Below are 115,343 nucleotides of genomic sequence, written 5' to 3'. Positions count from 1 at the left end.
GGCCTGAACCCGTATCAGCTGGAGATTGCAAACATTCGTGAGCAGTGTTCCTGGATTCATAAAGACATGGAAGAGGCTACCGAGAAGGCCGTAATTCTGGCCCGTGCAGCCGTTGCTAAAGTTATGCTGGATACCCCGCTTACCCCGGGCGAGAGCCGCGTTGTAAAACGTGCGCTGGTGATCGGAGGCGGTATCGCAGGTATTCAGACTGCACTGGATATCGCAGATGCAGGCTATGAAGTAGATATCGTAGAGAAGACCCCGAGTATCGGCGGAAGAATGTCACAGCTTGACAAGACATTCCCGACCCTCGACTGTTCTTCCTGTATCCTGACTCCTCGTATGGGAGAGGTAAACGCGCATGAGAAGATCAACATCTATACCTACAGCGAGGTAGAGAGCGTTGGCGGATTCGTCGGTGATTTCAAAGTAGACATCCGTAAGAAAGCAAGATACGTAGATATGGACAAATGTACCGGATGCGGACTCTGTCAGGAGAAATGTCCTTCCAAGAAGAACCTGAGCGAGTTCAACAGAGGCCTGTCCAACCGTACTGCAATCTACACACCGTTCGCACAGGCAGTTCCGAACGTACCGGTTATTGATACTGCAAACTGTATCCACTTCAAAACCGGAAAATGCGGTATCTGCTCCAAAGTCTGTGCAGCAGGTGCAGTAAACTACGACCAGAAAGATGAAGTAATCACCAGAGAGTACGGCGCAATTGTTGTGGCAACTGGTTTCGATACCATCAGTCTGGACAAGTTTGACGAATATTATTACAACCAGAGCAAAGACGTAATTACCTCCCTTGAGATGGAGCGTCTGATGAATGCTGCCGGCCCGACAGGCGGTAAAGTAGTACGTCTTTCCAACGGCGAGCATCCGAAGGATATCGTATTTATCCAGTGTGTCGGTTCCCGTGACGTGACCTGCAGAGGAAAGAGCTACTGCTCCAAGATCTGCTGTATGTACACCGCAAAACAGGCTATGCTGGTGCGTGACCATTATCCGGATGTCAACGTACATGTCTTCTACATTGATGTTCGTACCCCGGGTAAAAACTTCGATGAGTTCTATCGCCGTGCGGTAGAAGAGTTCAATGTAGACTACATCAAAGGCCAGGTAGGAAAAGTATCCGAGGCTCCGAACGGACGTCTTCTGGTACAGGGTTCCGACCTGCTTGACAACCGTCAGATCAAAATGGAAGCAGACCTTGTTGTCCTTGCAACTGCTATCGAGCCGAGCAAAGATGCAAGAAAACTGGCTACCATGCTGACTGCAAGTATGGATACCAACGATTTCTTTACTGAGGCACACGCAAAACTGCGTCCGGTAGAGTCCCCGACCGCAGGTGTCTTCCTCTCCGGCGTATGCCAGGGACCGAAAGATATCCCGGAGACCGTTGCACAGGCAGGAGCTGCTGCTGTCAAAGTAGTCGGACTGCTGGCAAAAGACAAACTGACCACCAACCCGTGTACAGCAGAATCCAATCCGCTGTTCTGTAATGGATGTGCATCCTGTGAAAAAGTCTGCCCATACGGCGCAATTTCCTACGAAGACCGTCAGGTCAACGACCATGGAATCCGTGAAACCAGACATGTGGCAGTCGTTAACGGCGCACTTTGCCATGGATGCGGTGCATGTACCGTTGCATGTCCGTCCGGCGCTATGGACCTGAAAGGATTCTCCAATAGACAAATTCTCGCGGAGGTAGATGCAATATGCCGATAGATAACAACGAAAACAAAGAATTTAAGCCAGTCATCGTGGCATTCTGCTGCAACTGGTGCTCCTACGCAGGAGCAGACCTAGCAGGTTCCAGCCGTCTTTCCTATCCGGCAGACGTAAAGATCATCCGTGTTCCATGTTCCTGCCGTGTCAATCCGCTCTTCATCTTAAGAGCATTCCAGAAGGGCGCTGACGGAGTCATCCTCTGCGGATGCCATCCGGGAGACTGCCATTACAGCACAGGAAACTATTATGCAAGAAGACGTATGACCCTGCTGTTCTCCATGCTGGATTACATGGGCGTTGAGAACGGACGTACCCGTGTGGAATGGGTATCCGCCGCAGAAGGTGTGAAATTCTCCCAGACCATGAACGAGTTCATCGAGCAGGTTACAAGCCTTGGTAAGAATGTCAGATTGGAGGATTTACGATGCAAGAAAAATTAGTATCCCGCGCAAAAGAGCTTCTGTCTGACGGTACCGTAGTCCGTGTTCTTGGCTGGAGAAAAGGTGACACTGATTTCAGTGCAGAGCCTGCATTCTTCGAGACTGCCGAGAGCCTTTCCGAGTTTACCTACGACGGATTCTGCGGCGCAAACCTTAGCAAATACATGATTAAAGCATCGAAAGAAGAAGGAAAAACACTCGTTTTCTTAAAACCGTGTGATACTTACAGCTTTAATCAGTTAATCAAAGAGCATCGTGTGGATCGCGAGAAAACCTATATCGTCGGCATCGGCTGCGATGGAAAACTCGATATCGAAAAGATCCGTGAAGCAGGATGCAAGGGTATTACCGCTGTAACAGAAGACGGCGATACCATCAAAGTGGCAACTGTTTACGGCGACAAAGAGCTCGCAAGAGAGGATGTTATCCTGGAAAGATGCAAAGCCTGCAAGGGCGGAAAACACGTTGCCTACGACGAGCTGGCAGAGAACTGCGACGAAGAGAAACCGGCAAAAGAAGGCCGTTTTGAACTGGTTGAGAAGCTCGAGGCAATGGCTCCGGAAGAGCGTTTCGCATTCTGGCAGAACGAACTGTCCCGCTGTATCCGCTGTAATGCATGCCGTAACGTATGTCCGGCCTGCAGCTGTATCAAATGTGTCTTCGATAATGACCGTTACGATACCGCACAGAAAGCAAATACGACTACATTTGAAGAGCAGATGTTCCACATTATCCGTGCATTCCACGTTGCCGGACGCTGCACCGACTGTGGCGAGTGTTCCCGTGTATGTCCGCAGCACATTCCGCTGCACCTGCTGAACCGTAAATTCATCAAAGATATCGACGAGTTCTACGGAGAGTATCAGGCAGGCGCCGATACCGACAGCCGTGCACCGCTCACCAACTTCACACAGGAAGATGTAGAGCCAAGTATCGTTAAGGAAAGGGGTTAAGGGATGTATCAGATTAGCAGAGAAAAAATGCCGGAGCTCCTTGCCGCTGTTGCAAAGGAGATGGATCTTTTCCTTCCGGTACAAAACAATGGAATTACCAATTTCGGTTTCTGGACCGAGGACGCAGACGTGGATCTCGATACCTTAAAAACCGTAAAATCCCCGAAAGATGCCTTTTTCCCGCAGAGTGAAATTCTTTACTCCTGCTATCAGAAGGCAAATAAAACCAGCATTGAACCGGCTGCATTAAAAGACGCACCGTTTGCTATCTTCGGCGTTCGTCCGTGCGATGTCAGAGCGTTCGATGTTCTGGACCGCGTTTTCTTAAGCGAGCCTGCAGACGTTTACTATGCAGCAAGAAGAGAGCACGGCATCGTTGTTTCCCTGGCTTGTCATGAGCCGGAAGACAGCTGCTTCTGTAAAACCTTCGGCATCGATGCTGCAGAACCGGCAGCAGATGTTGCTATGTGGCAGGTAGCTGACGGTTATGCATGGGAAGCAAAAACCGAAAAAGGCCAGAAACTGACCGAGCTTGTAAAAGCTTACCTGACCGAGCAGGATCTTACCAAAGAAGTAGAGGCTGAGAAAGAAGCAATCCGTACTCTGATCGACAAGATGCCAAACAGCAACCTTTCCCTCGAGGGATGGGGCGTTGGCAAGACAAAAGAACGTTTTGACGATCCGAAGTGGAAAGAACTTTCCGATGCCTGCTTAGGCTGCGGAACCTGTACGTTCTCCTGCCCGACCTGCCAGTGCTACGATATCAAAGACTTTAACACCGGAAACGGTGTACAGCGTTACCGCTGCTGGGATTCCTGCATGTACTCTGATTTCACCATGATGGCAGCAGGAAACAACCGTACCACACAGCTGCAGCGTTTCCGTCAGCGTTTCATGCACAAACTGGTATACTTCCCGGACAACAACGACGGAATGTATTCCTGCGTCGGATGTGGACGCTGCGTAGAGAAATGCCCGCAGTCGCTGAACATTGTCAAAGTAATCAAACGCATGGGAGGTACCAAGTAAATGTGCAATTGTAGTTGTGGAAGCGAAGAAAAGAAAAACGCTTTGCTGCCGCAGGTCGGTATCATCACAGATATCCGCCGCGAAACACCGGACGTAAAAACATTCCGTATCGTTCGTCCGGACGGCACCAAGCTGTTTGAACATATGCCTGGCCAGTGCGCAATGCTCTGTGTACCGGGTGTCGGAGAGGCACTGTTTTCCATTACCTCTTCCCCGACAAACAAAGAGTACCAGGAGTTCTCCATCAAGGAGTGCGGTACTTTAACGAATTATCTTCACAACATGTCCGTAGGAGATGAAATCCTGGTTCGTGGACCGTATGGAAATCATTTCCCGGTAGAAACCGTATTAAAAGGACAGGATCTGCTGTTCATCGCCGGAGGTATCGGACTTGCTCCACTGCGTTCTGTTATTAATTACGTACTGGACAATCGTGATAACTACGGTACCGTAGATATCGTTTACGGTTCCCGTTCCAAAGACGATCTGGTACAGTTAAAAGAGATCCAGGAAGTATGGGCGAAAGCAAAAGATGTCAACGTGCATCTGACGATTGACCGTGAACAGGAAGGCTGGGACGGCCATGTAGGATTCGTTCCGAACTATGTAAAAGAACTGAATATGTCTGTTGACAAAACAGCTCTGATCTGCGGACCGCCGATCATGATCAAATTTGTTCTTCAGGGACTTCAGGAGCTGGGCTATGAGAAAACACAGGTTTACACCACTTTGGAGCTTCGTATGAAATGCGGTATCGGAAAATGCGGCCGCTGCAACATCGGAGACAAATACGTCTGCAAAGACGGCCCGGTTTTCCGCTGCGACGAGATTGACGAATTACCGAACGAATATTAAACGGAGGTTGAAGAAAATGCAGGAAATGGTAAATATTTACGTTTACGGCAAAAAGTATTCCGTACCTGGCGATCTGACCATCATGACCGCTATGGAGTACGCCGGATATCAGTTAAAACGCGGATGCGGATGCCGTCACGGATTCTGCGGTGCATGTGCGACCATCTACAGAATCAAAGGAAAGAATGAGCTGAAAACCTGTCTGGCATGTCAGACACAGGTAGAAGACGGTATGTATATCGCAAGCCTTCCGTTCTATCCGATCGACAAGAGAACCTACGATATTGAAGAGATCAGCGCAGAGCAGAGAGTCATGATGGATCTGTATCCGGAAATCTACAGCTGCGTTGGATGTAATGCATGTACCAAAGGATGTCCGCAGAGCCTGAACGTTATGCAGTATATTGCATACGCACAGAGAGGCGACTTCAAGAAATGTGCAGAAGAGTCCTTCGACTGCATCGGCTGCGGAATCTGTGCATCCCGCTGTCCGGCTGGTATCTCCCATCCGATGGTAGGAGAACTGGCAAGACGTCTGAACGGAAAATACATTGCTCCGAAGTCTGAACATGTAAAGAACCGTGTAGCAGAGATCAAAGAAGGAAAATTCGATGATCTGATCGAGCAGGTTATGCAGAAACCGATCGAAGAAATGCAGGAACTTTACAACAACCGTGAGATCGAGAAATAAGGAGGGAATTTCGAATGTATACACTGGCCAATATGCAGGACTCTATTAAAAAGGTAGAAGCTACCAGAGCCCAGAGAATGGCAACAGAGCCAAGAAGAATGACAGCGGATGAGAAAGATGCCCTTCTTGCAGCATATCATCCGGACTATAAAGAGGAAGGCTTCATCACCCTGAAAGTCGGTCCGAACAAAGGCGAGAAAGTTCCGACAGAGCTCGGCTATCTGCTGGAGTCCAACAGCCGTATCCTCGGTGTTGACATCGACCTTGACAAAGTAGATTATGACGTAGATGTACTGGTTATCGGTGCCGGTGGAGCAGGTTCTTCTGCAGCTATCGAGGCTCACGAGGCTGGCGCAAACGTTATGATTACCACCAAACTGAGAATTGGTGATGCAAACACCATGATGGCAGAAGGTGGAATCCAGGCAGCGGACAAAGAAAACGATTCCCCGGCACAGCATTATCTGGATGCGTTCGGCGGCGGACACTTTGCTGCAAGACCGGAACTGCTCCGCAAGCTCGTAATGGAAGCTCCGGATGCAATCTCCTGGCTGGAAAACCTCGGCGTTATGTTCGATAAAGATGAGAACGGCCGTATGGTAACTACGCACGGCGGCGGAACTTCCAGAAAACGTATGCATGCATGCCGTGACTACTCTGGAGCAGAGATCATGAGAACACTGCGTGATGAAGTCATCAACCGCGGTATTCCGGTGATCGAGTTCTCTTCCGCAGTAGAATTGATCAAAGACGATAAGGGACAGGTTGCAGGTGCTGTTCTCCAGAACATGGAGACTGGCGAGTACCAGGTAGCAAAGGCAAAAACCGTTATCATCGCAACCGGTGGTGCGGGACGTCTTCACTACAACAACTTCCCGACATCCAACCATTACGGTGCAACCGCTGACGGTCTGATCCTTGGATACCGTGCAGGCGCTCCGCTTCTGTATCAGGATACCATTCAGTACCATCCGACCGGAGCTGCTTACCCGGCTCAGATCTTCGGTGCTCTGGTAACCGAGAAAGTACGTTCTCTGGGCGCAATGCTCGTAAACGTAGACGGCGAAGCATTCATGCATCCGCTGGAAACCCGTGACGTATCTGCAGCAAGTATCATCCGCGAGTGCTCCGACGACCGCAACGAGGGCGTTGAGACTCCACAGGGCAAGGCTGTATGGCTGGATACTCCAATGATCGAGCTGATCCACGGAGAAGGCACCATTGAGAAGAGAATCCCGGCTATGTTCCGTATGTTCATGCAGTATGGCATCGATATGAGAAAAGAGCCGATCCTGGTTTACCCGACGCTGCATTATCAGAACGGTGGACTGGAAATCAACGGCGAAGGCTTTACCAACACCGTAAGCAACCTGCTCGTAGCAGGTGAGGCAGTTGGAGGAATCCACGGAAGAAACCGTCTGATGGGTAACTCTCTGCTGGATGTTATCGTATTTGGCCGTGATGCAGGAAAAGCTGCAGCAGCAAAAGCAAAAGACGTAACACTTGGAAAGATGAATCTGGATCATGTGGAGAAATATGCTGAGACCTTAAAAGAGGCAGGCATTGACACCGGTATGGTATCTCCGCAGCTTCTGCCGGATTATGCAGGAAAGAGACACCTGTAAAATGCAGTAACCGCGAAAAAGCGTGGCCCGGGGCAGAAATACTGTCCCTGGACACGCTTTCCGTGCTGAAAATCCATTGGATGATCGGTATGATAAAATAGCAAGGAAAGAAAGGTGGAGAATCCCATGCGTGAAATTCAGGCTAGTACCATTACGGATGTGGTAGAGAAACTTTGTATCGAAGCAAACTACCATCTTCCGGAAGACGTAAAATGTGCCATCACAGGCTGCCGTGCCTGCGAGGATGGCGAGATTGCAAAAGGTGTTCTGGACAAAATCGTAGAAAATTATGAGATCGCAGACGCACAGAACGTGCCGATCTGCCAGGATACCGGAATGGCATGTGTTTTCCTGGAAATCGGACAGGATGTGCACATCGCAGGAGGAGATCTTGCAGAGGCAGTCAACGAAGGTGTCAGAAGAGGATATGACAAAGGATACTTAAGAAAATCCGTTGTCAAAGATCCGGTCAGAAGAGGAAACACCGGCGACAATACACCGGCTATGCTCTACACCGAGATCGTTCCTGGCGATCAGATCAAAGTAACCGTAGGCCCGAAAGGCTTCGGAAGCGAAAATATGAGTATGATCCGTATGTTCAAACCGTCCGCAGGTCTTCAGGGAATCAAGGATTTCATCCTGGAAGTTGTTGAGACAGCAGGCCCGAACCCATGCCCGCCTATGGTAGTCGGCGTTGGTATCGGCGGAACCTTCGATAAATGTGCACTGCTTGCGAAAAAAGCACTGATGCGCCCGATCGATTCCGAGAACCCGGATCCGTTCTACGCAGATCTGGAAAAAGAAATGCTGGAGAAAGTCAACAAACTCGGCATCGGACCGCAGGGCTTTGGCGGAAAAACCACAGCCATCGGCCTCAATATCGAGACAATGCCGACTCATATTGCGGGAATGCCGTGTGCAGTCAACATCAACTGCCATGTTACCCGTCATAAAACGGAGGTGATCTGATCATGGAAAAACATATTCAGCTGCCTTTAACAGAAGAACTGGCAAAAACACTGCATGCCGGAGATACCGTATATCTGACCGGAACTATCTATACTTCCCGTGACGCCGGACATAAGAGAATGTGTGAAGCGCTCGCAAGAGGAGAAAAAATCCCGTTTGATCCGACAGACGCTACGATTTACTACGTAGGACCGACCCCTGCAAAACCAGGCCAGGTCATCGGATCTGCAGGTCCTACCACCAGCGGCCGTATGGATGCGTATGCTCCGACCATGATGTCCGTAGGCGCAAGAGGAATGATCGGTAAAGGCGCACGTCTTCCGGAAGTTGTAGAAGCCATGAAGAAATATCATGGCGTATACTTCGGAGCCATCGGCGGAGCCGGCGCACTGCTTGCAAAATGCATCAAAAAAGCAGAGCTGATCGCATACGAAGATCTTGGCGCAGAAGCACTTCGCCGTCTGGAAGTAGAAGACATGCCGCTTTTTGTTATCATCGACTGCGACGGAAATAATCTGTATGAGATGGGAAGAAAAGAATACTTAGAAGCGCATAAAGAAGACTAAAGGTTACATTTGTAACGACGAAATACAAGAGAGACCATAGACCCGTCTGATTATTTCAGACAGGTCTCAAGCTGAAAAGACATCAGGGCATTAACACTTGCAAGCGACTTTCGGCAGAAAAAGAAATGAAAGAGGAAGAAAAACATGACTGTAGAAATGATAAGCCACTTACTGGAAGCACTGATGATCCTGTGCTTTGGCCTGTCCTGGCCGCTGTCCATTTATAAATCCTGGACTTCAAGAACAGCAAAAGGAAAGAGCCTTTACTTTGAGGTGTTCATCTGGATCGGATATATTTTCGGTATTGCTAACAAATTTATCAGCTATATGAACAATCCGGACAAAGACTGGATCTTTTTCCTTGCATGGGCTTTCTATTTCCTGAACATTGCAGAGATCACCGTAGATATGGTGCTGTACTTCCGCAATGTAAAACTGGATAAGAAAAGAGAAGCAGAGAAATAAAGCAGCGGAATACAGTTAAACTTACAGAATCCCCGGCGGTGCGGCATTTGAGGCGGCATCGGCGGGGATTCTTATTTCTATACGATGACTCACACTGCGAAAAGAAAACATTGCGGGAACGCAGAAAGCAGGGTATACTTGTGTATAGAATCTGCTTGACTTAAAGTGCACTTCATAGTTTAAAATAAAGAAAGCTGGAGATTTGCGGTGTCAGAAAAGAGAAGGTTCTGACAAAGCAGAGGTTTCGGCTTTCTTTTTATGTTGTATCGTATTTGGGTGTGAAAAAAAGGAAAAAACGAAAACGAGGTGAATGCTTTGGAGGCAAGAGAGGTATTAGAAAAAGTAAAAAACAACGAAATCTCGATCGAGGAGGCAGAGAAATATTTCAAAAAAGAGCCGTTCGAGGAGATGGGATATGCTAAGCTGGATACGCACCGTGAAATCCGGAGCGGATTTGCGGAGGTCATTTTCTGTGCGCGGAAGGCGGATGAACATCTGCTGAAGATTTTTACGCGTCTGTACGAGCAGGATGGGGAGGTCTTCGGAACGAGAGCCAGTGAGCATCAGTATGAGCTGATCCGCGAAAAGTTTCCGGAAGTGGTGTATGATCCGCTGTCGCATATTTTAAAAATAGAAAAGAAAGACAAGAAGCGGATCGGAAAAATTGCGGTCTGTACGGCTGGAACTGCGGATATTTCCGTTGCCGAGGAGGCGGCGCAGACCGCAGAATACTTCGGTGCAAACGTTGAGCGTATCTACGATGTCGGTGTGAGCGGTATCCACCGCCTGCTGTCGCGTCTCGATACGATTCAGAGCGCCAACTGCGTTGTAGCCGTTGCCGGAATGGAGGGGGCGCTGGCGAGCGTGCTCGGCGGCTTGGTGGACAAGCCGGTGATTGCTGTTCCGACATCCGTTGGCTACGGGGCCAGCATGAACGGTCTTTCGGCGCTGCTTACGATGATCAATTCCTGCGCGAACGGAATTGCCGTCGTGAATATCGACAACGGCTATGGAGCCGGATATATTGCAACACAGATTAACAGAATGGGAGTACATCAAGATGAGTAAAAGTTTATATCTGGAGTGCGGGAGCGGAATCAGCGGAGATATGACCGTTGCAGCGCTGCTCGACCTGGGAGCAGACCGGGAAGTACTGGAGAAATCACTGGAAAGCCTGAAACTGCCGGGATACGAAATTGCGATTACAAGAGTGAAAAAGTCGGGGCTGGATGCCTGCGATTTCAATGTGATTCTGGATGCAGAGCATGAGAACCATGATCACGATATGGCGTATCTGCACGGGGATGGGGCGGAAGTGCATGACCATCCACATGATCACGAGCATCATCATGACCACGAGCATGCGCACAGCCATGACCACGATCACACAGGGGAGCATCATCACCATCATGAGCACCGCGGGCTGCCGGAGATTCTTGCGATTATCCGCAGCGGCGGTCTGACACCGGGAGCAAGAGCGCTGGCGGAGCGGATTTTCCAGATTCTTGCCGAAGCGGAAGCAAAAGCCCATGGCGTTCCGCTTGATCAGGTGCATTTCCATGAGGTGGGAGCTGTCGATTCCATCGTTGATATTGTGGCTGCCGCTGTCTGCCTGGATAACCTGGCGCCGGATGAAGTCATCGTGACGGGTCTCAGCGAGGGAAGCGGCTTTGTCAGATGCCAGCACGGCATGATCCCGGTTCCGGTACCGGCTGTTTTAAATATCGTACAGGCACATGGCCTGACCCTCGTTCCGACCGGAATCCAGGGTGAACTGGTCACACCGACCGGAGCAGCCATTGTTGCGGCAATCCGTACCAAAGAGACACTGCCGGCATCCTTCAAATGTACCAGAACAGGTCTTGGCGCCGGAAAACGGACGTATGAGCGCCCGTCACTGCTGCGTGCAATGATGCTCGAAACAGAAGAAAACGACGAGAAAGATACGATCTGGAAGCTGGAGTGCAACATTGATGACTGCACCGGCGAGGCGCTCGGCTACTGCATGGGAAAACTGCTGCGATCAGGCGCAAGAGATGTCCATTACATCCCGGTCTATATGAAGAAAAACCGCCCGGCTTACCAGCTGGATGTAATCTGTGATGATAAAACGCGGGAGACGTTGGAAAATATCATATTCGCCGAGACCACCACAATCGGCATCCGCCGCTGCCGGATGGAGCGCACCGTGATGAAACGCGAGTTTGCGACAATCGCAACCGAGTACGGCCATGTGACAGTCAAGATCTGCCGCCACGGCGAGATCGAAAAAATTTACCCAGAGTACGAGAGTGCCGCAGTAATTGCAGAAAAAAGCGGCATGCCGGTCGGCGAGGCTGGTGCGTGGATCGTACAGAAATATAAAGAAGGAAACAAAAAAGCATGAGATATTTAAAACCACATTTTTACGACCAGTTTGTATGCACCGCCGGAGACTGCCCGGATACGTGCTGTGCCGGCTGGCAGATCGTGATCGACGAGGATTCCCTGGAGCGGTATGGAAATGAGAAGAGTGAGTTTGGAAAGCGCCTGCGCAATTCGATCGACTGGGAGGAAGAGTGTTTTTACCAGAACAACCGCCGCTGTGCCTTTCTGAATGATGAAAATCTCTGCGATCTTTACAAGGAACTGGGGCCGGATTCCTTATGTGACACCTGCCGCCTTTACCCGCGCCATACGGAGGAGTACGAGGGTCTGCGTGAATTATCCCTGTCCCTTTCCTGCCCGGAAGCTGCACGGATTATCCTGTCCTGCAAAGAGCCGGTGCGTTTTCTGGAGGAGGAGACCGACGAGGAGGATGATTTTGAAGAGTTTGACTTCATGATGTTCTCCCAGCTGGAAGACACGAGAGATGTTTTGTTCCGGATTCTGCAGAACCGCGAACTGCCGCTGCAGGAGCGCATGACGGCGGCAGAGCAGCTCGCAGAACAGTATCAGATCTGTATGGAGGAGCAGCGGGAGTATGATATCGATGACCTGCTTCGGAAGTATGAAAAGCATCTGGAAGAGGGAACCTTAAGCGAGTGCGTGGCGGAGAGCCTTGCGGAAAAAGGTGTGGATGCTGCATCCTTTCATGCATATGACCGCCAGGTGAAGGAACTTGCCGTTCTCCGCGGTCTCGAGCGTCTTCGTCCGGAATGGGATACTGTGCTTGACGGCACAGAAAAAGCGCTGTATCAGAACGGAGAAACCGCTTATCAGGCCATCTGTGAAGAATTCCATCGCACCTGGGGCGCTGCAGGTGAACGCCGTGCAGAGTGGGAAAACATCGGTGAGCAGCTTTTGATGTTTTTCGTCTACACCTATTTCTGCGGCGCCGTCTATGACGATATGGTCTGTTCCAAAATGGAACTCGCGCTGTTCTCTGTCCGTTGGATTCAGGAAATCCTGGTTGCACGGTGGCTGGAAAATGGAAAAACGCTTTCCATGCACGACATCGAGGAGCTTTCCTGGCGCTATGCGCGTGAGGTCGAGCATTCCGATGATAATCTGAATGCGCTTGAGGACTGGCTTTTTGAAACTTATGCACCAGAAGGCTGTGTGCTGGAGGAGGAGTAATCCTGCATCCGATAGACTTACTGCACATTTTCCCTGATGTGTGTTAAGATAGAAGCGTTGTTACAGAAAGAAAAGAGGGAAAATTATGCAGGAAAAACAAAAGAAATGGATTCTGCGCATTGCGCTTTATCTGATTGGAATTATGGTGCTGGCACTCGGTATCACACTGAATACGAAGACGAACCTCGGCGTATCGCCCATCATCTCCATGCCGTACGCCGTGGCACAGATCTTCGGCTATGAAACAGGAACCGCCGTCTTCGTGGCGTATTTGATCTTCATCGTATTACAGATCGTACTGCTGAAAGGAAAATTCCCGCCGTTCCAGCTTCTGCAGGTTGCCGCAAGTTACCTGACGAGCGCCTTTATCACCATCTTCGACCGGATTTTCCCGGCACCTGACCAGATGGGAATGCGGCTTCTCGTTCTTGTCCTTGCCATCATTCTTACGGGAATCGGCGCCGCTGTGACCGTAGACGTCAACATCGTCCCAAACCCGGCCGACGGCCTGGCAAGAGTTCTCGGCGAGCGCTGCGGAAAGAACATGGGTTTCGGAAAAAATCTTTTTGATTTCTCCGCCATCGTCATTTCCCTTGCGATCGGCCTCATCGATGCCGGCCGCCCGGTAGGAATCGGAATCGGCACTGTTATAGCCATGGTCTGCACAGGAAGAGTCATCGCGGCATTCAATCATTTCGCAAAAAAGAAAATAGAAGAAATCACCATCGCCTGAGTGATCCATGCCCCTGTCGAAAAACCTTGAGTTTTCGGTGGGGGTTTGTTATAATAAAAGACAGCGAAAGAAAAATTTTTTGATTTGTCATAAGGCGTTTGTTTGCGTTATGAGAAGTGCGAAGGAGGAAGTGGCAAATGAACTTAGTTATTACGATGAGCCGCCGGTTTGGTACTGGGGCGAGTATTATTGCGAAAGAACTTTCCGAGAGACTGCATATCCCGGTATATGATAAGGACGATGTAGAGCACGGCATGCGTGAAAATGCCTTTGAATCTGAGGCGGATGCGATCCGCGAGCTGGCGAAACAGCCGTGTATTATCATTGGACGGTGTGCTTCGGAGTTTCTGAAAGATAAAAGCAACGTCATCAATATTTATGTCTGCGCGGACAAAGAGGACCGGATCAAACGTATCATGAAGCTGTTTTCCCTGACAAGAGAGGCGGCTGAGGTGATGCTGGAAGAGACAGACAAGCAGCGTGCCGAGTATTATTATAAAAATACCGGAAAGACATGGGGCGATGTCAATAACTACCATATGATCCTGAATACCTCGGATCTTGGCATCGAGAACTGTGCCGATATTCTGATGCGGTATTTTGAAATGAAAGATTATATCTAAGAGATATTTAAAAAGAAATACATAAAAAATCAGGTGCTTCCCGAAAAAGAGAAGCACTTGATTTTTTGTGCGGTTTAGTAAGCCTGATACGTATTGCCATAACTCCGGCTGGAGAAGTAATTCTGTTTCAGAACCAGGAACAGTTCGGCATCGGTTGCATATTTGTACGGATACAGATAGAAAATACCGACAAGATTGCAGGTGATTCCGGAAAGAATATACCATCCGATAAAGGAGAGATCAAGAATAAATGTATTCATCTTTTCACCGTTCATCATTTCACGGCTGATGCGGAATGCTTCTTCGGTCGAAAGTTCCGGGTAGTCGGCGAGAAGATAAGGAACCATGCGGTATTCATAAGCTTTCACAATTCCAGGAATCAGAAGAAGCAGCGACCAGAGGAATATATAAAGATTTTTTAAAAACAGAGTCCACACAGTTTTTCCATAGTAGCCGTTCTGGAATCCGAACAGTATGTTGCCAAGTCCCGCTTTTTCCATCGAGTTTTCAATGAAAAACCTCGAGCCTCCTACCTCAAATGGTGCAAGAACAAAAATACGGATCAGAATAAAGGCAAGACCAATGACAAGAAGTACAATGCCGCTGAAGACAGTAAAAACAAATTTAACCGGTCCAAGCGGGGTGAATTTTTCTGCAAAGGATTCCACATTGAAGTTATCGGAAGAAATCGTAAATCCAGATATACCGACCGAGTTAGTCTGATTGCTGTCATTGTTGGAATTTCCAGAATTAGAAGTACCGCTTCCGACCAGCAGAGTCAGAATCAAGGCGGCTACCACACAGATCCAGTAATTGCGTAAAAATGCGGCTTTTCCGCGGGTTTTCAGTTCCTCTCGAGTCCACATAAAAAAGACCTCCCTCTTAATGTAAGTGTAAACAGCAGACAATTCTGCCAAGTCACGATTATCTTACCATGGGGCAGGTGAAACATCAAGACAGCTTAAGGAAAGTTTAAGAAATTGGCAGAAAGATTAAAGTGGAAATGTGCATTCTTAAATAAAGATTTTACTTGTGAAGCGGGGATGAATGTGCTATAATCTCTCCGGTGCGTCAGAACGCAGCGGGGCCGGGTTTCTCCGGGGTGCGTTCTGAAAAAAAGAAACCTGTACGTTGAATTGACAAAGAGAGCGAGGAATCTACGTGTATCTGACAAAGGACGAGTTTTTGCAGAAATTCGGAATTCTGCCGCAGGAATTTGAGGAAGCAGATATTTCCTGGGAAGAACTGCTGGAAATTGCGGATGATTATGAACGGCGCCGTCCGACGCTGGAAAAGATCCGAAAAGAATTTGTGGCAGAGTTTTTGCAGGACAAGGAAAAAGAGATCGGACTGCAGTCGTACCACAGCCGTCTGAAGGACACCGAACATCTGGTGGAAAAGCTGGTGCGCAAGCGCCTAGAAAATTATGCAAAGTACCGGAAAATGGATTCGACAAGCTATATGCGTTACGTGACAGATCTGATCGGAATCCGGGGACTTTTGCTGTATCGGGAGGACTGGGTAAACTTCCATAAATACATTACGCACTGGTTTAAAAATGATCCGGAGAAATACATCCGTGATTACGGCCGTGACTACGACCAGAACGCATCGGGCTATATGGCAGAGCCGCCGAAAGTCCATACAAGACTTGGCGATTACGCCGACATTTATGTGAACTGGATTCCGGAGGAGAACATTCTGGACCGGAAACATTACCGTGCGGTGCATTACATTGTCGTTTACCGCGGCGTCTACATTGAAATTCAGATTAAGACGCTGTTCGAGGAGGGCTGGGGAGAGATTGACCACAGCATTCTTTACCCGCGGCGCAAGGGAAACGCCATGCTGACAGAGTTTTCCGAGCTGCTGAACCGTCTGGCGGGCATGGGAGATGAGATGGGATCGTTCTACCGCCGTCTCCAGGTTGTGCCGGATGAGAAGTTCCAGAGCAAGGAAACGATCGTGCGCAAGCGTGAATTAAAACCGCAGGTCAAGGCAGCGGTGGAAAAACGCGATCTGAATGAAATTCATACGATGGATGATGCCGTCTGGAGCATACTGAAAGAATAAAACTGCTTTTCAGACATGGGAAAGGATAAAAAATGGATGGAAGAAACACGGGCCGCATGGGCTTCTCTCATGCAGCAGAGGACTCTGCGGAGAATATGATGGCGGCAGTCAAAGCCGGAAAAATCCGAAAACATCTGATGGGAAATACCTCGCCGATCCGCTACGGAACAATGGAAAAACGCGAGATGACCGAATATACCGACTTTGTCCGGACGAAACTCTGCTATGAAATCCTGAATCTGCCCGGGGAGGAAAAATGAATACAATAGAAAAAATATACACAAACTACGACGGACTTCTGGAAGAATTTTCCGAGGAAGTAATCCAGAGCCGTTACGCTGTTTTTTACGAAGAAATCGAGGAATTTGCCAAGAGTCTCGGCATCCGCGAGAAAATCCAGATCAGCGAGTCGCTGTTGAGCCATGCAGTGCTGGACTATTTCACGGATATTTCCCGCCTGAAACATTTTCATCAGGCAAAGCATATCAATTCATTGAAAGTGATCTCCTATGAGACCTACTGGCTGCTGCGGAGAAAACCGATCCAGATCCTGGTGGAGGATGAGACATCGGATGCGATGGCATTTCTGAACGAAAAGTTCGTCTTTTCCCGGATTGCCAAATATCTGATGGGCGACGGAAAACGGGTGATTTTAAGTCCGGAGACGAAAAAAGGCTTTCTGAATTATCTCGATTCGCTGTTTTATTACCTGAAATACCGCAATTACGATGCAGAAATGCTCGAGATGATGCTGATGGGCTTCAAAGCGGGTGTTCTCGTGGCGGATGATTTAAAGGAGCAGGAGTCCTGAAAAACGGGCGGAAGCGGAATACAACAAAATAAGATGAAGATCGAAAGAACCGGACGGGCCGTAAGGCTGCTGTCGGGTTCTTTTTTTGTGCGGTGCTGCATAAAGTGCAGAGAAAACATTGCGATGCATGGACAGAAAACCGTTTAACAATGGAGGGACGGGAACTGCTTTCCTTTGGAACTTTGTACAGGGAGGAATGGATATGGCCACGCTTGAAAAAATCAATGCATTTCTAAAAGCGGTGAATGCAGCCGCCTGGGGACCGCCGCTTCTTTTTCTGCTGCTTGGGACAGGCATTTTTCTGACCATCCAGCTTCGCGCGCTACCCATTCGACGGTTGTTCTTTGCGCTTCGTACAGCATTCGGCCGTGAGGCGAGATACAGCGGGGAGAAAACAGAAGCAGGAGTTTCGCCGTTCGCATCGCTGATGACGGAACTTGCGGCGGAAATCGGGACGGGCAATATCGTGGGGGTTGCCTCCGCAATGGCGCTTGGAGGACCAGGAGCACTGGGATGGATGATGCTGGCGGCGGTTGTGGGACTTGCTTTGAAATTTTCTGAGAGTTTTCTCTCGGTGCAGTACCGGATGCAAAGAAAAGACGGAACATACTGCGGCGGTCCGATGGTGACGCTGACCAGAGCATTTCCGGGGGAGCGGCTGGCGAAGATGCTGGCTGTGTTTTTTGCCGGAAGCACCGTGCTGGTATCTCTCGGAATGGGCAATATGACGCAGGCAAACTCGATTGCGCTGGCGATGCAGGATACGTTTGGCGTGGCAAGAGAAAAAAGCGCGTTGGTGCTGACGATTCTTCTTCTGCTCGTGGTGACAGGCGGACTGCGTTCCATTGCAAAAGCGGCGGAGGTGCTGGTACCGGGAATGGCACTCTTTTATCTGGGCGGGGCAGGAATGGTAATCGGTCTGCACGCCGGAGAGCTTCCGCGGACACTGCTTGCGATAGTACGGGACGCGTTTTCTTTCCGGGCGGTATCGGGAGGAGCGGTGGGTGCGGGAATTTCCCTGCTGCCGCCGGCCTTGCGGTATGGAATTTCCCGCGGTGTGTTTTCGAATGAAGCAGGGCTTGGAGCAGGCGGAATCAGTGCTGCGGCGGCACAGACCGACGATCCCGTGCGGCAGGGGTACATCAGCATGACAGGTGTGTTCGTTGATACCATGGTGATCTGTCTTGTGACCGGCCTTGCCGTTGGAGTGACCGGGGCGGCAGAGGGGATACTGGAGGCGGAAAAAGCGGATGGAGCGGCGATGGTAATTCAGGCCTTTGAAAGTGTGTTCGGACCGGCGGGAGGCTATGTTGTCGCGGTCGGGATTCTGCTGTTCGCATTTGCAACGATGGCCGGCTGGGCATACCAGGGGGAGCAGGCGTTTCTCTGGCTGGTGAAAAAGGATAGCTTCGGAATGGTTTACCGTGTTTTCTTCTGTTTTGCAGCGTTTGCCGGGTGCGTCTGCATGGCAGAAACGGTCTGGAATTTTGCGGAGCTTGCCAATGCCTGCATGGCGGTGCCGAACCTGCTCTGTGTGCTGCGGCTCTGGAAGGAAGTAAAAGAGGAGGCATTCCGGTTTGAAAGCAGGATAAAAAAAGCAGAACAAAAGAAAGATAGAAATACATGAGAAACCGTATTTCCGGTCCTCAGGCAGATTTCGATGCGAGCTGATCGAGAGAGCCGAAAGAATATCCCATTTCTTCCCATTTCGTCAGCAGCTCATCGAGAATCTCCGCGTTGGTGGATGAGGTATTATGAAGCAGGACGATGGCACCGGGATGAATGCGTCCGGTCAACTTTTTGAAAGCCTCCTCGTGGGTCGGCTGCTGATCCTGGTACCAGTCTACATAGGCGAGACTCCAGAAAAACGTCTGGTATCCGAGGTCCTTTGCCATCTGCAGGTTCTGTGTGCTGTATTTTCCCTGCGGCGGCCGGTAAAATTTCACCATTTCCTGGCCGGTGGTTTCCTGATAAAGTGTGGAGACTCGGTTCAGTTCTTCTGAGAAGGCTTCCTGCGTGGAGATTTTGGACATATCCGGGTGCGACCAGGTGTGGTTTCCGACGATATGGCCTTCTGCCGCCATGCGTTTGACAAGATCCGGCTGGTCGGAGAGAAAATTGCCGACAACAAAGAAAGCCGCGGGAGCCTGATGCTTCTGGAGCGCATCAAGAATCGTTGGTGTGTTGCCGTTTTCATAGCCGCAGTCAAACGTCAGATAGATGATGTTTTCTTCCGGTGAAGCGGCAAACCAGGCGTTGTAGGCGGCAAGCTCTTCGGATGTAGCATTGCCGACGGGAGTCTTCCCTTTTTCCGGGAAGGAGAGCCCCCAGTTTTCGGCAGCAGAGGAGAGGACGGGCATCGAAACGGAAGAAACAGGTGTCTCCGGCGCAGCAGAGAGAAAAACTGGGGCTGCCTTTCGGAGCGCACGGCAGGTAAAGTGGGACAGAACAGAGCCAAAAAGAAAAGCGGAGCAGAAAAAAGCGGCGGCGATACCGGCTTTTTTCAGGATCCGGCGGGAAAGGGGTGAAAGAGAACGCATAAAATCCCCCTCCAGGACTTTTTGAGACAATATATGTATGGATGAAAGAAAACATGCGGCACACATCTGTTTGACTTTACCTGCAATCTATGTCACAATGGAGGTAGAGTGGATGGAAAGGGCAGAGAAAAACAAGATGACAAAATATGAGGTTTTAAAAAAGTACTTCGGTTACGATTCCTTCCGGGAGGGGCAGGAGATGCTGGTGGATGCGCTTCTGAACGGACAGGACGTGCTCGGCATCATGCCGACCGGAGCAGGAAAATCGCTGTGTTATCAGATTCCGGCGCTTCTGCTGCCAGGAATTACCCTGGTGGTATCACCGTTGATTTCTCTGATGAAGGATCAGGTATCGACCCTGAACCAGGCGGGGATTCACGCTGCGTTTCTGAACAGCTCCTTAAGTGCGGCGCAGTACCGGAAGGCACTCGGCTTTGCCATGGAGGGCCGGTACAAGATTATTTATGTCGCCCCGGAACGCCTTCTGACACCGGAATTTTTGTGCGCGGTGCAGTCGATGGAAATTTCGATGATTAGTGTTGATGAGGCACACTGTATTTCCCAGTGGGGTCAGGATTTCCGCCCAAGCTACCTGAAAATCACAGAGTTTGTCGAGCAGCTTCCCGCACGGCCGGTGATCGGTGCCTTTACGGCAACGGCAACAAAAGAGGTACGGGATGATATCGAAGCACTACTGTCTTTGCGTGATCCGGTACGTCTGGTCACAGGCTTTGACCGGAAAAATCTGAAATTTACGGTACAGCAGCCGAAAGATAAATTCGCAGCCGTGGAATCATTCCTTGCAGAGCACGAGGCGGACTGCGGAATTATTTACTGTCTGACCAGAAAAAATGTGGAGGAGGTCTGTGAGAAACTCGAGCAGAAAGGATATTCTGTCACAAGATACCATGCGGGTCTCTCTGACCTGGAACGGAAGGAAAACCAGGAAGATTTTATTTATGACCGGAAGCAGATCATGGTAGCGACAAACGCTTTTGGTATGGGAATCGATAAATCGAATGTGCGGTACGTCATCCATTATAATATGCCGAAAAACATGGAAAGCTATTATCAGGAGGCCGGACGAGCAGGCAGGGACGGCCTTCCGGCGGAATGTATTCTGCTGTACGCGGGACAGGACGTCATCACAAACCAGTTTTTTATCGAAAACATGGCGCAGGAGAGTGAGGATCCCGAGACGACAGCGCTGATCCGTCAGCGGGAGGAGGAACGGCTGAAGAAAATGACGTTTTACTGTTTCACCCATGAGTGCCTCAGAGATTATATCCTGAGGTATTTCGGGGAATACGGTTCCAATTACTGTGGAAACTGTTCCAACTGCCTCTCGGAATTTGAAACGGTGGATGTGACAGCGGCGGCAAAGGCAATCCTTGGCTGTGTGCGGGAATGCCGTCAGCGCTACGGCACGACGGTGATTCTCGATACCCTGCACGGTGCGAATACCGCGAAAATCCGCCAGTACCGCATGGATGAAAACTCCCATTACGGGGAACTGGCAAAAGAGCCGGTCTACCGGCTGCGGCAGATCTTAAATGAACTGCAGGTCCGGGAATATCTCTATGTAACGGCCGACACATACAGCATTGTGCGCCTGTTGCCAAAAGCGGCGGAGCTGCTGGATGAGGACGGCACGATGCTGATGAAGATGGCAAAAGAAGAAAAACGGATTCCGAAAGCCGCAAAAGAGAAGACAAAGACAAAAACCTCGGCAGCGGCAAAGGATCTTTCCAACGAGGAGGCCGCGGTATTCGAAAAACTGCGGGCACTCCGGATGGAGCTTGCAAAGGAGCATAAAGTGCCTCCGTATATTATCTTCTCGGATAAAACACTGATCCAGATGGCGATGGAGAAACCGTCCAACAAAGAGGAAATGCTGGCGGTCTCTGGTGTCGGCGAGAGCAAATTTGAAAAGTACGGGGAACCGTTTCTTGCATGTCTTGCAGAAAGATAAAACAAGTCGTGTAAAAAAAACGGGAAAACAACAGGAAAGGAAGAATACGCTTATGAAAAAAGAAAACGCAGTTATTTTTGGAGTGACCGGTGTTGTAGTTGCCGCCGTGCTGATTGGAGGCGGAATCTATATGAAAACGGAACGGGACCGAAATCTGAATGCAGATACAGCAAGTACTGCAGCGGACAGCAATAGGGCAGAAGAAGTACAGAAAGCCGTATTTCTTGCAGAAGATTCCGGGTTATGGTACCTGGGAGATCTGGAACACGGAAACATCTATGTGACACATACACCGTCCGACACACTTTACGATGAAAATGGAAATGCTATTGATCCGTCCGAGATCAAAAAAGGAGATTTTCTTCAAGTGGAGGGCGACGGTATTATGCTGAACTCCTATCCGGGACAATATCCGGGTATCAGCCGTATTATGAGAATCAGCGGCGGTACGGAGGCGGATGCAGAAAAATTCGATGAGGAACTTTCCCAGATTCTGCCGGAAAAGGATCCATCGGAAATTCCGTTTCTGAATCTGTGCTACACACAGCCAAATGCCCAGGTGACAGCTATGGCAACACAGGGAGGTTATACCTGGTCTTATGTTGATGAGGACGGCAATGGTCAGAACGTCGTTGCGGACAGTGCGTTCATTCTGGAATGGACGGAACTGAGTGATCTGCATACAGCAAATGACGAAGGAAAAACCGATCTGGAGCTTGTCTTCTCGGAGGAGCCGGATTCTGTCACAGCAGAAAGATGGCCGGCCGAAGACCGGGGGCAGAACTTTGGCAATGGTTACCCGGAGGGAGAAAGCGTTTCTGTGGAGCATGCGGAGAGCTGGAGCATTCCGGGAGCCGAGGCCGGCTACATCTACGAAGTGGACGCGGTATTCGAAAATGGAACCGTGTCATACGGATTTGAAGTGAAAAAGTAAAAAAAGACTTTCTTTTTCCGTGACATTATGCTATTTTTACTGTGAAAACAGAAAAATGCAATGTGCCATACGGCATAAGCAGCTGACTTTTCAAAAATCAGAATCCGTTTGACCGGAGGATGCGAGGAGGAATTTGTATGAAGTTAATTGTTGCTGTATTACGGAAAGAGGACGAGGCAGACACCATTGCCGAGTTGAACAAAAAAGGCTTTTTTGTGACGGAGCTTGCCACGACCGGCGGTTTCCTGAAGGAGAAGAACACAACACTGCTGATCGGAACCGATGATCATAAGCTCGACGCTGTGCTTGCGATCTTAAAACAGGAAGCAGGGCTTCGGAAAACAGTTACCTATGCGGCCACCCCGATGGAAAGCGGAAACTTCTGCCCGGGCGGAAATTACTCTGTTCCGATTGATACCCAGACAGGAGGCTGTACTGTGTTTGTGCTGAACATGGAACAGCTGGAAAAATTCTAAGACTCTAAAAATTTTTAAATTCCGGCATATGATCCCGGTAGTGGAGCGGCAGATGCGTACGCTGACAGTCGGGATTGGAACGCTCTTTGATGGCAATTGCGGTGAAAAATCCTTTCCAGAGTTCTTCGTAAGGGTCCGAAGTGGATTCCGTGAGGGAAAGGCGTTCTATTTCATCCGGAGAAAGACGGGTCAGATAAAAGGGCCGGTCAGCGGGATGCACGACGGCAAGCTGCCGGTTATCATCGAGAATCATCCAGTTTTCTGAGGGAAGCCGGTCAGAAAAATGGGGAGCGACCAGGGTCAGCACATTGGCTTTCGGGGAAATATGCGAGACCAGGATCGGAAAACCGGAGGAAATATTTGCAAAACGGATAAATTCCCGGAACGAATGCGCTTCATTTGTGACCTGACGGGAAACTTCAAAAGCGTGGAATACCGCCGGTTCCTGCAGCATATGCAGGGTATCCTTTCCATAGGAAAAGCCGTAGAGCAGAAAACGATAAATGATGTCGGGAGCGTCGCTTCTCTCGGACATTGCACAGAGATAGACGAGCCGCCAGGCTGCTGCGCCGATCTTCTTTTGAATGGATCGCGTGACGCTGGCGGCTTTTTCTGTGTCCGGCTCAACATGGCAGTAATCGCAGAACAGCTCCAGATTGCCGACTGGTTCCGTCATCAGCCGTACATTGCGGTAGCCGAGACGGGAATTCCAGGCTTCATAGATGCAGGTCAGGATCGACGCAAGATCCGGGCTGCAGGTGTAAACAGTCATAATAAAATCCTTTCTGAAATCAATTGATACAGACAACAGCCTTCTGCAAAAAGCGCAGATACAGCAAAAAGGCTTTTCCGTGAGAAGAACGCCCGGGATTATATATGCCCAGGTACGGCAGCATCAAACAGAGAAAGCTGCTGATACTGTTCCGGATGGGAAACCTCCCAGTTGGAGGCGGCTTCCTCTCCCGTGAGCTGCCGGGTCAGAAACTGCTGTTCCAGCCGCATGTGATACATCATTTTTCCCTCGCAGGTGATAAAATATTTGGCGCGTTTCAGCACCACACCGATCTTTTTCAGATGATCAAATGAAAGATGGGAGCTTCTGCGGCTCTTTACAATCCGCATGGCCGATTTCGGCCCGATGCCGGGAACGCGCAGAAGGTCGGCATACTCAGCCGTGTTGATCTCCACCGGAAACAGCTCCATATGGCGCAGCGCCCAGTCGCATTTCGGGTCGAGCTGTGCATGAAAGTTCGGGTGGGCTTCATCGAGCAGTTCATCCGCCTGAAAACCGTAGAAGCGGAGCAGCCAGTCTGCCTGATAAAGGCGGTGTTCCCGAAGAAGCGGCGGCTTGGTTTCACGTGAGGGCAGGGCGGAATCCTCGTTGACCGGAATGTAGGCGGAGTAAAAGACGCGCTTCAGGTCATACTGCTGGTAGAGAAGCTGTGAGGTGGAGAGAAGCTGGTAATCGTTTTCCTTTGTCGCACCGATGATCATCTGCGTGCTCTGGCCGGCAGGAACGAAGGGAGCAGAGCGTTCCTTTTCCGGCAGTGACCGCGCGGAGGAGGAAGAGATCCAGCCCAGATCGGCAGCGGAGGCGGAAATCTGCTTTCGTGTATCGAAAATGGAGAGGGAGAGATAGCGGTTTCCCGAGGAACGCTCTAAAAAAGCGCTTTTCCCTGCGGTCAGCCGGTAATCTACAATACCGGACTGGATCTGGCGCATGGGTTTTAAAATCGCTTTCTGTGTCTTCTGCGGGGCCAGTTTCTGCAGCCCTTCTCCGGTCGGGAGTTCCAGATTGACGCTCATGCGGTCGGCGAGATAGCCGGTCTTTTCGATCAGCTCGGCGGGTGCGCCCGGGATAGCTTTGACGTGGATGTAGCCGTTAAAGCGGTAACGATTACGTAAAAGATGCAGAGTGCGGTACATGAGCTCCATCGTATGGGCAGGATTTTTGCAGACGGCGGAACTTAAAAAGAGTCCCTCAATATAGTTTCGGCGATAAAATTCCGTGACGAGTGTACAGACCTCCTCCGGTGTAAACGTGGCGCGCTGCCGGTCATTCCCGGCGCGGTTGACGCAGTATTTACAGTCGTAGATACAGTCGTTGCTCTGCAGAATTTTCAACAGAGAGATACAGCGTCCGTCGGAAGAAAAGCTGTGGCAGATACCGCAGGAGACCGAATTGCCGAGATGTCCCTGTTTTCCGGCACGGTTCACACCGCTGGAAGTGCACGCAACGTCGTATTTGGCCGCGTCAGCGAGAAGATTCAGCTTCTCGGAGAGAGAAAGTGTTTGTGATGATAACTGCATGGCAGAAAAATTCCTTTCTATGTCCAAATGAATACGAATAAAAGTAAAACAATAAGATAACAGGTATTTTATAAAAAGAACAACTGTTCGATAAAAGAAGTGTAACACAAATCGAACGAATGTTCAAGAGGAAAAATGAAAATAGTACAAGAAAATACTGGAAGAAAAGAAACAGAATTCGATCCGGAAAAACGTGAACAGGAAACAGCAGGGAAAATTTCTGTTAGAAAAAAGTTATACAAAAACAGCCGCACAGATCGGAAAAACAAATCTGTGCGGCTGTAAGCCAAATTTTATGGAATTGAAACGGAAGCAGAGCCGTTTACGCCAAAAGCGCCCCAATTGCCCCGAATACGCCGGAACTTGCAAGCAGCATGATGACGCTTGCAAGGAGAACACCGCCCATGATGGCGAGAACGCTGGTCTTAAAGTCCATATCGAGGATACTTGCGGCCAGTGTGCCGGTCCATGCGCCGGTTCCCGGGAGCGGGATGCCGACGAAGAGCAGCAGGGCGAGCGGAAGTCCGCGGCCGGCTTTTGCTTTCAGTTTTTCCCCGCCTTTTTCGCCTTTTTCCAGACACCAGGTGAAGAACTTTCCGATATACTTTTTATCACATCCCCAGACAAGAACCTTTCGAGCGAACAGGAAAATAACCGGAACAGGAAGCATATTTCCGATGACGGCGATCAGATAGGCCGGAAGCGTCGGAATATGGAAAGCTACCGCGTACGGAATCGCACCACGCAGCTCGATGAGCGGAACCATGGAAATCAAAAATACAATCAGATATTTGGTAATCATATACACCTCTCGTTTTTTACAAAATGTTATCGTTTCTTAGTGCAACGCTCTTATTGTAGCGTGATGCCCGCCATTTGTCCAGTATAAAAAGAAAGAAAGGAGCGGGAGTAAAAGAAATCTTAAGAATTTCTGCATTTTTGTATAATTTTATAACTTTCAAAATTTGAATTTTAGAAAACGGTATGTTAGAATGAAGTGTACTGTTTGCAAAAGAACAGCAGAGATGCCCCCAATGACAGGGGGCGTGGACTGAAATAACAAACGAGGAGGACCCACCTATGATTGCACTGATCGATTATGATGCCGGAAATATAAAAAGCGTGGAAAAAGCCTTTCAAAGCCTTGGAAAAGAGGTTGTACTGACCAGGGATCCAGACGTGTTAAAACGCGCAGATCACGTCGTTCTGCCGGGTGTCGGCAGCTTTGGAGATGCGATGGAAAATCTGAACCGCTATCATCTGGTACAGGTCATTCATGAAATCGTAGAAAAAGGGACTCCGTTTCTTGGAATCTGTCTCGGACTGCAGATCCTGTTTGAACGCAGCGAGGAGAGCCCGGGCGTGGAAGGCCTTGGCCTGTTAAAAGGAGAAATCCTTCGGATTCCGGACAAAGAGGGCTTAAAGATTCCGCACATGGGCTGGAATTCCATCCATCTGCAGAACGAGGGACGCTTATTCAAAGGCATCCCGCAGGAATCGTATGTTTACTTTGTCCACTCCTACTATCTGAAAGCAGAAGAGGAGGAAATTATAAAAGCAACGACAGAGTACAGTACACACATCCATGCATCCGTGGAAAAAGGAAATCTGTTCGCCTGCCAGTTCCACCCGGAAAAGAGTTCAGATCTTGGACTTGCCATTCTGAAAAACTTTGCGGAAATTGGAGAGGAGGACTAAGCGATGTTTACAAAACGAATTATCCCATGCCTGGATGTAAAAAACGGAAGAGTCGTAAAAGGCGTTAATTTCGTCGATTTAAAAGATGCCGGAGACCCGGTGGAGATTGCAAAAGCGTACGACAAGGCAGGAGCCGATGAAGTTGTGTTCCTCGACATCACCGCCTCCTCCGATCAGAGAGGAACGGTCATCAATATGGTGCGCAAAGTAGCAGCAAACGTCTTCATCCCATTCACCGTCGGCGGCGGAATCCGTACCGTAGACGATTTCAAGATGCTGCTCCGCGAGGGAGCCGACAAAATTTCGATCAACTCCTCCGCAATCAACAATCCGCAGCTCATTGGCGATGCGGCGCAGAAATTTGGCAGCCAGTGCGTGGTCGTTGCGATCGATGCGAAGAAGAGAGCTGACGGAAGCGGCTGGAATATCTACAAAAACGGCGGCCGGATCGATGTCGGCATCGACGCCGTCGAGTGGGCGAAAAAAGCCGAGAGCCTCGGAGCCGGAGAAATTCTGCTCACCAGCATGGACTGCGACGGAACAAAGGCGGGATACGATATCGAGCTGACAAGAACGATCGCAGAGAGCGTCGGCATCCCGGTCATCGCATCCGGCGGCGCAGGAACGCTGGAGCATTTTTATGATGCCTTAACCGAAGGAAAAGCCGATGCAGCCCTCGCCGCATCCCTGTTCCACTACAAAGAACTGGAAATTCGTGAAGTCAAAGAATATCTGGCAGGCCGTAATGTGCCGGTCCGCCTGTAAAAGGAAGGAAGAAAACGATATGCCGCCTCTTAGCGGAAGCTGGGCAAATGCCCTGAAAGGAGAATTCTCCAAAGATTATTATAAAAAACTGTTTCAGACGGTGGGAGCGGAGTACAAAACCCACACGATTTACCCACCGGCTGATGATATTTTCAATGCGTTCCACTTTACCCCGCTTGAGCAGGTAAAAGTGGTCATCCTGGGCCAGGATCCGTACCATGAGCCGGGACAGGCGCACGGGCTCTGCTTTTCTGTAAAACCAGAGGTAAGTATTCCGCCGTCCCTGGTCAACATTTACAAGGAACTTGAGGACGATCTGGGATGCTATATCCCGAACAACGGATATCTCGAAAAATGGGCACGGCAGGGTGTTTTAATGCTGAATACAGTGCTGACTGTACGTGCACATCAGGCAAATTCCCACAAGGAAATCGGCTGGGAGCAGTTCACCGACGCGGCAATCAAAGTGCTCGCCGAGCAGGACCGCCCGATGGTATTTATACTCTGGGGAAGACCGGCACAGCGCAAAAAAGAGATGATCCACAATCCGAAGCATCTGGTGCTGATGTCCGCTCATCCGAGCCCGCTTTCTGCATACCGCGGATTTTTCGGCAGCCACCCGTTTTCCAGAACGAATGAATATCTGGAGGAAAACGGTCTTGCGCCGATTGACTGGCAGATCGAAAATGTAATCCGGGGAGCGAAAGAATGAGTAAAAAGAAAAATACGTTACTGAGAAATACTTCTATTTTAATGGCCGCAACGATTATCTCGCGTGTGATCGGCCTGCTGTACCGGTCACCGCTCGGCGAAACCATTGGAAATGAGGGACTTGGCTATTACAGTACAGCGAGCAATCTGTACACGATCCTGCTGCTGATCTCGTCCTACAGTATTCCGATGGCAGTGTCGAAAATCGTATCCGAGCGCCTGGCCTTAAAAGAGTACCGCAACGCACACCGCGTCTTCCACGGTGCCCTGATTTATGCGGTAATTGTCGGCGGAATCGCTGCACTGGTGGCATTTTTCGGCGGAAAATTCCTTCTGCCGTATAACCAGCAGAATGCACTCCTTGCCTTACGCGTACTGGCGCCGACCATCTTTTTCTCGGCTGTTCTCGGCGTTCTGCGCGGTTATTTCCAGGCCCACAGCACGATGATGCCGACCTCGATCTCACAGATCATCGAGCAGGTATTCAACGCCGCATTCAGTATTGGCGCCGCCTGGTTCTTCATCCAGCAGTTCGCGACAAACGATACCGAACATGCCAAATTCGGTGCCGCCGGCGGAACCCTCGGAACAGGAGCCGGTGTCCTGGCAGGCCTCTGCTTTATGCTGATCGTTTACGGCGTAAACCGGAAAACAATTCTGCGGAAAGCTGCCAAAGACACACATCACCGTGAAGAATCCTACCGTGAAATTTTCCAGGTCCTTTTCCTGATGGTAACGCCGGTCATCTTTACGACCTTTATTTACAACTGCAACGCTTACCTGGACAACTACCTGTTCTTCACCATCCTCGGATGGCACGGTGAAAACCAGAAAGCACTGAACGCTGCATACGGAGAGTTCTCCAACTACTACGTCACCCTGATCAACGTTCCGCTTGCCATGGCAAGTGCATCTGCATCCGCCATGATGCCGGAGGTGTCCTCCTGCTATGCAACCGGTGACCTTGATGAGGCAAACGACAAAATCCTCGAGACCATCCGCCTGACGATGTTCATCTCCATCCCGGCAGCCGTCGGCCTTGGCGTACTCGCATTCCCGATCACAGGAGTCTTGTTCCCGTCAAGCTCCAGCCTTTCCGGAAAACTGCTGATGATGGGCGCCGTTTCGGTCGTATTCTCGGCCCTGTCCACCATCACCAACAGCGTCCTGCAGTCCATCGGCCAGCAGAAAAAAGCCCTGCATAACGCAGCCATTTCCCTCGGAATGGACCTCATCGTCCTGGCTCTGATCCTCGCAGTCTTCCCGAAGACAAACATCTATGCCGTTGTCTTCGCAGGAATCCTGTTCTCGCTGAGCATGTGCGTATTGAATAACCTTTCGATCCGCAAACACCTGAACTTCCGCAACGAGTTCAAAAACACCTACGTAAAACCATTGATCGCAGCCGCCATCATGGGAGTCGTAACCTGGGTTGTTTACTACGGCCTCTTTGCCATCACCAAACGCCCGTCCATCAGCATGCTGATCGCGATTCTGATCGCCATTGTCGTCTACCTGATCGCCTTCGTCGTCGTAACCGGCACAACCGAAGCCGAAATGCGCCGCATGCCAATGGGAACCAAACTGGTAAAAGTCCTGCGTATTCTGCGGATTTACCGTTAAAAACAACAAAACAAAAGTAAAACGAATCCCCGGCCGGAAAGCCTTGATAACAGCTTTCCGGCCGGGGATTTATTTTGATGTTCAGAAAATATATTATGTAATTTTACGCGTCTTTCTCGCCATTTGGCTCCTGCTTCAGGTTTTTATTCGCAGTAGAAAGCATCAGCTTAATACGATTGAGCTGGTTAACCTCCGAAGCGCCCGGATCGTAGTCAACCGCCACAATATTCGCCTTCGGATACTCCTTGCGGATCGCCTTAATAACACCCTTGCCGACAATATGGTTCGGCAGGCACGCGAACGGTTGGATGCAGACGATATTGTAAACATCGCTGTGGATCAGCTCCATCATCTCGCCGGTCAGGAACCATCCCTCACCAGTCTGGTTGCCGCAGGAGACGATCGGAGAAGCATATTTGGCCAGATCCCGTACGTCAGCCGGCGGATCAAAATGCTCACTCTTCTTGAACTCTGCAACAGCCGCACTCCGTAGCCAGTTGATCAGCTTGATACCCGTATTTCCGAGCATCGAAGAACTCTTCTTGAAGCCAAGGTGCTCCACCTTGAAATTCGTATTGTAGAAGCAGTAGCAGAAGAAATCAATCAGATCCGGCACAACCGGCTCCGCACCTTCACTTTCGAGCAGCTCCGCCAGATGGTTATTCGCCGCCGGAAGGAACTTAACGAGAATCTCGCCGACAATACCAACGCGAGGTTTCTTCTCATCCGTAATCGGAATATGGTCAAAGTCGCGGATCATCGTGCGGCAGATCTGTTTAAAGCGGGTATGGCTTAAATGTTTTGCCGAAACAAAATCAATACAGATCTTCTCCCATTTCTTGTGAATCCGGTCTGTCGTGCCCTTTTTCTGCTCATAAGGACGCATCCGGTAAATACATTTCATCATGATATCGCCGAATTCTGCTGCATAGCAGAGACGAATCGCAAGATCCGGCGTGATCTTGAAGCCCGGATTTTCCTCCAGACCGCTCAAGTTAATCGAGATGACCGGAATCTGCGTCATATCGGCCTTCTCCAGCGCACGGCGGATAAATCCGATGTAGTTCGAAGCACGGCAGCCGCCGCCGGTCTGGCTCATGATGACAGCCACTTTGTTCAGGTCATACTTGCCGGAGAGCAGCGCCTGCATAATCTGTCCGACTACCATCAGAGACGGATAGCAGGCATCGTTGTTGACGTATTTCAGTCCGACATCGACCGCCTCTTTGTTGTCGTTCGGAAGCACTTCCAGATTGTATCCGGCTGCGTTGAACGCCGGCTGCAGAAGCGAGAAGTGGATCGGTGACATCTGCGGGCAGAGGATGGTGTAGTCTTTCCGCATTTCTTTCGTGAAGACCGGTTTCTGGATCGAGGACGGAAGAATCTCGCGTACCGCCTGTTTCCGGTCATGTGCACGGAGGGCAGCGAGCAGAGAGCGGACACGGATTCTGGCAGCGCCGAGGTTGTTGACCTCATCGATCTTCAGGCAGGTATAAATCTTGCCGCTTCTGGTCAGAATCTCATAAACCTCATCGGTGGTAACGGCGTCGAGACCGCAGCCGAACGAGTTCAGCTGAATCAGGTCAAGATCGTCGCGTGTCTTTACATAGTTTGCAGCTGCATACAGACGGGTGTGGTACATCCACTGGTCATTGACACGGAGCGGACGCTCGAGCGGTGCCAGATGGGAAACAGAGTCCTCCGTCAGCACGCACAGTCCGTAGGAGTTGATCATATCCGGGATACCGTGATGGATTTCCGGATCGATGTGGTATGGACGGCCGGCAAGCACGATGCCTCTGCGTCCGGTTTCTTTCATATACTGAAGCGTTTCCTCGCCTTTTTTCTGCATATCGCGTCTTGCAGCACCAAGCTCTTCCCATCCGGCATGAACAGCAGCACGGACTTCATCCTCCGGCAGACCGGAGAACTCTTTGACAAGACCATCGGCAAGCACCTTTTCACTCGTAAACGCAAGGAACGGATTGCGGAACGTAATGGAATCGTCCTGCAGCTCGTCCACGTTGTTTTTGATATTTTCCGCATACGAGGTAACGATCGGGCAGTTGTAGTGGTTGATGGCTTCCGGGAACTCGGTGCGCTCGTACGGGATACACGGGTAGAAGATGAACTTCACACCGTGGCGTAAGAGCCAGGTCACATGGCCGTGCGCCAGTTTGGCCGGATAGCACTCGGATTCACTTGGAATCGACTCAATACCGAGCTCGTAGATCTTGCGGCTCGAGGTCGGAGAGAGTACCACGCGGTATTTCAGCTGCGTAAAGAAGGTGTACCAGAACGGATAATTCTCAAACATATTGAGGACTCTCGGAATGCCGACCTCTCCGCGGATCGCTTCATCCTGCGGCAGCGGCTGGTAGCCGAAGATCCGTTTGTATTTGTATTCGAACAGGTTCGGAATATGATCTTTGTTTTTCTCTTTTCCGATACCGCGCTCGCAGCGGTTTCCGCTGATGTACTGACGGCCGCCGGAGAATTTGTTGATGGTCAGACGGCAGCTGTTCGTACATCCCTTACAGTTTGCCATCGTGGTCGAATATTTCAGCTCGTTGATCTTTTCAATGGAGAGCATCGTGGTCTCCTGATCGGCGGAGTAGCGCTCTCTTGCGATCAGCGCCGCACCGAACGCACCCATGATGCCGGCGATGTCCGGGCGGATGGCTTCGCAGTTGGCGATCCGTTCAAAGCTTCGGAGAACAGCGTCGTTGTAGAACGTACCGCCCTGTACGACGATGTGGCGTCCCAGCTCGGTGGCATCCGAAACTTTAATTACCTTATATAATGCGTTTTTAATAACGGAGCAGGCAAGTCCGGCAGAAATATCGGCGACGGATGCGCCCTCTTTCTGCGCCTGTTTTACCTTGGAATTCATAAATACGGTACAGCGGGTACCAAGATCGATCGGGTGTTTTGCAAACAGCGCCTCATGCGCGAAATCCTGCACGCTGTAGTTCAGGGACTGCGCGAACGTCTCGATGAAGGAACCGCAGCCGGAGGAACATGCCTCGTTCAGCTGTACGCTGTCTACAGTGCCGTTTTTGATCTTGATGCACTTCATATCCTGGCCGCCGATGTCGAGAATACAGTCGACTTCCGGATCGAAGAACGCGGCAGCGTAATAATGGGAAATCGTCTCTACCTCACCCTCGTCCAGCATCAGTGCAGCTTTGATGAGCGCCTCGCCGTAACCGGTCGAACAGGACCAGGCGATCTGTGCGGAATCCGGCAGTTTGGAGTAGATCTCCTGGATCGCGCGGATCGATGTGCCGAGCGGATTTCCGTGGTTGTTGCTGTAGAAGGAATAGAGAAGAGCACCGTCTTCGCCGACGAGTGCAGCTTTGGTCGTCGTGGAACCGGCATCAATACCGAGATAGCAGTTTCCCTCGTAGGTGGAAAGATCGGCGGTCACGACGTTGTTGACACTCTGGCGCGCCAGAAATTCGTCATACTCGGCCTGATCTTTAAACAGCGGCTCAAGACGGGCAACCTCAAAATCGATAGCAACTTTCTCTTCGAGCCGTTTTTTCAGTGCGAGAAGGGAAATCTCGGTTTTTCCGTCTGCATTCATCGCAGAACCGATGGCTGCAAACAGGTGGGAGTTGTCCGGTACGATTGTATGCTCGTCATCCAGTTTTAAGGTACGGACGAATGCTGTCTTTAATTCCGAGAGGAAGTGCAGCGGGCCGCCGAGAAAGGCAACGTGGCCGCGGATCGGTTTACCGCAGGCAAGACCAGAAATGGTCTGGTTGACAACTGCCTGGAAAATGGAAGCGGAAAGATCCTCTTTTGTTGCACCGTCGTTGATGAGCGGCTGGATATCGGTTTTTGCGAATACACCGCAGCGTGCTGCGATCGGATAAATCGCCTGGTAATGCTTCGCGTATTCGTTGAGTCCGGTTGCATCGGTCTGCAGAAGAGAAGCCATCTGGTCGATGAAAGAACCGGTGCCGCCGGCGCAGATACCGTTCATACGCTGCTCCACATTGCCGCCCTCAAAATAGATGATCTTGGCATCCTCACCGCCGAGCTCGATGGCAACGTCGGTCTGCGGAGCGAGTGCTTTTAACGAAGTGGAAACCGCGATAACTTCCTGCGTGAACGGGATGCCGAGGTGGTTGGCAAGCGCAAGTCCGCCGGAACCGGTGATGACCGGCTGCAGGGTCAGTTCGCCCAGTTTTTCGTGTGCTTCCCCGAGCAGGTGGGCAAGGGTTTCCTGAATGTTTGCAAAATGGCGCTCGTAATCGGCAAAGAGAAGCTGGTTCTCTTCGTCGAGGATCGCAATTTTAACAGTGGTGGAACCGATGTCGATTCCGAGAGTATATTTTTTATCAGTCATGAATCAAACTCCTTTTATAATAAGAAACAATCTCAACACATTATACGACAAAAAATAAGGAAATACAATTGGAAAAAGGGCGATGTCTTACGAAAAAAGTATAAAGTCCTTGTGAAAAATGGAGAAACCAGGAGGGAAAAAGGCAGAAAAAAGAAAATTCAGGCATTGTCAAAAACAGATTTTGCCTGTATACTAAAAATAGTATGCCCTGCATGAAAACAGGAGGCAGGGATCATTGAGAAAGGATGAAAAGCGTTATGTATAAAATTCTGAAAATGGAAGGAAGAGCGAAGCGCGCCCATATGGAAACCGTGCACGGCAATATCGAGACGCCGGTATTCATGAATGTCGGAACTGCAGCAGCAATCAAGGGAGCTGTTTCCACCGAAGATCTCCAGCAGATCGGCACGCAGGTAGAACTTTCCAATACGTATCACCTCCATGTGCGCCCGGGAGATGAAGTCGTAAAGAAGATGGGCGGACTCCACAAATTCATGGTCTGGGACAAACCGATCCTGACCGATTCCGGCGGATTCCAGGTGTTTTCTCTGGCAGGCCTTCGGAAAATCAAGGAGGAGGGTGTCTATTTCCACTCGCACGTAGATGGAAGAAAGATCTTTATGGGACCGGAGGAGAGTATGCAGATCCAGTCCAACCTGGCTTCAACCATCGCGATGGCTTTCGACGAGTGCCCGTCTAGTGTGGCAGAGCGCCGTTATGTGCAAAACTCTGTCGACCGCACGGCGAGATGGCTGCAGCGATGCAAAAATAAGATGCAGGAGCTGAACCAGCGGGAAGACACGATCAACAAACATCAGCTTCTGTTCGGAATCAACCAGGGTGCGATTTATGAGGATATCCGCATTGACCATGCAAAACGGATTTCCGAGATGGATCTCGATGGCTATGCGGTCGGCGGCCTGGCAGTAGGAGAGAGCCACGAGGAGATGTACCATATTCTCGACGAAGTCGTTCCGTACCTGCCGAAAGACAAACCGACGTATCTGATGGGCGTTGGAACGCCGGCAAATATCCTCGAGGGCGTAGAGCGCGGCATCGATTTCTTCGACTGCGTATATCCGAGCCGGAACGGACGCCACGGCCACGTTTACACAAACCATGGAAAAATGAATCTGTTCAACCAGAAATACGAGCTGGATCCGCGCCCGATCGAGGAAGGCTGCCAGTGCCCGGCGTGCCGTCACTACAGCAGAGCCTACATCCGTCATCTGCTGAAAGCAAAAGAGATGCTCGGCATGCGGCTCTGTGTTCTGCACAACCTGTATTTCTACAACAATATGATGACAGAAATCCGGACTGCACTGGACGAGGGCAATTTTGCTTCCTACAAACGGGCAAAACTCGCAGGATTTGAGGAATACGACAAAAAGTAATCGGGAAAGTATGAAATCTTTGGAAAATATCCGAAAAAGACTTGCCCATCGGTTCCAGATTGTGTATTATGATAGGTGTGTCGAAAGAACGGGATGTACTCTCGAATAACAGGAGGAAAGAAAATGTTTTTAGCAACAACAACAGCAGCAAACAGCGGTGTGATGAGCACTGGTATGTTAATTATGTGGCTGGTCATCATGTTCGGTATGATGTATTTCTTAATGATCCGCCCGCAGAAGAAAGAGCAGAAAAAACTGCAGGCAATGCTGAATGACCTCGCAGTCGGCGATGCAGTCATCACAACAAGCGGTTTCTACGGCGTAGTCATCGATATCACAGACGACGATGTCATCGTAGAGTTCGGAAACAACAAAAACTGCCGTATCCCGATGCGCAAAACAGCCATCACAGAGGTTGAAAAACCGGAGACAGCAGTCGTTGAAGAGAAAACAGAAAAGAAAAAATAATTTCACACGGCGAAAAGCCAGGAAAAACGCAGGTATTCAAAAAGAACGAATGCCTGCGTTTTTTTCGCCCCCGAAACTTCTTCGGCGGAACACGGCGAAAACGGGGAAAAATGCCGCGTATTTTTCTTCTAAATGGAAAAAAAGCAAAAAGATTATTGCGTTTCGTCCGATGCAAAGAAATTTCGTGTTGAAATTACCGGAAAAATGGCGTATAATTTAGAAATGCTATAGACGCAGAGAAAATAGAACGGTTTTTCAGCCGGAAGAAAAGAGGGAGAAAGATATGGAATACCGTATTGGATTAATTCACGGTGACGGAATCGGACCGGAAATTGTAAAGGAAGCAAAAAAAGTTCTGGACGCTGTCTGCGAGAAATATGGACATAAGTTTGAATATACCAACCTTCTGCTGGGCGGAGCCTCCATTGATGTGCACGGCGTGCCGCTGACAGATGAAACCATAGAAGAAGCAAAGAAATGCGACGCTGTCCTGATGGGATCCATCGGAGGAGATGCAAAAACATCCTCATGGTACAAATTAAGCCCGGACAAGCGCCCGGAGGCAGGACTCTTAAAAATCCGGAAATCGTTAGGCCTGTTTGCAAACCTGCGTCCGGCTTACCTGTATCAGGAATTGAAGGATGCCTGCCCGTTAAAAGAAGAGATCATCGGCGAGGGCTTCGACATGCTGATTATGCGTGAGCTGACTGGCGGCCTGTACTTTGGAGAGCGCAGCACTGTAGAAGAAAACGGCATCCGGAAAGCAACCGATACGCTGACCTACAGCGAGACCGAAATCCGCCGCATTGCAATCCGTGCATTCGACATCGCCATGAAGAGAAAGAAAAAAGTAACGAGCGTAGATAAAGCAAACGTTCTCGATTCCTCCCGTCTGTGGAGATCCGTGGTAGAGGATGTTGCAAAAGATTACCCGGAAGTTACCTTAGAGCATATGCTGGTCGACAACTGTGCGATGCAGATCGTCCACAATCCGTGCCAGTTTGACGTCGTTCTGACCGAGAACATGTTCGGAGATATTCTTTCCGATGAGGCAAGTATGGTAGCAGGCTCGATCGGAATGCTTTCTTCCGCCAGCCTGAACGAGACAAAATTTGGTCTGTACGAGCCAAGCCACGGCTCTGCACCGGACATCGCAGGAAAGAACATCGCAAACCCGATTGCAACGGTTCTGTCCGCAGCCATGATGCTCCGCTATTCCCTGGATCTCGATCAGGAGGCAGAGGCAGTCGAAAATGCTGTACAGAAAATTTTAAAAGACGGATACCGCACCGTAGACATTATGTCTGAGGGATGTACCCAGGTATCTACATCCGAAATGGGAGATCTGCTGGTAAAAGCACTGGCATAAAACTGTAAGATAAGAAAAGAGGAAAAAATCATGAGAAGTGATGCTGTAAAAAAAGGAATCGCACAGGCGCCACAGCGTTCTCTGATGCGTGCGCTGGGTCTGACCGAAGAAGAAATGAAAAAACCGCTCGTAGGAATTGTAAGCTCCTACAATGAGATCGTACCGGGTCATATGAACCTGGATAAAATTACAGAAGCTGTAAAAATGGGCGTTGCCATGGCAGGCGGAACACCGATCGTGTTCCCGGCCATTGCAGTCTGTGACGGTATTGCCATGGGCCACATCGGAATGAAATATTCCCTCGTTACCCGTGACCTGATCGCCGATTCCACCGAGTGTATGGCAATGGCTCACCAGTTTGATGCACTGGTATGTATCCCGAACTGTGATAAGAACGTACCTGGCCTTTTGATGGCAGCAGCAAGAGTCAATGTTCCGACCGTATTTGTCAGCGGCGGTCCGATGCTTGCCGGCCATGTAAAAGGTGAGAAGAGAAGTCTTTCCAGCATGTTCGAGGCGGTTGGATCCTACGCAGCCGGAACTATGACAGAGGAAGATGTTTATGATTTTGAGTGCAATGCATGCCCGACCTGCGGTTCCTGCTCCGGTATGTACACGGCAAACAGCATGAACTGTCTGACCGAGGTTCTCGGCATGGGCTTGAAAGGAAACGGAACGATTCCGGCCGTATATTCCGAGCGTCTGCGCCTGGCCAAGAGAGCCGGTATGCAGGTTATGGAGCTGTTAAAACAGAATATCCGTCCAAGAGACATTATGACAAAAGAAGCATTCTTAAATGCGTTGACCGTCGATATGGCACTTGGATGTTCCACCAACAGTATGCTGCATCTGCCGGCCATCGCGCATGAGGCAGGCGTAGAGCTGAATCCGGAGATGGCAAATGCCATCAGTGAGAAGACCCCGAACCTCTGCCATCTGGCTCCGGCAGGATACCACTACATTGAGGAGCTGAACGAGGCCGGCGGTGTTTATGCCGTTATGAACGAGCTGAATAAACTGGGACTTCTGCACACCGAGTGCATGACCGCAACCGGAAAGACCGTTGGCGAGAATATCAAAGGCTGTGTCAACAAAAACCCGGAGATCATCCGTCCGGTAGAAAATCCATACAGCAAGACCGGCGGTATTGCTGTCCTGAAAGGAAACCTGGCACCGGATACCGCAGTCGTCAAACGTTCTGCCGTTGTACCGGAGATGCAGGTTCACGAAGGACCGGCCAGAGTCTTCGACTGTGAGGAGGATGCCATCGAGGCAATCCGCGGCGGCAAGATTGTGGCAGGCGACGTTGTTGTCATCCGTTATGAGGGACCAAAGGGAGGCCCTGGTATGCGTGAGATGCTGAATCCGACCTCTGCGATTGCAGGTATGGGACTTGGCTCTTCCGTAGCTCTGATTACAGACGGCCGTTTCTCCGGCGCATCCCGCGGTGCATCCATCGGTCATGTCAGCCCTGAGGCAGCAGAAGGCGGTCCGATCGCGCTCGTTGAGGAAGGCGACCTGATCCGCATCAATATTCCAGAGCACAAGCTGGAGCTTGCCGTATCGGATGAAGAGCTGGCACGCAGAAAAGCTGCATGGACTCCGAGAGAGCCGAAAGTAACCACAGGCTATCTGAAACGCTACGCAAAGATGGTTTCCAGCGCAAATAAGGGAGCCATTCTGGAGTTCTAATAGAAAAAAATCATATCAGCCGTCCGAACGTGCATTTTCATCGGATGGCTGATTTCATACACAAAGCCAAAAGATAAGGAAGGAATCATACAGACATGGAATTAACTGGATCACAGATTGTTATTGAGTGCCTGAAGGAGCAGGGCGTGGACACCGTGTTCGGCTATCCGGGGGGAACGATTTTGAATATCTATGATGAGCTTTACCGTCATCCGGAAATCCACCACATCCTGACCTCCCACGAGCAGGGTGCTGCCCATGCGGCAGACGGGTATGCGCGTGCGACCGGAAAAACAGGCGTATGTATGGCAACAAGCGGCCCTGGTGCGACAAATCTTGTCACTGGAATTGCAACTGCCTACATGGATTCCACCCCGATGGTAGCCATCACCTGCAACGTAGGAAAGGCACTGCTTGGAAAAGACAGCTTTCAGGAGATTGACATTGCAGGCGTTGCGATGCCGATCACAAAATACAGCGTGATTGTAAAAGATATCACGGTTCTCGCAGACACGCTGCGCCGTGCGTTTTCGATTGCAAAGAGCGGAAGACCGGGCCCGGTTCTGGTGGATATCACGAAAGATGTCACGGCGGCAACGTATGAATATGAGCCAAAGACACCGGAAGCAATCGCACCGTCTATCGAAAAAATCACAGAAGAAGGACTGGATCACGTTGTATCTCTGATTCGGGAGTCGAAAAAACCGTATATTTTCGTGGGCGGCGGCAGCATCATCTCAGGTGCGGCCGAGGAAGTGCGTGAACTGGCACACCATATACAGGCGCCGGTCTGCGATACCCTGATGGGAAAAGGCGCTTTCCCGGGAACCGATAAGCTGTACACCGGCATGCTCGGTATGCACGGAACAAAAACATCGAACTATGGCGTGACGAAGTGCGACCTGCTGATCGTGCTCGGTGCAAGATTTTCCGATCGTGTCACCGGAAACGCCGCAAAATTTGCAAACAATGCAAAAATCGTTCAGATCGATGTAGATGCGGCAGAAATCAACAAGAATGTTGTTGTCGAGTCGAGCATCATCGGAGACGTCAAAGAAGTCTTAAAACGCCTGAATGCGAAGCTGGAGCCGATGCATCATGACGAGTGGATTGCCGAAATCGAGGCAATGAAAGAAAAATTCCCGTTAAAGCATGAAGAAGGCCTTACCGGACCGTTCGTGATCGAGGAGATCTATAAGGCAACCGACGGCCAGGCTGTCATCACGACCGATGTCGGACAGCATCAGATGTGGGCGGCGCAGTATTATCGGTATACGAGCCCGAGAACCCTTTTAACCTCCGGCGGTCTTGGAACCATGGGATTCGGTCTTGGAGCTGCCATGGGTGCCAAAATGGGACGCCCGGACAAAACCGTTATCAACATCGCAGGCGACGGCTGCTTCCGCATGAATATGAACGAACTGGCAACCCTTTCGAGACATAACATTCCGGTGATCGAAGTCGTTGTCAACAACCATGTACTCGGTATGGTACGCCAGTGGCAGACACTGTTCTATGGAAAACGGTATTCCAACACTGTTCTGCAGGATCAGGCGGACTTTGTCAAGGTTGCTGAGGCGCTCGGCGTAAAGGGCATCCGTGTGACGAAGAAAGAGGAAATGGGACCTGCCATCCGTGAGGCGATTGCGAGCGGAAAACCGGCACTGATCGACGTATGGATCGACTGCGATGAAAAAGTATTCCCGATGGTTCCGGCCGGAGCACCGATCGAGGATGTCTTCGATGCAGAGGATCTGGCAAAAAAGGAACAAGAAAAGAATTGACATATTTCTAACAAAGAGGTATCATAGTTTCAACGTGGTAAAGTAATACCGTATTACCATATGAATTGCAGACTTGTAAGAAAAACTGCAATACAGGTACAAACGATTACAAGGAAAACCACCGGCATAGGAACGGTGGTTTTCCAGTAATATAAAGTAGCAAGAGAAACAGGAGGATGAAAAATGAGCAGAGTTTATAATTTTTCCGCAGGACCGGCAGTTCTGCCAGAGGAAGTGTTGAAAGAAGCCCAGGAGGAAATGCTGGATTACCGCGGATGCGGCATGTCCGTCATGGAGATGAGCCACCGTTCCAAAGTATTCCAGAATATTATCGATGAGGCAGAAGCAGACCTTCGCGATCTGATGGGAATCCCGTCAAATTACAAAGTCCTGTTTCTCCAGGGCGGTGCATCGCTGCAGTTTTCCATGATCCCGATGAACCTGATGAAAAACGGTGTCGCAGATTACATCGTAACAGGCCAGTGGGCAAAGAAAGCATACGCAGAAGCACAGAAATACGGAAAGGCAAACAAAATTGCCTCCTCTGAGGATAAAACATTTTCCTACATCCCGGACTGCAGCGATCTTCCGATCAGCCCGGATGCCGATTATGTTTATATCTGTGAAAACAACACCATTTACGGAACCAAATACAAAAAACTGCCGAATACCAAGGGCAAAACCCTGGTGGCAGATGTCTCCTCCTGTTTCCTCTCCGAACCTGTTAATGTCTCCGATTACGGCATCATCTACGGCGGTGTCCAGAAAAACATCGGACCTGCCGGAATGGTCATCTCCATTGTCCGTGACGATCTGATTACCGACGATGTCCTGCCGGGAACACCGACCATGATGAAATTTAAAACGCATGCAGATGCCGGCTCTCTGTATAACACGCCGAACTGCTACTGCATCTACATGTGCGGCAAAGTGTTCAAATGGCTGAAGAAAATGGGCGGACTGGAAGTCATGAAACAGCGCAACGAAGAAAAAGCAAAACTGCTGTATGATTTCCTGGATCAGAGCAAGCTCTTCAAAGGAACCGTTGTACCGGAAGACCGTTCTCTGATGAACGTTCCGTTTATCACCGGAAATGCAGATCTGGATGCAAAATTCGTCAAAGAGTCCAAAGAAGCCGGACTTGAGAACCTGAAAGGTCACCGTACCGTCGGCGGTATGCGTGCAAGTATCTACAATGCAATGCCGAAGGAAGGCGTAGAAGCACTCGTAGCCTTCATGAAAAAGTTCGAGGAGGAAAATCTCTAATGTTTCAGTATCATTGCTTAAATCCGATTGCAGGCGTAGGCCTTGCAAATTTTAATGAAAACTATCAGCAGAGTGAAAGCCTGGAGGGAGCCGATGCGGTTCTCGTCAGAAGTGCAGCCATGCACGGTATGGAGCTGCCGAAAAGTCTTCTTGCCGTAGCAAGAGCAGGAGCCGGTGTCAACAACATTCCGCTTGCCGACTGCGCAGAGCAGGGTATCGTTGTATTCAACACACCGGGAGCCAATGCAAATGGCGTCAAAGAGCTGGTGCTTGCCGGCATGCTGCTTGCATCCCGCGATATCGCAGGCGGTATTGAGTGGGTGAAGAGCGACAAAGAAGACGGCGACATTGCAAAGACAGCAGAAAAACAGAAAAAGAAATTTGCCGGCTGTGAGATCAGCGGAAAGAAACTCGGTATCATCGGCCTTGGTGCCATCGGACAGCTTGTAGCAAATGCAGCGACGCACCTTGGCATGGAAGTATACGGATATGATCCATACATCTCCGTCGATGCAGCATGGAACCTGTCCCGCGACATCCATCACATCCAGAATGTGGAAGATATCTATCGCACCTGTGATTATATCACCATCCATGTGCCGCTTTTGGACAGCACGAAAGGTATGATCAACAAAGCAGCAATCGATGAGATGAAAGACGGCGTGGTTCTTCTGAACTATGCAAGAGACCTTCTCGTTGACGAGGATGCTGTTCTCGCGGCTTTAAAGGCCGGAAAAATGAAGAAATATGTGACCGACTTTGCAAATCCGAAGGTAGTCGATGCAGAGGGAACGATCGTTACCCCGCACCTTGGAGCATCCACCAAAGAATCCGAGGACAATTGTGCTGTGATGGCAGTCAAGGAAATCCGTGATTTCCTTGAGAACGGAAACATCAAAAACTCCGTCAACTTCCCGAACTGCAGCATGGGCGTATGCACAGGCGCAGGCCGTGTGACGATCTGCCACAAGAATATCCCAGGTATGCTGGGAGCCTTCACAACCGTTATGGGTAATGCGGATGTCAACATCAGCGATATGACAAACAAAGGTAAAGGCGATTACGCTTACACGATGATGGATCTGGAAAGCGAAGCAACCGAGGAGATAGTAAAAGCCCTCGAAGCAGTTGATGGTGTATTAAAGGTTCGTATCATTAAATAAAGAGAATCAAAGAAAATCAAAAAGTGACAGAAAAAGGCGGTGCCCGAAAACAGAGGTACCGCCTTTTCTTGTCAAGAACGGCAGAAGTTACTGCTGTTTGACTTCCTTTGGGTAAAGAACGGCACAAAAAAGAGAACTGCCCTGGGACAGTTCTCTTTGCCTGTAATGTATGGTTACGAAAAGATTTTCAGATTCGTTTCCAGACGGCTCCGCCGCGTACATCGGCAACTTCAATGCCCTGTGCTTTCAGATCGTCACGGATCTTATCTGCTTCTGCAAAGTTTTTGGCTTTCTTGGCCTCATATCGTTTCAGAACAAGAGCATCAATTTCCGGATCTCCTTCACCGGTAATCTGATAGCCGGACGCGGTGGAAGCAGAAGTTGTCTTTGCAGCCTCTTTTCTCTTCGCATCTGCATGAGCGAGAAGGGAAAGACCGAGTACCTGATCGAAACTGTCGAGAAGCGCCAGCTTTGCAGCATCATGCATGTCTGCTTTTAACACATCGTACAGCGTTGTGATGGCAAGCGAGGTGTTGAGGTCGGCATCGAGCGCTTTCTGGAATTTCTCTTTTAAAGCAGTCATAGAAGCTTCCTCGGCCGGTCCGTCTTTCGGGTCTAAAGCGGCGATGCGGGCGATCAGCTTGTCGTAGGCAATTTTGGCGTTGTCCAGGTTTTCCCAGGTGAAGACAAGCGCCTTACGGTAATGAGACTGGAGGCAGAAGAAACGGTAGACGAGAGGATCATAACCTTTTTCCTCAAGAAGAGAAACGGTTAAAAACTCACCTTTCGATTTCGACATCTTTCCAGTCGATGTATTCAGGTGATGTACATGGAACCACTGCGGGCACCAGGCGTGGCCAAGATAGCTTTCGGACTGTGCGATCTCGTTCGTGTGGTGCGGGAATGCATTGTCTACGCCGCCGCAGTGCAGGTCAAGGTATTCGCCATTGTATTTCATGGAGATACCGGAGCACTCGATGTGCCATCCCGGATAACCGACGCCCCACGGGGAATCCCATTTCAAGGCCTGGTTCTCAAATTTGGATTTCGTAAACCAGAGAACGAAATCATTTTTGTTGCGTTTGTTTGTATCTTCCTCTACGCCCTCACGTACACCGACCGCGAGGTCATCCTCGTCGTGATCGTTGAATACGTAGTAGTGGTCGAGACGGCTGGTGTCAAAGTAAACATTTCCGCCGGCAAAGTAAGCGTAGCCGGTGTCCATCAGTTTTTCAATGATTCTGATATATTCGTCAATGCATCCCGTTGCCGGCTGTACGACATCCGGGCGCTTGATGTTCAGCTTTTTGCAATCCGCAAAGAATGCATCGGTGTAATACTGTGCGATTTCCATGACTGTTTTGTGCTCGCGCTTTGCACCTTTGACCATCTTGTCCTCGCCGGTGTCCGCATCGGAGCTTAAATGGCCGACATCGGTGATGTTCATGACACGGTTGACGTCGTAGCCTTCATAGCGGAGTGCCTTTTCCAGGACATCCTCCATAATATAACTGCGCAGGTTTCCGATGTGCGCAAAATGATAAACGGTAGGTCCGCAGGTGTACATTTCTACACGGCCCGGTGTGTGTGTCAGGAATTCAGCTTTTTTATGGGTTGCAGAATTATAAAGATACATAAAAGAAGTCTCCTTTTTTCTTTTCGTGCGGATACGGATGCAGAAGTGATGATACACAAGAAAGCAAAAAAGCGTCTGCTGTATCCGACAAGGATATCAGAGACGCCGCGTGCGGTGCCTGTTTTCCGTGTACTGCACTGGTTCCTTATTAAAATTAATATTAGCAGGATTTTTTTTTGATGTCAATAGTCCGGAGACTGTCGAAGACAAAAAGTAAGAAAGTGATTTCGGTGTGAGCGGTCTTCATGGAAGGCTTTGCTTTGTAAAAGAAGGAAACGAAAGTAAAAAACGAAAGTAAAAAACGAAAGTAAAAAACAGTATGACGCTCTTAAATAAGAAGAAATGTGATTTTCAGAAGTCTGTTTTTGCGTCCGGCAGGATTCTTTCCCGGAGCAAAATCTGAAACAAATACAAAAAGACAGTGCTGCAGAACGCAAATGGAAAGAAACAATTATTTGTGTAATCTTTTTTTATTCTAAAACCGAAGAATACAGGAAAATAGAAAAACAGCATCAGAACAATACCCAAAAAGAGGAAAATAGAGGATTTTGATGACTTTAAATGCAGTTTATACACTTTTCTCCTGCATCGGATATTGACAAACAGAGAGAGTTCTGGTTATAATGAACCCAGTTGTTTTTGGACAAACGGACAAATGTACGGGCATGAGGGATGAAGAAAACAAATCTTGTTGGACGCATCTCCTTTTTGTACTATTCGTTTTGATGTGGTAAAGTGCCAAAATGAAAAACGGTGGAATGGCGAAGCCGTTCCGGTAAATGTCCGGATGATGCAAAAACAACGCGAATCCATGAAAGGAGTTAGGAAGAAATTATGAAAAGAAAAATTGTAAGCGCATTACTTGTTATGAGTATGACTGCAAGCCTGGTTGCCTGTGGAAATTCCGGCAGCGGAAGTTCTGATCCGGCGGATGAGAGTGTAAGCGTAAGCAGCAGCGCATCTTCCGAAAGCGATGCAAGCGCATCTGCAAGCAGTGAGAGCGAAGCCGAGGCAGAGGAGTCCGAAATGCCGGAAGGATACGACGAGACCAGCACAGAGCTCTATAACGAGGCACTGGGCGATTTCAACGATGCACTTGCTACTGCAAAGGAAGCAGAAACGGTGGATGAGAGATATGCCCTGATGGCAGTTGCCGAGGGAAAACTGATGGAGTCCGCCATGATGTACCCGCTCACCTCAAGAGGTGGTACGTACGCGATGTACAGAATGGCTCCGCGCACCAAGGACTATACCCTTTGGGGAAGCGATAAGGACCGTTATCATCAGTATGTTGTAACAACTGACTTTATCAAAGCAGAAGATTACAACGAGATGAGAGCAAAATGGGATGAGCTCAAAGGAACAGGAACCTATGAGAGCTGGGTAAAAGAATATCTGGCAGGAAAAGGTTACACCTTAAAAGACAGCTTCTCCATGCCGTATGCGAGCGATCCGGTAACATGGGACGGACTTGCAACTTCCCGTGCGGCAGATACCGATGCGATCATCAATACCTATGACGGCCTGATGGAGTACGACGTAGAGGGAACTCTGCAGCCGGCACTGGCAGAATCCTATGAAGTATCTGATGACGGACTGACCTATACCTTCCACCTTCGTAAAGATGTAAAATGGACCGATTCCCAGGGACGTGAAGTGGATACTGTAAAAGCAGATGACTTCGTGGCCGGAATGCAGCACATGTGTGATGCACAGGGCGGTCTGGAATACCTGGTACAGGGCGTGATCAAAAACGTATCCCAGTACATCAGCGGTGAAGTTACCGATTTCGACGAGGTTGGTGTAAAAGCTGTTGATGACTATACCGTAGAGTACACACTGGAAGAGCCATGCAGCTACTTCATGACCATGCTGGGCTACACCATCTTCATGCCGATGAGCAGAAGCTACTATCAGTCCCAGGGTGGTAAATTCGGTGCTGAGTACGATTCTTCCGCAGCAGATTATCAGTACGGAAAAGATTCCAACTCGATCGCATACTGCGGCCCGTACCTGGTAACCAACGCTACAGCGAAAAATACCATCGTATTTAAACTGAGCGATTCTTACTGGAACAAAGACAACGTAAACATTAAAACCCTGACCTGGCTGTTCAATGACCAGTCTGATGTTACCAAAATGTACACAGATGCAAAAGCAGGTACCGTTGACTATGTAAACCTGAACACCTCCACTATGGAGACAGCAAAATCCGAAGGTCTGTACGACCAGTACGCAGTAGTTTCAGATACCGACGCTACTTCCTTCATGGGATTCTACAATATCAACCGTACTGCGACTGCAAATGCCAACGACGGAACAACAGCAAAGAGTACAAAGTCTGACGAAGAAATCCAGAGAACAAACAAAGCACTGCAGAACGTTCACTTCAGAAGAGCGATCAGCTTTGCAGCAGATCGTGGCGCTTACAATGCACAGCAGGTTGGCGAGGATCTGAAGTATACTTCCCTTAGAAATACCTTTACCCCGGGATATTTCGTAAGCCTGTCAAAAGACACTACCATTCAGATCAACGGAACCGACACAACCTTCCCGGCAGGCACCTACTATGGTGAAATCGTACAGAAACAGATCGACGCCGACGGCGTGAAGATCAAAGTATGGGATGCCGAAAACAAGACCAGCGATGGTTTTGATGGATGGTACAATCCGGAAAACGCAGTAGAAGAACTGAATACCGCAATCGAGGAGCTCGCAGAAGACGGTATCACCATCGATGAGAGCAATCCGATCCAGATTGAGTATCCATATCCGTCTGCAGTAGAAGTTTACACCAACAAAGCAAACTCCTACAAGAAATCAGTAGAGGCTGCCCTTGGCGGAAAAGTTGTGATCAATCTGGTTGATGCCGTAGACCTGGATGGATGGTACTATGCAGGATACTATGTAAACTATGGTTATGAACAAAACTACGACGTATATGATGTCTCCGGATGGGGTCCGGACTTTGGTGATCCGTGCTCTTATCTGGATACCATGCTTCCGGACTACGAAGGATACATGACCAAATGTTTCGGTATCTTCTAATTTTGGAAAAGGTAAAATTGGAAAGACCAGAACAGTTGAAAGCCAATGAATAAACCGGCAGGGGGATGGGGACAAAAAAAGCCATTCCCCTGTCATATTGTGTTAAGGAATGAGAGAATATGACAAAATATCTTTTTAAGCGTTTGTTGCATGGCCTTGTTTCCGTAGTAATCGTCGTTGGATGCGTTATGACTATGATCTATTCTCTGATGGACCGAAATCTGATTTTCGCACAGGATACCACCTATTCCCATCAGAGCAATAACCAGAAAAAGGTGTACAAATATCAGAAGTGGGAGACATACGGATATCTTGATTATGTAACCTATGCAGATTATTTGAACGCTCTCAAAGCAAAAGGCGAAATTGACGAGGATACGAGATCCAAAGCAGTAGCATTCGGAAGAACGAAAGACCAGGATTCAGAACTGGTATCTGAATATGTAAAGGAATTTACAGCTTATTATAAAGCAAAAGGTTACACCGTAAGAAGATACGATGCGATCATGATGGGTAAGAAAAAATATGCCAACGGCGGACAGCAGCAGCTGTTTGCATACAGGGATATTCCGCTTGCAACGCGTCTCGGAAAATATTTTTCCGGTTTGATTGACATCGACAGCATTCACGATGCTGCAAAGGTAGAAGGTAAGAGGGGGATTACATTTACCTTACACGATCCGGTATATGGGGGAAAGAAATTTTCACCGGCCATCATGGGAAATGGCACAACACACAAGTACCTGATGTACTTTGACTCAAAATTCCCATATTTCCATCAGAATATAATCACCATAAATTTAGGAAAGTCCTATTCCGTAAATGAGGGTGTGGATGTAGCACTGACCATGACCCGCGCGCAGGGATCCTACGTAAAATCGGAGATTACCTACCCAAGCGGTCTGGTGGAATACAGTGCAGACGATCTGCACAGCGCAACGTATATGAGCGAATCTCAGGATGCAAGCGCTGTTCATTCCGATCGGTTCACAGATGACTATACCAACGTGGATACAATTAAGAGTGGTAAATCAAAAATCGGCTATTCCTTTGTAATCGGTATCATTGCCGTAATTCTTTCCTATCTCATCGCGGTGCCGCTTGGCATTCTGATGGCGAGAAAGAAAGACAAACTGGTTGACCAGCTTGGAACCATCTATATTGTATTCATTATAGCAGTACCTTCACTGGCCTATATTTTCCTGTTTAAGGCAATCGGAGGAAAAATGGGTCTGCCAACCACCTTTGACATGGATTCGAAGAGCAAGCTGATGTATATTCTGCCGATCGTTTCTCTGGCACTGCCGCAGGTGGCAAACCTGATGAAATGGCTGCGTCGATACATGATCGACCAGATGAACTCCGATTACGTAAAATTCGCAAGATCCGGTGGTCTGACAGAGGGAGAAATCTTTACGAAACACATTTTGAAGAACGCAGCGATTCCGATCGTGCAGGGTGTTCCGGCGAGCGTACTGTTCGCACTGACCGGAGCCATCATCACCGAGCGTGTGTACGTAGTACCTGGTGCCGGTAATCTGCTGACCGAAGCAATCAGCAAATATGATAATGGTGTTATCGTAGGTGTTACACTGTTCTACGCAGTGCTCTCCGTGATTTCCATCATCCTGGGCGACGTTTTGATGTCCATGGTGGATCCACGAATCTCATTCTCAACGAAAGACAGGTAGGGACTTATGAATTATGATTTAGATAAATTCGGTCTGTCTGAGGAAGAACTGTTTTCTCCTGTAGATAACAGCTCTCTGGAGTCTGAGAAAATTACGGCTCCGAGATATTCCTACTGGCATTCCGTCTTCCGCGTATTTTTTAAGAAAAAAATCAATATTGCCGTACTTTGCCTCCTGGGTGTGATTCTGCTGATGACGTATGTGTATCCGCTCTTTGTGGAGTACGACCGTTTCGCCAATCTGATGAACGGCGCGACAAAACATCTGTCTCCAAGCAAAGCATTGCAGCAGCTTGGATTCAATATTCACTGGATTTTAGGATCCGGTGCTTCCGGACAGTCGACCTTTGATGCTGTCTGGTTTGGTTCCAGAATTTCAGTTTCCCTGGCGTTTATCTGTGCGCTCATCAACCTTTCGATTGGTGTGATTGTCGGATCTGTCTGGGGATTTTCGAAGAAGGTTGATGTCTTCATGATGGAGGTTTACAACATCATCGGAAATATTCCGTATGTACTTCTGATCTCCGTCCTGGTGCTTATCTTTTCTCCGAGCTTCTGGACCATGGTATTTGCACTGACCGTTACCGGATGGCTTGCCATCGCGTACTTTATCCGTACGCAGGTCGTTATCATCCGTGACAGAGAGTATAATCTGGCATCAAAATGTCTTGGAACTTCGATTTTCCGCATTGCGATGAAGAATATTCTCCCGTTTATGACATCTGTCATTGTTACTCTGGCGGCAACTGAGATTCCGTCCTACATCTCTTACGAGGTGTTCCTGGCTTACATCGGTATGGGACTTTCTGACATGTCTCTGGGAAGACTGATCTATGAGGCTGAGGGTGCCATGCTGACACCGGGATGGGGATTCGAATTCTGGAGTCCGGTTGTTGTCGCTTCAATTATCACCGTAGTATTATATGTAGTTGGACAGAACCTTGGAGATGCGTCCGACCCGAGAACACATATGTAGGAAGGAAAGCCGCATGGAAGATAAAAAAGTATTATTATCGATTAAGGACTTACAGGTAAAATTCCGTGTCCGCGGCCGTATCCTGACGGCAATCCGGGGCGTAACGCTGGATATTTACGAGAATGAGTCCATTGCTATCGTAGGAGAATCCGGTGCCGGTAAATCCGTATTCACGAAAGCGTTTGCGGGTATGCTGGACAGCAACGGTTTCATCGATCAGGGAGATATCATTTTTAACGATGCCGAGCTGAGCGATACCGTTGTGCCGCTGAACTCTTATGCCAAAAAGACCATCGCATCCACCTGGGAAAAACTGAATGAGTATTCCAAACTGGAATATGGTTCAGAAGTATTCCTGAAAATGAAGGCGCTGGAGCAGGAAAAAGAAGAAAAAATGACGCTGAGCGAGGAAGAGCGTGAGAAAGCAGATGCTGAAATCAAGGAACTTGTAATAAAGAGAACCGAACTTTTCAACTATAAGCAGACACTCGATACTTCCAAAGAAAAAGCGAAAATCAAAGAGACATCTGCCGAGATTTCCCGACTGGATGGAGAGATCAAGGCTCTGCAGAAAGCAAAAGAGGAAAAAATCAAGGCACACAAACAGGCTGCCATGAACGATACGGCCTACAATCAGGCGTATGAGGCAAAAATGGCAGAGTACAAAAAAGAGTACGCCGGTCTGACAGCAAAAGAAATTACGGACGAGACGAGAAAGAGAAACGAGATTCTTGCCAAAGAGATCTATCTTTCTGTCGGACGTTACAAACTGCGTAAAAAGGTTCGCATGATCAAGAAGCTGCACGAGGCATTCAAAGCTGCGATGGAACGCGGTGTGGATCTGAATGACGAGCAGAAACGAAACGGCGTTTTCGACCAGGCTACCTTCCGCGTGCGCTATCTGGATGAGACATCGGAGCGGCTTCATGGAACCTGTATCATTAACCTGGCAAAAATCCAGGATCCGAATGACTGGGGTCAGATCCGCGGCAAGAAAATTGCAACCGTATTCCAGGATCCGATGACTTCCCTGAACCCGATTATCACAATCGGAAAACAGATCACTTCTGTTATCATGAAGCATCAGAATGTCAGCGAGGTGGAAGCAAGAGCACAGGCGCTTGAGCTGATGGAAAAGGTTGGTATTCCGAACGCAGAGCAGCGTTTCGATGATTATCCGTTCCAGTATTCCGGCGGTATGAGACAGCGTATCGTTATTGCGATTGCACTTTCCTGCCGTCCGAAGATCCTCATCTGCGATGAGCCGACAACTGCGCTGGATGTTACGATTCAGGCGCAGATCCTGAAGCTGATCAAGGACCTTCAGAAAGAGTACAACTACACCATCGTGTTTATTACCCACGACCTTGGTGTCGTAGCGAATATCGCAGACCGTGTTGCCGTTCTGTACGCAGGACAGATCATCGAGTTTGCGAACGTAGAAGAGCTATTCTACGATCCGCGCCATCCGTACACCTGGGCGCTGCTTTCTTCCCTGCCGCAGCTTGCGGAGCGGAATACAAAGCTGTTCTCAATTACCGGTACCCCGCCGTCTCTGTATAACAAAATTATCGGAGACCCGTTCGCGCCGCGTAACCAGTACTGTCTGAAAATCGACACACTGGAAGAACCGCCGATGTTCAAGGTAACGGATACCCATTACGCCAAAACCTGGCTGCTGGATCCGAGAGCACCAAAGACGGAGAAGCCGGAGGCAATTCAGAATATTCACGAAAAATTATTAAAAGCATACAACTTGTAAAACCAAGGGGATCAAGGTCGAAAAGCCGACGCAAGCAAAGCTTGCACGAGGGTTTTTGAGTTTGAGACCTGCAAAAACATGAGCAAGTAGCCATTTTTCGGAGAAAAATGAGCGGATTGCGAAAGTTTTTAAGATTGCGAAGCAATCTGGTGTTACAGGAATCAACTAATAGGAGAGTTTGAAAGTGTCTACAAAGCAGGAAAGCAAGACCACTGTTTCGCATCTGCCGGAGCATGGTCCGATTGACGAAAATGGAAGAGAAATCTTACTGCAGGTAAAAAATGTAGATATCACTTTCGGCAAGGGCGATGACGCAGTCAAAGCGGTAAAAAATGCTTCTTTTGACATCTATAAGGGAGAAACCTTCTCCCTCGTAGGCGAGTCCGGTTCCGGAAAGACCACGATCGGCCGTGCGGTCATTCGTGTCAACCCGTGTTCCGCAGGAGAGATCCTGTACAAGGGTGTTAAAATTTCCGGCAAGATTCCGCATTCCCTGGACCGGGAGGTTATCCGAAACATTCAGATGGTATTCCAGGATCCTGCCGCATCGTTAAATGAGCGTGCGACGGTCGATTACATCGTATCCGAGGGTCTTTACAACTTCCATCTGTACGAGAACGAGGCAGACCGTGTGAAAAAGGTAGAGAACATGATCAACGAAGTTGGTCTTCTGCCGGAGCACCTGACCCGTTACCCACATGAGTTCTCCGGCGGACAGCGCCAGCGTATTGGTTTGGCCCGTGCCATGGTTATGGAGCCGGAGCTGGTTGTAGCCGATGAGCCGATCTCCGCACTGGACGTATCGATCCGTGCCCAGGTCCTCAATCTGCTGAAGAAATTCCAGAGAGAAAAACAGGTTACTTATCTGTTTATCGCCCATGACCTTTCCATCGTACGGTTCATTTCCGACCGTATCGGTGTTATCTACAAAGGAAATATCGTAGAGGTTGCGGACGCAGAGGAGCTGTTCAACTTCCCGCTGCATCCATACACCCATTCCCTGATCTCTGCGATCCCGATTCCGGATCCGCAGCTCGAGAAGAATAAGGTGCTGTACACCTATGACCCGTCCATTCACGATTATTCCGTGGACAAACCGGAATTCGTGGACATCGGACACAATCATTTTGTATATGGAAATAAAAAAGAGATCGAAGAGTATAAGGCACTCCGTGAGAAGGGAGAGCCGCTGCAGCCGATCACCATCCGAAAGCCTGGCGAGGAAGTAAAAGAGGAGAACCACGAGGTTCATCTTTCCAAGGCAGAAGATGAATTCCTGAAAACTCCGGTTCACGATACCGGAAGCGTCTGGTACAAAGTGCTGTCGTTCTTCTTCCCGATCATCGGTATCATCGCAGCGATGGTATACAAAAAGAAACAATACTATCACAACTACAAAGCATGCAAGCAGGGCGCGCTGTACGGATTTGCTGTACTTGCCGTGATTCTCCTGATCTTTATCATTGCATTGATTTTAGTTGCCCTATAGTGGACAGGAAAGAAAAAGTGGCCCGGAACCAGAAAAAAGGTTCCGGTGCCGCTTTTTTTGATTTACGCGAGCAACGAGCCAAAGTCCGTGCTTGCACGAGACCTTGGCGACTGCCGCGATAACTTGAGAAACTCGCGGAGCGTGTTTCTCATAGTTTACAGGAAACTTCGTTGAAATTTTCTGTAAATTAAAAAAGTTGTGGCTTCCGGAACGAAGTGCGAGATGAATTCCGTTCCGATTTTACTTGACGGGCGATGTGTTTTTTGGGACAATAAATCACAGCGGAAAAGGAAAATTAGAATGAAAGAGGAGCAAAAAAATGGGAAGAACAGTAAAAGATCCGAACAGACGGCTGCCAAAGCCGGTACAGAAGGTCTGGCTTTCCGAAAAAAATGTCGGACGGCGCATCCTGCTTGTAGTACTGCTTCTGGCGATTGGATCCGGTTTTCTGGTGTATGGTTTTATGAACTTTCTGCATGGAGATTCCGGCTGGCGTGAGATCAGTGTAAAGGCAGGCGCGGATTTGAACTGCGGTGAGGATTTTACCTTGAAATATAACGTTGGCGCAAGCGGGGTTTCTGCAGGCGGGGAGGCAAAGGCGCTTTCGCTGCTTTACACAGATGCGGCAGTGAAAGGCTACCGGCTTTTCAATATAGATGAGAGCTTTGAGGATGTGACAAACCTGTATGATATCAACCAGCATCCAAATGAAGTGCTGACGGTAGATCCGGTTTTATACGATGCACTGAAAAAAGTATCCGATGCCAATTGCCGGGAAATTTATCTGGGACCGCTGTATGCGTCCCTGGAAAATCTCTGCGCCAGCAATGATGATGCGGCTGCAGCGCAGTTTGATCCGAACCGGAACGATGCGGCAGCAGAAGAAACGGCAGCAGTTGCTGCCTTTACACAGAACCCGGATGATATTTCACTGGAGCTGTCAGGGGAAAACCAGGTCTGTCTGCATGTGTCAGACGCGTATCAGGCGTATGCCGCAGAGATGGGCTATACCGCATATCTCGACTTTTTCTGGATGAAAAATGCTTTTTTGATTGATTATCTGGCGGATACGATTCGTGGCGAGGGCTATCAGCTCGGCATTATTTCCAGTAAGGACGGTTTCGTGCGCTGTCTCGATGAGACGGGAGAAAAAGAGTACCGGTATCCGCTGTATCATCTTTCCGGGAACGAAATCCAGTCATACGGAACAATGACGTATGAAGGACCGAAAAGCATCGTGTTTTTCCACGCTTACCAGGCGGGCAGCCCGGATGCGTACCGCTATTACCAGTATCAGGACGGAACGATGCGCACGCCGTATCTTAGCGCGGCAGACGGAAAAGACCACACAGCAGCCTCCGAACTGATCGTCTATTCCGGTGAATATGGCTGTGCCAATACGCTGCTTGCAGCATTTTCTGATTATCAGGCCGAATCGCTTTCCAGGGAGTCCCTGGAAACACTGACTTCACAGAACATTTACAGTATCTGGTTTGAGAACGATGAGATGCAGACGACAGATGAAGATCTTGCCGTAATCGTAGGAAATGAATAAAAAACAAACCAGATTTGCATTGTACAATCGCAGTTAGGATGGTAGAATAAAAACAGAATTTGAAAAATCATTTCCACAATCTGCAAGCCCCACTTCGCGATCTGTTTTGACCTTATCCGGTTGCTGCAGACCGTTTGGGCTGAAAATGGGACTCGCAGCTCACGAAAAGCTTTTTTCAAACACGCTCTGGCATGAATGAGTGCTTTTTTATGCGATTTTGTATGGGGGAAGCAGCAGCGAGAGCACGTAAAATAAAAAAGGAGGGGTTATAATTTTGAAAATGGAAGAAAAATTATACGATTATATGGATTGGGCGGAAATAGAAGCCGTGGTCTATTCTGAGGAAAATCATCCAAGAGACATCTTGGGACCGCGCGTAACGGAGGATGGTATTTTGATTCAGGCGTTTTTCCCGGGTGCAACCCGTGCAGCCGTACATACGATCCGCGACGGAAAACAGACCGAGATGGTTTGCGAGGATGAGGCGGGATTTTTCGCTGTGCTGCTTCCGGGAAAGAAAATTCCGTCCTATACGCTGATCTACTGGGACGGCGACGGAAACCAGATGGAGCATTACGATCCGTATGCCTATCCGATGCAGTTCACCGAGCAGGAACAGAAACAGTTTGAAAACGGCATCTGCTATTCCATCTATGAGAAGCTGGGTGCACACCCGGTAAAGATCGATGGTATCAGTGGTGTTTACTTCGCTGTCTGGGCACCGAATGCGATCCGTGTCAGCGTTGTCGGGGATTTCAATAACTGGGACGGAAGAGCATATCAGATGAATCTTCTGGAGTCCGGGATCTATGAACTCTTTATCCCCGGTGTTCGCGCGGGCGACATCTATAAATATGAAATTAAGGCAAAGGGCGGTCTGACGTATCTGAAATCGGATCCATACGCGAATGCAGCACAGCTGCGTCCGAACAATGCGAGTGTTGTGGTTGATCTTGGAAAATATGCCTGGCAGGATGAGAACTGGATGAAGAAGCGTGGTGTCACACAGGGCGACAAAGCGCCGATTTCTGTTTATGAAGTGCATCTTGGCTCCTGGAAAAAACCGGACGATGGCCGTGAATTTTATAACTACCGTGAGATCGCTCCGATGCTGGCTTCTTACGTCAAAGAGCTCGGCTACACCCATGTAGAACTGATGCCAGTGATGGAGCATCCTCTTGACGAGTCCTGGGGGTATCAGGTAACGGGCTATTACGCACCGACAGCACGATACGGAACGCCGGATGACTTCCGCTATTTTATGGATACGATGCACCAGAACGACATTGGTGTTATTCTCGACTGGGTACCGGCACACTTCCCGCGCGATACCTTCGGACTTTCTGCGTTTGATGGAACGTGTCTGTACGAGCATTTTGACCCGAGACAGGGATCCCATCCACACTGGGGCACGCTGATTTACAATTACGGCAGACCGGAAGTAAAGAACTTCCTGATCGCCAATGCGCTTTTCTGGGCAAAAGAGTACCATGCCGACGGAATCCGTATGGATGCGGTTGCATCGATGCTGTATCTTGATTATGGCAAGCAGGACGGGGAGTGGGTCGCAAATATCTACGGCGGAAATGAGAACCTTGAGGCAATCGAATTTTTAAAACATCTGAACTCCATCTTCAAAAAAGAGTTCCCGGATGCGCTTCTTATCGCAGAGGAATCGACCGCATGGCCGAAGGTGACGGGAGAACTCGACGATGAAGGACTTGGCTTCGACTACAAGTGGAACATGGGCTGGATGAATGATTTTACGGAATATATGAAAAACGATCCGGTATACCGCGGGGCACATCACGATCAGCTGACTTTTTCTATGGTATATGCATACTCGGAGAAATTCATGCTGAGTCTGTCGCACGATGAAGTGGTTCACCTGAAAGGGTCTATGTATACCAAAATGCCGGGTACACCGGAGCAGAAAATGGCAAATCTTCGTCTGGCGTACGCTTATCAGATGGTGCATCCCGGAAAGAAGCTTCTGTTTATGGGACAGGAATTTGGACAGGAAAAAGAGTGGAATGAGAAACAGTCCCTGTCCTGGGAGCTTCTTGAGGACAAGGAACATCTGCAGTTAAAGAACTATATGGCAGCACTGCATGCGTTTTACAAGGCAAATCCGGCACTGTATCAGCTTGACGAAAAGCCGGAGGGCTTTGAGTGGATCAATGGCATGGAGTGGGAAAAGAATCTTCTGATCTTCCTTCGCAGAACAAGGAAGAAAGAAGATACGCTGCTTGTCGTATGCAACTTCTCGAATGTCGAGTACGATGATTTCCGCATTGGTGTGCCGTATCCAGGAAAGTACAAAGAGATGTTCAACAGCGATGCGGAAAGCTATGGCGGAACAGGCGTCGGAAATCCACGCGTGAAAATGTCGAAAAAAACAGAGTGCGACGAGCGGAAAAACTCGATTACCGTAAAACTCGCACCGCTTTCTGTTCAGGTATTTTCTTATACGAAGCCGGAGACGGGCGCTGCAAGCAATAAGAGCGCAAAGGCAAAAACTGCAGCGAAAGCGGCAGCAGAGAAGAAAACCGGAAAGAAGGGAAAACCGGCTGGAAAAACGGAAGAAGCAGTAAAAGCAGTAAAAGCAAAGAAAACAACAAAGACTGCCCAAAAAGCAGAGAAAAAGGTATCGGAAAAAACGGTGAAAACCGCAGAGAAAAAGCAGGGAACTACGACTGCGACAGAGAAGGTGGAGAAAGCCGTAAAGCAGGCGATCGACAGCAAACCGGTGAAAACGGTAGAGCAGACGGTGGACAAGCTGGTGAAAGCCGGAAAATCTGCAGCGGCAGAGGCAGCAAAAGCTGTGGAAAAATACCGCGCAGCCGCCGATCCGGAAAAGAAGCCGGCTACAAAGCCGGAAACAAAGCCGGAAACAAAATCAGAGGCAAAACCAGAGACAAAAACGAAAAAAAGCACAGGCATGAGTGAACTCGGCGAGGAGCTGCAGAGAAAATTCGAGACAGAGGAGAGATAACACATGGTGAATCTGACAGCGGCGGAACGCGTCTATGAATACTGGATCGACAAGGCCTCTTCGGCTGCCGATCTGGTGCTGAAGATCGTGTTTGCAGTAATTCTGTTTCTGGTTGCACGCAAACTGATCCTGTGGCTCTGTGGTCTGATCCGGAAAAACATGCGGCGTTTTCACACGGAGGAGGCGGTGGTCAGTTTCACCGTTTCCATGGTGAAATACAGTCTGAACACGCTGCTGGTGCTGACCATTATCGTTCAGCTCGGTATCGTATCCGAAGCGTCGATCGCAGCAGCTATCGCCTCCGCCGGCGTTGCCGTATCCCTGGCATTGCAGGGCGGTCTCTCGAACTTTGCAGGCGGGGTGATGATTCTGCTGCTGAAGCCATTTAAGGTCGGTGACTACATCATTTTTCCGGGCGAAGGTCAGGAGGGAACGGTTAAGAAGATTGAGATGTATTATACGACAATCAACAGCATCGACAACCGTACCATCATGATCCCGAACGCTAATCTGACGAACCACACCATCATCAACGTGACGGCGATGGACCGGAGAAAGCTGGAGATCAAAGTCGGCATTTCTTATGAGTCCGATATCAAAAAAGCGAAGGACATCCTGCGCCGCCTCGTTGAGGAGGAACCGCATTTTCAGTCGGAGGAACAGCAGTTTTTCGTAGATGAGCTGGGCGAGAGCGCGATTACGGTCGGTCTCCGCGCCTGGGTCGCAACGGAAAATTACTGGCCGGTCAAATGGAAAATGAATGAGCGCATCAAAGAAGAGTTTGACGCGGCGGGAATTTCCATCCCGTATAACCAGCTCGATGTCCACATCTGCCCGGAACCGGCGAACAAAAAAGCCGGAAAAGGCGATAAATAAAGGATATTTTGAAAATTAACCCTTGCAATTGCACGGAAAAGGTGCTATAGTAAAGTTGTTAATAAGTGACTGTTAAGGAGTGGACGATTTCGTCCACTCTTTCTTGTGTACAGGGAAATGAAAGAATTTTTCGAAAGTTTCCCTGAATCAAAAAGGTGGTGAGGATTTGAGCAGAAGAGAAGAATACGAACAGAAGGCAGAAGAACTGATCACTCCGATTGTAGAAGCCAATGGTTTTGAACTGGTGGATGTGGAGTATGTCAAAGAGGGCGGTACCTGGTACCTGCGTGCTTACATCGACAAAGAAGGCGGAATTACCGTGGATGACTGCGAAATCGTCAGCCGTGCATTTTCTGACCGGCTGGACGCAGAGGACTTTATCGATGACGCCTATATCATGGAGGTCAGCTCCCCGGGCCTTGGACGTCCGCTGAAAAAAGAGAAAGACTATAAGAGAAGCATGGGAAAAGAGCTGGAAATCCGGACATACCGTGCGATCGAGAGAAACCGGGAATTTTACGGAATACTCACCGCATATGATGATAACAGTGTGACCATTTTGGAGGAGGACGGAACAGAGCGCGTCTTCCAGAAAAGCGATATTGCATTGATCCGTTTAGCATTTGATTTCTAAACAGACGCAGATACAGGAGGAAAAGAGAAAAATGAATACAGAATTAATGGAGGCCCTTGAAGTTCTTGAGAAAGAGAAGAATATCAGCAAAGATACCCTGCTTGAGGCAATTGAGCAGTCGCTGATCCAGGCCTGTAAAAACCATTTTGGCAAAGCAGATAATGTAAAGGTAAGCATTAACGCCCAGACTGGTGATTTCAAAGTCGTAGCAGAGAAAACCGTTGTTGATCTGGTACAGGATCCGATCATGGAGATCGCCCTTTCCGATGCAAAACGTGCAGACTCCCGCTATGAACTCGGCGATATCGTTCCGGTAGAAATCAAATCCAAAGAGTTCGGCCGTATTGCAACCCAGAATGCCAAAAACGTCATTCTTCAGAAGATCCGTGAGGAAGAGCGTAAAGTTCTGTTTGATCAGTACTTCGAGAAAGAGCACGATGTGGTTACCGGTGTGGTACAGCGCTATGTGGGACGCAACGTCAGCATCAACCTCGGTAAAGTAGACGCTCTGCTGACCGAGAACGAGCAGGTCAAAGGCGAGAAATTTGAGCCGACCCAGCGTGTGAAAGTATACGTTCTGGAAGTAAAGAATACAACCAAGGGACCGAAGGTTATGGTATCCCGTACCCATCCGGAACTCGTAAAACGTCTCTTTGAGTCTGAGGTTTCCGAGGTTGCGGAAGGCATCGTAGAGATCAAGAGCATTGCCCGTGAGGCGGGAAGCCGTACGAAAATGGCAGTATGGTCCAACGATCCGAATGTCGATGCAGTCGGCGCATGCGTCGGTATGAACGGAAGCCGTGTCAACGCGGTTGTCAACGAGCTGAACGGCGAGAAGATCGACATCATCACATGGGATGAGAACCCGGCACTCCTGATCGAGAACGCACTGAGCCCGGCAAAAGTTATCTCCGTTATGGCAGACCCGGAGGAGAAGACCGCAAAAGTAATCGTTCCGGATTACCAGCTTTCCCTTGCCATCGGTAAAGAGGGACAGAACGCAAGACTTGCCGCACGTCTGACCGGATTCAAGATCGACATTAAGAGCGAGACCCAGGCACGCGAGGCAGGAGACTTCGACTACGTAGAAGAGGAATACGAGGAAGAGGACAATTACGATGAGTCCGCAGCAGAGGAGGAAACCATCTCTGCAGAAGAAAACTTCGACGAGAATGATGTAGAAACAGCAGAGAAAGCCGGAGACGAAGAGTAATTAAAATAAAAACAAAGGCGGGATGAGCATTTGAGTACAGTTCGTAAAGTGCCGCTGCGTAAATGCATTGGCTGCAATGAAATGAAAAACAAAAAAGAAATGATCCGCGTGGTGAAAACCACCGAAGGAACGATTGTTCCGGACACAACCGGAAGAATGAACGGACGCGGTGCTTATGTCTGCTCTCTGGAATGTCTTGGGAAAGCAATGAAAAACAAAGGACTTTCCCGTTCTCTGAAGGCAGAAATTCCATCAGAGGTTTATGAGCAGTTAAAGGAGGCATTTGCGAAGATTGAACAGTCAAAGTAAAGGATTATCCATGCTGGGCCTTGCCATGAAGGCGGGTAAGGTATCGAGCGGCGAATTTGCGACCGAGCAGGCCGTAAAGAGCGGCAGCGCATACCTTGTCATTCTGGCGGAAACGGCGTCGGCCAATACACAGAAGAAATTTCGCAATATGTGTGCATACTATAAAGTGCCATGCATTCTTTTTGGGGACAAAGAGCAGCTTGGAAGAGCCATCGGAAGAGAATACCGTTCTTCCCTTGCCGTATGTGAAGCGCATTTTGCAGAAAAAATAGCAGCATTGTTGGCAGAAGCGTAAGGCGTAAGGCCGGAAAGGTCGGTGGATGGATGCAGGAAACACGAAAACCGCAGAAAGAGGAGAAAAGATCATTGGAAAAGAAAGATACAGAAAATATGGAAATGAAGAAACCGGAAGAGCAGGCAAAACCGAAGAAAAAGAAAATTATTTCCGTTGTGCGTCCGCAGAACGCAACAAGTAAAGAAGCAAAAGAGTTCACAAAGAACCAGGGACAGAAAAAAGACCGTCCGTCCCGCGGAAACGGCCGTCCGGAAGGAAACCGCAATGGAAACGGAAGAAGCGAGGACCGTCCGAACCGTGGAAACGGAAACGGCGGAAATGGAGATCGTCCGAACCGCAATGGAGACCGTCCGCAGGGAGAGCGCCGTTTCAACAATAACGGAGACCGTCCGAACCGCAATGGAGACCGTCCGCAGGGAGAGCGCCGCTTCAACAATAACGGAGACCGCCCGAACCGCAGCGGAGACCGTCCGCAGGGAGAACGCCGCTTCGGCGGAAACAATGGAGACCGCCCGAACCGCAGCGGAGACCGTCCGGGAGGAGACCGCAATAACGGCGGAAGAAGTGGAAACGGTGAGAGAAGCGGAAGACCATTCGGTGAGCGTTCCGCACGTCCAAACGGAGGCAGACCGGGAAATAATGGCGGAAGACCGTTCGCAGGAAAGGATGATGATTCCCAGAATCAGAACCGCCGTCCGGGAGGAGACCGCCGCAGAACCGAGCATAAGAGCTCTGCAGGCGATACAATGAGCCTTGGCATCAAGAAGCCAGGCCGTGATACAGGAAGAAAAGAAAAAGACAAAAACAAAGATTCTTTAAGAGAAAATAAATTCAGTGAAGACAGAGGAAGAGGCGGAAACCGTCCGAACCAGGGACATCATCAGCAGTCCAGACTCCCGAAAGCGCTCCAGAAACCAGTCAACAAACCGAAACAGGAAGCTCCGAAGGACGAGGTAAAGGAGATTACCCTGCCGGAGAAAATGACCATCCGCGAGCTGGCTGAGAAGATGAAAATGCAGCCGGCAGTCATCGTAAAGAAACTGTTCATGGAAGGAACGATGGTTACCGTAAACCATGAGATCGATTTCGAAAAAGCACAGGAAATCGCGCTTGATTATAACATCATCGCTGAGCCGGAAGAGAAAGTCGATGTGATCGAAGAGCTCTTAAAAGAGGACGAAGAGGATGAAAAAGACATGGTTCCGCGTCCGCCGGTAGTCTGCGTTATGGGACACGTTGACCACGGTAAAACATCTCTTCTGGACTGCATCCGGAACACCCATGTCACCGACCGCGAGGCTGGCGGTATTACCCAGCACATCGGTGCATACACCGTTTCGATCAACAAACAGAAGATTACGTTCCTCGATACCCCGGGACATGAGGCATTCACCGCTATGCGTATGCGTGGAGCCAATGCAACGGATATCGCCATTCTCGTTGTCGCAGCAGACGACGGTGTGATGCCGCAGACCGTTGAGGCAATCAACCATGCAAAAGCAGCCGGCGTTGAGATCATCGTTGCGATCAATAAGATCGATAAACCAGGCGCAAACGTAGAGCGTGTAAAACAGGAGCTCTCCGAGTACGAACTGATTCCGGAGGACTGGGGCGGAAGCACCGTATTCGTTCCGGTATCTGCAAAGAACAACGAAGGTATCGACGATCTGCTTGAGATGATCCTTCTGACTTCCGAAGTGCTCGAGCTGAAAGCAAACCCGAACCGGAAAGCAAGAGGTCTTGTCATCGAGGCTGAGCTGGATAAAGGAAAAGGACCGGTTGCTACCATTCTGGTACAGAAAGGTACCCTGCATGTCGGCGATTACATCGCAGCAGGCGCATGCTCCGGTAAAGTCCGTGCGATGATGGATGATAAGGGACGCCGCGTCAAAGAGGCAGGCCCGTCTACTCCGGTTGAGATTCTCGGACTTTCCGATGTTCCGAACGCAGGAGAGATCCTCGTTCAGACCGATAACGATAAAGAAGCAAAGAACTTCGCAGCAACCTTCGTGGCAGAGAACAAGAAGAACCTGCTTGAGGAGACAAAAGCGAAGATGTCCCTGGATGATCTGTTCAACCAGATTCAGGAGGGTAACTTAAAAGAACTGGCACTTGTTGTCAAAGCCGATGTACAGGGATCTGTCGAGGCAGTAAAACAGAGTCTTGTCAAACTCTCCAACGAGGAAGTTGCCGTACGCGTCATCCACGGCGGTGTCGGTGCGATCAACGAGTCCGACGTTATGCTGGCAACCGCATCTTCCGCCATCATTATCGGATTTAACGTACGCCCGGATGCGAACGCAAAATCCATGGCAGAGCAGAACGGCGTAGACATCCGTCTGTACCGTGTCATCTACCAGGCAATTGAGGATGTTGAGGCAGCCATGAAGGGTATGCTTGAGCCGGTTTACGAAGAGAAAGTTATCGGCCATGCCGAGGTACGTCAGCTCTTCAAGGCATCCGGTGTCGGAACGATCGCCGGAAGCTATGTACTGGACGGAACGTTCCAGAGAGGCTGCAAAGTTCGAATCAGCCGCGAAGGAAACCAGATCTTCGAAGGAAATCTGGCATCCCTCAAACGTTTCAAAGACGATGTCAAAGAAGTGCGCTCCGGCTATGAGTGCGGTCTTGTATTTGAAGGATTCAACGATCTTCAGGAGTTCGATCAGGTCGAGGCTTATATCATGGTAGAAGTGCCGAGATAGAAATGAGGAATTAAGTTGAGAAAAAACAGTATTAAAAACACCAGGATCAACGGGGAAGTACAGAAAGAGCTTTCCAACATCATCCGGAACGAGATCAAGGATCCGCGCATCGGAATGATGACCTCTGTCACAGCGGCAGAGGTAGCGCCGGATCTGAAGACGTGTAAAGTATATATCAGTGTGTTTGGCGATGATGAGGCGAAGAAAGAAACCATCCGCGGCTTAAAGAGCGCGGAGGGCTTCATCCGCCGTATGCTGGCCAAGACCATTAACCTCCGCAATACACCGGAGCTGACCTTTGTCCTGGATGAGTCGATTGAATATGGCGTTACGATGTCGAAACTGATTGATGAAGTAACACACAAAGAAGACAAAAAGGATGAGGAAAATGAAGAAAATTGATGAAATTCTAAACGGAGTCTCCTGCATGGCCATCGCCGGACACGTTCGTCCGGACGGTGACTGCATCGGTTCCTGCCTGGGATTATACCAGTATCTTCGCGACAATCGGCCGGAGATTCAGGCAGATGTCTATCTTGAGGATCCACGGCCGGAATTTTCCTATCTTCCGGGCTTTTCTGAGGTAAAGACAAGCTGTGAAGAGAAAGCGTACGACCTTGTGGTCCTTCTGGATGTATCCAGCGAGGAGCGCATCGGCGTTGCCGCACCGCTTCTTGCAAAAGCGGGAAAGACGATCTGCATCGATCACCATGTGACGAATACAGAATATTGCGAAATCAATCACGTAGAGCCGGATGCAAGCTCTGCCTGCGAGGTGCTGTTCGGGCTTCTGGAGGAAGAAAAGATCTCCGAGCCGTGCGCCGAGGCGCTGTACACCGGTATTGTGACCGATTCCGGCGTATTCCAGTACAGCAGCACCTCTCCGCACACGATGCGGGTTGCGGCCGCTCTGATGGAAAAGGGAGTTCCGTTTACCAGAATCATCGAGGATGCATTCTTCAAGAAAACATACGTACAGAACCAGATTATGGGACGCACGCTGACAGAGAGCATCATGCTTCTCGACAAGCAGTGTATTGTCGGTATCGTGCGGAAGAAGGTCATGGACTTCTATGGCCTGACAACGGGAGATATGGACGGCATTGTCAGCCAGTTAAAAAATACAGAAGGCGTTCACGTAGCGATCTTCCTGTATGAGCTGGAGCCGCAGGTCTTCAAAGTAAGCCTCCGCTCCGACGAGCTGGTTGATGTGAGCAAAATCGCAGCCGTATTCGGCGGCGGCGGCCATATCCGTGCGGCTGGCTGCACGATGTCAGGTTCTCCGTATGATGTAATCAACAATCTGACTCTGTATATCGAAAAACAGCTTCTTGCAGAAGAGGAAGAAGAGACGACAGAGGAAGAAGCATAAACAGGAAACAGCCGGGCGCAGAAAATATATCCACGCCCGGTTTTCTTGTGAAAAAGAGGGAGACAAAACAACATGATAAACGGAGTTCTGAACGTATGGAAAGAGGCGGGATTTACGTCGCATGACGTGGTTGGGAAGCTGCGCGGCATCCTGCACCAGAAAAAAATCGGCCACACCGGAACCCTAGACCCGGATGCGACGGGCGTGCTTCCGGTCTGCATTGGAAAGGGAACGCGTCTCTGCGATATGCTGACCGATGAAACGAAGACGTATGAAGCGCTGCTTCACCTTGGAATCGCAACGGATACGCAGGACATGAGCGGAACCGTGACAGCAGAAGCGCCGGTGACCGTGACGGAAGAAGAGGTGCGGGACTGCATCGCCTCGTTTGTCGGGGAGCAGCAGCAGGTGCCGCCGATGTATTCCGCGCTGAAGGTTAATGGAAAGAAACTCTACGAGCTGGCGCGGGAAGGCATCGAGATCGAGAGGAAGGCCCGCACGGTGCACTTTTACGAGATCAGCATTCTGGAAGTGAAGCTTCCGCTGGTGCGCATGGAGGTAACGTGTTCGAAGGGAACGTATATCCGCACCCTGTGCCACGATATCGGCGAAAAACTGGGCTGCCACGGATGTATGGAGCAGCTGATCCGCACGAGAGTCGGCCAGTTTGACCGAAACGGAGCGCACACGCTTGACGAGATCGCAGCGATTGTCGGTGAGGGCCGCCTTTCGGAGATCCTCGTGCCGGTCGATGAAATGTTTGCCGCGCTGCGCAGCTTTGCGACAGCGGACGATCATGCGAAAAAGCTTGCGGAAAACGGAAATCCGCTGAAACCGGCGCAGATCCGCGAAATCGGGGAAACTGCTTCCGGCGGGGACTTCGCAGAAGACGAGGAGTTCCGCCTTTATCTCGATGGCGGAACGTTTGTCGGTATTTATCAATACAGACCATCACAAAACTTAACCAGACCGGTCAAGTTATTTCTGGAGAGAACATGAGATATCTAACAAAAACACTGGATTTTGACAGCAGAGGGGACAGCGTTGTAACCCTGGGAAAATTTGACGGCCTCCACCGGGGGCATATGCTTCTGATCCGTCGTGTCCTTGCAATCGGCAGAACGGAAGGACTGGAAACGGTTGTGTTTACGTTTGACGTGCCGCCGCAGTCGAAAGTGCAGCATGTCAAGCCGCATCAGCTGCTGACGAATGAGGAGAGAAGAGCCCGCCTCGAACAGCTTGGCATGGACTGCCTTGTGGAATGCCCGTTTGTGGATGAAGTGATGCACATGACGCCGGAAGCCTTTATCAAAGAGATTCTGGTGGATAAGCTGCACGCGAAAAAAGTTGTTGTGGGAAAGGATTTCGGTTTTGGCTACAAGAGAAGCGGCACAGCCGAAATGCTGAAAGAAATGGGCCCGTCCCTTGGTTTTGAAACCGAGATCATCGAAAAAGCAGAGGAAAACGGCCGCGAGATCAGCAGCACCTGGGCACGGGAAGAGCTGGAACAGGGCAATATGGAAGCCGTGAGCGGTCTGCTCGGCTACGATTACGCGGTTCACGGCGAGATTGTCCACGGTCATGCACTCGGCAGAACGATCGGCGTGCCGACCATCAATCAGATCCCGCCGGCAGAAAAGCTGCTTCCGCCGTTCGGCGTCTACGTTTCCGAGGTGAAAATCGAAGGAAAAATTTATTACGGTATCACAAACATCGGTGTTAAGCCGACGGTACAGGAAAAATTTACCGGCGTGGAGACGAATCTTTTTGACTGCAGCGAGGATCTCTATGGAAAACAGGCGGAGGTTTCTCTGTTAAAATTCCTGCGCCCGGAGCAGAAATTTGCTTCGATCGACGCGCTGAAAAACCAGCTCGATCATGATGTTGCGGCAGGAAAAAAATATGTAGAAAAAAAGTTCGCTCAGCAGTGAAACACTCGCTGTTTCGCTGCGTAAGAAAGTGATTCAGGTGTGAGCAGCTCTCCTTTTGCGAAGCAAAACTTAAAATGAGAGCTGCGAAAGTTACAGTTCGGAGAACTGTAACTACGTGAAAATTCATCGCGAAAACATCTGATTTTAGTATTTACAATTCGAAAAGCGTATGCTATACTAATCGAGTATGCGGGACAAAAAAGATCCCCGGACCCTGATTCAGAGGCAGGACACTCCGACCACTTCTTAGTCAGCGGTGCAATCAAAATAACAGGAGGAATTTAAAATGATTTCGAAAGAAAAAAAACAGGCAATCATCAAAGAGTATGCAAGAACTGAGGGAGATACAGGATCACCGGAAGTACAGGTAGCTGTTCTTACCGCAAGAATCGAGGAGCTCACTGAGCATCTGAAAGTTCACCACAAAGATCATCACTCCAGAAGAGGTCTTCTGAAAATGGTTGGTCAGAGACGTGGTCTGCTTGACTACTTAAAGAAAACTGATATTGAAAGATACCGTGCTTTAATCGAGAAGTTAGGAATCAGAAAATAATCAGCTTGGAACAACGGGCGGGATACATTTTCCGCCCGTTTCTTTGCTTGTAAGATCAAAGACGCAAACGACATGGAGCCATTCTGAGCTGCATTGCATCCGTAAGAAGCTGCCAGTGGCAGGTTCTGGAGGTGCAGGAATTTTATCCGAGACCACTGAAAAACACATTGAAAAGCTGTATCCTGTCCGTATTCCGGTGTGCTTTTCAGTTGTTTCGGAAATTCTGCTCAGAAGAAAAAAAGGAGATTATTTATGTACAAGAGTTTTTCTATGGAACTGGCAGGCAGAACCCTGACCGTAGACGTAGGCCGTGTAGCAAAACAGGCAAACGGCGCAGCATTTATGCATTATGGCGATACTGTAGTTCTTTCTACAGCAACTGCATCTGAGAAACCGCGTGACGGCATCGACTTCTTCCCATTAAGCGTTGAGTACGAAGAGAAGATGTACGCCGTTGGAAAAATCCCGGGCGGATTCAACAAAAGAGAAGGAAAAGCAAGCGAGCACGCAATTCTGACCAGCCGTGTCATTGACCGTCCGATGCGTCCGCTGTTCCCAAAAGATTACCGCAACGATGTTACATTAAACAACATGGTAATGTCCGTAGATCCGGAGTGTGATCCGGAAGTAGTCGCAATGCTGGGTTCCGCAATCGCAACCTGCATTTCCGACATCCCGTTTGACGGTCCGTGTGCCATGACTCAGATCGGTATGATCGACGGCGAGTTCATCGTAAACCCGACTCTCGCACAGAAAGCCGTATCCGACCTGAAACTGACCGTAGCTTCCACCAGAGAGAAAGTCATCATGATCGAAGCCGGAGCAAAAGAGATTCCGGAAGCAAAAATGATTGACGCCATCTACAAAGCACACGAAGTAAACCAGGAAATCATCAAATTCATCGACAGTATCGTAGCAGAGGTTGGAAAACCGAAACACGCTTATGAGAGCTGCGCTATTCCGGAAGAGCTGTTTGCAGCGATCAAAGAGATCGTTCCTCCGGCAGAGATGGAAGAGGCTGTTTTCAGCGATGATAAACAGACAAGAGAAGAAAACATCCGCGTCATCACCGAGAAACTCGAGGAGGCATTTGCCGACAACGAAGAGTGGCTGGCAGTATTAGGCGAGGCTGTTTACCAGTATCAGAAAAAGACCGTTCGTAAGATGATCTTAAAAGACCACAAACGTCCGGACGGCCGTGCGATCACAGAAATCCGTCCTCTGGCAGCAGAGATTGACATTATCCCGCGTGTTCATGGTTCCGCTATGTTCACCCGTGGACAGACTCAGATCTGCAACGTAACAACACTGGCTCCGCTTTCCGAAGCACAGAAGCTGGACGGACTGGATGAGTTCGAGACCTCCAAACGTTACATGCATCAGTACAACTTCCCATCCTACTCTGTAGGTGAGACAAAACCGTCCCGCGGACCGGGACGCCGTGAGATCGGCCATGGTGCTCTGGCAGAACGTGCCCTGGTTCCGGTACTTCCGACCGAGGAAGAGTTCCCGTACGCAATCCGTACCGTATCCGAGACCTTCGAGTCTAACGGTTCTACTTCCCAGGCAAGTATCTGTGCATCCACCATGTCTCTGATGGCTGCCGGTGTACCGATCAAAAAACCGGTTGCAGGTATCTCCTGCGGTCTGGTAACAGGCGAGACCGATGATGATTACCTCGTACTGACCGATATCCAGGGTCTCGAAGACTTCTTCGGTGACATGGACTTTAAGGTAGCTGGTACCCACGACGGAATCACTGCAATCCAGATGGATATCAAGATCCATGGACTGACCCGTCAGATCGTAGAAGAGGCGATTGCCAGAACGAAACAGGCAAGAGAGTACATCCTGACCGAGGTTATGGAGAAAGCGATCGCAGAGCCGCGTAAGACGGTCGGCGAGTTCGCTCCGAAGATCATCCAGATGATGATCGACCCGCAGAAGATCGGTGAAGTTGTCGGCCAGAGAGGAAAGACCATCAACGCCATCATCGATGAGACCGGCGTAAAGATCGACATCACAGACGACGGTGCAGTTTCCATCTGCGGAACCGAGCAGGCTATGATGGATCAGGCAAAGAAATATATCGAGATCATCGCAAGCGACTTTACCGAGGGACAGATCCTGACCGGAAAAGTTGTCAGCATCAAAGACTTCGGTGCTTTCCTTGAGTTCGCACCTGGAAAAGAAGGTCTGGTACACATCTCCAAGCTCGCCAAACAGCGTGTTGAGAAAGTAGAAGACGTTGTCAGCCTTGGCGATGTTGTAAAAGTAGTCTGCATGGGCAAAGATAAAATGGGCCGTGTAAGCTTCAGTATCAAGGATGTTCCGGCAGACGCGAAATAAATAGATCTGCCAGACGATAAAGAGCGGGGAACACAGAAAAAGGGATCTGTAAAACGGTTCGTTTTTCTGTGTTTTCTTATGTCCAATAGGAGTGAAAGCTATGAGATACCATAATATAACGAAAGACGATATGCTGAACGGAGACGGCCTGCGCGTCGTGCTCTGGGTCGCCGGATGCGGTCATCACTGCAAGGGATGTCAGAATCCGATTACCTGGGATCCAAATGGCGGCATCCCGTTTGATGACGCGGCAAAGGCAGAAATTTTTGAACAGCTGGACAAGGACTACATTTCCGGCATCACCTTCTCCGGCGGAGATCCGCTGTATGAGGCAAACCGGGCGGATGTGACGGCTCTGGCAAAAGAGATCAAGGAAAGATATCCGAAAAAAGATATCTGGGTTTATACCGGATATGAGTGGGAATCCGTCTGTGATCTGGAACTGATGGATTACACGGACGTGGTTGTGGACGGTCGCTTTATTCTTGCCCAGAGGGACGTTACCTTGGAATGGAAGGGCAGCCCGAATCAGAGAGTCATTGATGTGAAAAAGACGAGAGCACGCGGCGAAGTCGTACTGTTCGGCGAAAAGTAGTCACGCAAAAAGAAAAGGAGACGCTTTATGGAAACCATTAAAATTCAGTATTTAAACGATGAAATTGAGCGCCTGCGCTATATCGACGGAAAGTCTGACTGGATCGACCTGCGCGCGGCAGAAGAAGTAGAGTTAAAGGCCGGAGAATTCAAACTGATCCACCTCGGCGTTGCCATGCAGCTGCCGGAGGGCTACGAGGCGCATATTGTGCCGAGAAGCAGCACCTTCAAGAACTTCGGTATTATCCAGACGAACCACTGCGGTATCATCGACGAGAGCTACTGCGGACCGAACGACTGGTTCTACATGCCGGCGTATGCCCTGCGCGACACCGTGATTCATGTGAATGACCGCATCTGCCAGTTCCGCATCGAGAAACACCAGCCGACCATCGGCTTTGAAGAAGTTGACCACTTAAACGGCGAGGACCGCGGCGGAATCGGAAGTACCGGAAAAAGATAACAACAGACGAAATAAAAAGAGCCTCCGGGTGTCAGAAAATCTGACATTTCCGGGGGCTTTTTGTTGCGGGCACACCAAACATGTACATGGTATATCAAACACGATCCGGATCCGGCGAATCTGGTTTATGTTTTGAATGCTATTGTTTCATCTGTACCGTATTGTTTGTGATTTTGAATTTTTTGAAACTGTTGATAAAACTTGAAATCCTGCTATACCCATACTGCTTCACATCGAAGCCCGGGAAACGGTTCCGCAGGGCATCGTGAATAATGCTGAGGTTGTCGATATGGCCTCCGTTGGAGCAGATCAGATCCGTGATACATTTTTCGATCTGCTGGCGCGATACGGTGTTCTGGCGTTCCTTTACGAGGTAATTATGACCGGTTTTCAGCACTTCGATATCGTTCATGCTTTCTAGAAACGTGGAAAGTTTGGAATAACCGTAATTTCGAACGTCAAACTCTGAGAATTTCTTCTGCAGGATACTGCCGATCTCACTAAGTGTCGTATTTTTTCCGTGATCATTGTTCTCTGTCAGTACACGGGAAACCGTCCGCTCGATTTCTGCCTTGCTTGTAATGGAAGGGGTTTCGTCCTGAGAAGTGCCGTAGCGCGCCGGATTTTCCGAGACAGCGGTAATCGCAGGGGAGATATCGTCCTCGTTCTGGGAGATCACCTCAAGAATTTTAAAGGCATCACACGCCACACGGAACGACGATGGAGTCTTCTGCTCACCCATACCGAGCACGAACATTCCAGATTCGCGCAGCCGCTGTGCCAGCTTCGTAAAGTCGGAATCCGAGGAGACCAGGCAGAAGCCCTCCACATTTCCGGAATAGAGAATGTCCATCGCATCGATGATCATCGCGGAGTCAGTCGAGTTCTTTCCGTTCGTATTGCTGTACTGCTGGATCGGGTTGATCGAGTAGCGTAAGAGCTGCTCCTTCCAGCTTTTCTTCGAGATATCGGTCCAGTCCCCGTAGATTCTCTTGTAAGTAGCGACGCCCTGGTCCGAAACCTCGTCCAGGATATATTTGATGTATTTCGGGGAAACATTGTCCGCATCGATCAATACGGCAAACCGGCTGTCTTTCTGTTCCATAGATTCTGTCCTTTCTGCGGCTTGAATAGTTACGAAAATAGATACCTCTAGTTTAGTACATTTCAGCCCACAAATCAACCGGGAGTTTGAAATGACAAAAAAACTTGTCAAAAGTATTGACAAATAAAGTTGTCAATGGTAGAGTAGTGGATGACAAGAAAAGTTGTCAAAAAGAGAGCTCATCTAAAAAACGTGACAAGAAAGGAGATGCTGCGATGCCGCTGTACAATCAGTTAAAAGAGTACCGTTCGAAGCTCGGCATCAACCAGACCGACCTTGGAAAAATGGCGGGAGTATCGAGACAGACCATCAGCCTGATCGAGCGGGGAGATTATTCACCGTCGGTGACACTGGCGTTAAAACTTGCAAAAATCTGTGAAGTAAAAGTAGAAGATATTTTTCAATATGAGGAGGATGAATCATGAAAGAAAAACAGGGGAACAAACCAAATTCCTACGGAAAGTTGATGAAACGGATGCTGATTTATCTGGGAATCGGCGGAGTCTGCGGTTTTTTTGTCGGAATTTTTATGACGTTCGGAGTGAAAAATGGCATGAGTGATCTGAGCGATCTGGTCCGCCCGCTGGCACTGCCGATCATTGCGGTAATTTTCGTTGTAAGCATTGTCCTGATGGAATTTTACAGCCGGAAATTAAAAGATACGATGAAGCATCTCGAAGAAGCAGAGGATGAACAGTACGAAGTCTTAAGCTATGAAGAAGAGAAATACGGCGCGATGCTGATGAACTGCAATGTGATTTCGCAGGTCTGCGATATCATCGTGCTGACATTTACCTTTTCCCGTTCCTGGCTGGAAGAAGCATCGGGAAAAGAGCTCGCCGGATTCCTGGCAACCTGTGCTCTGTTTTGTATCAACTTCTTTCTCTATGGCTATTATCAGATGCGTTATGTAAAAATGGTTCAGGCAGCTCACCCGGAGAAGAGAGGCGATATGAACTCAAAAAACTTCCAGAAAGACTGGATGGCAAGTTGCGATGAGGCAGAAAAAGAGATGGTATATCAGAGTGCCTATAAGGCCTATATGGCGCTGGGCAAGATGATTCAGATCCTGCTGTGTGCGACGATGATCCTGCATCTGGTGTTCCATACCGGTATTCTCGCAGTCATTGTCGTGGGCGTCATTTATCTGACGATGACACTCACATATCATCGTTCCTGTGTAAGTCTGCAGAAAGCAAAACTGAATCTGTAATCCTGTAAATACAAAAAACTGCGTGGAATGCATTTCAGAATCGTGCATTCCGCGCAGTTTTGCGTTTGGTATGAAAAATGTCAGCTGATCGGAGCCGTCGATGTCTTTGAATCATACTTTTTGTCGATATCCTTCATGACAAACAGATACGAAACACCGGTAAAGACAGCTGCCGTCACCCAGGCTGCCGGGTCACAGAAGCAGGCGAGCGGATAGCTGATGACTTTTATGGCAATCACAGCTACAATAAGGCGCGCAAAGAGTTCAGAAACACCGCCCATCATAGGCAGAAAGCCGTAGCCGCAACCCTGCATTGCATTTCGGAAAATAAAGATGGTGCAGAGCGGTACATAAAAAAGAGCACACATATAGGAATAAGTCTTTGCCCATGGCATCATGGCGGCCATATCGACATCACCCGAGAAGAAGAGGGAAAGACATGGCTTCAGAAGAAGGAAGACGAGAGCAGCGGCTGCGATCGAATACGTGATGGAAGTCAGAAGTGCAGCGCGAACTCCCTTTTTAATCCGTGGAATATCGCCCTTTCCGAAATTTTGCCCGCTGTAGGTTGCCATCGTCTGTCCCATTGCGGAAAAGCCCTGTGTGACCAGATTCTGCAGCTTACAGGCCGCCGTAAAAGCGGCAACCGCCTCCGAGCCGAACAGGTTAATGGCAGCCTGCATAATCATTGTACCGGATGCGGTGATGGCAAACTGGAGTGCCATCGGAATGCCCATCGAGAGCTGATGGCGGGAATCTGCCGCATGAAGCTTCCAGTGGTGTTTTTCCGGCCACATATCCGGCATGGAGCGATAAATATAAAAAAGACAGAGCACAGCAGAAATTCCCTGGGAGAAAACGGTTGCATATCCGGCTCCCGCAACGCCCATTTTAAAACGAATGATGAGAAGCAGATCCAGAAGAACATTTAATACAGCCGAAAAAATCAGGAACATCAGCGGAGTCTGGCTGTTTCCTACTGCACGCAGATAGGAGGAAAGCAGATTGTAAAAAATCGTAGCGATCAGGCCACCGCAGATAATCATAATATAGGAATAAGCGTCCTGAAAAATATTTTCCGGTGTGTTCATGAGATGCAGCAGCGGCCGCATGGAGATCATGCTGAAGAACGTCAGGACAACCGTGAAAAGGAGAGCCAGTAGAATGCCGTTTGCCACACTTCGCTTTACTCCGCGCGTATCCTTTGCACCGAACCGTTGCGATGTCAGAACCGTAAAGCCTGCTGTGATGCCCTGCGCAAATCCAAGCACCAGGAACATAATCGTTCCCGTAGAACCAACTGCAGCCAGTGCATCCGCTCCGACATATCGGCCAACGATAATCGTGTCTGCCATGTTGTAGAGCTGCTGGAAAATATTTCCGATAATCAGCGGCAGCGTAAACCGCAGAATGACCGGTAGCGGACTGCCCTTTGTCATATCTCTTTCCATGAAAAAACCTCCTCGAAATGATGGTAAAATAAGTTTTATCTTCGCTTAAAACGAAAGTTATTTTATCACATTCCAAAGAGGTTGTCATACCTTATTTTGACATTTTTCCGGTAATTTTTGATTGATTGAAATCAGAAATTTTCCAGTCTGTTTTTATAGAAGTTTTTCATACACAGTTTTGATTTTTTCCGCCGTCTGCTGCAGCTTCTGCGCACGGTGTCCGAAAATCCGAACAGCAAGATCGCCGCCGGAGAGCGTCGTTGCGCCGCCGTCGATTTCCGGATCGCCGTCAAGAATTTCCCGGATTTCATTGAGAAGCGTATCCGCGTATTCTGTCCGTGAGAGAAAAAGGTTCGCCATATGCGTGTATCCCTCGTACATACCAATCCCTTCCATCGGCATCTGATCGGGCAGATAGCAGGTGTTGTCGCGGTAGATCAGCTTTTGACCGCGGAAAATCTGTACCTTTGAGGCAAAGCGGCGGTACTGGAACCGCTCTTCGTGCGCATTCCGTCCGCAGGAGATGATTTCCAGCAGAAACAGGCGGGATGTCTCGTCTGCCAGATGAATCGTCATTGTACTCGTAAAAGAAGACTGTGCAAACGGAATGACGGGCTGCGGATAGTAGTAAAGTACCGCGTGCGGATCAACCTGAACAGAAATTGTGCGGGATGCCGATCCCTCGTCCATTTTGTGGATCTTCTCAAACGACTGCGACAGGACCTCGAGATCCGCCCCCTCTTTTACATGGTAAGAAAATTCCTGTGAATCCCCTTCCATAATACCCGCGGAGGCACAGAGAGGCATGATCTGGATTCCGCCGTTCTCTTTTTCAAACGGAGCCATAATCTTGTACGGCGCCGTAAAGGAGAGGTCCTCGAGAATCGTCTTTCCGTTTTTTAACGCCGCGCAGGCCGTGATGCGGGAAATTTTTCCGAATTTGTTTTCCATAAGCATCACATTCCCTCTAAGAGCACATTTTCTTTGATCCAGGAAACAACATCATCCACATGGACATCGCCGCGGATGTTGGTGAACAGAAACGGCCGCTCGCCGCGCATCTTTTTCGAATCGCGCTCCATGACTTCCAGGCTTGCACCGACATACGGAGCCAGATCAATCTTGTTGATGACGAGAAGATCGGACCGTGTAATGCCAGGGCCGCCTTTCCGCGGAATCTTATCGCCCTCAGCGACATCGATAACAAAGATCGTGGCGTCCACAAGCTCCGGACTGAACGTAGCGGAGAGGTTGTCACCGCCGCTCTCGATAAAGAGAAGCTCGATGTCCGGGAACCGCTCCATCATCTCGTCGACGGCCTCGAGGTTCATCGAAGCATCCTCGCGGATCGCGGTGTGCGGGCAGCCGCCGGTCTCCACGCCGATGATGCGTTCCACCGGAAGGACGCTGTTCTTCGCGAGAAACTGTGCGTCCTCCTTTGTATAAATATCGTTGGTAATAACGCCAATACTGTAATCGTTTGCCATTTTCCGGGACAGCGCCTCAATCAGTGCCGTTTTTCCGGAGCCGACCGGTCCTGCTACTCCAATTTTTACGTAAGACATAACACATACCTCTTTTCCTGAAAATAATGATTGCGCGAAACAAACACATTACGACATATAAAGACGGGAATACAGTGTTTCATGCTGGATCCCGCGGATATCAAAGCCCGGCGCAGAAAGACAGAGATCCTCCGCACTCCGGTGTTCCAGATCTTTTAAAATCTCGGCAAATTCCGCATAGCATCCGCCGAGAAGCTGCTGTCCGGCGCTCTGGCTTAACGGGATCGTTTTGACGCAGTTTGTCACGATCGCGGAAGTCTGCGCATAGAGATAATGCGACAGCGCATCGGCAAGCGGAATGTTCATGGCAGCGCAGAAAACACCGTAGATACAGCAGTGGTTTATCGCCTGCCCTTTCCTGGCAGTAAGATAACGACGGAAGATCCCGTTTTCCTCTTTTGTCACGGGCAGCTCCAGCTTTTCGATCGTCTTTGCAAAACGGGACCCCATTTTCCGTGCGGCCTCCCTTTGTTCCATCGGAATCCGCGACGCTTCCAGAATTTCTTCAATCGAAAGAAGCTGTTCCAGATCCCCGTATGCGGCAGCAAGATAGGAGAGTCTTGCGGCGAGAAGCTCCGTGAAGGCAAGATTCCATCGGATTTTGTGGTGGATATATTCCTTTGCCGTCGCCTCATCGTGCACAATTCCACGCTGAATATACGTTTCGAGTCCCTGCGAGTGCGAGTACGCGCCGATCGGAAACAGGGCGTCGTTGATCTGAAGAAGATAAAAATTAAGTTCGGACATAAAAAGTCTCCTGAAAAATCATAAGATATCGAATGAGCCTGCCCGCGAAAAGGGGCCGGCCCATTCTTTTCTGCGTGCGGACAGACCGCATCAGTGATGATGATTGTGGATCGATGCGGAAATCCGCTGGTCGAAGTCGAGCTTTTTCAGTTCTTTTTCGGCCGTAACGCCGTGGAGTTTCTGAAGCATCAGAAGCATCGGCTCATTGTAAATCGTGATAAAAGTATCGTTTTCGCCCCAGAACAGCGGTGCATGGCGGTTGCCGATCTCGTAGCAGACCTTTGCCGCCTGCTTTTCGTGACCCGGAGTAAGGGAAACGCGGATCACCTCGCACGGAGGCGTATTGACGGCGATGATTTTTTCATCGTCTGCATAGAGCACATCACCCTGATACAGACCCCTTGTGAGAATGGAATCGTCCATGCGGATGCCGAGCTCCGTTCCGTGGTCGGTCGTCTTTTTATGAATCTTTTTGAAGGCTTCATGCCATTCGATATCGACGTATTCGATCGTTTTTCCGGAAGTGTCAAATTCCGAAAGTTTTCCTAAAATCTGTTCGCAAACCATTGAAAAAAGTTCCTCCTTACCGAATTACCAGATCTGAAGTAGCATCATGACGCCCGGGATCCACGCGGTGACAACGCCCTCAAATACCTGAAGGCACGGCACAAATTTTCCGAGCTTCTTTCCGCAGATATCCTCCACAAAAGAAGTACCCCAGAGAATGGCCCACAGATACCAGATGCCCGCCCAGCGGAGATCCGGCGTGATGTCAAGCGCCGCGCTTCCAATGAAGCCTTCGATCGTTCCGAAGATGACAGCGTTGACGGCAACAAAGGTCGAAAACCACGCAAAAGGGATCGGGTTGGCGTTTAAAAATTTATTGACGGCCACAAAGAGGTAAGTGAAGCAGAACAGCAGTCCCGTTCCGGCAGCGTAATAATTTCCCTGCACGAGATTCACGAAGTTGATGAAAAGGGAAAGTCCGCCGGTAAAGATATTCATTACAGCGGCCGAGCGTCCATCCACATGGTACAGGGTGCACATGCCGTTGTTGATCAGTACAATTCCTACAAATAAAAGACACACTCCAAGCATAATAAAATTCTCCTCGTATGGTTTTACAGAATGCAGAGCCGTTTAGAACAGGCTGTAAAGCTGGGTCAGCGGCAGTTTTTCTGCTGGCTTGGAAGTGATCTCCTCGCCGTCAACAGTGACCTTATATGTCTCCGGATCTACGGTAAGCACCGGCGTGCGGTCGTTCCATACCATATCCTTTTTGCTGATACTGCGGCAGCCGTGTACCGGGACAACCGTTTTTTCCAGTCCGTATGCGTCTTTGATACCGGCATCGAAAGCAGCCTGGGAAACGAAGGTCAGGCATGCCTCCTGTTTTGCTTTTCCGTGAGCGGCAAACATCGGCTGATAGCAGACCGGCTGTGTCGTCGGGATCGAAGCGTTGGCGTCTCCCATTTTCGAAGCGACGATCATACCGCCTTTGATGATCATATCCGGTTTGGAGCCGAAGAAAGCAGGATTCCAGAGCACGAGATCAGCAAATTTTCCCTTTTCGACCGAGCCGACATACTCGGAGATACCGTGGGTGATGGCCGGGTTGATCGTATATTTTGCGATATAACGTTTCACGCGGAAGTTATCGTTTTCATGACCGGCATCCTCCGGCAGAGCGCCGCGCTCATCCTTCATTTTGCTTGCGGTCTGCCACGTACGGGTGATGACCTCACCGACACGGCCCATCGCCTGGGAGTCGGAACTCATCATACTGAAAATACCCATATCGTGCAGAACATCCTCTGCGGCGATCGTCTCCGGGCGGATACGGGAATCCGCGAACGCAACGTCCTCCGGGATGTGCTTGTCGAGGTGGTGGCATACCATCAGCATGTCAAGATGCTCATCAAGTGTGTTGACAGTGTAAGGCATTGTCGGATTCGTGGAGGAAGGCAGAACGTTCGGTGCAGCAGCAGCGCGGATGATGTCCGGTGCGTGGCCGCCGCCGGCTCCCTCGGTGTGGTACGTATGGATGGTTCTTCCGCCGATGGCCGCAAGCGTATCTTCGACGCATCCGCCTTCATTCAAAGTATCGGTGTGGATGGCAACCTGGACATCGAACTCATCGGCAACGTTGAGGCAGTGGTTAATGACCGCCGGCGTTGCGCCCCAGTCCTCGTGGATTTTCAGGCCCATCGCACCGGCTTTGACCTGCTCAATCAACGGAGCCTCGTCGGAGCAGTTGCCCTTGCCGAGAAAACCAAGGTTCATCGGATATTCCTCTGCGGCTTTCAGCATCATGCGCAGATTCCACGGTCCCGGGGTACACGTCGTTGCGTTCGTGCCGTCCGCCGGGCCGGTGCCGCCGCCGATCATCGTGGTCACGCCGCTGTAGAGGGAGCAGTCAATCTGCTGCGGGCTGATAAAGTGGATGTGAGTATCGATGCCGCCTGCCGTAACGATCATACCCTCGCCGGCCAGAGCCTCGGTCGATGCGCCGACCGTCATGCCAGGAGTCACGCCGTCCATGACATCCGGGTTTCCGGCTTTTCCGATGCCGGCAATTTTTCCGTCTTTGATTCCGATGTCTGCTTTTACAATGCCTGTAGCATCCACGATCAGAGCGTTTGTGATGACAAGATCAAGGTCTCCGTCTCTGCTGCAGGTCTTGACGGACTGTCCCATACCGTCGCGGATGGATTTGCCGCCGCCGAATTTTACTTCATCGCCGTATGTGGTGTAGTCTTTTTCGACTTCAATCACAAGGCTGGTGTCGGCAAGGCGGACCTTATCGCCGACGGTCGGACCGTACATAGCGGCATATTTACTTCCGGAAATTTTTACACTCATTTTTGCTGTCCCTCCTTACAGAAATCCTTTTAACTTCGCGTTTTCCAGTGATGCGGCTTTCGTGTCAGCGGTAGCCTGTGCGCGGGTCAGGTCATTCAGACCGAAGACACGTTTTCTGCCGCCCATCTCGACGAGCTGCACCTCTTTTTCCTCGCCCGGCTCAAAACGGACCGAAGTTCCGGAAGGAATATCGAGGTGATAACCGTACGCCGTTTCCCGGTCAAAAGAGAGGCACCGGTTGACCTCAAAGAAATGAAAATGGGAGCCGACCTGAACGGGACGGTCGCCCTTATTTGCTACCATGACAGTGACTGTCTTTTTGCCTTCGTTTAATGTGATCTCGCGATCGGAAGCCATGATTTCACCGATTTTCATATGATGTCTCCTCCTTACTGAATAGGATTATGTACAGTTACCAGTTTGGTTCCATCCGGGAACGTCGCCTCGACCTGAACCTCGCCGATCATATCGGCAACGCCGTCCATGACATCGTCGCGGGTCAGAATCTTTGTGCCGAGCTGCATCAGCTCCACAACGGTCTTTCCGTCCCTTGCCAGTTCCAGAAGCTCGGAACTGATGTAGGCGAGTGCTTCCGGGTAATTCAGTTTCAGGCCGCGTGCTCTCCGCTCTTTGGCGAGATTACCGGCCATATGAAGCATCAGTTTTTCCTGTTCCTTGGGATTTAATCTCATGGTGTTCCTCCTTTTTTGCATAGAAAAAGAGCAGACCAGGGAGAAAACATTTCTGTTCAGACTCCTTTGTCTGCTCTTTCATATTTTATATCACGCATTATAACGGGTGTTTTTTATTTGGTCAAGAACTTTTTGCTATTTTTTTGATTGCTTTTTTCATGTACAGCAGAGGAAAAACCATAGAAAGCAAAGAAAAGAGGGGAAAATGCAGAAGAAAACAAAGAAAATTCTCTGAAATAAACAGTATATAACAGTTGACAACAGTAGCTGACTGTTATATACTGTTTATTGTAAAGGAGAAGAGAAACGATATGCATATTATTTTGAATCATTCCTCCATGGTGCCGATCTACGAGCAGCTCATGGAGCAGATCAAATCAGAAATTATCAATACAGCATTAAAAGAAGGAGAGGCGCTCCCATCCGTCCGTTCTCTGGCCGGGGAACTGCGGATCAGTGCGCTGACCGTCAAAAAGGCGTATGACAAGCTGGAAGAGGAAGGATTTGTTACAACGATTCACGGAAAGGGAACGTATGTAACGGCTTCCGACAAACAGCTCGCGCTGGAGGCAAGGCAGAGAGAAGCAGAGGCGGATTTTGAAAAAGCCATCGACCGTGCCCTTGCGATGGGAATGAGCCGGGAGGATATTCTGGAGACAGTAACCCTTCTTCTGGAGGAAAAATAAGGAATGCCGGAGCAGCGGCAGAAAGGAAGAGACAGACATGATAAAAATGCAGAATGTCAGAAAGGTGTATCCGGGATTTGATTTTGAGCTTTCTATGGAGATTCCGGAGGGAAGAATCACCGGACTGATTGGAAAAAACGGAGCCGGAAAAAGCACGGCGATCCGGCTGATGCTCGGCCTTGCAAAAGCAGATGGCGGAATAATCGAACTCTTTGGAAAACCGATCACAGAAATTATGGCAGAGGACCGGCAGAATATCGGCGTTTCGCTGGCAGAATCTGGATTTAACGGACAGTTTACCATCGTGGAAGTGGAGAAAATTCTGGCGAAAATGTATCCAAAGTTTGAGGAAAGCTGGTTCACCAGAGAGTGCCAGAAGCTGCATCTTCCGGAAGAAAAACAGTTCAAGGAATTTTCCAATGGAATGAAGGCGAAGCTGCGTGTACTTACCGCCCTGTCACACAAGGCACAGCTTCTGATCCTCGACGAGCCGACCGCAGGACTCGATGTGGAAGCGAGAAATGAGATTCTCGACCTGCTGCGCGAATACGCGGCCGAAGATGAGAGCCGGACGATCCTCATTACGTCCCACATCGCCTCCGATCTCGAGCATCTCTGCGATGACATTTATCTGATTCACGGGGGAAAACAGCTCCTGCACGAGGAGACGGATGTGATTCTCGAGCAATACGGTCTCATCAAGGCAGACGAGGCGCAGTATGCGGCGCTCGACAAAGAATATCTGCTCGATACCCAGAAAGAACCGTATGGCTATGCATGCCTTACCAACGACAGAAAATATTACGAAGAAAACGTTCCCGACCTTGTAGTAGAGCGGGCCGGAATTGATGATGTAATTTTGATGATGACAGGAGGAGAAAAAAGATGAGTGGATTATTAGAGAAAGATATCTGTCTGCTGTTAAAAGGCCATCGCAACACGATGATCCTTTTCCTTATGATCTGTGTATTCCTCGGACTTAGCCAGACGGACACCTTTATTCTGGGCTATTTTCCGTTTCTGATGATCGTTCTGCTGATCGGAACGCTTTCCTGCGATGAAGCGGATAACGGACTGCCGTTCCTGTTCACACTCCCGATTGACCGGAAACTGTATATCCGCGAAAAATACCTGTTCTGCGTGGCCGGAACCGTAGTATCGTTTGTCCTCGCCTGGGCGTTATACCTGGTATCCCTGCTGGTGCACGGCGTTTCGAATGTATCTGGTGTTCTCTCGGAAAATGCGGGAATGATACCGGTCTTTCTGGCGGTATTTTTCATCACCATTTCCATCATGATTCCGGTGCAGATCAAATGCGGAGCAGAAAGCGCACGGGTCATGATGGCAGGAATCTGTTTTCTGTTTGCCGGTGTGATTCTGTTTGTGCAGAAAGTCGCAGGAGAAGCGACACTGGATCAAATCACGGAGCTGATTGGCACCATTACGGGCACAATTCCGGGCCAGGCAGGAATTTTTACTGCAGGCATCGTGGTTTTGCTGATTTCGTACCGGATCAGTGTAGGATTTATGGAGAAACAGGAATTTTAGAAAAAACGAAAGACGTCAGATTTCATTTTAAAACGTGAAATCTGGCGTTTTTGCTGTGATAAAATTTGCAGAAACTTGAAAAAAATGGCATTGTATGGTATTCTTTACAGGATGTTGCTTAAAAATTATATAAGAAGAAACAGAGGAAAAAATGAAAAAATTATTTGCACAGATTGTGAAATTCGGTATCGTCGGCTTCATCAGCTTTGGTATTGATTACGTGACCGGACTGATCGTTCTGAACCTTGTTATGGCGCTGACCTCCAGTTCATATTTTGAAATGGCATCGCTTGTCGGTTCTGTTGCCGGATTTACTGTGTCCGTCATCGCTAATTACATTTTAAGTTTCAAATTTGTCTTTGAGCGAAAAGAAGACCTGAACAAAAAAGTCGAATTCATTACCTTCGTCGTCCTTTCCCTGATCGGAATGCTGCTGAACAGCTTCCTGATCTGGATTGTAGTAGGACCCATCTACCGGGGGAGCACTGCACTGCAGCAGCACATCGGCTACAACCTGATTTACACCATTGCAAAAGTCTTTGCAACTGCGGTTGTCATGGTGTACAACTTTATTACCAGAAAAATCTTTCTGGAGAAGAAATGATTCTGAAAAAAATCTGAAAAGAAGGCAGCGGAGAAAAACGCTGCCTTCTTTTCAAAGAAAGATAAAAAGGAAAGGCTGGTGAAGAGAGAATGAACCTTCCCATTCAACTACAGGCAGGATTGTACCTGTATCTGATCTGTATTAATATGATCACCATAGCAGTCTATGGCATCGATAAACGAAACGCTGTGCATGGAAAATGGAGAATCCGTGTCTCGACGCTTCTTACCCTGGCCGCAGTCGGCGGTTCGGCAGGAGCACTGCTGGCGATGCACCTGTTCCATCACAAGACAAGAAAAAAGAAGTTTACCATCGGCGTTCCGCTGATGCTGCTGGTGCAGATCGCGCTTTTTTTCTTTCTTGTGAAAGCAGATTTTTCGATCTCAATCTGAGAAAGAAAGGTGATGAAAATGGAAATGAGCCGTCCAGTCCTTCGGCGGCTATGCAGACGCACAGCTTAGCCGCCTGCAAAATGCGTTGGCGCGCGGCACTTTCTTGCAGAGTGAGAAAGAACAGCATATTTATGAAATGCTTTTAGATATGTAAAAACATCTGTCCAATAGGGCAGATGTTTTTACGTGTGCCATTATTGTGACAGATGATATAATATTATGATAAAAAGCGGCGAAAAGGTAAGATACATATAAAATGATCAAAAGGAGAAAGAATGGGAACTGATCATAAAGAAAAACTGATTCGAGTGTTACAGATTTTAGAGGAAACAGATGAAAAAAGTCCGATGAATGCGACACAGATTTTGAAATATCTGGAAGAGGAATATCAAATAGAACAGGTCGATCGCCGTTCTGTTTATCGTGATATTAAAATGCTGCAATTTTGTGGTTATGAAATATATCAGTGTGCGGATAAAAAGATGGGCTGGTATATGAAAAAACATATATTTTCGGACTGGGAAATTAAAATTATGTTGGATGCAGTACAGCAGGCAAGATGCATTTCTGCAAAGGAAGCAAAGGAATTGAAAGAACGACTATTGGATCTTACAAGTAAGAGAAGTCGAAGCAGATTTTGTCATATGATGACACCCAAGGCAGGAAACATGGATTCTGATAGGGAAACAGGATACTACATTGAAACAATGCTGGAAGCTATGTATCTCCATAAAAAAATTGAATTTCAATATACAGAAGTAAATGAGAAGTTGCAAAAGGTGCTTCGAAGAGAAGGAAAAAAATATTCGCTTAATCTTTATGAAATATATTGGTCTGATAATACCTATTATTTAATCGGGGCACATGATCATTATGATAGACTTACAAGTTATAGGCTTGATCGAATTGAAAATCTGGAGATATCACAGAGTGACGCGATTGACGCTGTAGAAAAAATAGGTCCAAATCCCGAACTTATTATTCGGAAATATATTGAAGAAAGTGTAAACCATTTCCTGGGGGAAACCGTAAGAATAGAAGTGGAATATAAACCAGAACCGGCGACAAATGCAATTCTCTATGATTTTGTTGGGAAAAATGTATCGGTCCAAAAACTGGAAAATGGAAATTACAGAGCCGTTTTTTATAAAATGAACAGTGTAACTTTACTTGGATGGTTCATGAAATATATGGATAAGTTTATGGTTATAGAACCACAAATGCTGCGGGAAAATATAAAGACAAAATTGGAGAATACGTTGGAAATAATGAATAATATAAATGGATCACAATAATACAGGACAAAAAAATATGATAAAACAAACTTTATGAAAACCAGGAGGAACTATATTGGAAAAAGATTTAAAAATGGAAGTATTTGCGTCAGTAGATACTGTAAAACCGGTAGAATTTCATGTTTATGAACTTCATGCACAAAAAATAGGAAATACATATTCTATTATCAGAGGGGCAGCCTGGAAATTACGAAACTGGAATCAGGCAGGCGTATTTGAAGATGGAAACAAAATCTATGCGACGGAAAAACTGCAAGAGAAAATCCCAAATGCTGATTTTACAGTCGAATATGAGGGATCACGAGAACTGCCTGTTTTAGAAAACAGAAGAATCTATCAGGAACTTATCAAATACTGGATCACACAAAAACTATCCCAAATTTTAATTTTTGGAAAATACAGAAAATATTCCTGTAAAAGTAATGTGACAAGTAAGTGGATTATGACAAATCAGGGATTTGAGACGTTTTCGTCAGGAAACAGAGAAATTAGTCTGGAACGGAAATATAATTTCTGGGTTACTATTATGGATGATGAAAAAGCATATCTGAGAATTGATACCAGCAGTCTTTTTTCATCGAATCAAACTGTAGCTGATTATCTGGAAAAAGGACTAAATCTAATTGGGCAGGAAGTAAAAAATGACTGGGCAAAGAATAATCAGACAGGCATTCTGACAGAAATCTGTGATTTGACCGTAACGGATAAACTGGATTTTGCAGATAGTCTAAAGGCGTATTATATCCAACGAAATGAAGCATACAGGGTAGAGAATATTTCTGATGATACCAGGATAGTTAAGGTGGCACTTCAGACGGGAATAGAATTACCTTATTATCCGCAGGCATTAAAACCAGTATTGACAAGAGAAACGGTAAGCCGTATGGATGCAGCTTTTTCTATGCGGACAGAGTCCTTGGTAAAACGGAATATGAAGACCAGAGTACTTTTAGACCAGGATTTTATACAGGATATTGGAACGATTGAGCCACTTGACGGAATGAAATTTGAAACAGATCCATGTACAGTAGAGAAAATTGGCTATAAGAAAGGTAAAGTTAAAGAACCGCTGTTAGTTTGTGGAAAAGATAAGGCTCTTAAATGCGGCGAAGAATTTAAAGTATTCAACTACGGTTTTTATCGAAAGACGGAAAAAGAAATAAAAATAGGATATTTGTATCCGAGAAATTCCTATGATTTGATGAAGGCAGTTGTAAATGGGATTTATACCTTTGCGAAACTTGGAAAGTATCACGGGGAAAAAGATTTATATACCATGGCGGGACTGCTGGATCTGGATGTAAAGGCAATGGTACGGGAAGAATATGAGTTGGGAGATATTACAGATTATAAAAGAGCTGCCAATAAATTGCAGAAGATAGAAGGAATCGATCTGGTCATTGCACTTGTACCAGATGGGATGGAGGAAGATGGACCGTACAATCCGTTTAAAACTATTTGGGCAAAGGCTAATATCCCGTCACAGATGATCAGTATGAAAACAGCAAAATTGTTCGCTGAGGAAGCAAAAGAAGGGAATAAGGCAAAAAATAATTCAAGATATTACCTTCATAATATAATTCTTGGAATTCTTGGAAAAACAGGCGGGATTCCATGGGTTGTAAAAGATATGCCTGGCAATGTGGATTGTTTTGTAGGTCTTGATGTTGCGACGATAGCAAAAGGAATTCATTATCCTGCCTGCTCGGTTGTGTTTGACAAATATGGCCGTCTGCTTGGATTTTATAAACCGGCAGCACCACAGCAGGGAGAAAAAATTACTACCAGGATTCTTCAGGATATTTTTGATCAGGTGATTTTTGCATATGAAGACCGTTTTGGTGAAATGCCGAAGAACATTGTGATTCATCGAGATGGATTCAGCAATGAAGATGATGAATGGTATAAAAATTACTTTGCGGCCAAGGGAATTATGTATAATATTATTGAAGTAAGAAAAAATATCAGCAGTAAACTGATATTCTGGCAGAATGGGCAGATAGAGAATCCACCGATGGGATACTGTGTTTATAACGCAGACAAAGGATATCTTGTGACGACAAATATGAAAAATAAAAAAGGATCACCGAATCCCATTTTGATTGAGAAAAAATGTGGAAATCTTTCTATGGCTGATATTTTGACACAGGTGCTTTATCTTTCGCAGTTACACGTGGGGTCAACACAAAAAATGCGGCTTCCTATTACGACTGGATATGCGGACAAAATTTGTAAGAATAGAGAATTTGTTCCGGAAGGAAAGATGGACGATCGGCTATTCTTTTTGTGAAAAATAAAACATAGATAAAAATGAGACGACAGGGATTCTGGAGTTTTTTTAGGAAAAATGCTATAATAGTCTGCAAAGAGACATCCCATAAGAAACCAAGGAGGATTTTGAAATGAACAGTATTTTTCGCAGAATCAGTGTTAGAAAATATGAAGACAAGCCGGTTGAAAAAGAAAAAATTATGCAGATCTTAAAAGCAGGCATGCAGGCTCCAAGCGCGTGCAACCAGCAGCCGTGGGAATTTTATGTGGTAACGGATAAGAAAAAAATTGAGGCGCTTTCTAAAATGACACCGTACACCGGCTGCGCGGCAAAAGCTCCGGTTGTGCTGGTATCGGCATATCGCCTGGAAGGTCTTGTCGCTCCAGCATTTGCGCAGATCGATATGTCGATTGCCCAGGAAAATATCTGGCTGGAAACGGATGCGCTTGGTCTTGGCGGCGTATGGTTCGGCATTGCACCAAATGAAGAAAATATGGAAAAAGTAAGAGTTCTGCTGGGACTGCCGGAAGAAGTTCATGTCTTTGCGCTGTTTGCTCTTGGCTATCCTGCCGAGCACAGAGAGCAGCAGGACCGCTTTAAACCAGAACGGATTCATTTTATCGATGAATAAAACAAAGAAGCCGGCAGACCGCCTGATTTTCCATGTAGATGTCAACAGCGCCTTTTTATCCTGGGAGTCCGCGCGGCGGATGAAAGAGGGGCTGCCGGATCTGCGGGACATTCCCGCCTGCATCGGCGGTGACCCGGCAAAAAGGACGGGTATCGTTGTAGCAAAGTCGATTCCGGCGAAAAAATGCGGTGTCCAGACCGGCGAGCCTGTGGCAATGGCACTGCGGAAATGCCCGAATATGGTTATTGTTCCCAGTGATTTCGATCTTTATGTCAAGTGCTCCCGGGCCTTCAAGAAAATCTGCGCATCCTACACTCCGGTCATGGAGTCTTTCTCGATTGACGAAGTGTTCCTTGATATGACGGGAACCTCTCTTTTGTACCCGGATCCGATCGCGGCAGCACATGAAATTAAAGACCGGATTTCCGACGAGCTGGGATTTACGGTAAATGTCGGCATTTCCACCAATAAACTCCTGGCCAAAATGGCGTCCGATTTCGAAAAACCGAACAAAGTGCATACCCTGTTTCCAGAAGAAATCCCTGCGAAGATGTGGCCTCTTCCGGTACGCGAGCTTTTGTTTCTCGGCAAAGCGTCCGAAAAGAAGCTGACCGAGGCCGGAATCCGCACGATCGGAGATCTGGCACATGCATGGGAAACTGATATTCAGACCCTGATCGGCAATAAAAACGGCCATCAGCTGTACCAGTACGCCCGCGGCATCGACGATTCCCCCGTAAAAGCACAGCCCGATGAGGCGAAAGGCTTCAGCGCAGAGACGACCTTTAACGAGGACATCGTCTCTATCGAACAGGTCGACCCGATTCTTCTCGCCCAGTGTGACATCGTGGCCGCCCGCATGCGTCGGAAAAAGAAAAAATGCACCTCCGTTTCCATAACCTTCCGCACCCTCGATTTCCGAAACCGCTCACACCAGACAAAACTTCCAAATGCGACCGATATCACAGATGAAATCTACCGCTGCGCCAAACAGCTCTTCCGCGAATCCTGGAAAGGAGAGCCCCTCCGCCTGATCGGTGTCTCCGTAACCGGCCTTACCGAAGACGATTTCGAACAGCTCTCCCTCTTCGAAGATCCCGAAAAGAAGGAGAAAAGCCGTAAACTCGATGCCGCCCTCGACGCAATCCGCCAGAAATACGGCAACGACAAAGTCACCCGCGCAAGCATCCTGAACGGAGCACAGGGAATTGCAAGAAAAGCGAAGGCACAGATGAAAAATGATGCGGAAAACTGAAAAATAATCTTCAAAGAAGGCAGCGGAGAAAAACGCTGCCTTCTTTGAAAATAAAGCAAAACAACGATAATATTCGGAAAAATGAAAATACAACAATTGATATATTTCTGAAAATAAGATATAATAATCGGAAAGAAGCACACTGGAAAGGAGGGAACGAATGAAAACATGCAAGGAAATGGCAAAGCTATGGGGCGTTACGGAACGCACTGTAACAACTTTCTGCAAAACAGGTAAAATTCCAGGAGCCGTAAAAGAAGGAAAAAGCTGGCGCATTCCGGATGAGGCAGAAAAACCAGTGGATGGCAGAGTACTGTCAGGAAAGTATGTAAAAAAAGAGGAAAAAGAAGCAAGAAAGCCACTCCCGATCGGAATATCTGATTACGTACGGGCACAGTCGGAATATTATTATGTGGACAAGACAGGAATGATCAAAGAATTTCTGGATCGAAAACCACTGGTATCACTGTTTACGCGGCCGAGACGATTTGGAAAGACGTTGAATATGGATATGCTTCGCGTTTTCTTTGAAATTTCCGATACAGATACCAGCCAGTATTTCCGGGACAAAGAAATCTGGAAATGTGGAGAAGAATACCGAGAGCATCAGGGAAAATATCCGGTTATTTTTCTGACGTTTAAAGATATAAAGTTTGCGTCCTGGGAACTGACTTTTGCAAAAATTGCAGAGCTGGTACAAGAAGAGTTCGGCAGACATAAGGAACTTGGAACGAGTGAGAAACTAGAACCATATGAGAAGGATTATTTTCGGAAAATACTGGCAGGTCAGGCGAATGAAGTAGAGCTCTCCTCGTCTCTGCAGAAACTTTCCAAAATGCTTCATGAACATTATGGAAAAGCACCGATCATTATGATCGATGAATATGATGCACCGATTCAGGAAGGCTATTCGAAAAAGTTTTATGAAGAAATTGTTGGATTTATGTGGAATTTCTTTTCCGGCGCATTCAAAGACAACCGGCATCTGTCGTACGGTTTTTTAACTGGAATTCTGCGGATTGCACAGGAAAGTATATTCAGTGGTCTGAATAATCTGACGGTAAATTCCATTCTGGATGAGACATATGATAAATACTTTGGATTTACCCGTGCAGAAGTCCATAAAATGCTGCGGGATTACGGTGTTCTCGAAAAAGAAGCAGAGCTTAAAACCTGGTATGACGGATATCTTTTTGGCGCAGAAGAAATTTACAATCCCTGGTCCGTGGTCAACTATATTGCACAGGGGTGTATTCCAAAGGCATATTGGGTAAACACCGGAAAGAATGAAATTCTGGAAGAAGTTCTGAAGGCAGCGACAGAGGATGTCATAGAGAAATTGTATGCATTGCTGCAGGGAGAGCGAGTGGTTGCGAGAATCGATCAAAATGTAGTTTACCGGTCTCTGCTGGAAGAACCCTCCAGTATTTACAGTCTGCTTCTGGTTGCTGGATATCTGAAAACACCAAAAAAGGAGTTGCAGACAGACGGATCGTATCTGTGTGAGGTATCCATTCCCAACTGGGAGATTGCGGCAGTTTACAAAGCAGAGATTTTATCCCATCTGCTGCAGATTGGAGCAGTAACCAGAACGACAGCAGACCGGATTGCGGAAAGCCTGTATACGAATGATGTGAAAAAACTGCAGAGTGCGATTGCAGAGTATATGGACAAGTCGATCAGTTTTTACGATGCGGGCGCAGAAGGTTTTTACCATGGACTGGTACTGGGACTGATTGCATTGCTGGATCAACAGTATAAAATCACATCCAACCGGGAATTCGGAGAGGGACGGTACGATATCAGCCTGTTCCCGCGAGAACTCCGGTATCCTGGCATTCTGATGGAACTAAAATGGAAAAAGGGGATTACAGAAGACACACTGAAAAAATTAGCGAAAGAAGCATTAAACCAGATTGAAACACAGCGATACGATACAGAAATGCGGCAGGAAGGGGTTACGGAAGTCATCAAACTTGGAATCGCCTTTTCTGGAAAAAATGTAAAAATTTGGACGGTATAAAAACAGGAGAAGACAAAACAGGGGGAAGCAAAATGAAAAAATTAACAACGGCAAAGATATGGCAGTTCGCAGCAGGCCAGTTTGGATGGGCGCTGCTGTCTGGTATCATATCGAACTGGCTGGTGTACTTTTATCAGCCGGATGAAACTGCAATCAGCCAGGGACAGACGGTATTCATACCGCAGGGGCTGGTGATTTTCGGGGTTTTTACCATCATTGGAGGGATCACAGCCTTCGGAAGAATTTTTGATGCATTCACTGATCCGATGATTGCGTCCTGGTCAGATCGGTGCACTTCAAAAAACGGACGGCGGATCCCGTTCTTAAAAGGCGCGTCCCTGCCGCTGGCACTTTCCACCGTGCTGGTGTTCTGGTCACCGGTGAATGAAAACAGCTGGATCAATGCGGCATTCTTGTTTGGTATGATTCTAGCATATTACCTTTCGATCACGGCATACTGTACTCCGTACAATGCCCTGATTCCGGAACTGGGCCATACACAGCAGGAACGCCTGAATATATCCACCATCATTTCTTTCACCTTTATTGCAGGAACCGCTGTGGCCTATCTGGCACCGGCGATCTGGGGTACGCTGATTCCTTTCTTCGGAAGAGTAAATGCAATCAGGATCACTTTCACAGCCATGGCAGCGGCAGCATTCATATGCATGCTTGTGCCGGTATTCTGCATCCGGGAAAAAGATTACGTAGATACCGTTCCCTCGAAGGATTCGGCCTTTCGTTCCCTTGCAGCAACCTTTCGGAATGGAGAATTCCGGAAATTTGTAGGATCTGATATCTTTTACTGGATCGCGCTCACCATGTTCCAGACGGGCCTTCCGTTTTTCGTTACCAGTCTGCTGAAACTCCCGGAGACAATGACAACACTATATTTTGTGGGAATGACCGCACTGTCGCTTGTCTTTTACGTTCCGGTCAACAAGCTGACACCGAAACTGGGCAAGAAAAAGATGATTCTGTTTGCCTTTGCTGTTTTCAGCCTTGCATATTTTTACACAGGCTTTATGGGAAACATCCCGTTCATCCCGGAAGCCGTACAGGGCCTGATTCTGACAGTCGCGGCAGCACTTCCCATGGCGATTTTCGGTATTCTGCCGCAGGCGGTTGTCGCAGATATTGCACAGAGCGATGCGATTACCTCGGGAAGCAGCCGCGAGGGAATGTTCTACGCAGCCAGAACTTTCGCCTTCAAGCTGGGGCAGAGCCTTTCCATGCTGATCTTTACGGCGGTCTCCACCATTGGAAACGGCAGTGGAGCCGGATACCGGATTGCGGCATTCGGTGCAGCTGTATTCTGCGGCGCAGGCGGACTGATACTGATGTTTTACGATGAGAAAAAGATTAACTGCGTGATCAACGGAAAAGCATAGGTCAGTACTCAGCACGGCGGCCTTTTTTATCTCGAAATCAGCTCCTCCGCATGCTTTAATGCATCCGAAATATTTGAACAGAAATTTTCTTCCCCGACAAGCTCCACAAAGCCGGATTTTTTCATCACCTTCATCGGCTGCTCATTCACATGAGAGAAGACGATGGTGATCCCTTTCGATTCGCAGAGCTTCGTCAGATTCTGGAGTGCATTCATGGCTGTACTGTCGATCGCCGGTACGCTCCGCATCCGGAGAACGAGACATTTTGTGAAATCCTTTACCACGATGTGCTCAATCGCATCCGCCGCGCCAAAGAAGAGCGGTCCTGTGATCTCGTATACACGGATTTCCAGCGGCAGCTTCTGCAGATGTTCATCCACCGCCGGGGAATCATCGTCCACATAGACCCAGCTGTCGGCGTGCGTTTCCTCACTCATCCGCTTGATGAAAAGCAGGCAGGCCAGAACCATGCCGATCTCGATTGCGACAACGAGATCAAACACAACGGTCAGCACAAACGTAGTAAAAAGAACGATAATATCACTCTTCGGAGCCGTGCGTACAAGATGCACGAAGGTTCTCCACTGGCACATATTGTAGGCAACAAGGAACAGAATCGCGGCAATCGTCGGCATCGGAATCATGCCCGCAAACGGCATCAGCACAACAAGAACGATGACGAGCGTAATGGAATGCACCATACCCGCAACCGGTGTGCGTCCGCCGTTTTTGATATTTGCCGCCGTTCTGGCAATCGCTCCCGTAGCCGGAATACCGCCGAAAAGCGCAGAAGCAATATTTCCGGCACCCTGTGCAATCAGCTCTGTATCCGAACGATGCTTGCTGTTGATCATGCCGTCCGCAACAACACAGGAGAGAAGCGACTCAATCGCCGCAAGCACCGCGATCGTAAACGCATTTGGAATCGCCGACTGAATCAGTTTCATGTCAAAAACCGGCAGATGAAGCGTCGGAAGCGCATTGCTGATTGTGTACAGATTTCCAATCGTAGAAACGTGCAGCGGCAGAAACTGAACCATCAGAATACCGGCAATAACAGCAATCAGCGATCCCGGGATTTTCTTGAAAATCAGCGGAGACACAATCAAAATGGCAAGGCTGACCCCTCCGACAATCAGCGCATCCGGTGAAATCGTGGAAAAATTCTCCGCAAATGCCTTCAGTTTTTCCATCGTTTCAATCGGCTTTACTCCGTCAGGATACGTAACGCCGCAGAAATCCTTCAGCTGTCCGATCACGATCGTCACCGCAATACCGGAAGTAAAACCCGTTGTAATCGTATAAGGAATAAACTTGATCAGACTTCCAAAATGACAGAAGCCCATGATAATAAGGAAGACACCGGCAAGAATGGTCGCCGTCATCAGCCCCTCGAGGCCGTCCCGCGCGACAATACCGGCAACAATCGTGGCAAACGCGGCCGTCGGACCGGCAATCTGGACACAGCTTCCGCCGAGCGCGGAAATCACAAAGCCCGCCACAATCGCGGTGAAAATACCAGCCTCCGGCCCCACGCCGGAAGCAAGAGCCAGTGCAATAGAAAGAGGAAGTGCAATGATCGCAACGATGATACCGGCAGTCACATCTTTGGCAAACTGCGCGCTGTCATAGGACTTCAGAGAAGTGAGTAGCATTGGTTTGAACGAATTCATTTGAAAAGCTCGCTTTCTGTATTAGATTTGTATTACTGTTAGAACAACTTTCCAAGTATAGCATAAGAGACGGGGAGCAGGAAACCCAAAAAGGAATTGTTTGTCTTTCTATACAATCATGTTATGCATGACATTGCACACAGCAGGCAGAAAAATCCGAATGGAAAATTTTTCTGTTACTTTTTTGATTTTTTCAGTGACTTTCCTCTATGATCTATGGTACACTAATCCATGCGCGTTAAAAACGAGAATAGAATATCAAATGGAGGAAATCTCAAAATATGAGCAAAAAAAAAGGCGAAGGCCTGAAATCATTCAACAGGGGATTTAACGTGCCGGATACCTACATTATCATCTTTTTTGTGGTGGTTATCGCGGCCGTCATGACATTCCTCGTCCCGAAAGGCTATTACGAGACAGAGGATGTCACGTACCTGATGAACGGGGTAGAAAAGACCCGTACCGTCATCAAAGACGGAAGCTTCCAGTATCTGACCGATGCTGCAGGAAAACCGGTCACAGAAGGCGTTTCACTGTTCAGCGGCGACGGCGGAACCGGATTTTTCAATTACATGTATAACGGAATTATCAGCAGCTCCGCCATCGAAATCATCGCATTTCTGATGGTAGTCGGCGGCGCTTTCGGTATCATGATCCGCACCGGAGCCGTTGAAGCCGGTCTGATCGGCCTGATCCGTAAAGCAAAAGGAGCCGAAAAACTGCTGATCCCGGTCCTTTTCGTCCTGTTTTCCCTCGGCGGAGCCGTGTTCGGAATGGGAGAAGAGGCCCTTCCGTTCACCATGATCCTCTGCCCGCTGTTCGTCGCTGTCGGATATGACACCGTCATTGCCGTGCTTGTTACGTACGTGGCAACACAGATCGGCTTCGGATCTTCCTGGATGAACCCGTTTTCCGTCGGAATCGCACAGGGAATCGCCGGCGTTGACGTCTTCTCCGGCGCAGGTTTCCGTATGGTGATGTGGGTCGTATTCACCGCTCTTGGCTGCGGCATGACCATGTTCTATGCAGCGAAAGTCAAAAAGACCCCGGAAATCTCTGTTGCTTACGAAAGCGACCAGTATTTCCGTGATCAGAACGAAAAAACAGGCATCGACGAGGGCCATTCCTTCGGCATCGGCCATATCTTAGTTCTGGTAACACTGGCCGTTACCGTTGTCTGGGTCATCTGGGGCGTTATGGCAAAAGGCTATTACATGGCCGAAATCGCAACCCAGTTCTTCATCATGGGAATCGTGGCCGGTGTGATCGGTGTCATTTTCCATCTGAATGACATGAAAGTGAACGACATTGCCGTTTCCTTCAAAGACGGCGCAAAAGACCTGATCGGCGCAGCACTCGTTGTTGCGATGGCACAGGGCATCATGCAGGTGCTCGGCGGTTCCGATCCGACCACCCCGACCGTTATCAACACCATTATGTACGGCATCTCACAGGCCCTGGCCGATCTTTCCGGTGCAGCCGCAGCCGTGCTGATGTACGTGTTCCAGTCGGTCTTCAACTTTTTTGTCGTGTCCGGCTCCGGCCAGGCGGCGATCACCATGCCGATCATGGCACCGCTCGCGGACCTTCTCGGCGTATCCCGCCAGACATCCGTCCTTGCGTTCCAGCTCGGTGATGCTTTCACAAACCTGATCGTCCCGACCTCCGGCTGCCTGATCGGCTCCCTGGCGATTGCAAAGATCGAGTGGTCGAACTGGATCAAATTCATGTGGAAATTCTTAGGGATACTGATGATTGGAGCAGTCATTACGATTCTGATTGCGGTCGCCATTGGATTTTAAGAGGAGTGAGAGAAAATGATATTATTTCAGAACATAGACGTCTATGCGCCGGAATACCTCGGAAGAAAAGACGTTCTTACTGTGTATGATAAAATTGTCAAGATCGCAGATGCCGGCACGATAACGGCAGACGGCCTGCTCTCTGGCGCGGAGACCGTAGACGGAACTGGACTTGTCCTGACACCTGGCTTTGTCGACTGCCATGTTCACGTGCTCGGCGGAGGCGGCGAGGGCGGCTTTGCCAACCGCACCCCGGAGGCGACGATGGAAGGCCTGAACAAGTTCGGTGTGACAACCGTTGTCGGCTGCCTCGGAACTGACGGCATTGGCCGTGACATGTGCGCGCTCGTGGCAAAAACAAAAGGCCTCCGGGAGCAGGGCATGTCCGCCTGGTGCTACACCGGCAGCTATCAGGTTCCGGTGCGTACACTGACGGATGGAATTACGAAAGATATCATGATGATCGAAGAAATCATCGGAACCGGCGAAATCGCCATCTCGGACCACCGATCCTCACAGCCGACCTTCGAAGAATTCGCCCGACTGGCAGCAGACACGCGCCTCGGCGGCGTTCTTTCCGGGAAAGCGGGAGTGATCAATGTCCACCTTGGCGACGGTGCAAGATGTATGGAGCTGATCGAACGCGTCATCAGCGAAACCGAAATCCCGGCCAGCCAGTTCCTCCCGACCCATGTCAACCGGAACGAGAAGCTGTTCCAGAAGGCAATTGAATACGCCGTAAAGGGCGGTGCGGTCGATTTCACCGGAAATGAAGAGATCGATTACTGGGAAACTGTCTGTGATGAAGTCCGCGTGTGCAAAGGAATCCGCCGCATGCTGGATGCAGGCGTGAATCCGAAACACATCACCATCTCATCCGACGGTCAGGGCAGTCTGCCGATCTTTAATGAGAAGGGAGAATTCCTGCGGATGGGCATGGGCCAGTCGAGCTGTTTGCTGAAAGAAGTAAAAGAATGCGTGGAGAAAGCGGGAATTCCGCTGGAAACCGCAATTTCGACGATTACGGCAAACCCGGCAGAGATCCTGTCACTGAAAGGAAAAGGCAAGGTCCGGGAAGGATATGATGCGGATCTTTGCGTACTGGATCAGGGACTGGAGATTCAGGAAGTCGTTGCACGGGGGAAGACGGTGTATCGGAAATAGCATATTGGTAATATTGGGAAAAGGTCACAGCTTTGCGGAGCTGCGGCCTTTTTTGATGGGAATGCCTGCGGAAAGAATGTTTTACAATAGTATTTTGTAAGAAGGTACGATATAATGAACATATATCTTGCGACAGGGAAGGAGAAACTGCAGTGTCGGAAATAAAACTTTTTGAGGTCGGAACGGTTGTGAAAGAGCGCACCTCTTCCACGGTAGTATTGGAGAAACAACTGCAAACAACGATAGAGCAGAACATGGAGACATTTTTCGGCGTTCGTTTTCTGAAAAGTGAATATATGATCACATCCGGAAGAATGGACAGCATCGGAATTGATGAAAATAATAGCCCAGTGATTTTTGAGTATAAGAGAAGCTCGAGCGAGAACGTAATTAATCAGGGATTATTCTATCTGGATTGGCTTTTGGATCACAAAGCGGATTTCAAACTGCTTGTGATTGAAAAACTGGGTATGGAAGTAGCAGACCAGATTGATTGGTCGGTGCCTTGTGTGATTTGTATTGCAAATGATTTTACGAAATACGACGTGCATGCAGTGAATCAGATGCAGAGGAATATCAAGTTGGTGAAATATCGGAAATATGGGGAAGATCTGTTGCTGTTTGAACATCTGAACACACCGGTGGCAAAGCCAGTAACGGAAACATCAACTATTTCAACAACAAGTAGTACATACACACAGAAAACGCATTTAGAGAAGCTGGCTTCCGCAAGCAGCCATTTCAAAACATTATATACGGCGCTTTGTGACTACATCGAATCGCTGGGAGATGATCTCTTTGCGAATCAATTGAAGCTGTATCTGGCTTATAAGAAAGTACAGAATATTTTTTGCATTGAGATTTATAACAAACAGATTTTGCTCCGAATGAAGCTCGATCCAGATACTGTTGAACTGGAAGAAGGATTTACGAGAGATACCCGTGGGATCGGGCATTACGGAACCGGGGAGCTGGAAGTGTCGATTAAGACGGCAGAAGACTTTCAGAAGGCGAAGAAGCTGATTGATCGGGCGTATCAGGAGACGTTATAAAGCATGGTAAAAACTGGAAAATGATGAAAAAATTTGAATTGTAAAGTCAAATACGTTACAATTTAAAGTTAGAACAGAGAGGATGAAACGGTGAAAGAAGAAATAATACAAAACATAAATCAAGGGGTGGAAGCAGCCTATATCAATGGAAATCTTGCTTCAAATCTGGAATATAAACCGAGTTTTATATCAAACAATCCAGAAGAGGGTAAAAAAGTTATTTCTTCTATTGAAGAAGAGCTACTTCGCTGTGAACAATTCCAGATTAGTGTGGCATTTATCACAATGGGAGGAATTACGCCCCTCCTGCAGACGTTAAAAGAACTCGAGCGAAAGAGAATCCCGGGGCAAATTCTTACAACGAACTACTTAGATTTTAGTGAGCCAAGAGCGTTGGCAAAACTGAATGAATTGAAAAATATTACGCTAAAAATGTATGATGTGGAAGCTGCCAATAATGGATTTCATACCAAAGGATACATTTTCAAAAAAGAAGAGGTTTATAGAATTATCCTTGGCAGTTCCAATATGACAAGTGCAGCGCTTACCAGCAACATAGAGTGGAATACAAAGATTATATCGACCGTGCAGGGTGAAGTAGCAAGTGAGATTGTAAAAGAATTCAATTCGTTTTGGAATTCGGAGTATGCTTTGGATTTTGAAACCTTTTATGAAATTTACAAAGCACGCTACGAGATCATCAAACATCAACGAGAAGAGGCTAAAAAAGACAGGATTCCGTCTTTTGAAAAATATAAATTAAAGCCGAATTCCATGCAGGAAGAATTTATTGTTAATCTTCGAAAAATCATTGAAAAGGGTGAGAAAAGAGCATTATTGATTTCGGCTACGGGAACTGGAAAAACATATGCATCAGCATTTGCAATGCGTGAATTAGGTTTTAAGAGAGTATTATTCCTTGTTCACCGGGCACAGTTAGCCAAACAGGCCAAGAAGTCTTTTGAACGAGTGTTTAATAATTCTGTTTCTATGGGCATCGTAGGCGATGGAAAACACGAATATGGCTGTGATTTTGTATTTGCTATGGTAGAGACGCTAAATAGAGATCAACATTTGTTCCAATATGAAAAAGATGCATTTGATTGTATCATTCTCGATGAAGCACACCATAGTCCAGCGAATACCTATCAGAAAGTAATGAACTATTTTGAACCACAGTTATTTTTAGGTATGACAGCTACGCCGGATAAACGGGATGATCATATAGAAGGGCGAAATGTCTATGAACTTTTCCATCATCAAATAGCGCATGAAATTCGATTACAGAAAGCAATGGAAGAGCACTTGCTGTGTCCATTTCATTATTTTGGAATCAGTGATATTGCATTGATAGATGATAAAACATCTAAAGGAAAGAACCTTACAGAAAAAGATTTTAATCTTCTTACAAGTGAAGAACGCGTAGACCATATCATTGAGCAGGCGCAATATTATGGCTATAGCGGAGAACGTGTGAAGGGATTGATTTTCTGCAGTAGAAATAAAGAATGTGAAACCTTGTCAAACATGTTCAATGAGCGTGGTTATAGAACACTTGCACTTAGTAATGAAACGCCGCAAAAGCTTCGAGAAACAGCATTTGAACGTTTGGCTATGAAAGAAGAGGATGCAACGGAGGAATTACAGCCCTTGGACTACATTTTCTCTGTAGATATTTTGAACGAGGGAATTGATATTGTTGAAGTCAATCAAGTCATTATGCTTCGTCCAACACAGTCACCCATTGTTTTTATCCAGCAATTGGGAAGAGGCTTGCGTAAGGCGGAAGGAAAAGAATATGTAGTGATTCTGGATTTTATCGGAAATTACAATAATAATTTTATGATTCCCGTCGCTTTATCTGGGGATAATACCTACAATGCGGATGTGATTCGGAAATATGTGATCAGTGGAAATAGTACCATTCCGGGAGCATCTACTATTCATTTTGATGAAATAGCAAAAGAAAAGATTTTTCATGCGATTGATTGCATCAAACCAAGCACCTTGAAAGAATTGATGAAAGAAGGATACGTTAATTTGAAAAACCGTCTCGGAAGACGTCCAATGCTTTTGGATTTTTATGAAAATGCGGAGATGGATCCTCTTGTAATTGTTAAGGAATACAAAACTTATTATTCTTTTGCAGAACAAATGGAGAAAAAGGAGCAGCTGTTTCGGCTGTCAGAACAGGAAAAGACAACACTGGAATATTTGTCAAAGACGATATTAAGCGGTGTAAGACCAGATGAATTGGAGATTTTGCGATTATTTTTAGAAAAAAATCAAATTACATATTCTGAAGTTATCGATAATTGCAGAGAACGATATGGTTATGAGATAACAACGCAAAAGATTGATCTTGCATGCGATGTTTTGAAAGGCAAATTTGTCACAAACAGCACGGAAAGAGAGAAGTTTTACCAGATTGATATTCTGGAATCAGATGGAGAGAATCGTTTAAAGAGAATTTTAAGTTATACAGAACGCCTAGCACATAAGGATTTTTATGATCAGGTCCAGGACATTGTGGCTGTTGGTTTAGCCAGATATCAAGATAAGTACGCAAAACCATATAGAAATGGAGTGCCATTTGTACTTTATGAAAAATACTCAAGAAGAGATGTTAGTTTGCTTATGAATGCAGGCAAAGATTTGTCGTCAACAATGTATGGAATGTCGCAACTAGGAGACGATGTTTTCATTTTTGTCACGTATCATAAAGAAGAAAACATAGATGAAGAAAAAGAATATGTTGATGGAAAGCCTGATTATGCGGATGAATTCGTAGACAACGTAATTTTTAGATGGGATTCCCAAATTGATAAAAAGTTAGATGGTGCATATATGGATAAGGTTTTAAATACACCAAGAAAACATCTTTTTGTTCAAAAGACGGATGCAGAAAACAATTTTTTCTATATGGGAGAATTTGATGTCTTGGAGGCTCATGAAGCGGAAAAGAAAAATAATAGAGGCGTATTAAAACCGATTTGTAAATTAAAATTTAAAATGCAAACAGCAGTAAGAGAAGACTTATTGAGATATTTGCAGAGTGGAAAAACAATGGAGGAAAAGTAAAATGAAAACAATCAGAGTTGTTGCAGCAGTAATAAAAGCAGTAAATAAAACAGGAGAATCCATCATTTTTGCAACCCAGAGAGGTTATGGAGAATTTAAAGGCGGCTGGGAATTTCCGGGAGGAAAAATTGAAAAAGGCGAGACACCACAGGAGGCTTTGAAAAGAGAAATTATGGAGGAATTGGATACAGAAATAGAAGTGGGAGAATATATTGATACGATTGAGTATGACTATCCGGCATTTCACCTTTCTATGGATTGTTTTTGGTGTGAAGTTTTAAATGGAGATCTCGTATTGAAAGAACACGAAGCGGCAAAGTGGTTGACGAAAGAAAAACTGAACGAAGTAGAATGGTTACCTGCAGATATTACATTGATAGAGGAAATTAGAAAAGGAATGTAGGAACAGAAAATTAGGACATATTTCACGAAAAGTGCTGTCGAGTAGAAAAATGAGTGAGGGTGGAAAGAAACTATGACCTTGGAGCAAACAAAAAAATTTACAGAGCAGGACGAAAATACACTGCAATATTATAATCAAAATGCGACTAAATTTATTGAAAATACAAAGAGTGTTGAGTTCCATTCCGTACAGGATAAGTTTCTTTCCTACCTTTCGGACGGCTCTTATATTTTGGATTTTGGCTGTGGATCCGGACGCGATAGTAAATATTTTCTGGAAAAAGGTTATCGTGTCGACGCGGTAGATGGATCGGAAGAAATTTGTAAAATTACCAGAGAATATGTCAAAATTGAAGTGAAAACAATGTTATTTTCGGAACTTTCGTTCGTAAATAAGTATGAGGGGATATGGGCGTGTTCTTCTATCTTACATCTTTCGAAAGACGAATTACAAGATGTTCTATATAAAATGATGCGTGCCCTAAAGAAAGAAGGATATATTTATACTTCCTTCAAGTATGGAGAATATGCTGGATATCGTGAAGAACGATATTATACCGATTTTACAGAAAATTCTTTTGCGGCATTTATAAAAGACTTTTCAGAAATAAAGATAGTAGAATACTGGATATCGAAAGATGTCCGTCCGGGTAGGAGGGAGGAAAAGTGGTTGAATTTGATACTTCAAAAATCGGATATAGTTTGAAACTGGATGGGAAATATTACAATACATTAGATATTGAAGGGTTTTCACACATGATGAAAGATCCATCCTATTGTTACAAGTTTTATTGGTTGGAAGCGATTGTCCAGCTTATTGCGGAAGGCGTAAAAGAAACCACTTTTGATGCGGTGATCGATGAAATGATTTGCAATGCATGGTACTCGGTCCGCGAGTTTCACATCCATCTGAGCGGAATGCCAATCGATGGACAAGTAAAAGATGGATTGGAGAGAGCTGTAAGTAAATTATCAGAACTCAGCAATCTGCCTGCAAATGCATCCAAGGTAGAAATTAAAAATGCGATTAAAAAGTATGCACTGGAATTGAAAACATCAAAAGAGCAGCTCACCAATATGGTTCCGTACAGAGCTCTTGCAGGATTTTTTGATAGAGCGGAAGAACCAGCAGATTGGGGAAGCGTACGGCGAATGACGGAATATATTGAGAGAATTAATGAGCACGTTGTGATATTACCGTATACACTGGGAACAGGGAGTAAGCTCAAAAAAGAAATATATTTTCAGCCATCTTGGATAAAGATGATTCAGGATAACACGGTATCGATTCTTGGATGGATTCAATACGAAAAAGTCAAATGGTTGCAAAATAATAATCCAGAAGTTCCAGGTCTTGTATATAAACTGGCGCCGATGGATGAGAAAATGCGGAAATTGAATCATGTGCGGAAACTATGGGAGGGTATTCTGGAACTGACGGAAGTCAGAGACGTGTTTACCGGAGAAGTTGTCGCGCCAAAAGCATATGATGTAGATCACTTTATTCCATGGTCGTTTGTCATGAACGATGAACTTTGGAATTTGATGCCGATGGATTCTTCCTTGAATTCGGCGAAAAGTAATAAGCTTCCGAAATGGGATCCGTTTTTTGAAAGATTTGCTGAGAATCAGTATTTGCTGTATGGGTTTATTCATGAAAAGCCGGGAATACATAAATTGTTTGAAGGATGCTATCGAGATAATTTACATTCTATCTGGGCTGGAAGAGAACTGTATTGCAAGGGAAATTCACGGGAGCAGTTTTATAATATTTTACAGAAGAATATGCAACCGGTGTATGATTCGGCGAGACGGCAGGGGTATGAGGTTTGGAATAGAGGGACGTGAATGGGAAAATCCTTAAAAGAATGGTGTATGGAACATGAGCGACAAGATATTTTGGCTCGATGGGATAAAGAAAATATAGAAGAGCTCCCTAATTTGCCGTGTGCTAGTGAAAAAGAGTAAATTGGATTGGTGAACTTATAAAATAGCATTGAGGTGAGTAGCCATCACAGTGATAGCTGTCTCTTTTATAAATATTGAAAAAATAATAAAAAAGTGCGAAATTATCAAGAATTTTAGAAGCATTATGGTATAATATAAGAATATGATAACTTTTTTGATGTCCATGGAAAATGGTTTTATCTGAACACAAAGAGTATTCAAATTAAAAGACAAGAACGAAAAATGTAGGAGGAATACACATGGCTTCGGCATCACTAACACATGTTTGTAGATGGTCAGAAAATGGTTGGAAGCGAATTACAGCAGAGCAAGCTGCAAAATTGCATCCAGGAGGAACTGTATCTGCACATAGTGGGTTATTCATGTGTGAACTTTGCGGACAGTATGTCATTCTTACCAATGGAAGTGTCAATAAACGAAGGAAGCGGACAGGGTTCTGTCTGTTCGCCTGTAATCTCCTGCGTTTACATGCATTATGTCCTGGTATGGTGGTTCAAAGAAGTGATTACACCGAAATTGAAAGGATATGCAGGCCTCGTGGTTTATGCTGATGACTTTGTAGTAACATTCCAATATAAAACAGATGCAGAATGGTTCTATGAACACTTGAAGCATAGAATGGGATACTTTGGATTAAGCCTTGAGGAAGAAAAGAGCCGTCTGATTGAGCTTGGGCGTTATGCGAAAGCAAGATGTCGGAAATGCGGAAAGAAACCAGAGACCTTTACTTTCCTGGGTTTTACACACTACTGTTCGCAGAGCAGGAATGGTAGATTCAGGGTAAAGAGGAAAACCAGTAAGAAGAAATTTGCAAAGAAATGCAGGGAAATAAATCTGCTGTTAGCAAGAATGAGGACATGCAGTCTGAAGGAGATTATAACAAAACTCAATCAGATACTGACTGGTTATTACCATTACTATGGAATCACTGACAATTCAAAGAGTATAACGGCATTCCGATATAATGTTATGAAAAGCCTGTTTTACTGTTTAAATCGGAGAAGCCAGAAGAAAAGCTATAACTGGAGAGGATTTCTGAATATGCTGGATAACAGCTATCCTCTGGTGAGAACGCGGATCTATGTCAGCGTATACGAAGGATAATGTGAACGATTCGTTTCGCAAAGAGCCGGATGCGGGAAAGCCGCACGTCCGGATTCTGTGAGGGGCGCACGACCGTAAGGGGTGCGTCTACTCGACCGATTTTGATCGTTGGCGAGAAGCTTATTGTTTTAGTATAGAAATACTAAGGGAGAAATCAATTGGGTAACATAAATCGCATTCAAAATGCAATCATGCAATTGGAGGGTGGAGCCTTTCAAAAATTGTTTGATGCGTATCTTTATAAAAAATATAAATTTAATAATATTCAAACGTTAGGAGTCCAAACTGGAACTAATAAACCAACAAAGGGTACACCTGATTCCTATGTTTTTACTGATGATGAAAAATATATCTTAATAAATTATGGAACTGTAAGTTCAAAGTCAGTAGAGAAAATACGTGCGGACATTTTATCATGCTTTGATGAAGCGAAATTATCATTACCGAAAGAAAAAATAAAAAAGATAATTTGTGGTCATTGCTCTACGAATATTCACATAGAACAATTCAATAGTATTATGGAAGCCATTGATGGCGTTGAAATTGAACTTATCGGAATAGATACACTTTCATATGATCTGGCATTATTTTATCCACATATTGCAAGAGACGAACTGGGAGTTGCAATTGATACAAATCAGTTTTTTGGGGTGGAAGATTTTGTTAAGGCATATGATGCAAATGGGATAAATGCACCCATTGGTTGTGATTTTCTTCACCGAGAGTCAGAGATTACGGAGATATGTGCTAGTATACTTAATAATAAAGTGACCATATTGACAGGGCCGTCAGGAATCGGAAAAACAAGATTGTCCTTAGAAGTGTGTAGACAACAAGATAATGGAAAAACAAAAGTTTTCTGCGTTAAAAGTAATGGAAATTTATTATATGAAGATATAAAATATTATATTTCTGATCCCGGAAGATATTTACTTTTCTTTGACGATGCTAATATGGTTGTAAGCTTAGATAATGTATTTGATACTATTTTAACGTTGCCAATTGAATTTGATGTCAAGATACTTATTTCAGTAAGAGATTATGCCAAGGAGAGGGTAATAAATGCTGCATCGAAATATACATTACCTAGTATTATCGAAATTGGATGTTTTAAGGATGAGGAAATCAAAGATGTTTTGAAGGCTGATTTAGGAATAGTGAATTCGGATTATCTTAAAAAGATTGCTGAGATTGCCAATGGAAATATAAGACTTGCTTTTCTTGCAGGCATGAGATCAATGGATGACGGATATCAGGCAATATGTAATGTGGAGGATATTTTTAAAAATTATTATGGAAGAATTATCGATGAAGCTAAACTGACAAAAGAAGATATTCTTATACTGTTTTTCATCTCTATAGCCGGTCCGGTAAAAAATAATGAAAATCAGTTGTATAGTGATATGAAAGATTTGTATGGTAAGAAAATTGCTGAGGACGATATAATTGAGAAGCTGTATTCTCTGGAATTGATAGATTGGTTTAAAAATGAAATAACAAAAATTGCAGACCAGAGTTTTGGCAATTATATACTGTACTATGTGTTGTTTGAGAAAAGATGGATAAGTGTAGAAAACTTGATATCGATAGGATTTCCTGCATTCCGGAATAAAATTGTATATGCATTGAATACGTTGATAAAAATATTTAATTCGGAAGAATGTGCAAAATATATTGAAGATTCAATAATTGCTGCTTGGGATAATGCACCTATGGAACAGGATATGGAGTATCTTGAGGCATTTTATCAGGTTAATCCTGATAAGGCTTTATCTATCATCAAGAATCAGATTGATCAAGAAACAAATGTTGACTTTGACTTACATGTTTTTGACATTAATGCTAAGAAAAATTATCACAATATTACGACTAAAGTAATAGAAATATTGGGGGGTTATAAATATACAGAGAATTTCGAAGATGCAGTTGATCTTTTGATGTTGTATTTTGAAAAAAGACCAGACTTGATAATGGATTTTTATTTTGTGCTAAGTGATAAGTTCCTATATGATAAGTATTCAGGTAGAAATAAATATAACCATGAAATGCGCTTGATGGATAAGTTGTGGTGTTATGCAGAGGAAGGGAAAAATTATAACAACAGTCTACTGTATTTACAGATTGTCGAATGCGCATTAAAAACAGAAATCTCTTTCACTGAAGAGATTAGAAATAGCAGATCATGTAGTTTTGTAAGGATGACACTTGGGCTCACTGATGAATTAGCCGATATACGAACTCATATATGGAAGAATCTGTCTATTTTACGTAAAAATGAAGAGTATCGCAACGCTATTAATAATATTCTTTCAGAAGTTCATTTTAATGGATTAAACGATGAGGATTCTAAGAATTATCTACAAGCAGATTTTGATGCGATATATGAATATATAATTGATAAGAATACACTAGATTTTTGGGATGCCAAAATTATTGCAAGATATAAAGAGATAGCAGAGCAAATTGGCATAAGGCCAGATTATCGTTATCTGATTGCCGAACGAAATCCAGAATTCAGAATTTATAGAATACTGACTCGTGAGTGCTTCAATGGCAAAACCATAGAGGAAGATGAGAGACTACGTAAAGAGACTATTTCAAAAGAAATATGTGAGTATGATCTGAAAGACTTTCAAAAATTATTTTGCTCTTGCAAATTCCTGGAAAAGACAGTCTATGATAGAGATCAATGGTCCTTAGATACGGGATTAGATTGTGTTTTTGAAATCATAGAGACTGATACCGAGCTATATTTAAAAGTACTTAAAGAATATTTTAATGCAAATGCACCATTCAGACTGAATGGATATCGTCAAATAAAATATTTGCTTGGTCATATTGGATATGAATCTACGTATTGTTTTGTAAATAACAATGTGCTTAATAAAAAAGATGCGTGGCTTTCATTTATTTGGGAGTGTGTGTCGGAAGAAGATATGAATGAGAAAATTGTTAATGACTACAAGACTTTTGTGATAAATAATTTGGCAAGCACAAAGCCAGTGATTCCTACAGTACAAGTTGTGGCTCGTTATGGTGAACGAGATAGTGAACTTAAAACATCAGTAATAAAGGCAGTATTGGCGAATTCAAAACTGTCAGCAAACTTTTTGGGTTATGCGTATGATGAGAATGATGTTGAGAAAATTATTGATTTTTTTCGAAATGATATGAGTGCATTAGCAAGCATTTATATGAATGCGATAGAAACGGATTGTCACATTGATTACAGAGGAAAACTTTTTGCAAAGATATTTGAAAAGCAGCCCACAGTTTGGAAAGAATATGTTGATTGGGTTAAATCTAAAGATAATATGCGTGAAGATTGGAATGAATCCGAAATTTTTGAATTAATATGGGAGAGTGATAAATGGCGTGAATGTGTGGCATACGCGTTTAATGTCCTTGTAGATGATGAAAGAGTGTTTTATATAAAAAAACCAGCTAGGTTACTGTTTGCTGAGACAACTGATGCAACCATATTAGAACGAAAGAAGAGTTGGCTGATTGAGAAATTGCAAGAAAACAGTTTAGAAATTGAAAAGTGTAAAAAACTTATTGATGTGGTTATAAATGTCCTGCCGGATTGGAAATTGGAATATATTCTTGAATTTCTAAAGATGAATAAGAAGCCAGAAGATTTTAAGAAAATACCTTTATTTTCCTCATCTTATTCCTGGTCAGGAAGTGAGGTCCCGTTAATTATGAAGAAAATAAACTTCTTAAAATTGCTGAAGGATAATCTTAAAGGAATTAATTATATTGAACACAGAAAATATATTGAAGAATACTGTATGGATCTTGAGAAGTATAAAGAGAAAGTAGAATTACAAGAATATCTTGAAAATGCTGATTATGCATAAAGAAAGAGGAAGTGTTCGAGAATTTCTTAGAACGTGTGGAACAATTGGTCTGAAATTTCTGTGTGGAGGTGAATGAACTATGTTTAAGAGAGTATTTACACAACCAACAGCGCAGGAAATAGAAGAGAAAGAAAATGTATAAAGAGGCCGCGTGTCCCTTGGAATTGATCTTATGGGATTTGATGACTAGTGAAAAAAATAAAAGAAGTAAATACCATTTTGACTCCAGAGGGGAACACTACAATCTGCAACAGGTACCTGACCCCGCGAGCACAGGAAATGCATCAGATCATTTCTGGACACTTGAGAAGCGCATCAGGCAGGATAAGAAAAATCCGGGAGTTCTGATTGAAATTCGGAAATCCACGGCAATTTAGGACATTGCATATTTGGTTGGAGATGGAGTTATCACAATGGATGAGCTTGAAGGATTCGGCGAGGAATTGATTGATGCAGTAAAGCTGATTCTATAGCACTCCCAAAAAAATACTGCACACTCTTGACAACTCAATTAAACCAATAACTATTATAAATGAGACAAGGAGTAACATACATTGCCAAAATTAATTATCAACAAACTCGGTCCTGTTGAGACCTGTGAACTGGAGTGTTCCCAATTTATGAACTTTACGGGTTTTCAGGCATCTGGAAAGAGTACAATTGCCAAAGCAATTTATTATTTTAGAACAATTAAAGATGATATCATCGAGCTTGCAAAATCGCAGGCATTGGATGCGACACCTGTATATGGAGCGAAAAGTACTCTTAGTATAGAACATGGAATTACTTTGAGAAAAGCTCTTGAAAATTATTTGCGTGAAAAATTTTTAAGAACCTTTGGATCATCATGGGGCATGCCAAACGACATGTACATGGAATATCATTTTACTAAGACATGCTATGTTAAGATTTCTTTGGAAAATGATAGCAGATATTCTACACCAAACTACATTTGGATCACGATGAGTAATGAACTGATTCGTTTTTTGAAAGCAAATAACCATACACTTTCTGTAACACCATTGGGAATCTCTGAAGAGGATCTGAGGATTTTTAAAAAGAATTTATATGAGATTTTTGAGGATTCTTGTTCTGTCGTCTATATTCCGGCAGGACGCAGTATGATTACGCTGCTTTCTCAGCAATTGAGTTATATTTATGCCACAATGGATGATATGCAGAAAAGATCTTTGGATACCTGCACAAAAGATTACCTGGAGAGGATACTTCGATTAAAACCAGAATTTTCAGAGGGGCTACAGGGCTTAGCTTATTCATCGGGGCGTTCTGGATTGTCACCGCGACTTGTGGTGCAGGCACTGGATTTAACTCAGAAAATACTGCGTGGAACTTACCGTTATAGCAATGGAGAAGAACAGATTGTTTTAGAGGATGGGAAATATGTAAAGATAAACTTTTCGTCTTCGGGGCAGCAGGAATGTGTCTGGATTTTGAATCTATTGTTTTACTACTTAGTTCAACAAAAAGAAATTCTATTTATTATTGAAGAGCCGGAGTCACATTTGTTTCCGGAATCACAGAAATATATTACGGAATTGATTGCATTAGTCAATAACTGCGGACATTCGATTGTACTGACAACACATAGCCCGTATGTATTGGGAACGTTAAATAATTTATTATATGCAAAAACGATTTCGCCACAGGCGAGAAAAGAAGCAAACAAAATTATTCGGGAATCTTTATGGCTGGATTATAATGCATTTGATTCTTGGTTTGTAAAAAATGGAACAATTGAAAATTGTATGGATGCAGATATTCATATGATTCAAAATGAAAAAATTGACGAAATCTCTAAAGTAATTAATGAAGATTTTGAACGATTGCTGGAACTACAGACTACCAATGAAGAAAGTGTGGTGTTCTAATGCCGTTAAACGGATTTATATCTTTATGTGGCAAAAATGCGAAACAGATTGTTTCTCGAGATAAAGGGAATCCACAATATCATAAAGCAAATAATGTTTCAAATTCGGAAGTAACACATTATCAGATAGACGGAAAAGTAATTAAGACAGGTGATAGATGTGATTATCTTCTTATGAACGAAACCTCCAAGACAGCATATTTGATTGAATTAAAAGGATCGGATCTTGTGAAGGCTGCCAGTCAACTAGAGGCAACGGAAAATGCTTTGCGGTCTCAGCTAGTGGAATATCAATTGCAATACCGAATTGTTGCGAATAAATGTAAAACACAGGAAATACATTCCAGTGCGTATAGGAAATATCAGATACGATGGAAGAGTCGGTTACTACAGAAAACGGGATATATTGAAGAGAAAATCTAGAAAATAGAAAAAAAGAAATTTGTAAAGTTGGATCTTCTTACAGTCGTATTCCATAAAGACGTGAGTTGAAATAAGTATGAACTGATCTGTAAAGTATGGAATCAAGTCGCTTTAAGTGAAGGTGTGATTATCTCGGAAATGTGATAGGGTGAGAAGGTACTGGTTATTGAGGATTAATGACACAGTTGTTATAGTGCTTTATTGCGAAAGGGATAATCCGAAGAATTAAATATAATTTTGGAGCTAGAAGGGAACATTACAATGAACATACAAATATTCGGAACTAAGAAATGCAACGACACAAAGAAAGCCGAGCGTTTTTTCAAAGAGCGCGGCATCAAGTATCAGTTTGTAGATATGAAGGAAAAAGGCATGAGCAAAGGAGAATTTAATTCTGTAGCTCAGGCAAATGGTGGACTGGAAAATATGATTAATTGGGATGGCAAAGACAAGGATTTATTAGCTTTGATTAAATACATTGCTGATGAGGATAAGCTTCAGAAAGTGATGGAAAATCCATCTGTAATTAAGACACCAGTGGTCAGAAATGGAAAACTTTCTACGCTCGGTTATCAGCCGGAGATATGGAAGAAGTGGCAATAGAAAAGCTGGGAGGAAACATGAAAGAATGACTTATTATGATCAAGAAAACCAGTTTTTACGCCAGCGGCTGCAGAAAGAAATCCCAATTTTGACAGCATTAATTCAGAATTTATATCAGGAACTGGACCGGAAATTTCATTTGAATGGAGCAAAAATACCGGTAACATTTGGATTTGAGACCGATTCTCTGGGATCCTATACAAGGCAGAGTGCTCATGAAAAGGAACATTTTCATTTTTCCCTGCTCTTTGTTGCGTATGGAGTCAACAATCCGTTGTCAAAAGAGGACCGTATCGATTTATTCAAGCATGAATATGCGCATTACATGCAGTACAATATGCGGATACCTGAGAAGTATAAATGGCAGGCTGGAACACATGGAAGTGCGTGGAAATATTGTTGTTCTCTTATAGGTGCAGCACCGACACCTTATTATAAGGCAGGAGAGGCGCTGTTGGATCATAACTATGATAAAGTATTAAAAAGCCGGATTCATGATAAGACAGTGCCGATTCGAGATACGTATCAGCGCCAGCAGAAAGCACAGAAGCAGAAGGATGAAGTTGTTCAATATAAAATTGGAGACAATGTCACACATCCGAAATTCGGAGATGGAATCGTAGAAAAGATTAATCTGAGATCAGGCGGGGTGCATCTTCATATTCGGTTTAATGGTGAGGTGAAATGTATTGATCAGAAGTGGTTGATGAGGAGGAAATATACATAGGTTTATAAAAATTTCAGAAAGACAACATGGCAAAGATACTACAAATTATTATAGTAAAAATAAAGGAGGAACCTAGCTATGGACATATCTGATTTTATAGGAGCTGCAAAAACCTTTCACGTTCTTGGAATAAAGGTCACAAAAGATGGCGACCTCATAAATGAATGGTACAGCGAACCCGAATGCCGTAGAAATATCTATTCTGCAACGAAGAGCTTCACATCCTGTGCAGTTGGTTTTGCTGTCCAGGAAGGATTACTGTCTTTAGATGAAAAACTGACGGATGCCTTTCCCGAAGATTTACCCGATGTGATCGATGATAATCTGAAAATGGCAACGGTTCGAGACCTGCTTACGATGTGTTTAGGACAGGAACAGGGCAGCCTTATGGGAGAACAGCGGCCATTATACCAGGAGGATGACTGGGTAAAAATGTCTTTGGCGATTCCGTTTCAATATAAGCCAGGTACACATTTTGTATATAATAATGTTGGTCCCTACCTGGCAGGCATTCTTGTACAGAGACGTTCCGGATGCGATCTGGTCTCTTATCTTACACCAAGGCTTTTTAAACATCTTGGAATCAAGCGGCCGACATGGGAGACAGATCCTCTTGGAAACAGTTTTGGCGCAGGTGGATTGTTCCTTACACTTTCTGAACTTCATAAATTCGGATTGTTTTACCTGAATAAGGGAAAATGGAATGGAAAACAGATTTTATCCGAAAAATGGATAGAAGAAAGTACAGCAGCATCCGATACAGACAATTATGGTTATCTTTTCTGGAGAGGAGAATACAATTCCTACCGGGCGGATGGAAAATATTCTCAGATTTCTATGATCCTTCCGGACAAGAATGCGGTTATTTCGATGGTCGCAGAATGCCGGAACGGGGAAGAACTTATGAGTGCTTTGTATGATTTGGTATGTGCAAAGTTATAGATTATTATTGCATAATTGTGAAAAAGGAAAGACCAAAAGAGCTCAAACAGCTCGTCTATATAAGATAGATGGGCTGGATTCCGAAGCTGATGAAGGTGCTGGAATTGATCTTGGAAGAAGGAAAATAATTGCCGATCCTCCGTTCCTGTGCTGAAATGATTCCGGCAAAAGATACAGGATTATGGATAAATTATATTTGATTGGAGATGGAGAAATGTTATTTATATGTTACCCAAAATGCTCAACCTGCCAGAAAGCGAAAAAATGGTTAGATGCACAGAAAATAGAATATACCGAGCGCAACATCGTGGATGTGAATCCAACCTGCGGTGAGTTAAAGGAATGGTATTCTAAGAGCGGCTTTCCACTTAAAAAGTTCTTTAATACCAGCGGCCTTCTTTATAAAGAAATGAAACTGAAGGACAAACTTCCTGCCATGAGCGAAGAGGAACAGCTGCAGCTTCTTGCCACGAATGGTATGCTGGTGAAACGCCCGCTGCTGATCGATGGTGATACCGTGCTGATCGGCTTTAAGGAAGCAGAATGGTCTGAAAAGCTGGGATGATTGGAGAAAGATTGGGAGTCAGATGAACGGATAGAGTAAATTCATTGCCGCATTTTCCCTTCTGTGCTAAAATGGTTTCCGGTATGAAAATTTAAGCAAAGAGAGGAACATGAAAATGAACGAAAAACGTACCGGCCTGTTCGAGAATGGCCTGATCTGGTTTGGGGCAGGTGTCTCGATTGCCGAAATCCTGACCGGAACATACCTTGCACCGCTCGGCATGGGAAAAGGTCTGGCAGCGATTCTTATCGGCCATATC

103 protein-coding genes and 1 pseudogene (2 of these 104 only partly in view) are annotated in these 115,343 nt (G+C 47.2%); 85 read left to right on the top strand and 19 right to left on the bottom strand.

The window, feature by feature from the left end; all coding sequences use genetic code 11:
* The 15 genes from DWX00_RS07655 to DWX00_RS07585 all read left to right on the top strand — a co-directional run.
* Positions 1 to 1,734, top strand: partial view of a CoB--CoM heterodisulfide reductase iron-sulfur subunit A family protein gene (locus DWX00_RS07655; protein WP_118594949.1) — the 3' portion only. Its footprint begins 255 nt before the window's first position; the window shows 1,734 of its 1,989 coding nt (coding positions 256–1,989); its start codon lies beyond the left edge, outside the window; its stop codon occupies positions 1,732 to 1,734.
* Positions 1,725 to 2,177, top strand: a complete 453-nt coding sequence (locus DWX00_RS07650; protein ID WP_055265382.1) for a hydrogenase iron-sulfur subunit — start codon at positions 1,725 to 1,727, stop codon at positions 2,175 to 2,177. The genes DWX00_RS07655 and DWX00_RS07650 overlap by 10 nt, the downstream gene beginning before the upstream one ends.
* Positions 2,162 to 3,130, top strand: a complete 969-nt coding sequence (locus DWX00_RS07645; protein WP_055265384.1) for a 4Fe-4S dicluster domain-containing protein — start codon at positions 2,162 to 2,164, stop codon at positions 3,128 to 3,130. Before DWX00_RS07650 ends, DWX00_RS07645 begins: the two co-directional genes overlap by 16 nt.
* A 3-nt stretch (positions 3,131 to 3,133) precedes the next feature.
* Complete coding sequence (locus DWX00_RS07640) at positions 3,134 to 4,159, top strand: 4Fe-4S dicluster domain-containing protein (protein WP_117801696.1); 1,026 nt, start codon at positions 3,134 to 3,136, stop codon at positions 4,157 to 4,159.
* Positions 4,160 to 5,014, top strand: a complete 855-nt coding sequence (locus tag DWX00_RS07635) for an FAD/NAD(P)-binding protein (RefSeq protein WP_022461174.1) — start codon at positions 4,160 to 4,162, stop codon at positions 5,012 to 5,014.
* Positions 5,015 to 5,030: 16 nt separating this feature from the next.
* Positions 5,031 to 5,705 (top strand): 2Fe-2S iron-sulfur cluster binding domain-containing protein, encoded by a 675-nt coding sequence (locus tag DWX00_RS07630; protein ID WP_055265389.1) that lies wholly within the window; start codon positions 5,031 to 5,033, stop codon positions 5,703 to 5,705.
* A 14-nt stretch (positions 5,706 to 5,719) separates the two neighbouring features.
* Positions 5,720 to 7,330 carry an FAD-binding protein gene (locus DWX00_RS07625; RefSeq protein ID WP_055265391.1) on the top strand — a complete coding sequence of 537 codons (1,611 nt, stop codon included), beginning with the start codon at positions 5,720 to 5,722 and terminating at the stop codon, positions 7,328 to 7,330.
* 126 nt (positions 7,331 to 7,456) lie between these two features.
* The gene (locus DWX00_RS07620) at positions 7,457 to 8,299 is read left to right on the top strand and encodes a fumarate hydratase (RefSeq protein WP_055265393.1); all 843 of its coding nucleotides are present in this window, start codon (positions 7,457 to 7,459) and stop codon (positions 8,297 to 8,299) included.
* 2 nt (positions 8,300 to 8,301) lie between these two features.
* The gene (locus DWX00_RS07615; protein WP_117509210.1) at positions 8,302 to 8,865 is read left to right on the top strand and encodes a Fe-S-containing hydro-lyase; all 564 of its coding nucleotides are present in this window, start codon (positions 8,302 to 8,304) and stop codon (positions 8,863 to 8,865) included.
* 144 nt (positions 8,866 to 9,009) lie between these two features.
* Positions 9,010 to 9,330 (top strand): hypothetical protein, encoded by a 321-nt coding sequence (locus tag DWX00_RS07610; protein ID WP_022461179.1) that lies wholly within the window; start codon positions 9,010 to 9,012, stop codon positions 9,328 to 9,330.
* 315 nt (positions 9,331 to 9,645) lie between these two features.
* Positions 9,646 to 10,398, top strand: a complete 753-nt coding sequence (gene larB, locus DWX00_RS07605) for a nickel pincer cofactor biosynthesis protein LarB (protein WP_055219567.1) — start codon at positions 9,646 to 9,648, stop codon at positions 10,396 to 10,398.
* Positions 10,391 to 11,716, top strand: a complete 1,326-nt coding sequence (gene larC / locus DWX00_RS07600) for a nickel pincer cofactor biosynthesis protein LarC (RefSeq protein ID WP_117509209.1) — start codon at positions 10,391 to 10,393, stop codon at positions 11,714 to 11,716. Before larB ends, larC begins: the two co-directional genes overlap by 8 nt.
* A complete protein-coding gene (fliB, locus tag DWX00_RS07595; protein WP_055265399.1) occupies positions 11,713 to 12,888 on the top strand; it encodes a flagellin lysine-N-methylase in 1,176 nt (391 codons plus the stop codon). Before larC ends, fliB begins: the two co-directional genes overlap by 4 nt.
* Positions 12,889 to 12,973: 85 nt before the next feature.
* Positions 12,974 to 13,621, top strand: a complete 648-nt coding sequence (locus DWX00_RS07590; RefSeq protein ID WP_117509208.1) for a YczE/YyaS/YitT family protein — start codon at positions 12,974 to 12,976, stop codon at positions 13,619 to 13,621.
* Positions 13,622 to 13,758: 137 nt separating this feature from the next.
* Complete coding sequence (locus DWX00_RS07585) at positions 13,759 to 14,244, top strand: cytidylate kinase-like family protein (protein WP_022461910.1); 486 nt, start codon at positions 13,759 to 13,761, stop codon at positions 14,242 to 14,244.
* A gap of 74 nt (positions 14,245 to 14,318) precedes the next feature.
* Here the strand turns inward: DWX00_RS07585 and DWX00_RS07580 are convergent, their stop codons facing one another.
* Positions 14,319 to 15,110: a DUF975 family protein gene (locus tag DWX00_RS07580; protein WP_117509207.1), complete on the bottom strand. Its 792-nt coding sequence runs from the start codon at positions 15,108 to 15,110 to the stop codon at positions 14,319 to 14,321.
* A 295-nt stretch (positions 15,111 to 15,405) separates the two neighbouring features.
* Between DWX00_RS07580 and DWX00_RS07575 the strand changes: the two genes are divergently transcribed.
* The 4 genes from DWX00_RS07575 to DWX00_RS07560 all read left to right on the top strand — a co-directional run bounded on the left by DWX00_RS07575 (position 15,406) and on the right by DWX00_RS07560 (position 18,755).
* Positions 15,406 to 16,317, top strand: coding sequence for a GTP pyrophosphokinase (locus DWX00_RS07575; protein ID WP_226906353.1), 912 nt, complete (start codon positions 15,406 to 15,408; stop codon positions 16,315 to 16,317).
* Between the two features lie 32 nt (positions 16,318 to 16,349).
* A complete protein-coding gene (locus tag DWX00_RS07570; RefSeq protein ID WP_055227506.1) occupies positions 16,350 to 16,577 on the top strand; it encodes a hypothetical protein in 228 nt (75 codons plus the stop codon).
* Positions 16,574 to 17,128, top strand: coding sequence for a hypothetical protein (locus tag DWX00_RS07565; RefSeq protein WP_022461914.1), 555 nt, complete (start codon positions 16,574 to 16,576; stop codon positions 17,126 to 17,128). Before DWX00_RS07570 ends, DWX00_RS07565 begins: the two co-directional genes overlap by 4 nt.
* Positions 17,129 to 17,330: 202 nt before the next feature.
* Complete coding sequence (locus DWX00_RS07560) at positions 17,331 to 18,755, top strand: alanine/glycine:cation symporter family protein (RefSeq protein ID WP_158554960.1); 1,425 nt, start codon at positions 17,331 to 17,333, stop codon at positions 18,753 to 18,755.
* A 19-nt stretch (positions 18,756 to 18,774) separates the two neighbouring features.
* Here the strand turns inward: DWX00_RS07560 and DWX00_RS07555 are convergent, their stop codons facing one another.
* Positions 18,775 to 19,668 carry a polysaccharide deacetylase family protein gene (locus DWX00_RS07555; protein WP_243037984.1) on the bottom strand — a complete coding sequence of 298 codons (894 nt, stop codon included), beginning with the start codon at positions 19,666 to 19,668 and terminating at the stop codon, positions 18,775 to 18,777.
* Positions 19,669 to 19,804: 136 nt separating this feature from the next.
* On the opposite strand from DWX00_RS07555, the gene recQ reads away from it, so the two are divergent.
* From recQ to DWX00_RS07540, 3 genes are all read left to right on the top strand, one after another.
* Positions 19,805 to 21,640 carry a DNA helicase RecQ gene (recQ, locus tag DWX00_RS07550; protein ID WP_117509420.1) on the top strand — a complete coding sequence of 612 codons (1,836 nt, stop codon included), beginning with the start codon at positions 19,805 to 19,807 and terminating at the stop codon, positions 21,638 to 21,640.
* Between the two features lie 52 nt (positions 21,641 to 21,692).
* Positions 21,693 to 22,574 (top strand): hypothetical protein, encoded by an 882-nt coding sequence (locus DWX00_RS07545; protein WP_117509205.1) that lies wholly within the window; start codon positions 21,693 to 21,695, stop codon positions 22,572 to 22,574.
* 137 nt (positions 22,575 to 22,711) lie between these two features.
* On the top strand, positions 22,712 to 23,050 hold the full coding sequence (locus tag DWX00_RS07540) for a cyclic-di-AMP receptor (RefSeq protein ID WP_055227503.1): 339 nt from the start codon (positions 22,712 to 22,714) through the stop codon (positions 23,048 to 23,050).
* 4 nt (positions 23,051 to 23,054) lie between these two features.
* Here DWX00_RS07540 and DWX00_RS07535 read toward each other — a convergent pair whose 3' ends face one another.
* From DWX00_RS07535 to DWX00_RS07525, 3 genes are all read right to left on the bottom strand, one after another.
* Positions 23,055 to 23,822, bottom strand: coding sequence for a TIGR03915 family putative DNA repair protein (locus DWX00_RS07535; protein WP_117509204.1), 768 nt, complete (start codon positions 23,820 to 23,822; stop codon positions 23,055 to 23,057).
* A 98-nt stretch (positions 23,823 to 23,920) separates the two neighbouring features.
* Complete coding sequence (locus tag DWX00_RS07530) at positions 23,921 to 25,360, bottom strand: putative DNA modification/repair radical SAM protein (protein WP_118594948.1); 1,440 nt, start codon at positions 25,358 to 25,360, stop codon at positions 23,921 to 23,923.
* 322 nt (positions 25,361 to 25,682) lie between these two features.
* Entirely contained in the window at positions 25,683 to 26,162 is a 480-nt protein-coding gene (locus DWX00_RS07525) for a COG2426 family protein (RefSeq protein WP_055265411.1), read from the bottom strand.
* 278 nt (positions 26,163 to 26,440) lie between these two features.
* Between DWX00_RS07525 and hisH the strand changes: the two genes are divergently transcribed.
* The 4 genes from hisH to DWX00_RS07505 are packed head-to-tail and all read left to right on the top strand — an operon-like array spanning position 26,441 to position 30,157.
* Positions 26,441 to 27,058, top strand: a complete 618-nt coding sequence (hisH, locus tag DWX00_RS07520; protein ID WP_118594947.1) for an imidazole glycerol phosphate synthase subunit HisH — start codon at positions 26,441 to 26,443, stop codon at positions 27,056 to 27,058.
* 3 nt (positions 27,059 to 27,061) lie between these two features.
* A complete protein-coding gene (gene hisF, locus DWX00_RS07515; protein ID WP_118594946.1) occupies positions 27,062 to 27,823 on the top strand; it encodes an imidazole glycerol phosphate synthase subunit HisF in 762 nt (253 codons plus the stop codon).
* A 19-nt stretch (positions 27,824 to 27,842) separates the two neighbouring features.
* Positions 27,843 to 28,535 carry a uracil-DNA glycosylase gene (locus DWX00_RS07510; RefSeq protein ID WP_022461926.1) on the top strand — a complete coding sequence of 231 codons (693 nt, stop codon included), beginning with the start codon at positions 27,843 to 27,845 and terminating at the stop codon, positions 28,533 to 28,535.
* A complete protein-coding gene (locus DWX00_RS07505; protein ID WP_022461927.1) occupies positions 28,532 to 30,157 on the top strand; it encodes a putative polysaccharide biosynthesis protein in 1,626 nt (541 codons plus the stop codon). The genes DWX00_RS07510 and DWX00_RS07505 overlap by 4 nt, the downstream gene beginning before the upstream one ends.
* A gap of 103 nt (positions 30,158 to 30,260) precedes the next feature.
* Here the strand turns inward: DWX00_RS07505 and DWX00_RS07500 are convergent, their stop codons facing one another.
* Positions 30,261 to 34,514: a 2-hydroxyacyl-CoA dehydratase gene (locus DWX00_RS07500; RefSeq protein WP_118594945.1), complete on the bottom strand. Its 4,254-nt coding sequence runs from the start codon at positions 34,512 to 34,514 to the stop codon at positions 30,261 to 30,263.
* Positions 34,515 to 34,771: 257 nt separating this feature from the next.
* On the opposite strand from DWX00_RS07500, the gene tgt reads away from it, so the two are divergent.
* The 8 genes from tgt (at position 34,772) to DWX00_RS07460 (ending at position 43,650) form a co-directional block, all read left to right on the top strand.
* Positions 34,772 to 35,908: a tRNA guanosine(34) transglycosylase Tgt gene (gene tgt, locus DWX00_RS07495; protein WP_117804425.1), complete on the top strand. Its 1,137-nt coding sequence runs from the start codon at positions 34,772 to 34,774 to the stop codon at positions 35,906 to 35,908.
* 123 nt (positions 35,909 to 36,031) lie between these two features.
* Positions 36,032 to 36,376: a preprotein translocase subunit YajC gene (gene yajC / locus DWX00_RS07490; RefSeq protein ID WP_117509198.1), complete on the top strand. Its 345-nt coding sequence runs from the start codon at positions 36,032 to 36,034 to the stop codon at positions 36,374 to 36,376.
* Positions 36,348 to 36,596 (top strand): hypothetical protein, encoded by a 249-nt coding sequence (locus DWX00_RS19860; RefSeq protein ID WP_117804395.1) that lies wholly within the window; start codon positions 36,348 to 36,350, stop codon positions 36,594 to 36,596. The genes yajC and DWX00_RS19860 overlap by 29 nt, the downstream gene beginning before the upstream one ends.
* 63 nt (positions 36,597 to 36,659) lie before the next feature.
* Positions 36,660 to 37,745 carry a 3-isopropylmalate dehydrogenase gene (gene leuB, locus DWX00_RS07480; RefSeq protein ID WP_117804396.1) on the top strand — a complete coding sequence of 362 codons (1,086 nt, stop codon included), beginning with the start codon at positions 36,660 to 36,662 and terminating at the stop codon, positions 37,743 to 37,745.
* A 30-nt stretch (positions 37,746 to 37,775) separates the two neighbouring features.
* Complete coding sequence (gene ilvD, locus DWX00_RS07475) at positions 37,776 to 39,437, top strand: dihydroxy-acid dehydratase (protein WP_117801682.1); 1,662 nt, start codon at positions 37,776 to 37,778, stop codon at positions 39,435 to 39,437.
* A gap of 95 nt (positions 39,438 to 39,532) precedes the next feature.
* Positions 39,533 to 41,221: a biosynthetic-type acetolactate synthase large subunit gene (ilvB, locus tag DWX00_RS07470; protein WP_117804397.1), complete on the top strand. Its 1,689-nt coding sequence runs from the start codon at positions 39,533 to 39,535 to the stop codon at positions 41,219 to 41,221.
* A gap of 183 nt (positions 41,222 to 41,404) precedes the next feature.
* The gene (gene serC / locus DWX00_RS07465; RefSeq protein WP_117804398.1) at positions 41,405 to 42,487 is read left to right on the top strand and encodes a 3-phosphoserine/phosphohydroxythreonine transaminase; all 1,083 of its coding nucleotides are present in this window, start codon (positions 41,405 to 41,407) and stop codon (positions 42,485 to 42,487) included.
* On the top strand, positions 42,487 to 43,650 hold the full coding sequence (locus tag DWX00_RS07460; RefSeq protein WP_117804399.1) for a phosphoglycerate dehydrogenase: 1,164 nt from the start codon (positions 42,487 to 42,489) through the stop codon (positions 43,648 to 43,650). Before serC ends, DWX00_RS07460 begins: the two co-directional genes overlap by 1 nt.
* A gap of 187 nt (positions 43,651 to 43,837) precedes the next feature.
* On the opposite strand, the gene cysS is transcribed toward DWX00_RS07460, so the two are convergent.
* Positions 43,838 to 45,286, bottom strand: coding sequence for a cysteine--tRNA ligase (cysS, locus tag DWX00_RS07455; protein ID WP_118594944.1), 1,449 nt, complete (start codon positions 45,284 to 45,286; stop codon positions 43,838 to 43,840).
* Positions 45,287 to 46,120: 834 nt separating this feature from the next.
* Between cysS and DWX00_RS07450 the strand changes: the two genes are divergently transcribed.
* From DWX00_RS07450 to DWX00_RS07425, 6 genes are all read left to right on the top strand, one after another.
* Positions 46,121 to 48,334: an ABC transporter substrate-binding protein gene (locus DWX00_RS07450; RefSeq protein WP_118594943.1), complete on the top strand. Its 2,214-nt coding sequence runs from the start codon at positions 46,121 to 46,123 to the stop codon at positions 48,332 to 48,334.
* Between the two features lie 119 nt (positions 48,335 to 48,453).
* The gene (locus DWX00_RS07445; protein WP_055221532.1) at positions 48,454 to 50,025 is read left to right on the top strand and encodes an ABC transporter permease; all 1,572 of its coding nucleotides are present in this window, start codon (positions 48,454 to 48,456) and stop codon (positions 50,023 to 50,025) included.
* Positions 50,026 to 50,031: 6 nt separating this feature from the next.
* Complete coding sequence (locus DWX00_RS07440) at positions 50,032 to 51,000, top strand: ABC transporter permease (protein ID WP_022461048.1); 969 nt, start codon at positions 50,032 to 50,034, stop codon at positions 50,998 to 51,000.
* A gap of 13 nt (positions 51,001 to 51,013) precedes the next feature.
* Positions 51,014 to 52,762 (top strand): oligopeptide ABC transporter ATP-binding protein OppD, encoded by a 1,749-nt coding sequence (oppD, locus tag DWX00_RS07435; protein WP_055221530.1) that lies wholly within the window; start codon positions 51,014 to 51,016, stop codon positions 52,760 to 52,762.
* Between the two features lie 184 nt (positions 52,763 to 52,946).
* Positions 52,947 to 54,251 carry an ATP-binding cassette domain-containing protein gene (locus DWX00_RS07430; RefSeq protein ID WP_270423095.1) on the top strand — a complete coding sequence of 435 codons (1,305 nt, stop codon included), beginning with the start codon at positions 52,947 to 52,949 and terminating at the stop codon, positions 54,249 to 54,251.
* Between the two features lie 319 nt (positions 54,252 to 54,570).
* Entirely contained in the window at positions 54,571 to 55,806 is a 1,236-nt protein-coding gene (locus DWX00_RS07425; RefSeq protein WP_117509188.1) for a hypothetical protein, read from the top strand.
* Here DWX00_RS07425 and DWX00_RS20705 read toward each other — a convergent pair.
* Positions 55,731 to 55,985: a DUF6783 domain-containing protein gene (locus DWX00_RS20705; protein WP_416388104.1), complete on the bottom strand. Its 255-nt coding sequence runs from the start codon at positions 55,983 to 55,985 to the stop codon at positions 55,731 to 55,733. The two genes, DWX00_RS07425 and DWX00_RS20705, sit on opposite strands and share 76 nt — an antisense overlap.
* Positions 55,986 to 56,086: 101 nt before the next feature.
* Between DWX00_RS20705 and glgB the strand changes: the two genes are divergently transcribed.
* From glgB to DWX00_RS07350, 15 genes are all read left to right on the top strand, one after another.
* Complete coding sequence (gene glgB, locus DWX00_RS07420; protein ID WP_117509417.1) at positions 56,087 to 58,801, top strand: 1,4-alpha-glucan branching protein GlgB; 2,715 nt, start codon at positions 56,087 to 56,089, stop codon at positions 58,799 to 58,801.
* 3 nt (positions 58,802 to 58,804) lie between these two features.
* Complete coding sequence (locus tag DWX00_RS07415) at positions 58,805 to 59,677, top strand: mechanosensitive ion channel family protein (RefSeq protein WP_055265441.1); 873 nt, start codon at positions 58,805 to 58,807, stop codon at positions 59,675 to 59,677.
* Between the two features lie 166 nt (positions 59,678 to 59,843).
* On the top strand, positions 59,844 to 60,311 hold the full coding sequence (gene rimP, locus DWX00_RS07410; RefSeq protein ID WP_022462927.1) for a ribosome maturation factor RimP: 468 nt from the start codon (positions 59,844 to 59,846) through the stop codon (positions 60,309 to 60,311).
* 31 nt (positions 60,312 to 60,342) lie between these two features.
* On the top strand, positions 60,343 to 61,524 hold the full coding sequence (gene nusA, locus DWX00_RS07405; RefSeq protein WP_117509187.1) for a transcription termination factor NusA: 1,182 nt from the start codon (positions 60,343 to 60,345) through the stop codon (positions 61,522 to 61,524).
* A gap of 30 nt (positions 61,525 to 61,554) precedes the next feature.
* Complete coding sequence (gene rnpM, locus DWX00_RS07400; RefSeq protein WP_022462929.1) at positions 61,555 to 61,833, top strand: RNase P modulator RnpM; 279 nt, start codon at positions 61,555 to 61,557, stop codon at positions 61,831 to 61,833.
* Entirely contained in the window at positions 61,817 to 62,128 is a 312-nt protein-coding gene (locus DWX00_RS07395) for a L7Ae/L30e/S12e/Gadd45 family ribosomal protein (RefSeq protein WP_055221524.1), read from the top strand. The genes rnpM and DWX00_RS07395 overlap by 17 nt, the downstream gene beginning before the upstream one ends.
* A gap of 95 nt (positions 62,129 to 62,223) precedes the next feature.
* Positions 62,224 to 64,833 carry a translation initiation factor IF-2 gene (gene infB, locus DWX00_RS07390; protein WP_334291847.1) on the top strand — a complete coding sequence of 870 codons (2,610 nt, stop codon included), beginning with the start codon at positions 62,224 to 62,226 and terminating at the stop codon, positions 64,831 to 64,833.
* A 15-nt stretch (positions 64,834 to 64,848) separates the two neighbouring features.
* A complete protein-coding gene (gene rbfA / locus DWX00_RS07385; protein WP_022462931.1) occupies positions 64,849 to 65,235 on the top strand; it encodes a 30S ribosome-binding factor RbfA in 387 nt (128 codons plus the stop codon).
* Entirely contained in the window at positions 65,222 to 66,205 is a 984-nt protein-coding gene (locus DWX00_RS07380; RefSeq protein WP_117760940.1) for a DHH family phosphoesterase, read from the top strand. The genes rbfA and DWX00_RS07380 overlap by 14 nt, the downstream gene beginning before the upstream one ends.
* A 72-nt stretch (positions 66,206 to 66,277) precedes the next feature.
* Positions 66,278 to 67,204, top strand: coding sequence for a tRNA pseudouridine(55) synthase TruB (gene truB, locus DWX00_RS07375; protein WP_117760891.1), 927 nt, complete (start codon positions 66,278 to 66,280; stop codon positions 67,202 to 67,204).
* Positions 67,201 to 68,136, top strand: coding sequence for a bifunctional riboflavin kinase/FAD synthetase (locus DWX00_RS07370; RefSeq protein WP_055265450.1), 936 nt, complete (start codon positions 67,201 to 67,203; stop codon positions 68,134 to 68,136). Before truB ends, DWX00_RS07370 begins: the two co-directional genes overlap by 4 nt.
* A gap of 286 nt (positions 68,137 to 68,422) precedes the next feature.
* Positions 68,423 to 68,689 carry a 30S ribosomal protein S15 gene (rpsO, locus tag DWX00_RS07365; RefSeq protein WP_022462935.1) on the top strand — a complete coding sequence of 89 codons (267 nt, stop codon included), beginning with the start codon at positions 68,423 to 68,425 and terminating at the stop codon, positions 68,687 to 68,689.
* Positions 68,690 to 68,941: 252 nt separating this feature from the next.
* Positions 68,942 to 71,038, top strand: a complete 2,097-nt coding sequence (locus tag DWX00_RS07360) for a polyribonucleotide nucleotidyltransferase (RefSeq protein WP_118594942.1) — start codon at positions 68,942 to 68,944, stop codon at positions 71,036 to 71,038.
* A 100-nt stretch (positions 71,039 to 71,138) separates the two neighbouring features.
* Positions 71,139 to 71,633, top strand: coding sequence for an anaerobic ribonucleoside-triphosphate reductase activating protein (gene nrdG / locus DWX00_RS07355; protein WP_055228610.1), 495 nt, complete (start codon positions 71,139 to 71,141; stop codon positions 71,631 to 71,633).
* A gap of 27 nt (positions 71,634 to 71,660) precedes the next feature.
* Positions 71,661 to 72,095: a dUTP diphosphatase gene (locus DWX00_RS07350; RefSeq protein ID WP_022462938.1), complete on the top strand. Its 435-nt coding sequence runs from the start codon at positions 71,661 to 71,663 to the stop codon at positions 72,093 to 72,095.
* Between the two features lie 139 nt (positions 72,096 to 72,234).
* On the opposite strand, the gene DWX00_RS07345 is transcribed toward DWX00_RS07350, so the two are convergent.
* Positions 72,235 to 73,200, bottom strand: a complete 966-nt coding sequence (locus DWX00_RS07345) for an NYN domain-containing protein (RefSeq protein WP_118594941.1) — start codon at positions 73,198 to 73,200, stop codon at positions 72,235 to 72,237.
* Positions 73,201 to 73,415: 215 nt separating this feature from the next.
* On the opposite strand from DWX00_RS07345, the gene DWX00_RS07340 reads away from it, so the two are divergent.
* Positions 73,416 to 73,625, top strand: a complete 210-nt coding sequence (locus DWX00_RS07340) for a helix-turn-helix transcriptional regulator (RefSeq protein WP_022462940.1) — start codon at positions 73,416 to 73,418, stop codon at positions 73,623 to 73,625.
* Positions 73,622 to 74,413, top strand: a complete 792-nt coding sequence (locus DWX00_RS07335; RefSeq protein WP_118594940.1) for a DUF3169 family protein — start codon at positions 73,622 to 73,624, stop codon at positions 74,411 to 74,413. The genes DWX00_RS07340 and DWX00_RS07335 overlap by 4 nt, the downstream gene beginning before the upstream one ends.
* A gap of 80 nt (positions 74,414 to 74,493) precedes the next feature.
* Here the strand turns inward: DWX00_RS07335 and DWX00_RS07330 are convergent, their stop codons facing one another.
* The 9 genes from DWX00_RS07330 to ureA form a co-directional block, all read right to left on the bottom strand.
* Positions 74,494 to 75,864: an MATE family efflux transporter gene (locus DWX00_RS07330; RefSeq protein ID WP_118594939.1), complete on the bottom strand. Its 1,371-nt coding sequence runs from the start codon at positions 75,862 to 75,864 to the stop codon at positions 74,494 to 74,496.
* 153 nt (positions 75,865 to 76,017) lie between these two features.
* Positions 76,018 to 76,815 carry an urease accessory protein UreD gene (locus tag DWX00_RS07325; protein ID WP_055265489.1) on the bottom strand — a complete coding sequence of 266 codons (798 nt, stop codon included), beginning with the start codon at positions 76,813 to 76,815 and terminating at the stop codon, positions 76,018 to 76,020.
* A 5-nt stretch (positions 76,816 to 76,820) separates the two neighbouring features.
* Positions 76,821 to 77,429, bottom strand: a complete 609-nt coding sequence (gene ureG, locus DWX00_RS07320; RefSeq protein ID WP_055221510.1) for an urease accessory protein UreG — start codon at positions 77,427 to 77,429, stop codon at positions 76,821 to 76,823.
* A 48-nt stretch (positions 77,430 to 77,477) separates the two neighbouring features.
* Positions 77,478 to 78,176, bottom strand: coding sequence for an urease accessory protein UreF (locus DWX00_RS07315; RefSeq protein ID WP_055265456.1), 699 nt, complete (start codon positions 78,174 to 78,176; stop codon positions 77,478 to 77,480).
* Between the two features lie 90 nt (positions 78,177 to 78,266).
* A complete protein-coding gene (locus DWX00_RS07310) occupies positions 78,267 to 78,743 on the bottom strand; it encodes an urease accessory protein UreE (RefSeq protein ID WP_055221506.1) in 477 nt (158 codons plus the stop codon).
* Between the two features lie 24 nt (positions 78,744 to 78,767).
* Positions 78,768 to 79,274, bottom strand: coding sequence for an AmiS/UreI family transporter (locus DWX00_RS07305; RefSeq protein WP_055221504.1), 507 nt, complete (start codon positions 79,272 to 79,274; stop codon positions 78,768 to 78,770).
* Between the two features lie 42 nt (positions 79,275 to 79,316).
* Positions 79,317 to 81,038 carry an urease subunit beta gene (gene ureB / locus DWX00_RS07300; protein ID WP_117814401.1) on the bottom strand — a complete coding sequence of 574 codons (1,722 nt, stop codon included), beginning with the start codon at positions 81,036 to 81,038 and terminating at the stop codon, positions 79,317 to 79,319.
* 15 nt (positions 81,039 to 81,053) lie between these two features.
* On the bottom strand, positions 81,054 to 81,413 hold the full coding sequence (gene ureB / locus DWX00_RS07295; RefSeq protein ID WP_055221500.1) for an urease subunit beta: 360 nt from the start codon (positions 81,411 to 81,413) through the stop codon (positions 81,054 to 81,056).
* Between the two features lie 14 nt (positions 81,414 to 81,427).
* The gene (ureA, locus tag DWX00_RS07290) at positions 81,428 to 81,730 is read right to left on the bottom strand and encodes an urease subunit gamma (protein ID WP_055221498.1); all 303 of its coding nucleotides are present in this window, start codon (positions 81,728 to 81,730) and stop codon (positions 81,428 to 81,430) included.
* 311 nt (positions 81,731 to 82,041) lie between these two features.
* Between ureA and DWX00_RS07285 the strand changes: the two genes are divergently transcribed.
* The 12 genes and pseudogenes from DWX00_RS07285 to DWX00_RS07230 all read left to right on the top strand — a co-directional run bounded on the left by DWX00_RS07285 (position 82,042) and on the right by DWX00_RS07230 (position 93,827).
* Positions 82,042 to 82,416, top strand: coding sequence for a GntR family transcriptional regulator (locus tag DWX00_RS07285; protein ID WP_055221496.1), 375 nt, complete (start codon positions 82,042 to 82,044; stop codon positions 82,414 to 82,416).
* A gap of 37 nt (positions 82,417 to 82,453) precedes the next feature.
* Entirely contained in the window at positions 82,454 to 83,305 is an 852-nt protein-coding gene (locus DWX00_RS07280; protein WP_118594938.1) for an ABC transporter ATP-binding protein, read from the top strand.
* The gene (locus DWX00_RS07275) at positions 83,302 to 83,964 is read left to right on the top strand and encodes an ABC-2 transporter permease (protein WP_055221492.1); all 663 of its coding nucleotides are present in this window, start codon (positions 83,302 to 83,304) and stop codon (positions 83,962 to 83,964) included. The genes DWX00_RS07280 and DWX00_RS07275 overlap by 4 nt, the downstream gene beginning before the upstream one ends.
* Positions 83,965 to 84,115: 151 nt before the next feature.
* Positions 84,116 to 84,568: a GtrA family protein gene (locus DWX00_RS07270; RefSeq protein ID WP_055221490.1), complete on the top strand. Its 453-nt coding sequence runs from the start codon at positions 84,116 to 84,118 to the stop codon at positions 84,566 to 84,568.
* Between the two features lie 89 nt (positions 84,569 to 84,657).
* Positions 84,658 to 84,960 (top strand): DUF1294 domain-containing protein, encoded by a 303-nt coding sequence (locus DWX00_RS07265; RefSeq protein ID WP_055221488.1) that lies wholly within the window; start codon positions 84,658 to 84,660, stop codon positions 84,958 to 84,960.
* 28 nt (positions 84,961 to 84,988) lie between these two features.
* Positions 84,989 to 85,093: pseudogene (locus DWX00_RS20545) on the top strand (nucleotidyltransferase); the annotation flags it as partial.
* A gap of 142 nt (positions 85,094 to 85,235) precedes the next feature.
* On the top strand, positions 85,236 to 86,255 hold the full coding sequence (locus DWX00_RS07255) for a helix-turn-helix transcriptional regulator (protein ID WP_118594937.1): 1,020 nt from the start codon (positions 85,236 to 85,238) through the stop codon (positions 86,253 to 86,255).
* A 55-nt stretch (positions 86,256 to 86,310) separates the two neighbouring features.
* Complete coding sequence (locus tag DWX00_RS07250) at positions 86,311 to 88,545, top strand: Piwi domain-containing protein (protein ID WP_118594936.1); 2,235 nt, start codon at positions 86,311 to 86,313, stop codon at positions 88,543 to 88,545.
* A gap of 112 nt (positions 88,546 to 88,657) precedes the next feature.
* A complete protein-coding gene (locus DWX00_RS07245; protein ID WP_118594935.1) occupies positions 88,658 to 89,158 on the top strand; it encodes a nitroreductase family protein in 501 nt (166 codons plus the stop codon).
* A complete protein-coding gene (locus DWX00_RS07240; protein ID WP_118594934.1) occupies positions 89,151 to 90,413 on the top strand; it encodes a DNA polymerase Y family protein in 1,263 nt (420 codons plus the stop codon). The genes DWX00_RS07245 and DWX00_RS07240 overlap by 8 nt, the downstream gene beginning before the upstream one ends.
* Positions 90,414 to 90,573: 160 nt before the next feature.
* A complete protein-coding gene (locus DWX00_RS07235) occupies positions 90,574 to 92,436 on the top strand; it encodes an AAA family ATPase (RefSeq protein WP_118594933.1) in 1,863 nt (620 codons plus the stop codon).
* Positions 92,437 to 92,468: 32 nt separating this feature from the next.
* A complete protein-coding gene (locus DWX00_RS07230; RefSeq protein WP_118594932.1) occupies positions 92,469 to 93,827 on the top strand; it encodes an MFS transporter in 1,359 nt (452 codons plus the stop codon).
* Positions 93,828 to 93,853: 26 nt separating this feature from the next.
* Here DWX00_RS07230 and DWX00_RS07225 read toward each other — a convergent pair whose 3' ends face one another.
* Positions 93,854 to 95,500, bottom strand: coding sequence for a SulP family inorganic anion transporter (locus DWX00_RS07225; protein ID WP_118594931.1), 1,647 nt, complete (start codon positions 95,498 to 95,500; stop codon positions 93,854 to 93,856).
* A 281-nt stretch (positions 95,501 to 95,781) separates the two neighbouring features.
* Here DWX00_RS07225 and yfcC point away from each other — a divergent pair, with 281 nt between their 5' ends.
* From yfcC to cytX, 16 genes are all read left to right on the top strand, one after another.
* Positions 95,782 to 97,302 carry a putative basic amino acid antiporter YfcC gene (yfcC, locus tag DWX00_RS07220; RefSeq protein WP_118594930.1) on the top strand — a complete coding sequence of 507 codons (1,521 nt, stop codon included), beginning with the start codon at positions 95,782 to 95,784 and terminating at the stop codon, positions 97,300 to 97,302.
* Between the two features lie 15 nt (positions 97,303 to 97,317).
* Positions 97,318 to 98,466, top strand: a complete 1,149-nt coding sequence (gene iadA, locus DWX00_RS07215) for a beta-aspartyl-peptidase (RefSeq protein ID WP_118594929.1) — start codon at positions 97,318 to 97,320, stop codon at positions 98,464 to 98,466.
* A 152-nt stretch (positions 98,467 to 98,618) separates the two neighbouring features.
* Entirely contained in the window at positions 98,619 to 99,518 is a 900-nt protein-coding gene (locus DWX00_RS07210) for an endonuclease NucS domain-containing protein (RefSeq protein WP_118594928.1), read from the top strand.
* 90 nt (positions 99,519 to 99,608) lie between these two features.
* Positions 99,609 to 102,599: a DEAD/DEAH box helicase gene (locus DWX00_RS07205; protein WP_118594927.1), complete on the top strand. Its 2,991-nt coding sequence runs from the start codon at positions 99,609 to 99,611 to the stop codon at positions 102,597 to 102,599.
* A gap of 1 nt (position 102,600) precedes the next feature.
* Complete coding sequence (locus DWX00_RS07200; protein ID WP_055221463.1) at positions 102,601 to 103,002, top strand: (deoxy)nucleoside triphosphate pyrophosphohydrolase; 402 nt, start codon at positions 102,601 to 102,603, stop codon at positions 103,000 to 103,002.
* 72 nt (positions 103,003 to 103,074) lie between these two features.
* Positions 103,075 to 103,707 (top strand): class I SAM-dependent methyltransferase, encoded by a 633-nt coding sequence (locus DWX00_RS07195; protein ID WP_118594926.1) that lies wholly within the window; start codon positions 103,075 to 103,077, stop codon positions 103,705 to 103,707.
* Positions 103,668 to 104,849 (top strand): HNH endonuclease domain-containing protein, encoded by a 1,182-nt coding sequence (locus DWX00_RS19855; protein ID WP_243037983.1) that lies wholly within the window; start codon positions 103,668 to 103,670, stop codon positions 104,847 to 104,849. Before DWX00_RS07195 ends, DWX00_RS19855 begins: the two co-directional genes overlap by 40 nt.
* Before the next feature lie 402 nt (positions 104,850 to 105,251).
* Positions 105,252 to 106,073, top strand: coding sequence for a reverse transcriptase domain-containing protein (locus DWX00_RS07185; protein ID WP_243037982.1), 822 nt, complete (start codon positions 105,252 to 105,254; stop codon positions 106,071 to 106,073).
* Positions 106,074 to 106,231: 158 nt separating this feature from the next.
* Positions 106,232 to 109,936: a hypothetical protein gene (locus DWX00_RS07180; protein ID WP_118594925.1), complete on the top strand. Its 3,705-nt coding sequence runs from the start codon at positions 106,232 to 106,234 to the stop codon at positions 109,934 to 109,936.
* A gap of 554 nt (positions 109,937 to 110,490) precedes the next feature.
* Positions 110,491 to 111,825 (top strand): AAA family ATPase, encoded by a 1,335-nt coding sequence (locus tag DWX00_RS07170; protein WP_118594924.1) that lies wholly within the window; start codon positions 110,491 to 110,493, stop codon positions 111,823 to 111,825.
* Complete coding sequence (locus tag DWX00_RS07165; RefSeq protein ID WP_118594923.1) at positions 111,825 to 112,247, top strand: hypothetical protein; 423 nt, start codon at positions 111,825 to 111,827, stop codon at positions 112,245 to 112,247. Before DWX00_RS07170 ends, DWX00_RS07165 begins: the two co-directional genes overlap by 1 nt.
* A 261-nt stretch (positions 112,248 to 112,508) precedes the next feature.
* Complete coding sequence (locus DWX00_RS07160) at positions 112,509 to 112,850, top strand: arsenate reductase family protein (protein WP_055222169.1); 342 nt, start codon at positions 112,509 to 112,511, stop codon at positions 112,848 to 112,850.
* Positions 112,851 to 112,875: 25 nt separating this feature from the next.
* Complete coding sequence (locus DWX00_RS07155) at positions 112,876 to 113,577, top strand: hypothetical protein (RefSeq protein WP_055268300.1); 702 nt, start codon at positions 112,876 to 112,878, stop codon at positions 113,575 to 113,577.
* Between the two features lie 78 nt (positions 113,578 to 113,655).
* A complete protein-coding gene (locus DWX00_RS07150; RefSeq protein WP_055228665.1) occupies positions 113,656 to 114,519 on the top strand; it encodes a serine hydrolase domain-containing protein in 864 nt (287 codons plus the stop codon).
* Positions 114,520 to 114,733: 214 nt separating this feature from the next.
* Positions 114,734 to 115,084, top strand: a complete 351-nt coding sequence (locus DWX00_RS07145) for an arsenate reductase family protein (RefSeq protein ID WP_022462799.1) — start codon at positions 114,734 to 114,736, stop codon at positions 115,082 to 115,084.
* Positions 115,085 to 115,199: 115 nt separating this feature from the next.
* Positions 115,200 to 115,343: the start of a putative hydroxymethylpyrimidine transporter CytX gene (gene cytX / locus DWX00_RS07140; RefSeq protein WP_022462800.1), read on the top strand. The gene runs 1,017 nt beyond the window's last position; 144 of the gene's 1,161 nt are visible here — the first part of the coding sequence; its start codon is at positions 115,200 to 115,202; the stop codon falls past the right edge of the window.

Origin of the sequence: Blautia sp. AF17-9LB (assembly GCF_003479185.1) — a bacterium.
Lineage (GTDB): Bacteria > Bacillota > Clostridia > Lachnospirales > Lachnospiraceae > Fusicatenibacter > Fusicatenibacter saccharivorans.
Note: the sequence above shows the minus strand (reverse complement) of the source record. Positions and strands in the feature narration are given on the sequence as shown.

What these genes read in the sequence shown, in the direction of transcription:
- hisH (WP_118594947.1), top strand. Translation starts at nt 26,441, where the DNA reads ATGATTGCACTGATCGATTATGATGCCGGAAATATAAAAAGCGTGGAA.
- DWX00_RS07240 (WP_118594934.1), top strand. Translation starts at nt 89,151, where the DNA reads ATGAATAAAACAAAGAAGCCGGCAGACCGCCTGATTTTCCATGTAGAT.
- DWX00_RS07555 (WP_243037984.1), bottom strand. Translation starts at nt 19,668, where the DNA reads ATGCGTTCTCTTTCACCCCTTTCCCGCCGGATCCTGAAAAAAGCCGGT.
- yfcC (WP_118594930.1), top strand. Translation starts at nt 95,782, where the DNA reads ATGAGCAAAAAAAAAGGCGAAGGCCTGAAATCATTCAACAGGGGATTT.
- DWX00_RS07160 (WP_055222169.1), top strand. Translation starts at nt 112,509, where the DNA reads ATGAACATACAAATATTCGGAACTAAGAAATGCAACGACACAAAGAAA.
- fliB (WP_055265399.1), top strand. Translation starts at nt 11,713, where the DNA reads ATGAGATATTTAAAACCACATTTTTACGACCAGTTTGTATGCACCGCC.
- DWX00_RS07650 (WP_055265382.1), top strand. Translation starts at nt 1,725, where the DNA reads ATGCCGATAGATAACAACGAAAACAAAGAATTTAAGCCAGTCATCGTG.
- DWX00_RS07620 (WP_055265393.1), top strand. Translation starts at nt 7,457, where the DNA reads ATGCGTGAAATTCAGGCTAGTACCATTACGGATGTGGTAGAGAAACTT.
- DWX00_RS07500 (WP_118594945.1), bottom strand. Translation starts at nt 34,514, where the DNA reads ATGACTGATAAAAAATATACTCTCGGAATCGACATCGGTTCCACCACT.
- DWX00_RS07195 (WP_118594926.1), top strand. Translation starts at nt 103,075, where the DNA reads ATGACCTTGGAGCAAACAAAAAAATTTACAGAGCAGGACGAAAATACA.
- ilvB (WP_117804397.1), top strand. Translation starts at nt 39,533, where the DNA reads ATGGAATTAACTGGATCACAGATTGTTATTGAGTGCCTGAAGGAGCAG.
- DWX00_RS07445 (WP_055221532.1), top strand. Translation starts at nt 48,454, where the DNA reads ATGACAAAATATCTTTTTAAGCGTTTGTTGCATGGCCTTGTTTCCGTA.
- iadA (WP_118594929.1), top strand. Translation starts at nt 97,318, where the DNA reads ATGATATTATTTCAGAACATAGACGTCTATGCGCCGGAATACCTCGGA.
- DWX00_RS07340 (WP_022462940.1), top strand. Translation starts at nt 73,416, where the DNA reads ATGCCGCTGTACAATCAGTTAAAAGAGTACCGTTCGAAGCTCGGCATC.
- DWX00_RS07415 (WP_055265441.1), top strand. Translation starts at nt 58,805, where the DNA reads ATGGTGAATCTGACAGCGGCGGAACGCGTCTATGAATACTGGATCGAC.
- DWX00_RS07335 (WP_118594940.1), top strand. Translation starts at nt 73,622, where the DNA reads ATGAAAGAAAAACAGGGGAACAAACCAAATTCCTACGGAAAGTTGATG.
- DWX00_RS07155 (WP_055268300.1), top strand. Translation starts at nt 112,876, where the DNA reads ATGACTTATTATGATCAAGAAAACCAGTTTTTACGCCAGCGGCTGCAG.
- DWX00_RS07540 (WP_055227503.1), top strand. Translation starts at nt 22,712, where the DNA reads ATGAAGTTAATTGTTGCTGTATTACGGAAAGAGGACGAGGCAGACACC.
- DWX00_RS07570 (WP_055227506.1), top strand. Translation starts at nt 16,350, where the DNA reads ATGGATGGAAGAAACACGGGCCGCATGGGCTTCTCTCATGCAGCAGAG.
- cysS (WP_118594944.1), bottom strand. Translation starts at nt 45,286, where the DNA reads ATGTATCTTTATAATTCTGCAACCCATAAAAAAGCTGAATTCCTGACA.
- DWX00_RS07510 (WP_022461926.1), top strand. Translation starts at nt 27,843, where the DNA reads ATGCCGCCTCTTAGCGGAAGCTGGGCAAATGCCCTGAAAGGAGAATTC.
- yajC (WP_117509198.1), top strand. Translation starts at nt 36,032, where the DNA reads ATGTTTTTAGCAACAACAACAGCAGCAAACAGCGGTGTGATGAGCACT.
- DWX00_RS07370 (WP_055265450.1), top strand. Translation starts at nt 67,201, where the DNA reads ATGAGATATCTAACAAAAACACTGGATTTTGACAGCAGAGGGGACAGC.
- DWX00_RS07580 (WP_117509207.1), bottom strand. Translation starts at nt 15,110, where the DNA reads ATGTGGACTCGAGAGGAACTGAAAACCCGCGGAAAAGCCGCATTTTTA.
- DWX00_RS07165 (WP_118594923.1), top strand. Translation starts at nt 111,825, where the DNA reads ATGCCGTTAAACGGATTTATATCTTTATGTGGCAAAAATGCGAAACAG.
- recQ (WP_117509420.1), top strand. Translation starts at nt 19,805, where the DNA reads ATGACAAAATATGAGGTTTTAAAAAAGTACTTCGGTTACGATTCCTTC.
- serC (WP_117804398.1), top strand. Translation starts at nt 41,405, where the DNA reads ATGAGCAGAGTTTATAATTTTTCCGCAGGACCGGCAGTTCTGCCAGAG.
- DWX00_RS07235 (WP_118594933.1), top strand. Translation starts at nt 90,574, where the DNA reads ATGAAAACATGCAAGGAAATGGCAAAGCTATGGGGCGTTACGGAACGC.
- DWX00_RS07635 (WP_022461174.1), top strand. Translation starts at nt 4,160, where the DNA reads ATGTGCAATTGTAGTTGTGGAAGCGAAGAAAAGAAAAACGCTTTGCTG.
- DWX00_RS07615 (WP_117509210.1), top strand. Translation starts at nt 8,302, where the DNA reads ATGGAAAAACATATTCAGCTGCCTTTAACAGAAGAACTGGCAAAAACA.
- DWX00_RS07150 (WP_055228665.1), top strand. Translation starts at nt 113,656, where the DNA reads ATGGACATATCTGATTTTATAGGAGCTGCAAAAACCTTTCACGTTCTT.
- DWX00_RS07230 (WP_118594932.1), top strand. Translation starts at nt 92,469, where the DNA reads ATGAAAAAATTAACAACGGCAAAGATATGGCAGTTCGCAGCAGGCCAG.
- DWX00_RS07530 (WP_118594948.1), bottom strand. Translation starts at nt 25,360, where the DNA reads ATGCAGTTATCATCACAAACACTTTCTCTCTCCGAGAAGCTGAATCTT.
- DWX00_RS07275 (WP_055221492.1), top strand. Translation starts at nt 83,302, where the DNA reads ATGAGTGGATTATTAGAGAAAGATATCTGTCTGCTGTTAAAAGGCCAT.
- DWX00_RS07245 (WP_118594935.1), top strand. Translation starts at nt 88,658, where the DNA reads ATGAACAGTATTTTTCGCAGAATCAGTGTTAGAAAATATGAAGACAAG.
- ureG (WP_055221510.1), bottom strand. Translation starts at nt 77,429, where the DNA reads ATGTCTTACGTAAAAATTGGAGTAGCAGGACCGGTCGGCTCCGGAAAA.
- DWX00_RS07200 (WP_055221463.1), top strand. Translation starts at nt 102,601, where the DNA reads ATGAAAACAATCAGAGTTGTTGCAGCAGTAATAAAAGCAGTAAATAAA.
- glgB (WP_117509417.1), top strand. Translation starts at nt 56,087, where the DNA reads ATGGAAGAAAAATTATACGATTATATGGATTGGGCGGAAATAGAAGCC.
- truB (WP_117760891.1), top strand. Translation starts at nt 66,278, where the DNA reads ATGATAAACGGAGTTCTGAACGTATGGAAAGAGGCGGGATTTACGTCG.
- DWX00_RS07285 (WP_055221496.1), top strand. Translation starts at nt 82,042, where the DNA reads ATGCATATTATTTTGAATCATTCCTCCATGGTGCCGATCTACGAGCAG.
- DWX00_RS07265 (WP_055221488.1), top strand. Translation starts at nt 84,658, where the DNA reads ATGAACCTTCCCATTCAACTACAGGCAGGATTGTACCTGTATCTGATC.
- DWX00_RS07505 (WP_022461927.1), top strand. Translation starts at nt 28,532, where the DNA reads ATGAGTAAAAAGAAAAATACGTTACTGAGAAATACTTCTATTTTAATG.
- DWX00_RS07460 (WP_117804399.1), top strand. Translation starts at nt 42,487, where the DNA reads ATGTTTCAGTATCATTGCTTAAATCCGATTGCAGGCGTAGGCCTTGCA.
- larC (WP_117509209.1), top strand. Translation starts at nt 10,391, where the DNA reads ATGAGTAAAAGTTTATATCTGGAGTGCGGGAGCGGAATCAGCGGAGAT.
- DWX00_RS07630 (WP_055265389.1), top strand. Translation starts at nt 5,031, where the DNA reads ATGCAGGAAATGGTAAATATTTACGTTTACGGCAAAAAGTATTCCGTA.
- DWX00_RS07255 (WP_118594937.1), top strand. Translation starts at nt 85,236, where the DNA reads ATGGGAACTGATCATAAAGAAAAACTGATTCGAGTGTTACAGATTTTA.
- ureA (WP_055221498.1), bottom strand. Translation starts at nt 81,730, where the DNA reads ATGAGATTAAATCCCAAGGAACAGGAAAAACTGATGCTTCATATGGCC.
- DWX00_RS07305 (WP_055221504.1), bottom strand. Translation starts at nt 79,274, where the DNA reads ATGCTTGGAGTGTGTCTTTTATTTGTAGGAATTGTACTGATCAACAAC.
- DWX00_RS07330 (WP_118594939.1), bottom strand. Translation starts at nt 75,864, where the DNA reads ATGGAAAGAGATATGACAAAGGGCAGTCCGCTACCGGTCATTCTGCGG.
- DWX00_RS07585 (WP_022461910.1), top strand. Translation starts at nt 13,759, where the DNA reads ATGAACTTAGTTATTACGATGAGCCGCCGGTTTGGTACTGGGGCGAGT.
- DWX00_RS07350 (WP_022462938.1), top strand. Translation starts at nt 71,661, where the DNA reads ATGGAAACCATTAAAATTCAGTATTTAAACGATGAAATTGAGCGCCTG.
- DWX00_RS07440 (WP_022461048.1), top strand. Translation starts at nt 50,032, where the DNA reads ATGAATTATGATTTAGATAAATTCGGTCTGTCTGAGGAAGAACTGTTT.
- DWX00_RS07325 (WP_055265489.1), bottom strand. Translation starts at nt 76,815, where the DNA reads ATGGAAAACAAATTCGGAAAAATTTCCCGCATCACGGCCTGCGCGGCG.
- tgt (WP_117804425.1), top strand. Translation starts at nt 34,772, where the DNA reads ATGTATAAAATTCTGAAAATGGAAGGAAGAGCGAAGCGCGCCCATATG.
- ureB (WP_055221500.1), bottom strand. Translation starts at nt 81,413, where the DNA reads ATGAAAATCGGTGAAATCATGGCTTCCGATCGCGAGATCACATTAAAC.
- leuB (WP_117804396.1), top strand. Translation starts at nt 36,660, where the DNA reads ATGGAATACCGTATTGGATTAATTCACGGTGACGGAATCGGACCGGAA.
- DWX00_RS07310 (WP_055221506.1), bottom strand. Translation starts at nt 78,743, where the DNA reads ATGGTTTGCGAACAGATTTTAGGAAAACTTTCGGAATTTGACACTTCC.
- DWX00_RS07270 (WP_055221490.1), top strand. Translation starts at nt 84,116, where the DNA reads ATGAAAAAATTATTTGCACAGATTGTGAAATTCGGTATCGTCGGCTTC.
- nusA (WP_117509187.1), top strand. Translation starts at nt 60,343, where the DNA reads ATGAATACAGAATTAATGGAGGCCCTTGAAGTTCTTGAGAAAGAGAAG.
- DWX00_RS07280 (WP_118594938.1), top strand. Translation starts at nt 82,454, where the DNA reads ATGATAAAAATGCAGAATGTCAGAAAGGTGTATCCGGGATTTGATTTT.
- DWX00_RS07315 (WP_055265456.1), bottom strand. Translation starts at nt 78,176, where the DNA reads ATGTCCGAACTTAATTTTTATCTTCTTCAGATCAACGACGCCCTGTTT.
- DWX00_RS07625 (WP_055265391.1), top strand. Translation starts at nt 5,720, where the DNA reads ATGTATACACTGGCCAATATGCAGGACTCTATTAAAAAGGTAGAAGCT.
- hisF (WP_118594946.1), top strand. Translation starts at nt 27,062, where the DNA reads ATGTTTACAAAACGAATTATCCCATGCCTGGATGTAAAAAACGGAAGA.
- DWX00_RS07345 (WP_118594941.1), bottom strand. Translation starts at nt 73,200, where the DNA reads ATGGAACAGAAAGACAGCCGGTTTGCCGTATTGATCGATGCGGACAAT.
- DWX00_RS07560 (WP_158554960.1), top strand. Translation starts at nt 17,331, where the DNA reads ATGGCCACGCTTGAAAAAATCAATGCATTTCTAAAAGCGGTGAATGCA.
- DWX00_RS07525 (WP_055265411.1), bottom strand. Translation starts at nt 26,162, where the DNA reads ATGATTACCAAATATCTGATTGTATTTTTGATTTCCATGGTTCCGCTC.
- DWX00_RS07225 (WP_118594931.1), bottom strand. Translation starts at nt 95,500, where the DNA reads ATGAATTCGTTCAAACCAATGCTACTCACTTCTCTGAAGTCCTATGAC.
- DWX00_RS07360 (WP_118594942.1), top strand. Translation starts at nt 68,942, where the DNA reads ATGTACAAGAGTTTTTCTATGGAACTGGCAGGCAGAACCCTGACCGTA.
- DWX00_RS07425 (WP_117509188.1), top strand. Translation starts at nt 54,571, where the DNA reads ATGGGAAGAACAGTAAAAGATCCGAACAGACGGCTGCCAAAGCCGGTA.
- DWX00_RS07185 (WP_243037982.1), top strand. Translation starts at nt 105,252, where the DNA reads ATGGTTGGAAGCGAATTACAGCAGAGCAAGCTGCAAAATTGCATCCAG.
- ilvD (WP_117801682.1), top strand. Translation starts at nt 37,776, where the DNA reads ATGAGAAGTGATGCTGTAAAAAAAGGAATCGCACAGGCGCCACAGCGT.
- DWX00_RS07535 (WP_117509204.1), bottom strand. Translation starts at nt 23,822, where the DNA reads ATGACTGTTTACACCTGCAGCCCGGATCTTGCGTCGATCCTGACCTGC.
- DWX00_RS07590 (WP_117509208.1), top strand. Translation starts at nt 12,974, where the DNA reads ATGCAGGAAAAACAAAAGAAATGGATTCTGCGCATTGCGCTTTATCTG.
- ureB (WP_117814401.1), bottom strand. Translation starts at nt 81,038, where the DNA reads ATGAGTGTAAAAATTTCCGGAAGTAAATATGCCGCTATGTACGGTCCG.
- DWX00_RS07645 (WP_055265384.1), top strand. Translation starts at nt 2,162, where the DNA reads ATGCAAGAAAAATTAGTATCCCGCGCAAAAGAGCTTCTGTCTGACGGT.
- DWX00_RS07380 (WP_117760940.1), top strand. Translation starts at nt 65,222, where the DNA reads ATGAAGAAAATTGATGAAATTCTAAACGGAGTCTCCTGCATGGCCATC.
- nrdG (WP_055228610.1), top strand. Translation starts at nt 71,139, where the DNA reads ATGAGATACCATAATATAACGAAAGACGATATGCTGAACGGAGACGGC.
- DWX00_RS07145 (WP_022462799.1), top strand. Translation starts at nt 114,734, where the DNA reads ATGTTATTTATATGTTACCCAAAATGCTCAACCTGCCAGAAAGCGAAA.
- oppD (WP_055221530.1), top strand. Translation starts at nt 51,014, where the DNA reads ATGGAAGATAAAAAAGTATTATTATCGATTAAGGACTTACAGGTAAAA.
- DWX00_RS07640 (WP_117801696.1), top strand. Translation starts at nt 3,134, where the DNA reads ATGTATCAGATTAGCAGAGAAAAAATGCCGGAGCTCCTTGCCGCTGTT.
- rpsO (WP_022462935.1), top strand. Translation starts at nt 68,423, where the DNA reads ATGATTTCGAAAGAAAAAAAACAGGCAATCATCAAAGAGTATGCAAGA.
- DWX00_RS07610 (WP_022461179.1), top strand. Translation starts at nt 9,010, where the DNA reads ATGACTGTAGAAATGATAAGCCACTTACTGGAAGCACTGATGATCCTG.
- DWX00_RS07545 (WP_117509205.1), top strand. Translation starts at nt 21,693, where the DNA reads ATGAAAAAAGAAAACGCAGTTATTTTTGGAGTGACCGGTGTTGTAGTT.
- infB (WP_334291847.1), top strand. Translation starts at nt 62,224, where the DNA reads ATGGAAATGAAGAAACCGGAAGAGCAGGCAAAACCGAAGAAAAAGAAA.
- DWX00_RS07450 (WP_118594943.1), top strand. Translation starts at nt 46,121, where the DNA reads ATGAAAAGAAAAATTGTAAGCGCATTACTTGTTATGAGTATGACTGCA.
- DWX00_RS07565 (WP_022461914.1), top strand. Translation starts at nt 16,574, where the DNA reads ATGAATACAATAGAAAAAATATACACAAACTACGACGGACTTCTGGAA.